This window comes from Prescottella subtropica (assembly GCF_005434945.1).
GTDB lineage: Bacteria > Actinomycetota > Actinomycetes > Mycobacteriales > Mycobacteriaceae > Prescottella > Prescottella subtropica.
The window spans coordinates 1-96954 of the sequence record NZ_SKCH01000013.1 but is presented as its reverse complement, the minus strand read 5'-3'; the positions used below and the strand labels follow the sequence as shown (position 1 = coordinate 96954).

At 70.1% G+C, this 96954-nt stretch carries 108 protein-coding genes and 3 pseudogenes; 37 read left to right on the top strand and 74 right to left on the bottom strand.

What is annotated here, in order from left to right; all coding sequences use genetic code 11:
- Positions 1–185: 185 nt before the first annotated feature.
- Positions 186–1052, bottom strand: a complete 867-nt coding sequence (gene htpX, locus E0497_RS13340) for a zinc metalloprotease HtpX (protein WP_137725290.1) — start codon at positions 1050–1052, stop codon at positions 186–188.
- A gap of 117 nt (positions 1053–1169) precedes the next feature.
- A complete protein-coding gene (locus E0497_RS13335) occupies positions 1170–2198 on the bottom strand; it encodes a polyprenyl synthetase family protein (RefSeq protein ID WP_137725280.1) in 1029 nt (342 codons plus the stop codon).
- 131 nt (positions 2199–2329) lie between these two features.
- Between E0497_RS13335 and E0497_RS13330 the strand changes: the two genes are divergently transcribed.
- Entirely contained in the window at positions 2330–3592 is a 1263-nt protein-coding gene (locus E0497_RS13330) for a geranylgeranyl reductase family protein (protein WP_137725279.1), read from the top strand.
- 29 nt (positions 3593–3621) lie between these two features.
- Here E0497_RS13330 and E0497_RS13325 read toward each other — a convergent pair whose 3' ends face one another.
- From E0497_RS13325 to E0497_RS13295, 7 genes are all read right to left on the bottom strand, one after another.
- Entirely contained in the window at positions 3622–4320 is a 699-nt protein-coding gene (locus tag E0497_RS13325) for a demethylmenaquinone methyltransferase (RefSeq protein WP_137725278.1), read from the bottom strand.
- 23 nt (positions 4321–4343) lie between these two features.
- Entirely contained in the window at positions 4344–5003 is a 660-nt protein-coding gene (locus E0497_RS13320) for a phosphatase PAP2 family protein (RefSeq protein WP_241665860.1), read from the bottom strand.
- 36 nt (positions 5004–5039) lie between these two features.
- Positions 5040–5465 (bottom strand): DUF3592 domain-containing protein, encoded by a 426-nt coding sequence (locus E0497_RS13315; protein ID WP_137725277.1) that lies wholly within the window; start codon positions 5463–5465, stop codon positions 5040–5042.
- 7 nt (positions 5466–5472) lie between these two features.
- Positions 5473–7113 carry a 2-succinyl-5-enolpyruvyl-6-hydroxy-3-cyclohexene-1-carboxylic-acid synthase gene (gene menD / locus E0497_RS13310; protein ID WP_137725276.1) on the bottom strand — a complete coding sequence of 547 codons (1641 nt, stop codon included), beginning with the start codon at positions 7111–7113 and terminating at the stop codon, positions 5473–5475.
- Positions 7114–7279: 166 nt separating this feature from the next.
- Positions 7280–7726, bottom strand: coding sequence for a DUF6918 family protein (locus tag E0497_RS13305; RefSeq protein WP_137725275.1), 447 nt, complete (start codon positions 7724–7726; stop codon positions 7280–7282).
- A gap of 47 nt (positions 7727–7773) precedes the next feature.
- On the bottom strand, positions 7774–8778 hold the full coding sequence (locus E0497_RS13300; RefSeq protein ID WP_137725274.1) for an o-succinylbenzoate synthase: 1005 nt from the start codon (positions 8776–8778) through the stop codon (positions 7774–7776).
- Positions 8775–9395 (bottom strand): PaaI family thioesterase, encoded by a 621-nt coding sequence (locus E0497_RS13295; protein ID WP_137725273.1) that lies wholly within the window; start codon positions 9393–9395, stop codon positions 8775–8777. Before E0497_RS13295 ends, E0497_RS13300 begins: the two co-directional genes overlap by 4 nt.
- A gap of 51 nt (positions 9396–9446) precedes the next feature.
- Between E0497_RS13295 and E0497_RS13290 the strand changes: the two genes are divergently transcribed.
- From E0497_RS13290 to E0497_RS13240, 11 genes are all read left to right on the top strand, one after another.
- Positions 9447–10340, top strand: a complete 894-nt coding sequence (locus E0497_RS13290) for a 1,4-dihydroxy-2-naphthoyl-CoA synthase (RefSeq protein WP_137725272.1) — start codon at positions 9447–9449, stop codon at positions 10338–10340.
- A gap of 86 nt (positions 10341–10426) precedes the next feature.
- Positions 10427–10861 (top strand): hypothetical protein, encoded by a 435-nt coding sequence (locus E0497_RS13285; RefSeq protein WP_137725271.1) that lies wholly within the window; start codon positions 10427–10429, stop codon positions 10859–10861.
- Between the two features lie 18 nt (positions 10862–10879).
- Positions 10880–11260, top strand: coding sequence for a VOC family protein (locus E0497_RS13280; RefSeq protein WP_137725270.1), 381 nt, complete (start codon positions 10880–10882; stop codon positions 11258–11260).
- Positions 11261–11449: 189 nt separating this feature from the next.
- Complete coding sequence (locus E0497_RS13275; RefSeq protein WP_137725269.1) at positions 11450–12628, top strand: inorganic phosphate transporter; 1179 nt, start codon at positions 11450–11452, stop codon at positions 12626–12628.
- Between the two features lie 13 nt (positions 12629–12641).
- Positions 12642–12896: a hypothetical protein gene (locus E0497_RS13270; protein ID WP_137725268.1), complete on the top strand. Its 255-nt coding sequence runs from the start codon at positions 12642–12644 to the stop codon at positions 12894–12896.
- Positions 12897–12951: 55 nt separating this feature from the next.
- Entirely contained in the window at positions 12952–13314 is a 363-nt protein-coding gene (locus tag E0497_RS13265) for a DUF3349 domain-containing protein (protein ID WP_338325469.1), read from the top strand.
- 23 nt (positions 13315–13337) lie between these two features.
- Positions 13338–13637, top strand: a complete 300-nt coding sequence (locus tag E0497_RS13260) for a DUF3349 domain-containing protein (RefSeq protein WP_137725266.1) — start codon at positions 13338–13340, stop codon at positions 13635–13637.
- A 21-nt stretch (positions 13638–13658) separates the two neighbouring features.
- The gene (gene menE, locus E0497_RS13255) at positions 13659–14840 is read left to right on the top strand and encodes an o-succinylbenzoate--CoA ligase (RefSeq protein WP_137725265.1); all 1182 of its coding nucleotides are present in this window, start codon (positions 13659–13661) and stop codon (positions 14838–14840) included.
- A gap of 338 nt (positions 14841–15178) precedes the next feature.
- Positions 15179–15682, top strand: coding sequence for a hypothetical protein (locus E0497_RS13250; RefSeq protein ID WP_137725264.1), 504 nt, complete (start codon positions 15179–15181; stop codon positions 15680–15682).
- Between the two features lie 70 nt (positions 15683–15752).
- Entirely contained in the window at positions 15753–16727 is a 975-nt protein-coding gene (locus E0497_RS13245) for an ATP-binding cassette domain-containing protein (RefSeq protein WP_137725263.1), read from the top strand.
- Positions 16724–17554, top strand: a complete 831-nt coding sequence (locus tag E0497_RS13240; RefSeq protein WP_137725262.1) for an ABC transporter permease — start codon at positions 16724–16726, stop codon at positions 17552–17554. The genes E0497_RS13245 and E0497_RS13240 overlap by 4 nt, the downstream gene beginning before the upstream one ends.
- Positions 17555–17558: 4 nt before the next feature.
- Here E0497_RS13240 and E0497_RS13235 read toward each other — a convergent pair whose 3' ends face one another.
- Positions 17559–20828, bottom strand: a complete 3270-nt coding sequence (locus E0497_RS13235) for an ATP-binding protein (protein WP_241665859.1) — start codon at positions 20826–20828, stop codon at positions 17559–17561.
- Positions 20829–20906: 78 nt separating this feature from the next.
- Here E0497_RS13235 and E0497_RS13230 point away from each other — a divergent pair, with 78 nt between their 5' ends.
- On the top strand, positions 20907–21776 hold the full coding sequence (locus tag E0497_RS13230) for a 1,4-dihydroxy-2-naphthoate polyprenyltransferase (protein ID WP_137725261.1): 870 nt from the start codon (positions 20907–20909) through the stop codon (positions 21774–21776).
- Between the two features lie 16 nt (positions 21777–21792).
- Here the strand turns inward: E0497_RS13230 and E0497_RS13225 are convergent.
- Both E0497_RS13225 and E0497_RS13220 read right to left on the bottom strand, forming a co-directional pair.
- A pseudogene (locus E0497_RS13225) lies at positions 21793–21906 on the bottom strand (VOC family protein); the annotation flags it as partial.
- Positions 21907–21957: 51 nt separating this feature from the next.
- Positions 21958–22338 (bottom strand): phage holin family protein, encoded by a 381-nt coding sequence (locus E0497_RS13220; RefSeq protein ID WP_137725260.1) that lies wholly within the window; start codon positions 22336–22338, stop codon positions 21958–21960.
- A gap of 77 nt (positions 22339–22415) precedes the next feature.
- On the opposite strand from E0497_RS13220, the gene E0497_RS13215 reads away from it, so the two are divergent.
- Positions 22416–22748, top strand: coding sequence for a succinate dehydrogenase (locus E0497_RS13215; protein WP_137725259.1), 333 nt, complete (start codon positions 22416–22418; stop codon positions 22746–22748).
- A gap of 4 nt (positions 22749–22752) precedes the next feature.
- On the opposite strand, the gene E0497_RS13210 is transcribed toward E0497_RS13215, so the two are convergent.
- On the bottom strand, positions 22753–23490 hold the full coding sequence (locus E0497_RS13210; protein WP_137725258.1) for a lysophospholipid acyltransferase family protein: 738 nt from the start codon (positions 23488–23490) through the stop codon (positions 22753–22755).
- Positions 23491–23554: 64 nt separating this feature from the next.
- The gene (locus E0497_RS13205) at positions 23555–24388 is read right to left on the bottom strand and encodes an SDR family NAD(P)-dependent oxidoreductase (RefSeq protein WP_137725257.1); all 834 of its coding nucleotides are present in this window, start codon (positions 24386–24388) and stop codon (positions 23555–23557) included.
- A 166-nt stretch (positions 24389–24554) separates the two neighbouring features.
- Here E0497_RS13205 and E0497_RS13200 point away from each other — a divergent pair, with 166 nt between their 5' ends.
- Both E0497_RS13200 and E0497_RS13195 read left to right on the top strand, forming a co-directional pair.
- Positions 24555–24854, top strand: a complete 300-nt coding sequence (locus E0497_RS13200) for a hypothetical protein (RefSeq protein ID WP_137725256.1) — start codon at positions 24555–24557, stop codon at positions 24852–24854.
- A gap of 13 nt (positions 24855–24867) precedes the next feature.
- Positions 24868–25392, top strand: a complete 525-nt coding sequence (locus E0497_RS13195; RefSeq protein WP_137725255.1) for a GNAT family N-acetyltransferase — start codon at positions 24868–24870, stop codon at positions 25390–25392.
- A gap of 7 nt (positions 25393–25399) precedes the next feature.
- Here E0497_RS13195 and cds1 read toward each other — a convergent pair whose 3' ends face one another.
- Both cds1 and E0497_RS13185 read right to left on the bottom strand, forming a co-directional pair.
- A complete protein-coding gene (gene cds1, locus E0497_RS13190) occupies positions 25400–26494 on the bottom strand; it encodes an L-cysteine desulfhydrase Cds1 (protein WP_137725254.1) in 1095 nt (364 codons plus the stop codon).
- The gene (locus E0497_RS13185) at positions 26491–26847 is read right to left on the bottom strand and encodes a DUF4229 domain-containing protein (RefSeq protein ID WP_137725253.1); all 357 of its coding nucleotides are present in this window, start codon (positions 26845–26847) and stop codon (positions 26491–26493) included. The genes cds1 and E0497_RS13185 overlap by 4 nt, the downstream gene beginning before the upstream one ends.
- A 270-nt stretch (positions 26848–27117) precedes the next feature.
- Between E0497_RS13185 and E0497_RS13180 the strand changes: the two genes are divergently transcribed.
- Together E0497_RS13180 and E0497_RS13175 are read left to right on the top strand one after the other, a co-directional pair.
- Positions 27118–27330, top strand: coding sequence for a BldC family transcriptional regulator (locus E0497_RS13180; protein ID WP_005518137.1), 213 nt, complete (start codon positions 27118–27120; stop codon positions 27328–27330).
- Positions 27331–27395: 65 nt separating this feature from the next.
- The gene (locus E0497_RS13175) at positions 27396–27608 is read left to right on the top strand and encodes a hypothetical protein (RefSeq protein WP_137725252.1); all 213 of its coding nucleotides are present in this window, start codon (positions 27396–27398) and stop codon (positions 27606–27608) included.
- A gap of 87 nt (positions 27609–27695) precedes the next feature.
- Here the strand turns inward: E0497_RS13175 and ccsB are convergent, their stop codons facing one another.
- The 6 genes from ccsB to hemL are packed head-to-tail and all read right to left on the bottom strand — an operon-like array spanning position 27696 to position 33830.
- On the bottom strand, positions 27696–28673 hold the full coding sequence (gene ccsB / locus E0497_RS13170) for a c-type cytochrome biogenesis protein CcsB (RefSeq protein WP_137725251.1): 978 nt from the start codon (positions 28671–28673) through the stop codon (positions 27696–27698).
- Between the two features lie 38 nt (positions 28674–28711).
- Positions 28712–30355, bottom strand: coding sequence for a cytochrome c biogenesis protein ResB (gene resB / locus E0497_RS13165; protein WP_137725250.1), 1644 nt, complete (start codon positions 30353–30355; stop codon positions 28712–28714).
- On the bottom strand, positions 30352–31173 hold the full coding sequence (locus tag E0497_RS13160) for a cytochrome c biogenesis CcdA family protein (protein WP_137725249.1): 822 nt from the start codon (positions 31171–31173) through the stop codon (positions 30352–30354). Before E0497_RS13160 ends, resB begins: the two co-directional genes overlap by 4 nt.
- Complete coding sequence (locus E0497_RS13155) at positions 31170–31790, bottom strand: TlpA disulfide reductase family protein (RefSeq protein ID WP_137725248.1); 621 nt, start codon at positions 31788–31790, stop codon at positions 31170–31172. The genes E0497_RS13160 and E0497_RS13155 overlap by 4 nt, the downstream gene beginning before the upstream one ends.
- On the bottom strand, positions 31787–32467 hold the full coding sequence (locus E0497_RS13150) for a histidine phosphatase family protein (RefSeq protein ID WP_137725247.1): 681 nt from the start codon (positions 32465–32467) through the stop codon (positions 31787–31789). Before E0497_RS13150 ends, E0497_RS13155 begins: the two co-directional genes overlap by 4 nt.
- Before the next feature lie 25 nt (positions 32468–32492).
- Positions 32493–33830, bottom strand: coding sequence for a glutamate-1-semialdehyde 2,1-aminomutase (gene hemL / locus E0497_RS13145; RefSeq protein ID WP_137725246.1), 1338 nt, complete (start codon positions 33828–33830; stop codon positions 32493–32495).
- Between the two features lie 273 nt (positions 33831–34103).
- Here hemL and E0497_RS13140 point away from each other — a divergent pair, with 273 nt between their 5' ends.
- Together E0497_RS13140 and E0497_RS13135 are read left to right on the top strand one after the other, a co-directional pair.
- Positions 34104–36221 (top strand): bifunctional lysylphosphatidylglycerol flippase/synthetase MprF, encoded by a 2118-nt coding sequence (locus E0497_RS13140; protein ID WP_137725245.1) that lies wholly within the window; start codon positions 34104–34106, stop codon positions 36219–36221.
- Positions 36218–36958: pseudogene (locus tag E0497_RS13135) on the top strand (hypothetical protein); the annotation flags it as partial. The gene E0497_RS13140 and the pseudogene E0497_RS13135, both read left to right, overlap by 4 nt.
- Positions 36959–36985: 27 nt before the next feature.
- Here E0497_RS13135 and E0497_RS13130 read toward each other — a convergent pair.
- Positions 36986–38185, bottom strand: coding sequence for a PQQ-dependent sugar dehydrogenase (locus tag E0497_RS13130; protein WP_137725243.1), 1200 nt, complete (start codon positions 38183–38185; stop codon positions 36986–36988).
- A gap of 131 nt (positions 38186–38316) precedes the next feature.
- On the opposite strand from E0497_RS13130, the gene E0497_RS13125 reads away from it, so the two are divergent.
- Entirely contained in the window at positions 38317–39279 is a 963-nt protein-coding gene (locus E0497_RS13125) for a hypothetical protein (RefSeq protein WP_137725242.1), read from the top strand.
- On the opposite strand, the gene E0497_RS13120 is transcribed toward E0497_RS13125, so the two are convergent.
- From E0497_RS13120 to E0497_RS13065, 12 genes are all read right to left on the bottom strand, one after another.
- Entirely contained in the window at positions 39261–39488 is a 228-nt protein-coding gene (locus E0497_RS13120; RefSeq protein ID WP_421958344.1) for a heavy-metal-associated domain-containing protein, read from the bottom strand. The two genes, E0497_RS13125 and E0497_RS13120, sit on opposite strands and share 19 nt — an antisense overlap.
- Positions 39489–39515: 27 nt before the next feature.
- On the bottom strand, positions 39516–39797 hold the full coding sequence (locus E0497_RS13115) for a metal-sensitive transcriptional regulator (RefSeq protein WP_137725241.1): 282 nt from the start codon (positions 39795–39797) through the stop codon (positions 39516–39518).
- On the bottom strand, positions 39794–40054 hold the full coding sequence (locus E0497_RS13110; RefSeq protein ID WP_241665858.1) for a hypothetical protein: 261 nt from the start codon (positions 40052–40054) through the stop codon (positions 39794–39796). Before E0497_RS13110 ends, E0497_RS13115 begins: the two co-directional genes overlap by 4 nt.
- Positions 40051–40542, bottom strand: coding sequence for a hypothetical protein (locus E0497_RS13105; protein ID WP_137725240.1), 492 nt, complete (start codon positions 40540–40542; stop codon positions 40051–40053). The genes E0497_RS13110 and E0497_RS13105 overlap by 4 nt, the downstream gene beginning before the upstream one ends.
- On the bottom strand, positions 40514–40945 hold the full coding sequence (locus E0497_RS13100) for a hypothetical protein (protein ID WP_241665857.1): 432 nt from the start codon (positions 40943–40945) through the stop codon (positions 40514–40516). The genes E0497_RS13105 and E0497_RS13100 overlap by 29 nt, the downstream gene beginning before the upstream one ends.
- Before the next feature lie 22 nt (positions 40946–40967).
- On the bottom strand, positions 40968–41603 hold the full coding sequence (locus tag E0497_RS13095) for a hypothetical protein (protein WP_137725238.1): 636 nt from the start codon (positions 41601–41603) through the stop codon (positions 40968–40970).
- The gene (hemB, locus tag E0497_RS13090; RefSeq protein ID WP_137725285.1) at positions 41600–42577 is read right to left on the bottom strand and encodes a porphobilinogen synthase; all 978 of its coding nucleotides are present in this window, start codon (positions 42575–42577) and stop codon (positions 41600–41602) included. Before hemB ends, E0497_RS13095 begins: the two co-directional genes overlap by 4 nt.
- Before the next feature lie 103 nt (positions 42578–42680).
- Positions 42681–44246 carry a bifunctional uroporphyrinogen-III C-methyltransferase/uroporphyrinogen-III synthase gene (locus E0497_RS13085; RefSeq protein WP_137725237.1) on the bottom strand — a complete coding sequence of 522 codons (1566 nt, stop codon included), beginning with the start codon at positions 44244–44246 and terminating at the stop codon, positions 42681–42683.
- A gap of 72 nt (positions 44247–44318) precedes the next feature.
- Positions 44319–45269, bottom strand: coding sequence for a hydroxymethylbilane synthase (gene hemC, locus E0497_RS13080; RefSeq protein ID WP_137725236.1), 951 nt, complete (start codon positions 45267–45269; stop codon positions 44319–44321).
- Positions 45266–46636: a glutamyl-tRNA reductase gene (locus E0497_RS13075; RefSeq protein WP_137725235.1), complete on the bottom strand. Its 1371-nt coding sequence runs from the start codon at positions 46634–46636 to the stop codon at positions 45266–45268. The genes hemC and E0497_RS13075 overlap by 4 nt, the downstream gene beginning before the upstream one ends.
- Complete coding sequence (locus E0497_RS13070) at positions 46633–47451, bottom strand: redox-sensing transcriptional repressor Rex (protein WP_241665856.1); 819 nt, start codon at positions 47449–47451, stop codon at positions 46633–46635. Before E0497_RS13070 ends, E0497_RS13075 begins: the two co-directional genes overlap by 4 nt.
- A gap of 210 nt (positions 47452–47661) precedes the next feature.
- Positions 47662–47934: a glutaredoxin family protein gene (locus E0497_RS13065; protein WP_137725233.1), complete on the bottom strand. Its 273-nt coding sequence runs from the start codon at positions 47932–47934 to the stop codon at positions 47662–47664.
- Between the two features lie 181 nt (positions 47935–48115).
- On the opposite strand from E0497_RS13065, the gene E0497_RS13060 reads away from it, so the two are divergent.
- Positions 48116–49162, top strand: coding sequence for an HAD family hydrolase (locus E0497_RS13060; RefSeq protein WP_137725232.1), 1047 nt, complete (start codon positions 48116–48118; stop codon positions 49160–49162).
- A gap of 18 nt (positions 49163–49180) precedes the next feature.
- On the opposite strand, the gene E0497_RS13055 is transcribed toward E0497_RS13060, so the two are convergent.
- The 10 genes from E0497_RS13055 to E0497_RS13010 all read right to left on the bottom strand — a co-directional run bounded on the left by E0497_RS13055 (position 49181) and on the right by E0497_RS13010 (position 57472).
- Positions 49181–50197, bottom strand: coding sequence for a lysophospholipid acyltransferase family protein (locus tag E0497_RS13055; RefSeq protein WP_241665855.1), 1017 nt, complete (start codon positions 50195–50197; stop codon positions 49181–49183).
- A complete protein-coding gene (locus tag E0497_RS13050) occupies positions 50194–51246 on the bottom strand; it encodes an NAD-dependent epimerase/dehydratase family protein (RefSeq protein ID WP_170312969.1) in 1053 nt (350 codons plus the stop codon). Before E0497_RS13050 ends, E0497_RS13055 begins: the two co-directional genes overlap by 4 nt.
- 187 nt (positions 51247–51433) lie before the next feature.
- Positions 51434–51535: a 30S ribosomal protein bS22 gene (locus E0497_RS13045; protein WP_003402602.1), complete on the bottom strand. Its 102-nt coding sequence runs from the start codon at positions 51533–51535 to the stop codon at positions 51434–51436.
- 207 nt (positions 51536–51742) lie between these two features.
- The gene (locus tag E0497_RS13040) at positions 51743–51973 is read right to left on the bottom strand and encodes a helix-turn-helix domain-containing protein (RefSeq protein ID WP_137725231.1); all 231 of its coding nucleotides are present in this window, start codon (positions 51971–51973) and stop codon (positions 51743–51745) included.
- A 167-nt stretch (positions 51974–52140) separates the two neighbouring features.
- Positions 52141–52956, bottom strand: coding sequence for a pyrroline-5-carboxylate reductase (gene proC, locus E0497_RS13035; RefSeq protein ID WP_137725230.1), 816 nt, complete (start codon positions 52954–52956; stop codon positions 52141–52143).
- A gap of 81 nt (positions 52957–53037) precedes the next feature.
- Positions 53038–53886: a thioesterase family protein gene (locus E0497_RS13030; protein ID WP_137725229.1), complete on the bottom strand. Its 849-nt coding sequence runs from the start codon at positions 53884–53886 to the stop codon at positions 53038–53040.
- Complete coding sequence (locus tag E0497_RS13025) at positions 53883–54566, bottom strand: MerR family transcriptional regulator (RefSeq protein WP_137725228.1); 684 nt, start codon at positions 54564–54566, stop codon at positions 53883–53885. The genes E0497_RS13030 and E0497_RS13025 overlap by 4 nt, the downstream gene beginning before the upstream one ends.
- A 110-nt stretch (positions 54567–54676) precedes the next feature.
- The gene (locus E0497_RS13020) at positions 54677–55519 is read right to left on the bottom strand and encodes a sugar phosphate isomerase/epimerase family protein (RefSeq protein ID WP_137725227.1); all 843 of its coding nucleotides are present in this window, start codon (positions 55517–55519) and stop codon (positions 54677–54679) included.
- A 31-nt stretch (positions 55520–55550) separates the two neighbouring features.
- Positions 55551–56522 (bottom strand): hypothetical protein, encoded by a 972-nt coding sequence (locus tag E0497_RS13015; protein ID WP_137725226.1) that lies wholly within the window; start codon positions 56520–56522, stop codon positions 55551–55553.
- Positions 56519–57472: a Ppx/GppA family phosphatase gene (locus E0497_RS13010; RefSeq protein WP_137725225.1), complete on the bottom strand. Its 954-nt coding sequence runs from the start codon at positions 57470–57472 to the stop codon at positions 56519–56521. The genes E0497_RS13015 and E0497_RS13010 overlap by 4 nt, the downstream gene beginning before the upstream one ends.
- Before the next feature lie 33 nt (positions 57473–57505).
- On the opposite strand from E0497_RS13010, the gene E0497_RS13005 reads away from it, so the two are divergent.
- Entirely contained in the window at positions 57506–58336 is an 831-nt protein-coding gene (locus E0497_RS13005) for a DUF3109 family protein (RefSeq protein ID WP_137725224.1), read from the top strand.
- 77 nt (positions 58337–58413) lie between these two features.
- Here the strand turns inward: E0497_RS13005 and E0497_RS13000 are convergent, their stop codons facing one another.
- The 9 genes from E0497_RS13000 to E0497_RS12960 form a co-directional block, all read right to left on the bottom strand.
- The gene (locus tag E0497_RS13000) at positions 58414–59103 is read right to left on the bottom strand and encodes a response regulator transcription factor (RefSeq protein WP_137725223.1); all 690 of its coding nucleotides are present in this window, start codon (positions 59101–59103) and stop codon (positions 58414–58416) included.
- A gap of 32 nt (positions 59104–59135) precedes the next feature.
- Positions 59136–60368, bottom strand: a complete 1233-nt coding sequence (locus E0497_RS12995; protein WP_137725222.1) for a sensor histidine kinase — start codon at positions 60366–60368, stop codon at positions 59136–59138.
- A gap of 265 nt (positions 60369–60633) precedes the next feature.
- The gene (locus tag E0497_RS12990; protein WP_170312970.1) at positions 60634–61389 is read right to left on the bottom strand and encodes a phosphoglyceromutase; all 756 of its coding nucleotides are present in this window, start codon (positions 61387–61389) and stop codon (positions 60634–60636) included.
- A gap of 120 nt (positions 61390–61509) precedes the next feature.
- Complete coding sequence (locus E0497_RS12985; RefSeq protein WP_137725220.1) at positions 61510–61839, bottom strand: transglycosylase family protein; 330 nt, start codon at positions 61837–61839, stop codon at positions 61510–61512.
- A 401-nt stretch (positions 61840–62240) separates the two neighbouring features.
- Positions 62241–62783: a type III secretion system chaperone family protein gene (locus E0497_RS12980; protein WP_137725219.1), complete on the bottom strand. Its 543-nt coding sequence runs from the start codon at positions 62781–62783 to the stop codon at positions 62241–62243.
- On the bottom strand, positions 62780–64144 hold the full coding sequence (mshA, locus tag E0497_RS12975) for a D-inositol-3-phosphate glycosyltransferase (RefSeq protein ID WP_421958343.1): 1365 nt from the start codon (positions 64142–64144) through the stop codon (positions 62780–62782). Before mshA ends, E0497_RS12980 begins: the two co-directional genes overlap by 4 nt.
- Positions 64145–64170: 26 nt before the next feature.
- Positions 64171–65031, bottom strand: coding sequence for an alpha/beta fold hydrolase (locus E0497_RS12970; protein ID WP_137725217.1), 861 nt, complete (start codon positions 65029–65031; stop codon positions 64171–64173).
- A gap of 17 nt (positions 65032–65048) precedes the next feature.
- Positions 65049–66245 carry an MFS transporter gene (locus E0497_RS12965; protein WP_137725216.1) on the bottom strand — a complete coding sequence of 399 codons (1197 nt, stop codon included), beginning with the start codon at positions 66243–66245 and terminating at the stop codon, positions 65049–65051.
- A complete protein-coding gene (locus tag E0497_RS12960) occupies positions 66242–67057 on the bottom strand; it encodes an HAD family hydrolase (protein ID WP_161987418.1) in 816 nt (271 codons plus the stop codon). The genes E0497_RS12965 and E0497_RS12960 overlap by 4 nt, the downstream gene beginning before the upstream one ends.
- Before the next feature lie 61 nt (positions 67058–67118).
- Between E0497_RS12960 and E0497_RS12955 the strand changes: the two genes are divergently transcribed.
- Entirely contained in the window at positions 67119–68426 is a 1308-nt protein-coding gene (locus tag E0497_RS12955; protein WP_170312968.1) for a lipase family protein, read from the top strand.
- A gap of 27 nt (positions 68427–68453) precedes the next feature.
- Here the strand turns inward: E0497_RS12955 and E0497_RS12950 are convergent, their stop codons facing one another.
- Positions 68454–69743, bottom strand: coding sequence for an ROK family protein (locus E0497_RS12950; protein WP_137725213.1), 1290 nt, complete (start codon positions 69741–69743; stop codon positions 68454–68456).
- A gap of 277 nt (positions 69744–70020) precedes the next feature.
- Here E0497_RS12950 and E0497_RS12945 point away from each other — a divergent pair, with 277 nt between their 5' ends.
- Positions 70021–70770, top strand: a complete 750-nt coding sequence (locus E0497_RS12945; RefSeq protein WP_137725212.1) for an SDR family NAD(P)-dependent oxidoreductase — start codon at positions 70021–70023, stop codon at positions 70768–70770.
- 7 nt (positions 70771–70777) lie between these two features.
- On the opposite strand, the gene E0497_RS12940 is transcribed toward E0497_RS12945, so the two are convergent.
- From E0497_RS12940 to E0497_RS12910, 8 genes are all read right to left on the bottom strand, one after another.
- The gene (locus tag E0497_RS12940) at positions 70778–72298 is read right to left on the bottom strand and encodes an LCP family protein (RefSeq protein WP_137725211.1); all 1521 of its coding nucleotides are present in this window, start codon (positions 72296–72298) and stop codon (positions 70778–70780) included.
- 54 nt (positions 72299–72352) lie between these two features.
- Positions 72353–72484 carry a hypothetical protein gene (locus E0497_RS21000; RefSeq protein WP_277751686.1) on the bottom strand — a complete coding sequence of 44 codons (132 nt, stop codon included), beginning with the start codon at positions 72482–72484 and terminating at the stop codon, positions 72353–72355.
- A gap of 337 nt (positions 72485–72821) precedes the next feature.
- Positions 72822–73652: a WXG100-like domain-containing protein gene (locus E0497_RS12935; protein ID WP_137725210.1), complete on the bottom strand. Its 831-nt coding sequence runs from the start codon at positions 73650–73652 to the stop codon at positions 72822–72824.
- Positions 73652–73966, bottom strand: coding sequence for a WXG100 family type VII secretion target (locus tag E0497_RS12930; RefSeq protein ID WP_137725209.1), 315 nt, complete (start codon positions 73964–73966; stop codon positions 73652–73654). Before E0497_RS12930 ends, E0497_RS12935 begins: the two co-directional genes overlap by 1 nt.
- Positions 73959–74465 carry a YbaB/EbfC family nucleoid-associated protein gene (locus E0497_RS12925; protein ID WP_137725208.1) on the bottom strand — a complete coding sequence of 169 codons (507 nt, stop codon included), beginning with the start codon at positions 74463–74465 and terminating at the stop codon, positions 73959–73961. Before E0497_RS12925 ends, E0497_RS12930 begins: the two co-directional genes overlap by 8 nt.
- A gap of 26 nt (positions 74466–74491) precedes the next feature.
- A complete protein-coding gene (locus E0497_RS12920; RefSeq protein ID WP_241665854.1) occupies positions 74492–75286 on the bottom strand; it encodes an ESX secretion-associated protein EspG in 795 nt (264 codons plus the stop codon).
- 49 nt (positions 75287–75335) lie between these two features.
- Positions 75336–76523 (bottom strand): L,D-transpeptidase, encoded by a 1188-nt coding sequence (locus tag E0497_RS12915; RefSeq protein ID WP_137725207.1) that lies wholly within the window; start codon positions 76521–76523, stop codon positions 75336–75338.
- Positions 76524–76583: 60 nt separating this feature from the next.
- Positions 76584–77687 carry a UDP-N-acetylmuramate dehydrogenase gene (locus E0497_RS12910; RefSeq protein ID WP_421958342.1) on the bottom strand — a complete coding sequence of 368 codons (1104 nt, stop codon included), beginning with the start codon at positions 77685–77687 and terminating at the stop codon, positions 76584–76586.
- Positions 77688–77710: 23 nt separating this feature from the next.
- On the opposite strand from E0497_RS12910, the gene E0497_RS12905 reads away from it, so the two are divergent.
- From E0497_RS12905 to E0497_RS12895, 3 genes are read left to right on the top strand one after another with little or no spacing between them, the layout of a single operon-like run.
- A complete protein-coding gene (locus E0497_RS12905; RefSeq protein WP_137725206.1) occupies positions 77711–78226 on the top strand; it encodes a DUF2505 domain-containing protein in 516 nt (171 codons plus the stop codon).
- A gap of 60 nt (positions 78227–78286) precedes the next feature.
- Positions 78287–78793, top strand: a complete 507-nt coding sequence (locus E0497_RS12900) for a DUF2505 domain-containing protein (protein WP_137725205.1) — start codon at positions 78287–78289, stop codon at positions 78791–78793.
- Positions 78794–78798: 5 nt separating this feature from the next.
- The gene (locus E0497_RS12895) at positions 78799–79578 is read left to right on the top strand and encodes a class I SAM-dependent methyltransferase (RefSeq protein ID WP_137725204.1); all 780 of its coding nucleotides are present in this window, start codon (positions 78799–78801) and stop codon (positions 79576–79578) included.
- A 6-nt stretch (positions 79579–79584) separates the two neighbouring features.
- On the opposite strand, the gene E0497_RS12890 is transcribed toward E0497_RS12895, so the two are convergent.
- A complete protein-coding gene (locus E0497_RS12890; RefSeq protein WP_137725203.1) occupies positions 79585–80196 on the bottom strand; it encodes a type IV toxin-antitoxin system AbiEi family antitoxin domain-containing protein in 612 nt (203 codons plus the stop codon).
- A gap of 133 nt (positions 80197–80329) precedes the next feature.
- Here E0497_RS12890 and E0497_RS12885 point away from each other — a divergent pair, with 133 nt between their 5' ends.
- Entirely contained in the window at positions 80330–81094 is a 765-nt protein-coding gene (locus tag E0497_RS12885; RefSeq protein ID WP_137725202.1) for an LmeA family phospholipid-binding protein, read from the top strand.
- Here E0497_RS12885 and deoC read toward each other — a convergent pair.
- Positions 81087–81773 (bottom strand): deoxyribose-phosphate aldolase, encoded by a 687-nt coding sequence (deoC, locus tag E0497_RS12880; RefSeq protein ID WP_137725201.1) that lies wholly within the window; start codon positions 81771–81773, stop codon positions 81087–81089. The two genes, E0497_RS12885 and deoC, sit on opposite strands and share 8 nt — an antisense overlap.
- Here deoC and E0497_RS12875 point away from each other — a divergent pair.
- A complete protein-coding gene (locus E0497_RS12875) occupies positions 81772–82659 on the top strand; it encodes a class I SAM-dependent methyltransferase (RefSeq protein WP_137725200.1) in 888 nt (295 codons plus the stop codon). The two genes, deoC and E0497_RS12875, sit on opposite strands and share 2 nt — an antisense overlap.
- Positions 82660–82676: 17 nt before the next feature.
- Complete coding sequence (gene purU, locus E0497_RS12870) at positions 82677–83564, top strand: formyltetrahydrofolate deformylase (protein WP_137725199.1); 888 nt, start codon at positions 82677–82679, stop codon at positions 83562–83564.
- Positions 83565–83585: 21 nt separating this feature from the next.
- On the opposite strand, the gene E0497_RS12865 is transcribed toward purU, so the two are convergent.
- From E0497_RS12865 to E0497_RS12840, 6 genes are all read right to left on the bottom strand, one after another.
- Positions 83586–84608 carry an alpha/beta fold hydrolase gene (locus tag E0497_RS12865; RefSeq protein ID WP_137725198.1) on the bottom strand — a complete coding sequence of 341 codons (1023 nt, stop codon included), beginning with the start codon at positions 84606–84608 and terminating at the stop codon, positions 83586–83588.
- A gap of 155 nt (positions 84609–84763) precedes the next feature.
- Complete coding sequence (locus E0497_RS12860) at positions 84764–85648, bottom strand: AurF N-oxygenase family protein (protein WP_241665862.1); 885 nt, start codon at positions 85646–85648, stop codon at positions 84764–84766.
- A 231-nt stretch (positions 85649–85879) separates the two neighbouring features.
- A complete protein-coding gene (locus E0497_RS12855; protein WP_137725196.1) occupies positions 85880–86173 on the bottom strand; it encodes a DUF2516 family protein in 294 nt (97 codons plus the stop codon).
- 73 nt (positions 86174–86246) lie between these two features.
- Positions 86247–87152 (bottom strand): heparin-binding hemagglutinin, encoded by a 906-nt coding sequence (locus tag E0497_RS12850; RefSeq protein ID WP_137725195.1) that lies wholly within the window; start codon positions 87150–87152, stop codon positions 86247–86249.
- Positions 87145–87675: a helix-turn-helix domain-containing protein gene (locus E0497_RS12845; protein WP_137725194.1), complete on the bottom strand. Its 531-nt coding sequence runs from the start codon at positions 87673–87675 to the stop codon at positions 87145–87147. The genes E0497_RS12850 and E0497_RS12845 overlap by 8 nt, the downstream gene beginning before the upstream one ends.
- A gap of 104 nt (positions 87676–87779) precedes the next feature.
- A complete protein-coding gene (locus E0497_RS12840) occupies positions 87780–88991 on the bottom strand; it encodes a DUF445 domain-containing protein (protein WP_137725281.1) in 1212 nt (403 codons plus the stop codon).
- Positions 88992–89157: 166 nt separating this feature from the next.
- Here E0497_RS12840 and E0497_RS12835 point away from each other — a divergent pair, with 166 nt between their 5' ends.
- From E0497_RS12835 to E0497_RS12810, 6 genes are all read left to right on the top strand, one after another.
- Positions 89158–89895 (top strand): TetR/AcrR family transcriptional regulator, encoded by a 738-nt coding sequence (locus tag E0497_RS12835; RefSeq protein ID WP_137725193.1) that lies wholly within the window; start codon positions 89158–89160, stop codon positions 89893–89895.
- Between the two features lie 40 nt (positions 89896–89935).
- Positions 89936–90286 (top strand): DUF4873 domain-containing protein, encoded by a 351-nt coding sequence (locus tag E0497_RS12830; RefSeq protein WP_137725192.1) that lies wholly within the window; start codon positions 89936–89938, stop codon positions 90284–90286.
- 53 nt (positions 90287–90339) lie between these two features.
- Complete coding sequence (locus E0497_RS12825) at positions 90340–91716, top strand: ABC1 kinase family protein (protein WP_137725191.1); 1377 nt, start codon at positions 90340–90342, stop codon at positions 91714–91716.
- 33 nt (positions 91717–91749) lie between these two features.
- The gene (locus tag E0497_RS12820; protein WP_137725190.1) at positions 91750–92625 is read left to right on the top strand and encodes a DUF5715 family protein; all 876 of its coding nucleotides are present in this window, start codon (positions 91750–91752) and stop codon (positions 92623–92625) included.
- Between the two features lie 4 nt (positions 92626–92629).
- Positions 92630–94225, top strand: coding sequence for an asparagine synthase (glutamine-hydrolyzing) (asnB, locus tag E0497_RS12815; protein ID WP_137725189.1), 1596 nt, complete (start codon positions 92630–92632; stop codon positions 94223–94225).
- Positions 94226–94288: 63 nt separating this feature from the next.
- Positions 94289–95149 (top strand): polyphosphate kinase 2 family protein, encoded by an 861-nt coding sequence (locus E0497_RS12810; protein WP_137725188.1) that lies wholly within the window; start codon positions 94289–94291, stop codon positions 95147–95149.
- Positions 95150–95158: 9 nt separating this feature from the next.
- Here E0497_RS12810 and E0497_RS12805 read toward each other — a convergent pair whose 3' ends face one another.
- The 3 genes and pseudogenes from E0497_RS12805 to E0497_RS12795 all read right to left on the bottom strand — a co-directional run.
- Positions 95159–95380 (bottom strand): hypothetical protein, encoded by a 222-nt coding sequence (locus E0497_RS12805; protein WP_137725187.1) that lies wholly within the window; start codon positions 95378–95380, stop codon positions 95159–95161.
- Between the two features lie 150 nt (positions 95381–95530).
- A complete protein-coding gene (locus E0497_RS12800) occupies positions 95531–96571 on the bottom strand; it encodes an NAD(P)-dependent alcohol dehydrogenase (RefSeq protein ID WP_137725186.1) in 1041 nt (346 codons plus the stop codon).
- Between the two features lie 76 nt (positions 96572–96647).
- A pseudogene (locus E0497_RS12795) lies at positions 96648–96954 on the bottom strand (hypothetical protein); the annotation flags it as partial.

The following is a 96954-nucleotide window of genomic DNA, read 5'->3' as shown; positions in this document are numbered from 1 at the left end:
GGTACACCCGCGCGGATCTCAACGACTACTTGGCGCGGCTCCGGCGCCACGAACCGGACGCGCCTGCTCCGGAACTCGGGGAGGCCGCCTGACCCCCGACGAACTAACGCCGACGACCACTAGGCAGCCGAGCTGCTTGTGCGCCTTTTTGGTAGTAGCAGCTACCAAAAAGGCGCACAGGCGCGCTAGCGCCCTCCTGCCATCCGTTCGAGGCGTTCGATGCGGTCCGCCATGGGCGGATGGGTGGAGAAGAGCTTGCCGACCTTGTCGCCGGCCCGGAACGGGTTGGCGATCATCATGTGCGACTGGGCGGCGATCCGTGGTTCGGGCGGCAGCGGTGCGGCCTGCGTGCCGCGCTCGAGTTTGCGTAGCGCCGACGCCAGCGCCAACGGGTCTCCGGTGAGTTCGGCACCCGACTGGTCGGCCTGATATTCCCGGGACCGGGACACCGCGAGTTTGACGACGGTCGCCGCGATCGGGCCGAGCAGTGACACCAGCAGCAAGGCGAGCGGGTTGGCGCTCTGCCCGTCTCGTCCGCCACCGAACATGTTCGCGAAGATCGCCATGTTCGCGAGACCGGAGATGACGGCCGCCATCGCGCCGGCCACCGACGAGATGAGGATGTCGCGGTTGTAGACGTGCGAGAGCTCGTGCCCGAGGACGGCCCGCAGTTCCCGTTCGTCGAGGATGTCGAGGATGCCGCTGGTGCAACACACGGCCGCGTGGCGGGGATTACGTCCGGTCGCGAACGCGTTGGGGGCCGCCGTGGGGCTGATGTACAGCCGCGGCATCGGCTGGTGCGCGGTGGTCGCGAGTTCACGCACGATCTTGTAGATGACCGGGGCCTGTACCTCGGTGATCGGTTGGGCGTGCATCGCCCGCAACGCGAGCTTGTCGCTGTTGAAGTAGGCGTACGCGTTGGTTCCGACCGCCAGCAGGATCGAGAACAGCAGGATGGTCCGGTTCCCGAACAGGGAGCCGATGAAGATGATCAACGCCGACATGCCGACCAGCAGACCGAATGTCTTGGCACCGTTCGCGTAACCGTGCACCACTCGCCTCTTCCCTGTAGGCCGCCCGACCGGACCCGCAACGGCACCCCGACACGACAACGAGCCGGCCCGGGAGATCGGTTCCCGGACCGGCTCGAACGCTACTTCAGTGGGACGTCATCCGACGCGTCGAACGGTGTAGTCGACGAGTCGGACGAGGGCGTCGTTGGCCGGGCCCTGCGGCAGCTGCGCGAGTTCGGTGCGGGCCCGGTCGGCGTACTCGGCGAGCTTCGTCTTGGCCGCCACCATGCCCGGCGACCGGTCCAGCAGTTCGAGGGCCTCGGCGACGGCGTCGTCGTCGGTGACGGGACCGTCGAGCAGGACCCGCAGACGATCGGCGTCGGCGCCCTCCTCACGCAGCGCGTACAGCACGGGCAGCGTGTGGACGCCCTCCCTCAGATCGGTGCCGGGGGTCTTCCCGGACTGTTCGGCCGCCGACGAGATGTCGATGATGTCGTCGGCGATCTGGAAGGCGGTGCCGACGGCGTCGCCGAGACGCTCGAGGCGGGCGATCTGGTCGGCGTCGGCCCCGGAGAACGTGCCGCCGAAACGGCCGCTGGCCGCGATGAGGGAACCGGTCTTCTCCCACACCACCTTCAGGTAGTGCTCGACGGCGTCCTGCTGCTCACGGGCCCCGATGGTTTCCCGCATCTGCCCGGTGACGAGTTCGGCGAACGTCTCCGCGATGATCCGCACCGCCTCCGGGCCGAGCGTCGACACCAGCCGCGACGCGTGCGCGAACAGGTAGTCGCCGGCGAGGATCGCGATGCTGTTGCCCCAGCGGGCGTTCGCGCTGGGTGCGCCGCGGCGCATCGTGGCCTCGTCCATGACGTCGTCGTGGTAGAGCGTCGCGAGATGGACCAGTTCGACGACGGTGGCGGCGGTGACGACCGCCGGGTCCGAGCCCTTCGGTCCGAGCTGCGCGGTGAGGATCGTGAACAGGGGGCGGAACCGCTTGCCGCCGGCCTTCGCGAGATGCAGGGCCGCCTCGGTGAGGAAATCCTCACCGTCCGACAGCTCACTGACCAGGAGCTCCTCGACGCTGGCGAGTCCGTCGCGCACGACGTCCGCAAGCTGCTGGTCGCCGAGATCGACTCCGGCGACGACCGTGCTGGGCGACTCAGTGCTCACGATGTCCGTACCCATTCCTGTAGTCGGTGCCGCACCCGAAGGAGCGGAAAACGCTGAAACCACGGTAGTGAACCTAGCGGTAGTACCGGCATTCACCACACCTGCCCTCGGGGGCGGTCGGCGCGTCGGCCTGAGACCATACTGGGGTGCTGGCCGATCCTGCCCCGAACCCGTCCGATCGTTTCCCGTCGCGCACCGATGTCCTCGTCGTCGGTGCCGGTCCGGCCGGGTCGTCGGCCGCGGCGTGGGCGGCCCGCGACGGCCGGGACGTCCTGCTCGTCGATGCGGCCGAGTTTCCGCGGGACAAGACGTGCGGGGACGGGCTGACGCCGCGTGCGGTCGCCGAGATCGACCGGCTGGGACTCGGCGAGTGGGTGCGCGGCCGCACCGTCAACCGTGGCCTGCGGCTCACCGGCTGGGGGCAGGAGCTGGAGTTGCCGTGGCCCGGCGGGAATCTGCCCGCAGTCGGCAGCGCGGTCCCCCGCACCGAACTCGACGACCGGCTGCGCCGGACCGCGATCTCCTCCGGTGCCCGAATGATCGAGGGCGCCAAAGCGATCGGCGTCGACCGCGACGGCGGCCGGGTGCGGTCGGTGACGCTGCGGACCGCGTCGGGCACGCACACCGTCGCGTGCGACAAGCTGATCGTCGCCGACGGGGTGCGGTCGACGCTCGGCAAGCAGCTGGGCCGGCAGTGGCACCGGGACACCGTGTACGGGGTGGCGGCACGCGCGTACGTGACATCCGGGCGCAGCGACGACCCGTGGATCACGTCGCACCTCGAGCTGAGGGACGCCGACGGGGCGCTGCAGCCCGGCTACGGCTGGGTGTTCCCGCTCGGCACCGGAGAGATCAACATCGGGGTCGGGGCGCTCGCGACCGCGAAACGGCCGGCGCCGGGTGCGCTGCGACCGCTGCTGGACCTGTACACGTCGCAGCGTCGCGACGAATGGCGGCTCGACGGGGACCTGCGGGCGGTGGCGTCGGCGCTGCTGCCGATGGGTGGTGCCGTGTCGAACGTCGCAGGACGCAACTGGGCGCTGATCGGGGATGCGGCCGCGTGTGTGAACCCGCTCAACGGCGAGGGCATCGACTACGGGCTCGAGGGCGGACGCCTGGTCGCCGGCATCCTCGACGCCGACGACTGGACGCACGCGTGGCCGACGCTGCTGCGCGAGCACTACGGGCACGCGTTCTCCATCGCGCGGAGGCTCGCGAACCTGCTGACTCTGCCGCGGTTCCTGCCGGCATCCGGCCCGGTGGCGCTGCGCTCCCGCGCCCTGATGGGCGTCGCAGTGCGGGTGATGGGCAACCTCGTCACCGACGCGGACGCCGACACCGTGGCCCGCGCGTGGCGGACGTCCGGCGCGGCGTCGCTGCGGATCGATCAGCGGGCGCCGTTCAGCTGAACAGGTTCACCGGGGGCACGTGAGCGAGCTCACCGGGTGGCACGGTGCAGAGCGACGATGCCGCCGGTGAGGTTGCGCCACTGAACGTTCTTCCAGCCGGCGGCCGCGATGCGCTCGGCGAGCTGCTCCTGCGTCGGCCACGCCCGGATGGATTCGGCGAGGTAGACGTACGCGTCCGGGTTGCTGCTGACGGCGCGCGCGACCCGCGGCAGCGCCTTCATCAGGTACTCCATGTAGACCGTGCGGAACGGCCCGAACACCGGGGTGGAGAACTCGGACACGACGAGGCGTCCGCCCGGCTTGGTGACGCGGGCGATCTCGCGCAGACCCGCGTCGAAGTCGGAGACGTTGCGCAGGCCGAACGAGATGGTGGCGGCGTCGAACACGCCGTCCGCGTAGGGCAGGTGCATGGCGTCCCCCGCGACCATGGGGACGTTGCGTCCGACACCGGCCTTCAGCATGCCCGTGGAGAAGTCGGTGGCCACGACCCACGCGCCGGACCGTCCGAGTTCGACGGTCGACACCCCGGTGCCGGCGGCGAGGTCGAGGACCCGCTCCCCCGGCTTCAGGTCGAGGGCGGCGCGGGTCGCGGTACGCCAGTGGCGGTCCTGACCGAACGACAGGACGGTGTTCGTCAGGTCGTAGCGCTCGGCGACGTCGTCGAACATCGACGCGACCTCGTGCGGTTTCTTGTCGAGCGAGGCCCGCGATCCGTGAGTGTGTGCCACGGTCGGAGACGCTATCAACCCGCTCACGACTCGACGTCCGCCGCCGGTGCCCGGCCGCGGAGTGACTGCGCCCGACTGCGCGCCCACGGCACCAGCAGCACGACGACTGCGATCGTGACGGTGGATCCGACGACCGCGCCGGCGAGCACGTCGTGCGGGTAGTGCACGCCCTGCAGGACACGGGCCAGGCCGATCAGGGCGGCGAGGGCGATGACGAGCCAGCGCTGCAGCGCCGTGAGCACGGCGTCGGAGGCGAGGACGATCGCGGTCGCGACACCCACCGCGATGACGGTGTGGTTACTGGGGAACGACCAGTCGCCGGGGGCCGGGCAGTCCGGCAGCGCCACCTGGGTCCGGCACGGCCGGTCCTCGCTCACGAACGACTTGACGACCTCGCTGAGCACGTACGCGACGACCACCCCGACGCCGCCGACCAGCAGGTCACCGAGCTGGGTGGGCCGGTTGCGCCACAGGTACACGGCGAGGACCGCGTACACGGCGACGAGGACGAGCAGCCCGCCGTCGGCGATCAGTCCGACACCGGGCAACTCGGCCGTGTGCGGGACGATCGCGCGGTAGAGGGCGCCGCTGACACCCTTGAGCAGGTAGAGCCCCACGACGACGACCGCGGCCGCGATCAGCATCATTCCGGCGCGTTCCGCCGACTTCGCACTCGTTCGCATTGGACCGAGGATAGAAACCGTTCCTGAGTGACCGTCTCAGGAACCCTGCGTGTCGCGGGCGCGGCGGCGCAGCACGAACAGCGCCGGGGTCACGACCAGCCACGTCACGACGATCACCGAACCGGCGGGCACGATCGCGACGGACGCGTCCCGGCCCGCGACCCGCACCAGATCCGGGTCGCTGCGCGCGTACTCGACGTCGATGCGCTGCCCGGCCGTCAGGTGCGTCGGATACAGCACCCCGAGTTTCGGGTTGTGGGTGACGCCGTCCGGGGTGACGAAACTGACCGCGGACCGCAGCGACCCCGCCGACAACACCTCCGCGGTCGCCGTCCCCATGTCGGATTCGATGGTGTGGTCGTTGCGCCACGCCGCCAGCACCAGCAGCACCGCCAGCACCGAGATCCCGACCGCGGCGACGACGACACCGACGAACGTGCGGTGCGCGACCTTCGAACTCATGCCGGCCTCACAACTGCGCCCGCACCGCGGCGTGCAGATCCCGCAGCCCGGACCGCTCCGTGGCCACCTCGAGCACCCGGATACCGTGGTTCTCGGCGGCGAGTGCGGCCGTCAGATCGGGCAGCGGCACATGGGTGTGCGGGATCCGGTAGGCGGCGCACAGCGCCGCCAGGTCCATACCGTGCGGGGTGCCGAACACCCGCTCGAACACGCCCGCATACTGCGGGTCGCCCTGCTCGAGCAACTCGAAGATGCCGCCGCCGTCGTCGTTGGCCACGACGATCGTCAGATCCGCCGGCCGCGGTTCCCCGGTGCCGACGAGCAGCCCGGACGCGTCGTGCAGGAACGTCAGATCCCCGAGGAGCGCGATCGTGCGCCCCTCGTACGCGAGCGCCGCCCCCACCGCCGTCGACACCGTGCCGTCGATACCCGCGACACCCCGATTGGACAGGACCTTCACCCCGCGCCGCGGATAGCCGACCAGGGCCGCGTCCCGCACCGGATTCGACGCCCCCAGCAGCAACTGGTCACCATCGGCGACCGCGTCCAGGACCGTCGCCGCAACGTGCAGGCCCGTGGTCTTCGGGTACGACGCCAACTGGGACCGGACGGCCTTGTCCGCATGCTCGGACAGGTGCCGGCACCGCTCCAGCCACGCCGCGTCCGGGGTGCCCGAGACGACCGCCCGGGTGCCGGTCGCCCGGACGTTGCCGGACACGTCGGGCCAGCGCGGGCCGGTGGTGAGCGCGTACACCGCGACCGACGGGTCGGCCAGCAGCTTCGACACCGGACGGTGCAGCGTCGGACGTCCCGTGATGATCGCCTGCCTCGGCTTGAGCTGCGGCAACGCCAGCGGATGCAGCGGGACACCGTGCAGCGGCGCGGTCGGCTCGGCGACCGTCGGCAGCCCCGCCAACTCGGGCCGATACGCGGCACCGTGCCCGGAGATCACGACCGTGTCGGCGGTGATGTCGAGGTCCATCGGGACGTCGAGGGTGGCATCGGTCGTCGTCGTCCACGCACCGCCGTCGGGCCGGCCTCCGGGGACCAGGCCGCGGGCCTGCAGATCGGGGACGAGGGGTTCCCGCAGCGGAATGTCGAACTGGACGGGCCCGGCGTTGCCGGAGCGGGTGCCGCGGGTGGCTGCCAGGACCCGGCACACCGCGCTGCGCCACTGACTGTTCTGCTCGTCGAACCGGATGCCGCGCTGCGACTCGTCACCGGCCTCCTCCGCGAGACCCAGACTGATCGCGGCCCGCACCTGACTGCCGAACAACCCGAACTGTTCGACGGTCTGGTTGGCGCCGGTGCCGAGCATCTCGTACGGGCGGTTGGCGCTGAGCACGATCAGCGGGATCCGCGCATAGTTCGCCTCGAGCACGGCCGGCCCCAGATTCGCGACCGCGGTGCCCGACGTCATCACGACCGGCACCGGATCGCCGCTCGACGCCGCCAACCCGATCGCCAGGAAACCGGCGGTGCGCTCGTCGATCCGCATGTGCAGACGGATCCGTCCGGCAGCGTCGGCGGCCTGCAACGCGAACGCCAGCGGCGCGTTCCGCGAACCGGGACAGAGCACGACCTCACGCACCCCACCACGGATCAGTTCGTCGACGACGGCAGTGGCCTGTGCAGTGGACGGATTCACGCCCTCCAGATTGGCAGACGTGGCGACCGGCCCGCCGCGAGGGTGGACGCGACGACGAGTTCACGATCCTCGGCATCGCGGCCGAACCCAGCGAGCGGTGCGGCTGCGCCGCCTGTGCGCCTTTTTGGTAGTAGCTACTACCAAAAAGGCGCACAGCGCGAAGCGCCTACGCTGCGTGCTTCTGCACCAGATCACCGAGGCGCGGGAGTGCCTCGATCACGTGCTTCTTCGCCGACGGGCGCAGCGTCGAGTAGACCCTCTTGATCGCGCCCTTGTCGCTGTTCTCGATGCGCTCGTCGGTGACACCGAGCAGGGCGTCGGCGACCGCGTCGCCGCGGGCGGTCAGGAACGCCGCGAAGCTGCCCTCACCGCTGCCGGCGAATTCCTGCCAGAACGGCTCGAGCCGCACGACGAACTCCGGCAGGAGTCCCTCGACGGCGTCCGGGACGATCGACGGCCCGACCTTCTTGACGGCACCGTAGCCGCCCTTGAGCGCCATTCCGGACATGCCACTCTTGTCCGCGACCTCCGCGTCGACGAGCGCCTCGACGTCCGCGCGAACCGCGGGAATCCGAGCGTCGTCCAGCAGGGTGTCCTTCAGCGCTGCAACCACTTTCCATGCCTCCGTTATCGACTGGTCCATTTCGGGCGGGCACGACACTATACGAACGGGGTGTCGCCGCTGGTGGCGAGCAGTTCGTGACAGCGGCGAACCCGGTCGAGCCACCATGCGGTGCGGTCGGGCGGCGCGGCGAATTCGTCGAGCCGATCCGGGTCGGCGGCGACGGGTGACACGTCGAGCATGCCGTCGGACATGCGCCGCGGCCGTGCGGTGACGTCGGCGGCCAACAGGCCGCCGGTGCCGAGTCCGCACGCGTGCCGCAGGTTCGGCAGCGCGGCGGCCGCGGCCAGTCCGGCACCGATCCCGACGGCGGTGTCGAGGGCGCTGGACACCACGACGGGGACGCCGTGACCTGCGAGTTCGTCGGCGAGGGCGAGTAGGCGGCGCATTCCGCCGAGCGGCGGCACCTTGACCACCGCGATGTCGGCGCCGCCGGCCCGCACCACCTTCAACGGGTCGTCGGCGCGGCGGATCGATTCGTCGGCGGCGATCGGCACACCCGGCAGTCGGCGCCGCACCTCCACGAGTTCCGGGACGCTCGCGCACGGCTGTTCGGCGTATTCGAGGGGTCCGTCGGCGGTCAGCGCGGTCAGTGCGGTCCCCGCGTCGTCGACGTTCCAGCCGCCGTTGGCGTCGACCCGCACGGTCGGGATCAGCGCACGGACGGCGGCGACGCGGGCGACGTCGTCGGCGAGGCTCTGCCCCTTCTCGGCGACCTTCACCTTGGCAGTCGTCGCACCCGGGAAACGCGCGAGGATCTCCGGCACCCGATCCGGTGCGACGGCGGGGACGGTCGCGTTGACGGGGATCCGGTCACGCACCGGCGTCGGGGCGCCCAGCCAGGCGGCCTCGAGTCCGGCCCGCAGCCAGTGCGCGGCCTCGGCGTCGTCGTATTCGGGGAACGGCGCGAACTCTCCCCACCCGGCGGGCCCCTCGAACAGGACGGCCTCCCGGACGGTGATGCCGCGGAACCGGACCCGCATCGGCAGGCTCACCACCCGCGCCCCGGACAGGACGTCGTCGAGCGTCGGGAACGCGGTCACGGCTGCCCCGGCAGCAACTCGACCATGAGGGCCTCGCAGTCGGCGAGCACGGCGCCGCCGAGGTCGCGCAGTTCCGCGCTGCAATAGATCTTGCGGCCGTCGACGCGGTCCACCCGGCCCTCGACCACCAGTTCCGTCTCGATCGGGGTGACCTTGCGGTAGTTGACGTGCAGGTAGCCGGTGCGGGCGATGGGATGCCCGGCGGCGTGCACGATCATGCCGAGCATGTCGTCGAACAGCAGCCCGATGGTGCCGCCGTGCGCGGCACTGTTACCGCCGCGATGGAACATCCGGAACACGCCGCGCGCCCGGACCCCGTCGGCGTCGACCTGCTCGAACAGCCACGGCAACAGCAGCAGGCTGCCACGTCCGGGCAGGTGCCGGTTGAATCCGGCGGGGGACCGCCCCTCCGGCACCCGGTACGGCTCGAGCAGGTCACCGAGCGCGTCGATGCGGGCGGTGACGTCGGCGAGGTCGTCGTCGGGCAGGTGCGTGGAGACGGCCAGGTCCTGCAGCCGGCGCAACGACTCGACGAACCGTCCGTAGTGCGGTCCGGCCTCCGTCGGCGTGAAGTCGAGGAAACCGATCCGGCGGTCGTTCTGCACCTGTTCGCTCATTCCTGCACGGTAACGCCGAGACCGGCATGCCCGACGCCTATCCTCGGGTCCGTGACTTTCGACCCGCAGCTCTGGCGTCCCGTCCCCGGCTTCGAGGACCTCACCGACATCACGTACCACCGGCACGTCACGGAGGGCATCGTGCGCATCGCGTTCGACCGCCCCGAGGTGCGGAACGCGTTCCGCCCGCACACCGTCGACGAGTTGTACCGCACCCTCGACCACGCCCGCATGACGTCCGACGTGGGCTGCGTGCTGCTCACCGGCAACGGCCCCAGCGAGAAGGACGGCGGCTGGGCGTTCTGCTCCGGCGGCGACCAGCGCATCCGCGGCCGCAGCGGCTACCGGTACGCGTCCGGTGAGACTGCGGAGACCGTGGATCCGGCGCGCGCCGGACGCCTACACATCTTGGAGGTGCAGCGGCTGATCCGGACCATGCCGAAGGTCGTCATCGCGTTGGTCAACGGCTGGGCCGCGGGTGGCGGGCACAGCCTGCACGTCGTGTGCGACCTGACGCTCGCATCCCGCGAACATGCCCGGTTCAAGCAGACCGACGCCGACGTGGGCAGCTTCGACGGCGGCTACGGCAGCGCCTACCTCGCGAAGATGGTGGGACAGAAGTTCGCCCGCGAGATCTTCTTCCTCGGCGACACCTACACCGCCGAGGAGATGCACCACATGGGCGCGGTGAACAAGGTCGTCGACCACGACGACCTCGAGAACGTCGCCATCGAATGGGGCACCAAGATCAACGGCAAGTCGCCGCAGGCGCAGCGCATGCTCAAGTACGCGTTCAACCTCACCGACGACGGACTGGTCGGCCAGCAACTGTTCGCCGGCGAAGCCACCCGCCTCGCCTACATGACCGACGAGGCCGTCGAAGGCCGCGACTCGTTCCTGCAGAAACGGGACCCGGACTGGTCGCCCTACCCCTGGTACTACTGATCCGATCGTGAAGGATTCCTGCCGCCTGCCGGGAGGAATCCTTCACAATCACACGCCCGCACCTCCTCCCCCGGCACACTGGATCCATGACGGACCGTGAACGCCCGGCACCGGAGCATTGCCGCCCGGACGGGGTCACGGATGCGGAGGTCGAGGCCGTGGGCCGGGTGACGGAGGCGTTCGAGACGGTCGAGCAGGCGCGCGGACATCTGTACGCGTTCCATCAGCTGGTGGGCCGGGCGGACCGGCAACTCGGGGACGCCGTCGCACAGTTGCGGGCGGCCGGGCACGTCGAGACCGCGGACCGGCTCGACACCGACCTGGTGGGCCGCAACGTCCTCGACGGCCGGTGGACGTTCCAGATCCTCGAGGAGTTCGACGACGGCTACTGGTCGGTGTTCCGCGAACACGAGCGCACCGTCCGGGGCGAGATCGTCGACGGCCGCCGGCACGTGTTCGAGGCGGAGATGAAGGAGGCCCGGCGCACCCACGGCCGCCCGGGCCACGAGTCCCGCCCCTGAGATCAGGAAGGTGTGACCGTGGAGATTCTCAGCAGCCGGACAATTCTGCGTCCCCGCGACTACGAGGTGACGCTGGCGTTCTACCGCGACGTACTCGGGCTCGCGATCGCCCGCGAGTACCCGGGCGGGACGGTGTTCTTCGCCGGGCAGGGTCTGATCGAGGTGACCGCACACGGCGGCTCCGAGGTCGAGACACCGTTCACCGGCGCCCTGTGGCTGCAGGTGCGCAGCCTCGCCGACGCCCACACCGAACTGGTGCGAGCGGAAATCCCGATCGTGCGGGAACCACGGATCGAACCGTGGGGCCTGCACGAGATGTGGATCGCGGACCCCGACGACGTCCCGATCGTGCTGGTGCAGATACCGGAAGATCATCCGATCCGCCGGGACCTGCGCTGACGATGTGCTGTGCGCCTTTTTGGTAGCTGCCACTACCGAAAAGGCGCACGGGTGCCGCAGGCGCCCGGAGTGAGTGTCGACACACTCGTGCAGACGTCGGTCCTGGTGACCGGAAAATGGAACCCGGCGTACCGCCCGTTCATCTGATGCTCGCTGTACTTTTACGCGTTCGATACGCACAATTCGCTTGTGACCGCAGAGCTTGTCGTTCTCTTGGTGGTGGTCGTCACTGCCCTCGCATTCGACTTCACGAACGGCTTCCACGACACCGGAAACGCGATGGCCACATCCATCGCCACCGGCGCGCTCCGCCCCAAGGTGGCGGTCGCACTCTCGGCAACCCTGAACCTGATCGGCGCGTTCCTGTCCGTCGAGGTTGCGGCGACCGTCGCGAAGGGTGTCGTCAATCTCAGCACCGTCAGCGGTGAGGCCCTGCTGCTGATCGTGTTCGCCGGGCTGGTCGGCGGCATCCTGTGGAATCTCGCGACGTGGCTGTTCGGGCTGCCGTCGAGTTCGTCGCACGCCCTGTTCGGTGGCCTGATCGGTGCCGCGATCGCGTCGATCGGCATGAACGGTGTCGAGTGGGGTGGCGTGCTCGGCAAGGTCATCGTGCCGGCGCTGCTCGCTCCGGTCGTCGCGGCACTCATCGCGACCGTCGGCACCAAGGCGATCTACCGGATCACCCACGCCATTCCCGAGGACGAACGCAACCGAGGTTTCCGGCTCGGCCAGATCGGCACGTCGTCGCTGATCTCGCTGGCCCACGGCACCAACGACGCGCAGAAGACGATGGGTGTCATCTTCCTGGCACTGGTCGCGCACGGTTCGATCACTGCGGACACCGAGATGCCGTTCTGGGTGAAGTTCGCGTGTGCCGTGGCGATCGCGCTCGGCACGTACCTGGGCGGCTGGCGCATCATCCGCACGCTCGGCAAGGGTCTCGTCGAGATCGACGCACCGCAGGGTCTGGCCGCCGAATCGTCGTCGGCCGCGATCATCCTCACCTCCAGCCATTTCGGTCTGCCGCTGTCGACCACCCATGTCGCGACCGGCTCGATCCTCGGTACCGGACTGGGCCGCAAGGGCGCCGAGGTGCGCTGGGGTGTGGCCGGACGGATGGCGGTCGCGTGGTTGATCACGCTGCCGTCCGCGGGCATCGTCGGTGCGATCTGCTGGGCGATCGCGCACGTCATCGGTGGGTTGGCCGGTGTCCTGGTCGTGTTCACGATCCTCGTCGGGTTGTCGCTGTTCATGTACCTGCGTTCGCGTCGTGAGCCGATCGACCCCACCAACGTCAACGCCGAGTGGGAGGGCGGGGCGTCCACCGGCGCCGCCGACCACCACACCACCAGCAACAACAACACCTGAGAGGGGGCGACCGATGGATCTACTCGCCAATACCGTGAACTCGCTGTGGCAGGTCGTCCTCGTCGGACTGCTGTTCGGCGCCGGCCTGCCCGCGCTCTTCGCCCTCGGGTTGCGGTCGATGTCCCCCGGCCGGGACGGGCAGACGTCGACAGCCGGCAAACTCGGCGCGATCCTGTGTTTCGCCGTCGTGCTGATCGCGATCGCCGCTGGAATACTGATGTTGATGCAGAAGTTCCTGGCCAGCAGCTTCGGCATCCACGTCTTCTGAGCGGGCCGACGGACGGACCCGTCGGCGACGTTCCTTCGTGAAAGTGATCGCACCGGTGAACAACAAGTTTTCGCTCCGCTCGGTCCTGGACTGGCTCCGCGCCGGCTATCCGGAGGGCATTCCGGCCAAGGACCATTTCGCGCTGCTCGCCGTGCTCGGACGTCGTCTGACGGACGAGGAGATCGGCCAGATCATCGACCTGTCCGTCGCGACCGCGCACGAGCATCCCGACCGTCACGTCGACTACGACACCCTCCGGAAGATCATCGCGGGTGTGCTCCGGGAGGAGCCCACCGAGGAGGACATCACCCGGGTCACCGAGCGTCTCGTGGACGGCGGCTGGCCCGTGGTCGATTCCGATGATGCGGCAGCGTCGCCCGGCGACGACCGTCAGGACGCGTCCGACAGCGAGTGCTGACGGACCGAGCCCGGGAGCATGATGTGAGCCTGCCTCCTTTCCTCGCCTCGATCGTCGACTGGTTGCGCACCGGATACCCCAACGGTGTCCCGGAGCAGGACTACGTGCCACTGTTCGCGCTGCTGACCCGGCGGCTGTCCGAGGACGAGGTCGACGTCGTCACCGCGGCCCTCGTCGAGCACGGGGATCTGCCGATCTCGAAGACCGACATCCAGGTGCTGATCACGAAGATCACCAACGAGATGCCGCTCGAATCGGATGTGGATCGGGTGCGTTCGCACCTGGCGGAGGGCGGTTGGCCGCTCGCCGGTCCCCGCCCCTGACCGTCGTGACACGATCGGGGGGTGAGTCCGGTTCTACGTGCCCTTCCCGTTCCGTCCGGCCCCGCGGTGGCCGGGATCCTGTCGACGCTCGAGCGTGTCCTGGACGGTGGCGGCCCTCCGCTGCTGCCGGTCCCCGAGGGTGATGCGCGAGAGATCGACCGGCTGACGCGGGCGCTGCGACCGGGTGAGCCGGTCGACGCCGTCGCCGACGATGTCGCGCTCGTGGTGGCAACGTCCGGCACGACGGGTGTGCCCAAGGGTGCGCTGTTGACCGCGCGGGCGCTGCGGGCGAGCGCCGCCGCCACCCACGAGCGTCTCGGCGGTCCGGGTGCGTGGCTGCTGGCGCTGCCGGCCCATCACATCGCAGGTATGCAGGTGTTGCTGCGGAGTCTGGCGGCGGGTGAGACGCCGGTCGTCGTCGATGTCGCCGGCGGGTTCGATCCGCGGTCGCTGCCGGCGGCGGTCGACGCGATGTCCGGGGCTCGCCGGTACACGTCGCTGGTCCCGACCCAGCTGGTCAAGGCGCTCGATCATCCCGGTGCGACGGCGGCGCTGGCGTCCCTCGACGCGGTCCTGCTCGGTGGGGCGGCGACCCCGGCGCCACTGCTGCACCGCGCGGTCGACGCGGGTATCCCGGTGGTGCGCACGTACGGCATGAGCGAGACGTGCGGCGGCTGCGTGTACGACGGTGTCCCGTTGGCCGGGGCGACGGTCCGGATCGACGACGGCCGGGTGGTGCTCGGCGGCGACATGGTGGCGTCCGGCTATCGCGGTCTGCCGGGACATCCGGCGTTCGCGGAGCCGGGCTGGTTCCGCACCGACGACGCGGGTCTGCTGGACGACGGTGTCCTGACGATTCTCGGACGCCTCGACGAGGCGATCTCGACGGGCGGGCTCACCGTCGTGCCGCAGGTGGTGGAGTCGGTGCTGGCCGACCATCCGGGAGTGCGGGAGTGCGCGGTCCTCGGAGTTCCTGACGATCGGCTGGGACAGAAGGTGGTGGCGGCGATCGTGCCGGAGCCGGGGTGGGCGCCGTCGGTCGCCGATCTGCGGGCGCACGTGTCGGCGACGCTCGATGTCACGGCGGCGCCGCGGGAGGTGCGGTTACTGGACGCGCTGCCGCTGCGCGGGCCGGGCAAGGTCGACCGGGCGGGTCTGCGTGCGCGGTGGGTCCCGTCCGGCACCGAAAGCGCTGGTAGTTGAACTGACAATTGATTTCCCGACGGACGGGCACCTCTCGAGATCAGATTGTTACAAATAGCACTTTCGCCCGAAGTTCTCGATGTTTGCGCAGGTCGAGGCGGCGTCGCGTGACAGCACCCGGTCGACCGAAGTCCCCCGACCAAGGCAGTGCCTTACTTTTGTTTGCCGTGCGTATTGCACGGTCTCGAACCAGGCCGGATGCTGTCGCCAGCGATCTCGGACGCCCGGGACCGCGACCGTTCCACCGCTCCACCCTGCGCGACACCCCGGACGTCGGTCGGGGATGCCCGGTGTGCCGCGCCGCCTGTTCTCCCCTACCGATGTAAGGAACGACCGCCATGCGCGTTTCCACCCTGTCCGTCACCTCCCGCCTCGCCGTCGGCGCCGCGATCGCCGCGGCCGCCGCACTCGCCGCTCCCGCTCTCGCGTCCGCGGCCACGCTCGCACCACCGACGATGACGACGTCCGTCGACGCGAACGTGGTGTCGGTGACGATCACCAACCCGAACACCGACGCCACCAGCGGTTGCAGCGCCGCCGCCGTCGACGCCGCGAAGGTCCCCGAACTACTGAAGGATCCCACCAAGTTCCTCGAGCCCGGCGCGGTCGCGTGGACCAGCGGCGCGAGCATCACCCCGGCCGGCGAGTCCCGCACCTACACCACCGCACCGCTGGCCGACGGCACCTACGCGTTCCTCGGCGCCTGCCTGTCCCCCACCGCGCCCACCCCGGTCCTCGGCGATCCGGAGCTCGTGACGTTCGGCAGCCCGTTCGGCAGCCTCGGCGACCTCGACCTCGGCGAGCTGCTCGGCAGCCTCGACCTCGGGGAGCTGCTGGGCTGACGCCTCCGCCTTGCACCGCGTGCAAGCGCGGTGCAAGGCCCCTGCAAGACGGTGCGCTCACTGTCGAGGCATGAACCTCGACACCTCACCCCCGGCCATCGAAGCCGTGGGACTCGTGAAGACCTTCGGCCGGCAGCGCGCCGTGGACGGTGTGAGCCTGACCGTGCCGACCGGCTCGGTGTACGGCGTCCTCGGCCCGAACGGCGCCGGTAAGACGACCACCGTGCGGATGCTCGCGACGCTGCTGCGCCCCGACGGCGGGCAGGCCCGGATCTTCGGCCGCGACGTGGTCCGCGAATCCACCGCCGTCCGCTCCCTCGTCGGCGTCACCGGGCAGTACGCGTCGGTCGACGAGGATCTCACCGCCACCGAGAATCTGGTGATCTTCTCGCGGCTGCTGGGCCTGAGCCGTGGTGCCGCGAAACGCAAGGCCGCCGGTCTGCTCGAGGAGTTCGCGCTCACCGAGGCGGCGTCGAAGCCGTTGAAGAACTTCTCCGGCGGCATGCGCCGGCGTCTCGACCTGGCGGCCAGCCTGATCGCCCGGCCGCCGCTGCTGTTCCTCGACGAACCCACCACCGGACTCGATCCGCGCACCCGCGCCCAGATGTGGGAGACCATCCGCCGGCTCGTCGCCGACGGCTCGACAGTGCTGCTCACGACGCAGTACCTCGACGAGGCCGACCAGCTGGCCGACCGGATCGCGGTGATCGACCGGGGCCGCGTCATCGCCGACGGTACCGCCGACGAGTTGAAGGCGTCGGTCGGCACGTCGGCGGTGCAGTTGACGCTCGCGGACCGCAGTCGCCTCGACGAGGCCCGAGTCGTGATCGGCGCCGTGCTCGGTACCGCGGCGACCGTCACCCCGGAGTCGGGTCGGATCACCGCACCGCTGCCGGATCCGTCGGTCACCGCGGATCTGCTTCTGCACCTGCGGGATCGGTCGATCGCCGTCGACGAGTTGACCGTCTCGAAACCGAGCCTCGACGAGGTGTTCCTCACCATCACCGGACACGACACCGCCGAGGCCGAAGGAAGTGCCGCATGACCACCACCGTCACCTCGCCCGCACCACCGGCGGCCACCCACACGCTCGACGCGGTCGACCGGATCGGCCTGCGGGACACCGTCGCCCACAGCCTCACGATGGCGTACCGCGGCGTCCTGAAGTTGAAGCACAATCCCGAGCAACTGTTCGACGTGGTGATCCAGCCGCTCATCTTCACCGCGATGTTCACGTACATCTTCGGTGGCGCGATCTCCGGTGACGTGCAGTCGTATCTGCCGATCATCATCCCCGGCATCCTGGTGCAGACCGTGATCACGGCGTCGATCGTGACGGGCACCCAGTTGCGCGAGGACATGGACAAGGGGGTGTTCGACCGCTTCAAGTCGCTGCCGATCGCCCGCATCGCACCGTTGTCGGGGGCACTGCTCGCCGATGTCGTGCGCTATCTCATCGCGACGACGCTGACGATCGGTGCCGGCATCGTGATGGGCTACCGGCCGGGCGGCGGGGCCGTCGGGGTCGTGGCTGCCGCGCTGCTCGTCCTGGTGTGCGCGTTCGCGATCAGCTGGATCTTCGCGCTGATGGGCATGCTGATGGGCAAGGCGTCTGCGGTGCAAGGCATCTCGATGCTGATCCTGTTCCCGTTGACGTTCATGTCGAACGCGTTCGTACCGTCCGAGACGATGCCCGGGTGGATGCAGGCGTTCGTGACGGTCAACCCGGTGTCGCATCTGGTGACCGCGGTCCGTGACCTCGCGAACGACGGGCACCTCGGGGCATCCACACTGTGGGCACTGCTCGGTGCTGCGGTCCTCGTCACTATCCTCGCCCCGTTGACGGTGCGCACCTACATGCGCCGGACCTGACGCGTCAATCCGACTCCGTCGCCGTCGCGAGCAGCGTGAGGATCTCGTCCCGTGCGGCGGCGCGCGGTATCCGTTCGACGGATGCCCGCGCCGCCGCGACGCGGTCGGTACCGGCCACCGCACATGCCACGGCGACGTGCCGATCCAGTCGCATCGACGGATAATCCTGTCGGGCATGCACTTTCCCTGCCAGGGCGAGCAGCCGCAGGCCGCGGCCCACGTCCCGTCCGGTCGCGACGCCGAAGCTGCCGACCGCGCAGGCCACGGCACCGGTCTGCGGCAGGTCCGGGTGGCCGCGCGGACCGAGTCGTTCGACGGCGACCCCCGCGAGCCGGGCCACCAGGTCGTCGACGGGCTCGGTCCGGCCCGCCAGCACGTGCGCGTCGACGACCGCGACCGCCACCATGATCTCGAGGGGATCGGCCGGGGACGGTCCGGCGAGATCGCCCATGTGCGTGATCGCCCGCCGGTACTCGTCGAGCCCCCGGTCGGTCGATCCCACCGCGAGTTCCGCCTCGGCGGCACTCGCCGACAGGGACGCCAGGGTGTTCCCGTGCTCGCCGCCGACCTCGCCGACCGGCACGTCGGACCGCATCGGTGCGAGCGCGGCGAGCTCGGCGAACGCGTCCGCGGACCGCCCGGCACCGACGAGCGCGGCCACCATGAATCCCCGCACCTGCAGACCCTCGTCGTACAGGTGCATCTCCCACAGCATCTCCGCGGACCGCCGGTAGTGCCGGACGGCCTCGTCGTACCGGGCGGACTGTGCGCACAGACTGCCGAGGTGCTGGCACATCATCGCCAGACCCCAGCTGTCGTTCGACCGTTCGGCCAGCACGAGTGCCTGCCTCGCATCGGATTCCGAGCCGAACAGGTCACCGTTGTTCTCCCGGAGATTCGCGCGGGCGACGAGCGCCGAACTGCGGGCGCCGGGGTCGTCGGAGCGGACGGCGGTGGCGAGCAGGCGCGCCACCCCTTTCCCGGAGCCGGGCGCCAGGACGAGGGCCGCGTTCATCCGCAGCGACTCGGTGACATCGTCGCGGGTGGCGAGCAGCCTGCGCAGCCGGGTGCGGGCCACCGCCACCGCGCGCAGCCGGCCGGCCATCACCAGATGCACACCGGCCAGTTGGTACGTCGCCGCCAGGTGGTCGCCCGGCACCTCGTCGGGGCCGAGTGCGGTGGCGTCGAGGTCGAGAACCCGCGGCGCCCACGCGAAGACCTCCGAATGCGCGCCCCGCGACGCCCACATCGAGCCCAGCACCGGGAAGATCGTGTACACGGTGCGGGTGAGTCGCTCCGCCATCGCGTACCGCAGGACGGCGAGCAGGTTGTCATGTTCATCCTCCACCCGGTGCGCCACCTCGATCTGACGTCCGGACATGAAGTCGCGCAGCGCATCCCGCGCGAACCGTTCCGCCCACACGGCGGTCCGCCGGTACACCTCGGCGGATTCGTCGGCGTCGGCCCGCTCCTCACCGAACTCCCGCACCGTCTCGAGCATGTGATAGCGCAGACCGACCGTGTCGCCGCGCTCGGTGACCGACAGCATCGACTGGTTCACCAGGCCCTCGAGGGCGTCGTCGACGTCGTCGAGATCCCCCCACTGCGCGACGGATACCGCTGCGTCCGAAGTGAATCCGGCGGGGAACCGGCACAGCCGGCGCAGTGCGGCCCGCTCGGGGTCCTCGAGGAGGTTCCAGCTCCAGTCGATGACCGCGCGCAGGGTGCGATGCCGCTCGGGTGTCGTCCGGTCACGCGATCGCAGCAGTGCGAACCGGTCCGCGAGCCGGGCGTTGATCTCCTCGACGCTCATCGTGCGGACCCGGGCGGCAGCGAGTTCGATCGCGAGCGGCAGCCCGTCGAGAGTGCGGCACAGCCGCTCCACCTCGGTGCGGTCGAGACGCACCGACGGGCGCACCGCCGCCGCGCGGGCCCGGAACAGCTCGACCGCCGGCGAACCGTCCTCCCCGATCGCCAACGGCGGCAACGGATACACCGCTTCCGCGGTGATCGTCAACGGTGCCCGGCTGGTCGTGAGCACCGTCAGCTGCGGGCTCGCCGCGATCAGGTCGGACACCACGTCGGCGACGTCGTCGATCAGGTGCTCACAGTTGTCGAGGATCAACAGCGACGGCCGCGCCGACAGGGCGTCCCGCAGCCGCCGGCGGGCGTCGTGGATCCGGGTGCGGGCCAGGCTGCCCGGCCCGAGGTCGGCGTCGCCGATACCGAGGGTGCCGCTGATCGCCGCGATCAGATCCTCGCCGCTGCGCAGCGGCGCCAGTTCGACGAGTGCCACCGGCATCCGGGACGCCACATCCAGCCCGAGCGCGTGTGCGACCCGGGTCTTGCCGGTGCCGCCGGGACCGAGCACCGTCACGACGCGCGACGCCCCGAGCAGCACCTCGAGCGCCGCCAGATCCGCTTTCCGGCCGAGCAGCGGATTGGGTGCGGCGCGGAGCCCGATCGTGGTGGGCGGCACCGACGTCGACGGGGCCTGCCCGGTGGTGTCACCGTGCAGGATCGCCGCATTGAGTTCGACGAGCCGCGGCGACGGATCGGCGCCGAGCCGGTCCGCGAGCCGGACCCGCAGTGCCGCGAAGACGTCGAGTGCCTCACCGCCACGGCCGACCCCGCGCAGGCATTCCATCCACTGCACGGCCGCGGCCTCGTCGAGTGGTGCCGCCGCGGCAGCCGCCCGCGCGAGCGGCAACGCGTCGGCGAAGCGACCCGCCGCGATCAGCGCCGCGAGCTGCACCGTGTCCAGGGCCCGGCGGTACGACGCCGCCTCGGCGGCCAGGTCGTCGGCGAGCCCACCGTCCGGCAGGTCCGCGCCCGGCTCGCCGCGCCACAGTGCGCGGGCGTCGCGCACCGTATCCAACGCGTCGATCAGGTCGCCGTCGGCGTGCGACTGCCCGGCCCGGCGCGTGAGCGACCGGACGAGTGCCAGGTCGACCTGTCCGGGTGCCAGGGTCAGCCGGTACCCGGACGGTCCGGCAGCGATCGCACCGTCCGGCAGCACCGCCCGCAGCCGGGAGATCTGGGTGTGCAGGGCGTTCACCGGTGAGCGCGGCGGCTGCTCGCCCCACACGTCGTCGACGAGTGCGGCGACGCTGCGACTGCGTCCGGGACGTCTGGCGAGCGCCACCAGCAGGGCCCGGGCGCGGGGTCCGGGCAGCGGCACCAGCTCGCCGTCACGGCGTGTGGCGACGCCCCCGAGCAGCGCCACCTCGACGGGCGGCGGCACGGGTGTCGGGGTCGTCGGATCGCTCGCCACGGAATGCACCGGCGCCCAGCCTAAGGGAGTCGCCGACCGCCGAGCCACCCGATTCGACGGAGGTGAAAGGATCGCCACATGGCTTCTGTGTCCCAGTGGATCGAGGGTGCTCGTCCGCGCACCCTTCCGAACGCGATCGCGCCGGTGCTCGCCGGTACCGGTGCGGCCGCGTCGCTCGGCGGCGCCGTGTGGTGGAAGGCGCTGCTCGCGCTGCTCGTCTCGCTCGCGCTGATCGTCGGCGTCAACTTCGCCAACGACTACTCCGACGGTATCCGCGGCACCGACGACGAGCGGGTCGGTCCGCTGCGCCTGGTGGGGTCGAAGGTGGCCTCCCCGGGGGCGGTGAAGGCCGCCGCGATGGGCTGTTTCGCGGTGGCCGCGGTGGCCGGGGTGGTCCTCGCACTGGTGTCGGCGTGGTGGCTGATCCTCGTCGGCGCGGTGTGCATCCTGGGCGCCTGGTTCTACACGGGCGGATCGAAGCCGTACGGCTACAGCGGTTTCGGGGAGATCGCGGTGTTCGTGTTCTTCGGTCTCGTCGCGGTCCTCGGCACGCAGTTCGTGCAGGCCGGACGCGCCGACTGGGCGGGTCTGCTCGCCGCGGTCGCGGTCGGCTCGTTCTCGAGCGCGGTACTGGTGGCGAACAATCTGCGGGACATCCCCACCGACACCGAGTCCGGAAAGATCACGCTCGCAGTCACTCTCGGCGACGCCCGCACCCGTATCCTGCACCTGGCACTGCTGGTGGTGCCGTTCGTCGCGACGCTCGCGCTCGTCGCCCGCACCCCGTGGGCGCTGGTGGGCCTGCTCGCGCTGCCCCTCGCGGTCAAGGCCAACGCCCCCGTGCGCACCGGCGGCCGCGGCCCCGCCCTGATCCCGGCACTCGCCGTCACCGGCCAGTCGATGCTGGTGTGGGCGGCGGCCACCGGCCTCGCGCTCGGCCTGGGCTGACCGGACCGCCCTGCGGTCAGCCGCGGTGGCCGAGCACGTTGACCACCGTGCCGTCGGGGTCGCGGACGAAGAACCGTCGCACTCCCCACGCCTCGTCCTGCAGCGGATGCACGATCTCCGCACCGCGGGCGACCATCGCCGCTCGGACCGGATGTCGGGGACGACCCGCCGGACGGTCATGTCACTTCTTGTCCGGGACGAGGGCGCCGAGCACGACGTTGACGATCGAGATGATGAGGGCACCCCAGATCGCGGTCCAGAAGCCGTCGACGCTGAGTCCCCACTGGGTCTGCGAACTGATCCACGACGTCAACTCGAGCATCAGCGCGTTGATCACAAGGGTGAACAGGCCGAGAGTGAGGATGAGCAGCGGCAGCGACAGCAGCTTCACGAACGGTTTCACGAACGCGTTGACGACGGTGAAGACGAGCGCGATACCGAGGAACACCAGGATGTCGCCGCCCGTGCCGTTCCCGGACGACGCGATGTCGATGCCGTTCACCCATTGTGCGGCCAGCCAGATGGCGATCGCGTTGATCACCAGTCGAATCACGAAGGTCATCCGTCCATGCTGGCATGTGGGTCCGACGGACGACGGATACGACGACAATCCGCGCATATCTCCACTAGGGTCGCGGCATGACGACACGCCGCACCACCTGGTGGGCCGCCCTCGGTGCGGCCGTGCTCGTCCTCGCCGCCGTCGGCTACCTGGCCGTCCGGCTCGCACAGGTCCACGACGATTCGTTCCATGCCGGCCGCGAGTACGGCGCGAGCCAGGCCCTGATGTACCACCAGCACACCGTGGGCAGCCCGAGCGACGACGAGATCCGCGAGTGGTGCCGGCAGGGGGCCGAACTGGCGGCGACCGGGCCGGTCTGGTTCCACGACGGGGTCATCCAGGTCGGCGAACTCGACCGGAACCTGTTCGTGGAGGGCTGCTTCGAGGCCTACCGCGCCGCCACCGAGTGAGCGGTCAGCGTCCCGCGAACGCCTCGTCGACGGCGGCCTGCATCCGCTCCGAGACCACCCGGGTGATGTCCATCGGCGTCGTCGGGAGGTCGAGGACCGGGTCACCGACGTAGACGCCCGCCGCCCCGCGCGCCGCCGGATCGGGTCCGTAGCCGATGCCGATCGGCAGCAGTGCGGGCGCGGTACCGAGTTTGCGAGCTTTCACCGCGATGTGCCCGACACCGGTGCCCAGCCGCTGGATCCGGCGCGGATCCCCGTCGTTGCAGGTGCCCTCCGGGAAGACCGCGAGCACGTCCCCGCGGTACAGGCGTTGCGCCGAGACGTCCATCATCCGGCGGCCGGCGTCGGCCACCGCCCGCAAGCCGTGGTTCTTGCTGCGGAACACCGGGATCGATCCCATCAGGTCGACGGCCCGCCGCAGCCGCGGTTCGGTGAACAACTCGTCCTTCGCGAGTACCCGGGTGCGTCCGATGACGCGGCGCAGCGGCGTCTGCCACGCGGTCGCCGCCAGCGTGTACTGGTCCCGGTCGCTCAGATGGTTGGCGACGACGATCAGCCGGGTGTCGGACGCGAGCAGTGCCCGCAACCGTTCCCTCGCCCCGTCCGCGTACCGCACCCGCGGCCGGAACCTCGCGCTGAGCGCCGCGTACGCGGCCCGCGCCAGCAGTAGGTTCTGCCGGTGGTCCAGGTAGTAGCGGTAGACGTCGTCGTAGTTGTCGAGCGTGACTGCGGGCCGGCTCACGGATGCACCTCTCGTTCGGATGTCCCCATCCGCCCCGAGAGTACACAACCTACGGTTGCGTAGGTTAGGCGTGGCGAGGCCGGTTGGTCCAGCCACCCTCCGGCTTCGCGAACCAGCCGCCGGCCGCGAACGAGCCGCCGTCCACGTGGACCGTCGTGCCGGTCGTGTACCGGCTCAGATCCGACGCCAGGAACAGTGCCGCCCCCGCCACGTCGTCCGGTTGCCCCGGCCCACCCAGCGGTGCCCACGCCGGCCACTGCGCCCACTCCTCGTCGGACAGCCACTCGGTGTACGGCACCTGCACCGACTCGATCAGGTCCGGTGCGATCGCATTGACCCGCACCCCGGCCGGCCCCACCTCGACGGCCAGGCTGCGACCGAACTGCGTCACCGCAGCCTTGTACGCGGCGTACACACTGTGCCCGGGAATCGCCCGATGCGCCTCGACCGTCGTCACGTTGACGATCGACCCGCCCCGGCCGCGATCGGCCATGCCCGGCAGTACCGCCCGCGTCCACCGCAGCACGTGGTCGAGGTTGACCGCCCCGATCTGCGCCCAGAAATCCGGATCGGTCTCCGCGAACGGCCGCGCCGGACGCAGGAAATGCCCCACATTGTTGACCAGCACGTCCGGCGCGAACGCAGTCACCGCATCCGGGACCGACGTCTCGCGGACGTCGTGACCCAGCACCTCGATACTGCCCCCGGCCCCGGCGTCGAACTCGAGTTCACCGGAATCGCCGACCGTGTCGACATCCACCACCAGTGTCCGGGCACCGTGCGCCGCGAACGCCCGCGCGATCGCCGCCCCGATCCCGTGCGCGCCACCGGTGACGACCGCCCTCTTCCCCTCCAACAGTGGTCCCGGCCGGAACGCCGGGCGCGATGGCTGTGTCATCGGATCAGCGTGCGGCGACGGACCCCACCACGTACAGACCGCGTCCCGGCCAACGAGAACCGGCATCCGTGACGGTTCTCGCGGCGGGCACGATCGAACCTGTCGGTAGCCTCGAGACGAACCGCCCCGATCGGGGCGATCGGGACACGGAACGGGAGAACGCCCCATGCTGAACAAGACCGCCACCTCTGCCCTCGCCGCCACCGGACTCGTCGGCGGGTATGCCGTCGCACGGCAGAGCGGCAACCGTCAACTCGGGGGCGCGGTCCTCGCTGCGGTCGGCGGTGTCTGCACCTACAGCTGGGCCAAGAGTTCGGGTCCGGGCCGGGCGGCGGCACTGCTGGGCACGTACGTCGGCGCGTTCGGTGCGTCGCACCCGCTGGCGAAGAAGATCGGTGCGTGGCCGTCGGTCGGCGTCGTCGCGGCCGGGACCGCGATCGCGTCGCAGGTCGTCGCACGCGGCTGACCGGGACCGACGCATGATCCGACTCGCCGAACCCGCCGACCTGCCGCGTCTCCAGGAGATCGAGGTGGCGGCGGGCTCACTCTTCCGCAGCCTGGGTATGGACACGATCGCCGACGATCCTGCACCCCCGCTCTCGTTGTTCGAGCCGTACCTGGCCGACGGCCGCGCCTGGGTGTGGGCGCAGCGCGACACCCCGGCGGCCGCGTTCTGCCTCGTCGACGTCGTCGACGGCGGCGCCCACGTCGAGCAGGTGTCGGTGCATCCCGAGCACGGCCGACGCGGGCTCGGCGCCCGGTTGATCGACCACATCGGCGAATGGGCCCGGGACCGGGGGCTGCCGGAGGTCACGCTGACCACGTTCACCGACGTGCCGTGGAACGCCCCGTACTACACCCGGCTGGGTTTCACCGCGGTCACCGACGACGACCTCGGCCCGGGCCTGCAGGAGGTGCGCCGGCACGAGACCGCCCGCGGACTCGACATCGCGCCGCGGATCGTGATGACCCGGCACGTGCCGATCGACCCGCCGCGGGACTGATCCGGTTCTACGCCGTCCAGCGGCCGGTACTCGCGAACTCGTCGAGCACCGCCGTCGGACCGGTCAGGTCCATGCCCTCGGACGCCACCCACGCGTCGTCGAAGTAGGTGCCGGTGTAGCGTTCGCCGCCGTCGCACAGCAGGGTGACGACGCTGCCGCTGCGGCCCTGTGCGAGCATCTCGGCGACCAGATGGAACGCCCCCCACAGGTTGGTGCCGGTGGAGCCGCCGACCTTGCGGCCGAGGGCGGTGCTCGCGTGCCGCATCGCGGCGATCGAGCCGGCGTCGGGCACCTTGACCATGCGGTCGACGACCTGGCCGATGAACGACGGTTCGACACGCGGACGACCGATCCCCTCGATCCGCGACCCCCGCTCGGATGTCGGGGCTGCCGCACAGTCGTTGTTGCGCCACGCGTCGAAGAAGACGGAATGCTCGGGGTCGACGACGCACAGGCCGGTATCGAGCTTGCGGTAGCGCAGGAAACGTCCGATCGTGGCGCCCGTGCCGCCGGTGCCCGCGCCGACGACGATCCACTCCGGGACCGGATGGTCCTCCTGTTCGAGCTGCGTGAAGATCGATTCGGCGATGTTGTTGTTGCCACGCCAGTCCGTCGCCCGCTCGGCGTGCGTGAACTGGTCCATGTAGTGGCCACCGGTCTCGTCGGCGAGCCGCTGCGATTCGGCGTAGATGCTCGACGGGTCCGTCACGAAGTGGCAGCGGCCGCCGTGCGCCTCGATCAACGCGATCTTCGCGGGGCTCGTGCTCGCCGGCATGACCGCGACGAACTCGAGTCCGAGGAGCTTGGCGAAGTACGCCTCACTGACCGCGGTCGACCCGGACGACGCCTCGATCACCGTGGTGCCCTCGGTGATCCAGCCGTTGCAGATCGCGTACAGGAACAGGGAACGCGCGAGCCGATGCTTGAGGCTGCCGGTGATGTGGGTGGACTCGTCCTTGAGATACAGCTGGACGTTCCACTCGACCGGCAGCGGATACCGCAGCAGGTGCGTGTCGGCGCTGCGCTGGGCGTCGGCCTCGATGAGCCGGACAGCCCGCTCCACCCACGCGCGGGAACCGCGCCGGTCGACGACGACCGTCATCGACGGTCCTCGCCGCGCAGCTTGGCGTGCAGGTCGGCCTTGTCGGAGCGGCGCTGCGCGTCGACGGACGCAATGTCGAGGTTGACGCGCTTGCGGAGCTTGGCGAACAGCACCAGCGACAGCGGTAGCGCGATGAGGACCGCGAACAGTGCCGCGACGATCAGCGGCACGTCGACACCGAACGCCTTGCCACCGAACAGGATGACGACGGCGAGGACGGCGACGAGTCCGAGCCGGGCCACCGAGTACAGGGCGACGTTACGGACGAGGGTGCCGGTCGTGACGGGGGTGGCCGCCGGAGCGTCACCGGTGCCACCGGCCGGGTCGGGACGATTCTGCGCTGCATCACTCACGCCGCCAGCCTACCGTCGGGAACACACAGGTCACGACCCACCATAGGAGAGCTGTGGACACGTGTCCGACGATCTCCGATTCCTGTTATCACACCGGTGAAGAGCCGCCCGACACGTCCTTTTTGTCTATTACCTCACCTTTACCATCTTTAGATTGTTCGAGTACCTGGGGGGTTTGGTGTCACGATGTCGAAGCCGGGTCGAGAAAACGAACCGGTACCGAATCCCCTCGGCCGCCCGTCCCGGACGGCCCCGAACCTTGGAGGATCGATGAGCGCACCCACCTACAACGGCGCCAAGGAAGCCCTGCTGACCCCAGGTCAGGTCGCCGCACTGTTCCATGTCGACCCCAAGACCGTCACGCGTTGGGCGCACGCCGGCCGACTCGGATCTCTGCGCACCCCCGGAGGACACCGGCGGTTCCGTGAGGCCGAGGTGATGGCGCTGCTGTCCTCCCTGACGACCGAAGCGCACCACTCCTGAGAGCCGTCGGCAGGTAGGTGCCGGGACCACCCGGACACGGCTACCCTCGTAACCGGAGGTGCACCGTGATCTACCTGTTGGCTCTCATCGGCCTGGTAACGCTCGCTGTCTTGTTCTGGAAAGCGTTCGGACCGACCGCCACCACCATGGTGCGGGGCGGTAACCGGACAGGGCGAACCGTCGGACCCGACGACGACCCCGAATTCCTGTGGCGCGTGGATCGAGACAACCACCGCCGACAACCGGGAACCGATCGTCCGAACGATCCGGAAGCCTGACCCCGGTCAGTAGCGAGACCCGAAGGGCCCCTTCGTACGCTCCCAGCGCACGAAGGGGCCCTCGGTCGTTTCCGGGGACCGCTGCGGTCAGTTCAGGCCCGCGTAGGAGTGCAGGCCGGACACCACCATGTTGATGATGAACAGGTTGAACAGCATCGCGACGAAGCCGGCGATGTTGATCCAGGCGGCCTTGGTGTCACGCCAGCCCGAGGTGGCGCGGGCGTGCAGGTAGGCGGCGTAGACGACCCAGGTGATGAAGGAGACGGTTTCCTTCGGGTCCCAGCCCCAGAAGCGGCCCCACGCGGCCTCGGCCCAGATCGCACCGAGGATGACGCCGGCGCCGAACAGCGGGAACGCGACGATGGTGGTCTTGTAGGCGAGCCGGTCGAGGGTCTGCGCGTCGGGCAGGCGCTGCGCGAGCGCGCCGAACCGGCCGGTGCCCTCTTCGCCCGGGGGGAACTTGAGGCGGTACAGGAACAGGATGCTCGCCACACCGGACACCATGAAGATGCCGGAGCCGACGCTGATGATCGTGACGTGGATCGGCAGCCAGAACGACTTCAGGGCCGGGACGACGGGGGCGGCGTCGGCGTACAGGACGGTGGCGGCGAGGAACATCAGGATCAGGACGGGCGGCAACAGGAACGCGAACAGGTCGGTGTTCTTGCGCAGGACGACGACGCCGGCGACGACCGCGGCCGCGCATGCCATCGTCACGAACTCGTACATGTTGCCGAGCGGGAAGCGGTCGGTGGCGAAGCCGCGCAGCACCATCGACGTGATGTGCAGGACGACGCCGACGATCAGCAGCGCGTAGCCCATGCCGCCGAACTTCTCGGACCACGTCTTGCCGCCCTGCGGGACGACACGGCCGGGGGCGTCGGCGTCACCGGCGATCGGGCCGGAACCCGACGAGCCGGCGGTGACGAGTTCACGTTCCTGCACGACGCGGGCGCGCATCGACGCGTACCGGGCGACGAGCAGCACGGTCGCGAGGACGTAGATCGCGAACGCCGACTCGAACGACCAGTCGCTGTAGCGAGCGAGGGTCTCGTTGATCGTCATCTATTCATCTCCTGCGCGCTGCGCGCTCGTGTGGTCGGTCATGCGTGGTCACCCAGGAGCCGGGTGCGCAGTCGATCGAATTCGTCGCCCCAGCCGGCCTGATCCGTGCGGGCCAGCCCACCCAGTTCTACTACAGTCCGTCGTTTGTCGGCAGGGTCGGTCGCCGGATGGATCCGCACCCACACCCGGCGGCGCTTGACCACCAGCGACAACAGCAGGCCCGCCATCATCGTCAGCGCCGACACCAGCACCCACTGCTGGGCCGGATCGTGCGACACCTGCAGGTTCACGAAGTCGACGGCGCCGTCGAACCGGACCTGGGTGCCGTCGGCGAGGGTGACGCTCTCCCCCGGGTACAGGTTGACGCGGTCCTGCTTGACGAGCCGGCCCTGGTTGATCAGTTCCTTGTTCAGCGAGAACAGGCTCTGCGGCAGGCCGGTGTCGAGTCCGGTGTCGCCCTTGTAGACATCGATGGCGACGGCCGGATCGGTCAGCGCCGGGAAACCCGACGACAGCAGGTTGCCGTGGAACGTCGCGGTCGGGGCGAGCAGGCCCTCGATCGCGATCTGGTTCCGGCGGCGTTCCTCGTCGTCCGGGTACATGCCGCCGGGCGGGTCGAAGCGCATCGCGCCGCTGGACAGGAACGTCGTCGCTTCCTCGGGCTGCCACTGCAGCGTCTCGGTGCGGGTCTCGCCGTTCGGGAACGTCACCGTGAACGTCGGCGCGTAGCCGTGGCCCTGCAGGTAGACGCGGTCGCCGCCGACCCGCAGCGGATGGTTGACCTTGATCTGGGTGTCGCGCCACGTGTTCGACGCGATGTCGTCGCCGGACTGGTAGGAGATGTTCGACGTGAACATCTCGGCCTGACCGTTGTCGAGGTAGTCGGCCGAGAAGTCCTTGACCTTCACGCACAGCGGGTTCATGCCGGTGCCGTCGCGCTGGTTGCCGGCGATGAACGAGTCGAAGATCGCGGGCGAGGTGGTGCAGATGCCGGGGCCGTCGTTCGCGACGATGATGACGTTGCCCTCGTAGCTGTACAACTTGCCGATCGCGATGGACGCGAGCAACGCGACGAGGGACAGGTGGAACACCAGGTTGCCGGCCTCCCGCAGGAATCCCTTCTCCGCCGAGAGGGTGATCTCGTCGGGATGCTTCGCGCGGGCACCGGCGGTGCGCTGCACGACGCGCCAGCCGCGCAGCTGCTTGCGGACGCGGGCGGCGACGGCGTCGGGATCCTCGTCGACGGTGTCGACGTGGTGGTGCGGCAGTCGGCCGAGGTTGCGGGGCGCGGCGACCGGCTGTGCCCGCAACGCCTTCGCGTATTCGATGCAGCGCGGCAGGATGCAGCCGATCAGCGAGATGAACAGCAGCGCGTAGATCGCGGTGAACCAGAAGCTGGAGAAGACGTCGAACAGTTCCAGCTTGTCCAGCAGCGGGCCGAGGGTGGGCCGGTTCGCGATGTACTCGTTGACCTTGCCCTCGTTGAGGCTGCGCTGCGGCAGCAGGGCACCGGGGATGGCGGCGAACGCGAGCAGGAACAGCAGCACCAGCGCGGTGCGCATCGACGTCAGTCCGCGCCACGTGTTGCGGAGCGCGGCGACGACGCGTCCGGCCGCGGACTGCCGCTGCGGAGGCGAGCCGCCCTCGGGCGGCTCGGTGGTCAGTGTGTCTCGAGCCGTCATATGGGGAGGACCACCTCTGAGATGAAGGCGTCACGGACCCAGCCGACGAACTGGTCCCACGCGCCGGTGACCAGTGCGATACCGACCACGATCAACAGGATTCCGCCGAAGACCTGGATGGTCCGGCTGTTGCGGCGCAGCCAGCCGACGCCGCGCAGGGCGCGCGCACTGCCGAGCGCGACCAGCACGAACGGCAGGCCGAGGCCGAGACAGTACGCGACGATGAGGGCGATGCCGCGCAGGGCGGTGGCGCCCTCGGTGCCGGCGGCGACGGACATGACCCCGGCGAGGGTCGGGCCCAGGCATGGTGTCCAGCCGAGCGCGAACACGCCGCCGAGCAGCGGTGCCCCGATCAGCCCGGACACGCGTCGGGGCGCGAACCGGGTGTCCTTCTGCAGGGCCGGGATGAGTCCGACGAACGCGAGTCCCATCACGATGGTGACGACACCGCCGACGCGTTGGAGCACGTCCCGGTTGATCGTCAGGGCCTCGATGGCCCCGAAGATGGTGGCGGTCGCGAGGACGAACACGACGGTGAACCCGGCGACGAACAGCCCGGCCGCGCCGGCGACCCGCAGCCGACCGTCCCGCAGGGTCTGGGACCGGGCCTCGGACGCGTTCACCGCGGGGGCGTCGGCGCCGACGACACCGGCCAGGTACGACAGGTAGCCGGGGACGAGCGGGACGACGCACGGCGACGCGAACGACACCAGTCCCGCGAGCATGCACGCGCCGAGCGCGAGTAGCAGTGGGCCGGTGGATGCGGTGTCCTGGAACGCCTGTCCGACGTCGGCGAGCAGCGTCGTGTCCGGCGTCATCCCTGGTCCTGCGGTTCCTGGGCGATGCGTTCGACGACGGGCTGCAGGTCGGCGGCGAGCAGCTCCTTCAGGTAGACGGCGGCGACGCGGTGCTGCCGGTCGAGGACGATGGTGGTGGGGACGACGGTGGTCGGGTAGTTCTTGCCGATCGCGAGCAGGGTGCGCATCTCGGGGTCGTAGATCGACGGGTAGGTGACGCGGTTGTTGACGACGAAGTCCTGCGCCTTGTCCTTGGTGTGGTCGCGGACGTTGATGCCGAGGAACGCGACGCCGAGGTCCTTGGTGTTCTCGTAGACCTGTTCGAGGTCGTCGGCCTCACCGCGGCACGGCCCGCACCACTGGCCCCACACGTTGAGGACGACGACCTGCCCCGCAAAATCGGACAGAGAAGTCTTTTTGCCGTCGGTCATCAGGTCGGGACCCGACACGTTGCCGGCCGTGCCGCGGCTGGACGGCGGATCGTAGAACAGTTCGGTCTTGCCGCCGGGCGAGACGAACTCGAACGTGCCGCCCTGCGCGACGGCGTCGGTGCCGCCGGCACAGCCGGACAGCAGCAGCACGGCGGCGACGGCACCACCGAGCGCGGCCGCCGCCCGGCGGGGGGAACGGAACCTCATGCGCCGGTCACTCTCGGGTCCGACGATCCGGCGGGCTCAGAGTAGACGATGTCGACGAGGGTGTCGCCCTCGTAGACGAGGGACGTGAGCGACGCGAGGCCGCACTGACGGTTGCGCGGGTCGTGCCACAGGCGTTCGCCCTGCAGGAAGCGGCGCAGTGTCCACACCGGCAGCTGGTGGCTGACGCACACGGCCTCGTGGCCGACGGCGGCGACGCGGGCACTGTTGACGGCGGCGAGCATGCGGTGCGCGATCTGCAGGTACGGCTCGCCCCACGACGGGGTGAACGGGTCGCGCAGCTTCCACCAGTGCCGCGGCCGGCGCAGCGCCCCGTCGCCGACGGCGACCTTGAGGCCCTCGAAGTCGTTGGCGGCCTCGATGAGGTTGGCGTCGGTGGCGATCGTCAGCCCGTGCTTCTCGGCGATCGGGGCGGCGGTCTCCTGCGCACGCTGCAGCGGCGACGCGACGACGTGCGTGATGTCGTGGCCGGCGAGGGCGGACGCGACGGCCCGGGCCTGCGCTTCACCGTTCTCCGACAGCCGGAAGTTCGGGAGGCGCCCGTAGAGGATGCCGCTCGGATTGTGCACCTCACCGTGCCGGAGCACGTGCACGATGGTCCGGGTGTCGGAGTTGTCGGAGTGCTGCCGGTCGGCGGCCGCGTTGGCGGAGTCGGTCACGGTGGTCGTCCCTGGGTGTCGGTGGTCAGTGCTGGACTGCGGCGGCCGCGGCGCGGGCGGCGTGCGGTGCCGCGTCGGCGATCTTCGAGAAGGCGTCGTCGTCGAGGGCCGACGAGACGAACCATGCCTCGAACGCGCTCGGCGGGGCGTAGACGCCGCGGGCGAGCAGGGTGTGGAAGAAGTCGGGGAACCGCCACGTGTCGGCGGCCTTGGCCTCCGCGTAGTCGGTGACCGGGTTCTCGGTGAAGAACACACTGACCAGGGTGCCCGCGTACTGGACGCGGTGCGCGACCCCCTCCGCGGTGAGCGCGTCCCCGAGCAAGGTGCCGAGGGTGTGGGCGTTGCGTTCGAGGGCCGCGTAGACGGCGTCGTCCGCGGCACGCAGGTTCGCGAGACCGGCGGCGACGGCGACGGGATTCCCGGACAGGGTGCCCGCCTGGTAGACGGGGCCGGTGGGGGCCAGCTTGGCCATGACGTCGGCGCGGCCACCGAACGCGGCGGCGGGCAGGCCACCGCTCATCACCTTGCCGAACGTGTACAGGTCACCGGCGACGCCGTCGCGGCCGAACCAGCCGGAGCGGCTGACCCGGAAACCGGTCATGACCTCGTCCATGATCAGCAGGGCGCCGTGCTCGCGGGTGAGTGCCCGCAGGCCCTCGTTGAAGCCGGGCAGCGGGGCGATCGCGCCCATGTTGCCGGCAGCGGCCTCGGTGATGACGCACGCGATCTGGCCGGGGTTCGCCTCGAACACGGCGCGCACGGCCTCGAGATCGTTGTAGGGGACGACGATGGTGTCCTCGGCCTGCGCGCCGGTCACGCCGGGCGAGGTGGGCAGGCCGAACGTGGCCAGGCCGGAGCCGGCGTCGGCGAGCAGTGCGTCGACGTGGCCGTGGTAGCAGCCGGAGAACTTGACGATCTTGGACCGTCCGGTGAAGCCGCGGGCCAGGCGCACCGCGCTCATCGTGGCCTCGGTGCCCGAGTTGACCAGGCGCACCTGCTCGACCGGGGCGACCCGGGAGACGATCTCCTCCGCGAGCGTGATCTCCCCCTCGGTGGGGGCACCGAACGACAGCCCGCCGGTCGCGGCCTGCTGCACGGCCTCGACGACCGCCGGATGCGCGTGACCCAGGATCATCGGACCCCACGAGCACACCAGGTCGACGTAGTCGTTGCCGTCGACGTCGGTGAGGGTGCAGCCGGACGCCGACGCGATGAACCGGGGGGCACCGCCGACCGAACCGAACGCGCGGACCGGGGAGTTGACGCCGCCGGGGATGACCTCGGACGCCCTGGCGAAGAGCTGAGCGGAACGGGTGTCACGACGGTCGGGCCCGGAGCCGGACCCGCGGGGGGCAGCAGTCACGACTTCCAGTGTCCCAGTTCTGTCGAATTCGACAACGACAGGGTGTAGGAGGTGGCCGGAATCACACGGCGTCGGCGTGTCGGTTCGTGCAGGTGGGGACGGTGCACGTCGCTTCCGGCAGGGTCGGCCGGTGACCGGCGAACCGTGTCCGGTAACTCCAGATTCGCGATATTCTCCTGCAAGACCATCCGGTCTGTGATGCAGCACACGGATGGCCGTCGAACGATACCGACGCCACGTTTCGGGCGTCCCGGACCCGACGAAGGACAGGACATGAGCAGCGACAGCGACACAGCCGCCACCGGTGTTCCCACACAAGACCCGATCCGTGCCGTGACCGGATTCCTGCGCCGGATCCCGCTCACCGTGGCGGTGTCCGTCGTGCTGCTCGTGTCCGGTGCGGTCTCGGGCGGGCTGTGGCGGTCGGTGCACACCGCGTCGTGGTTCGACACGGTCGCCTACGGCGTGCCCGCGTTGCAGGACGGCCGGTGGTGGACGGTGTTCTCGGGTCCGTGGCTCGGGCTCACCCCGGCCCAGTTCTGGTCGCTGATCGTGCTGGTGGCGCTCGGTCTGGGGATCGGCGAGTGGCGGATGGGGTGGCGGGTGACCGCGCTCGTCGCGGTGGCCGGGCAGCTCGTCGGGGTGCTCGGCGCGTGTGCGCTGCTGATCCTGGGCGACGCGACCGGCTGGGAGTGGGCCGCCGGGTTGGCGGACGTGTGGGACGTCGGCTGCACGACGGCCGTGGTGGCGGCGCTGACCGCGGCGACCGCGACGGTGCCGTCGCCGTGGCGGCTGCGCAGCCGCGCCCTGATCTACTGCTACGTGATCGTGTCGTTCCTGTTCCTGGGGAGCTTCGCCGACGTCACCCACCTGGTGGCGTTCACGGTGTTCCTGTTCGCCGGGGAGCGGTGGTTGTCCGGTTCCGAGCACGGTCTCGCGCCGCGGACGCGCCGGGAGACCCGGTTGCTGGCGGCGGCCGGTCTGTGGCTGCTCGCGGCCGTGCACGTCGTGGTGTTCTTCTTCCCCGGCCGGGGACCGTTCGGCCCGACCGAGGCACACGAGGCCGCCTGGTGGTCGACGGCGGTCTCGGTGGCGGTGGCGGTCGCGTTCGCCGAGCAGTTGCGGCGCGGCCGCCGCTGGGCGTGGGCGTCGACGCTGGGGTACGCGGTGTTCTCGGTGGCCGTCACGCTCCTGGTGGTGGTGCTGGTGGTCGCCACGGATTTCGAGAGTGTCGGCGCGGTCACCGCCGGGACGGGCCTGTTGTGGGCGGGTGAGGCGGCACTGCTGGTGTGGGGGCGACGCGCGTTCACGGTGCCGTGGCGGCGGACGGTCGCCGGCGGCCCGGCCCCGGCCGGGGACGTCGTCGACGGTGTCCGAACCCTGTTGCGCCGGCACGGCGGCAGCACGATGTCGTGGATGATCACGTGGGACGGGACGAACTATCTGTTCGCCGACGACGGCGACGGGGTGATCGGCTACCGGCGGCACGCCGGCACGGTGATCGCGCTGGCCGATCCGGTGGCCGCGCCCGGCCGCCGCGCCGATCTGGTGCAGTCGTTCGTCCGCTTCGCGGAGGCGCAGGCGGCGACGCCGTGCCTGTTCTCGGTGTCCGAGCAGACCGCCGAGATCGCCCGCGGCCTCGGCTGGCGGACGTTGCAGATCGCCGAGGACACCATCATCGACCTGCCGGACCTCGCGTTGACCGGCAAGAAGTGGCAGAACGTCCGGTCGGCGCTGAACAAGGCGGAGAAGGCCGGCACCACGTTCGTCCTCGGCCGGCTGCGGGACCAGCCGTCGGACGTCCTCTCTCAGGTGCGCGGCATCTCCGAGCAGTGGGTCGGCGAGAAGGACCTGCCGGAGATGGGGTTCACTCTCGGCACCGTAGAGGAGGCCCTCGACGACGACGTCCGCGTGGCGTTGGCTGCGGACGAGGCGGGCACCGTGCTGGCGGTGCTGTCGTGGCTGCCGGTGTACGGCGGCTCCGACGGAACCGTCCGGGGCTGGACGCTCGACGTGATGCGCAAGCGGACCGGCCCCGAGGCGAACAATGTGATCGAATTCCTCGTCGCGCGTTCGGCGTTCGCGTTCCGCGACGAGGGCGCCGAGTTCGTGTCGCTGTCCGGGGCGCCGCTCGCGCAGTCCGGCGACGACGAGATCCGCGGCATCGACCGGGGCCTCGACCTCATCGGTGAGGCGCTCGAACCGTTCTACGGGTTCCGGTCGCTGCACCAGTTCAAGACGAAGTTCAATCCGCGGTTCGAGCCGGTGCACCTGTGTTTCCGGGACGAGGCGGACCTGCCGCGGATCGGGCTGGCGATCTCCCGGGCGTATCTGCCGACGGCGACCCCCCGCCAGTTGGCGGCGATGATGACGTCCGGGCGCGAGCGGTGACGCACTGGTTCACGTCGACGATCGTCGACACCGGACGGCTGCCGCTGTTCTTCATGATGGCGGCGTTCGTGGTGGCGTTCCTGTTCATCCGGGTCAGTGTGCGGATGATCCGCGCCGAGGTGTCGTGGTGGCCGGGCAACGTGACACCGGGCGGGCTGCACATCCACCACGTGGTGTTCGGCCTGGTGATGATGCTGGTGTCCGGGTTCGGGTTCATCGCGCTCGCGAATTTCCACACGCCCGTGGCGAACTGCGTGCTGGCGGCGATCTTCGGTGTCGGCTCGGCGCTGGTGCTCGACGAGTTCGCCCTGGTCCTGCACCTGCGGGACGTGTACTGGTCGGAGGAGGGCCGCACCAGCATCGACGCGGTGTTCGTGGGCTTCGCGATCACGGTGCTGTTCCTGCTCGGGGTGCATCCCCTGGGCCTCGACGACGACATCGACACCGAGAGCCCGGCGTGGCTCGCGGTGAGCGTGGTGCTGCTGCTGATCCAGTACGGGCTCGCGATGATCGTGCTGCTCAAGGGCAAGATCTGGACGGGACTGCTCGGACTGTTCTTCGTGCCGCTGCTGCTCGTCGGGTCGATCCGGCTCGCCCGCCCCACCTCCCCGTGGGCGCGCTGGCGGTACACGTCGAATCCGGGGAAGCAGGCTCGGGCCGCGGTGCGGGACACCAGGTTCCACGCCCCGACCACCCGCGCGAAGATCCGCGTCCAGGAGGCCGTCGCCGGCCGGTTCGACAAGACGCCGACGTCGTGACCCGCCCTACCCCTGCGGGCTCACCCACAGCACCTGGTCGCCGGAGCCGTTGTCGGTGGTGACGAGGAGGCTGCCGTCGGGCATGCGGGTGGCCGACCGGAGTCGGCCGTACTCGCCCTCGAGCACCGACGCGGCGCCGACGACGCTACGGCCGTCGCCCGAGAGTTGCAGCAGCAGAAGCTTCTTCGCCTGCTGACTGGTGACGGCGAGCGCCCCGTCCCACGCACCCCAGGCTGCGCCGTCGACGAAGGTGCCGCCGGGGGTGGCGATGGTGGGCTTGCCGGAACTCCACACGGCGGCAACCGCGCCGGGAACCCGGACGGGGTCGGTCATGGGCACGGATTCGTCGTACACGAACGGGATCCGGTCCGGACGCCACCCGTAGTTGTCGCCGGCCGCGAGGAGGTTCACCTCGTCGTCGCGGTCCGTGCCCTGCTCGATGTTGTACAGCCGGCCGGAATCCGGTTGCAAGGCCAGGCCCTGCGAGTTGCGGTGCCCGAGTGTGAACACCGGGCTGCCCGGGTCCGGGTTCCCGACGGCGGGGCTGCCGTCGGCGTCGATGTGCAACACCTTGCCGCCGAGGACCGTCCGATCCTGCGGCACCGTCGGGTTCGCCGAGTCGCCCGTGCCGACGTACAGGGTGCCGTCGGGGTGCGCGAGGATCCGGCAACCGCCGTGCCGGCCGCCCTCACCGACCGGGATGCCGGTGAGCACGTCACCCGTGCGGGTGAGGGTCGTCCATCCGGGATCGACCGTCCAGGACACGACGCGGATGTCGGTGCCGTTGTCGTTGCCGCCGAGACTGCCGGTCACACTGCCGAGTGATCCGGTGTCGACGGAGTCGCCGGCCGTGCCGCGATGTCCCTGGCACGTGTACACGGTGCGACCGGACGCGAAATCGGCGGCGAGTGCGATGCCCATGAGGCCGGTCTCGCCCTCGGCGTACAGATCGGACAGGTCGGCGGCCACCTCGCCGCTGCTGCCGTCGGCACGTTTCACGACGAACCGGCCCGACCGCTCCCCGGTGAGGATCGCCCCGTCCGGGGCGACCACCACATCCCACGGCCTGACGAGACCGTCCAGGACCGTGGTCACCTCGAGATCCGGCACCGGTGCTGCCGGGTCCGCGCACGCCGCCGACACCGACCCGATCGACACGACCGCCGCCGCGGCGACCACCCCCACTGTCCTGACCACAGTCCGCACGATCGCCCCTCCCACCGTCGGTGTCGCGGCCCACGCTACGACACGACAGCGGCCCGCGTGTGCCGAAAACCGCGTGGCGACAGACTGTTTCCGGACACTCGAGGCACACTGGGCGCCGTGGAGCAGACACGATGACGACGTGGGTGGAAGTCCTGGTGACCATGACCGACGGGCCGAGCCTGCCGATCCGGGGTGTCGTCCGGAGAACGTCGGACGAGCCGGAGAACCTCGCGTTCATGGGAGGGTCGCCGATATTCGTCGGCATCGGTGACGCCGTCCGGATCTGGCGGGACGGCGCGAAGGTCCGCATCGAAACCTTGGGCGAGCAGCCGCTGTTCGTCACGGACGGCGAGACCGCATGGAAATTCGACGGCACCGAGCAGCCGCCGCTGCGCGGCACGATCGGTCAGGTCCGCTATCTCGGCACCGGCCGCGAAGTGGTGTTCACCCGCAACTCCCGCGACTGGGTCGGCGACGACTACGCCCGCCCGGCCGGGCCGATCCGGGAGGTCGAGTTCCTCGGCCGGAACTGCTGGGTCGTGGATCTCGCACCCCCACCCCGCAAGGAGGGACTGCTGCGCCTCCTGGTCGACCGGGCCAGCGGGGCCGTGCTCTCCGAGAGCAACACCGCGGGCGGGCACCACGTCGCCTACACCGAGGTCACGGTCGGCGAGCCGATCGACCCCGCCGTGTTCACGTGGACCGGCCCGTCGCGCGACGTCGACGAGGAGGGACGCTCCCGCGGCGAGGAGCGGCGCCGGGAACACGAGAGCAGGCTGGACTGGTTCCGCATCCACGTCGCGGACGAGTTGCCGACGCTGCGGATTCCGACGGCACTACGCCTCGAGCGGATGCTCGAACTCGACGAGGACACCGGCGCGTTCCAGGCCGCGATCGGTGCCGGTGCCACGCATCTGATGCTGGCCCGCCGTCCGGCATCCGACCAGCCGTGGGTGCTGCGGCGAGCGCACGGCACGATCCACCGCTGGTCGACCGACGGCTTCGACTGGGCGGTGAATCTACCCGACGGAGAACTCGACGCCGAATCTCTCGGCGTCCTCCAGCACGCCCTGACTCAGCACACGATCTCGTAGCCGGCTTCCTTGACGGCGGCGGCGACGGAGATGGTGTCGAGTGGGCCGGTGCTGGTGACGATGACGCGTCCGGCATCGACGTCGACGTCGACGTTCCGGACGCCGACGAGCGCACCGAGTTCCTCGGTGACGGCGGCGGCGCAGTGCTGGCAGGTCATGCCCTTGACGGTGTAGGCGTGTTGCACGACGGTCTCCTCCCGGAGTTCCACTTCAGGGTTCCGTCTCAGGATGCCACGTCAGGATTTCACGAGGCGGGCGATCGCGTCGGATGCTTCCTTGACCTTCGCGTCGGCTTCGGGGCCGCCCTTCTTCGCGGCCTCGACGACGCATCCCGCGAGGTGCGATTCGAGCAGTTTCAGCGACACCGACTGCAGTGCCGACGTCGCGGCGGACACCTGGGTGAGCACGTCGATGCAGTAGCGGTCGTCGGCGATCATGCGGGAGATGCCCTGCACCTGACCCTCGATGCGTCGGAGGCGCTTGAGGAGGTCGTCCTGCTGCGGGGTGTATCCGTTCATGCCCCGATGGTACCCCCGGTGGGTACCTTTCGGGAGGTGACGAGACGCCGTCCGGCGTCGAGCACGAGCAGTCCCGCGGCGAGGACGGCCGCGAATGCGCCGCTGATCCAACTGCCGGAGTACTGCGTGACGGTGTACGACGGCGCCCCCGGCAGCAGCGGCCCGAACTCGGCGGTCGTCATGCCCTGCCGCCAGCACAACACTGCGAGAACCGCCGCCGCGGCAGCGGCCACGACCTCCACCACACCCCACCTCACGATCGCGTCCCCGTCGTGCAGTCGAGGAGCGCGTCGCGCAGGCCGTCGTCGTCGCGGGCCCACGCCTGCACCAGAGATCCGTCGCGCAGACGCAACCCGATCCCCTTCCGTCGGCGCGGGATACCGGACAGTTCCCCGAGGCTGCGGGAACTCTCCCAGCGTTGCGGGTCGTCGGCGTACAGGTCGGCCTTCGGCAGAACAGCCGCGATGTCGGCGACCGGGAGTTCCTCGGCCCCCTGCCGCAGCATCTCCCGGGTGAGTGTCACGGTCACGTGCCGGCGGGCGGCGACCACCTGGACGGCGACGATCCCGGCGAGGATCACCGCGAACAGGGGCAGCGCGAACCAGTGCACGACCGGACCGGTGAACAGTTCGATCACGAGAGCGACGACGCAGATCAGCGGCCCGTACACGACGGTCCGCCAGCGTCCACCCGACTCCTCGAACAGGACGTCCGGGTCAGTCGGTGTTGCTGCGGTACCACTCACGCGCACCCTCCCGGTACACCAGCACGTCAGCGACGATCAGCAGTACCGGCAGCGGCAGCAGCACCGGGGTGAGCATTCCGAGTGCGATGAACACGGTCACCGCGGCCGCGAACGCACCGGACAGTGCCACCACGATGTTCCGCAGACGGGGTCGTCCCCCGCTCGCGGGTGCGGCGAGGAAACCGATGACGATGCCCGCCAGCAGCGACAGGACGCCGAGTATCCGCAGCAGCCACACGAACGAGTCGGCGGTCGATCCGATGCGTTCCTCGATCGCGTCCGCCGACGTGGTGGCCGCGAGCAACCCGATCAGTACCATCGCGGCGCCACACACCACCCAGATCCAGTAGGCGGCGACGACGGTGCGGGGGGTCCGTGGGGTCGGGGGGATCGGTGAACTCACTTCCCCATCTTGAAGCATCGGCTCAGCGCGCCGGCGGCAGGTTCAGGAAGTACGCGTTGGATTCCTTGCGGTGCATCAGGACGATCGCCCCGACCGCGACGACGGCCTGCAGGATGCCGGCGCCGCCCATGACGAGCGCCGCTCCCCCGGTCGCCGCGCCCACCCCGAACAGGGTGGGCAGCGCGGAGAACACCGTGAACACGCCGGCCATCGTGAGCAGCATCCGCGCCCAGTTGCGGCCCTTGCGCATCTTGAACGCCAGCAGCAGCGTCAGACCGCCCAGGACGAGTGTCATCAGGATCCCGGTGCCGACGAGTCCGAACACCAGCAGCTGTTCGGCCTGTTCCCGCGTCACCTGCACGTCGGGTTGCTTCGCGAACTCGTCCATCAGCTGGTCGACGAACGTCGTCCGGTCGCTGTACACGAACGCCAGCGCCGAGATCAGATAGACGACGCCGAGGCCCGCGACCCCGAGCCACAACTGGAACGCCGTCGCCACATCGGTGGGCACCGGCTTGTGCTCCGGCGCCGCCGGCGGCATCGGGTACTGCCCGGCCGGGTACTGGCCCGTCGGATACTGCGGCGTACCGGGCCACGGATCCGGCTGCTGCGGGGGCTGCCCCGGCGACTGGGACGATCCGGGCCACTGTTCGCTCATGCCAGCCATCCTGCCGCCTCGGCGGCCCAGTAGGTGAGGACGATGTCGGCACCCGCGCGACGGATGCTCAGCAGCGATTCGAGGATCGCGGCGTCCCGGTCGATCCAGCCGTTCTGCGCGGCCGCGGTGATCATCGCGTACTCGCCGGAGATCTGGTAGGCGGCCACCGGCACCGTCGACCGGTCCGCGACCTCACGCAACACGTCCAGATACGCCATGGCCGGCTTGACCATCACCAGATCCGCACCCTCGGCGAGGTCGAGATCCACCTCGAGCAACGACTCACGGCGGTTCGCCGGATCCTGCTGATAGGTGCGACGGTCCCCCTCCAGGGACGATCCGACAGCCTCCCGGAACGGTCCGTAGAACGCGGACGCGTACTTCGCCGAATACGCCAACTGTCCGACGTCGATGTGACCGGCCGCATCCAGACCCGCACGGATCGCGGCGACCTGGCCGTCCATCATGCCGCTCGGTCCGAGCAGGTGCGCGCCCGCATCGGCCTGCGCGACCGCCATGTCCACATAGCGGGCCAGCGTCGCATCGTTGTCGACACGCCCGTCGGCGGTGAGGACACCGCAGTGCCCGTGCGCGGTGAACTCGTCGAGACACGTGTCGGCCATCAGGACCGTCGCGTCACCGAGATCGGCCGCCAGCGCAGCGAGCCCCCGATTGAGGATGCCGCCCGGATCCGTCGCCCCCGACCCGCACGCATCCTTGTCCTCCTCGCGCGGCACCCCGAACAGCATCAGCCCGCCGACCCCCGCGGCGACCGCATCGGACGCGGCCGCCCGCAGCGAATCGAGCGTGTGCTGGACGACGCCCGGCATCGACGAGATCGGCCGCGGCGCGTCGATACCGTCGGCGACGAACATCGGCAGCACCAGATGCCGCGGCTCCAACGACGTCTCGGCAACCAACCGGCGCAACGCCGGCGTCCCCCGCAGACGGCGGGGACGACGGGTGGGGAAGATGGGGGACACAGGGGACACAGGGGACACAGGGGACACAGCCCTCCTTCGTCGGGCCTGTGCGCCTTTTTGGTAGCTCCAGCTACCAAAAAGGCGCACAGCGATGTCAGCGCCGGGCGCGGGACTTCTTGCGCGGCGGGGGCAGTGCGCCCTCGGCGCGCAGTCGGGCGGCGTGCTCGGCGAGCGCCTCGACGAGGGGACCCATCTGCGCGGTCTCCGGTTGGACGTCGACGCGCAGACCGAACTCGATGGCGGTCTCGGCGGTCTTGGGGCCGATGCACGCGACGATCGTGCGGGCGTGCGGTTTGCCGGCGATGCCGACGAGGTTGCGCACGGTCGACGACGACGTGAAGCACACGGCGTCGAAGCCACCCGTCTTGATCATTTCGCGGGTCTCGGCCGGCGGCGGCGCCGCCCGCACGGTGCGGTAGGCGGTGACGTCGTCGATTTCCCAGCCGCGTTCGCGCAGGCCCTCGGCGAGGGTTTCGGTGGCGATGTCGGCGCGCGGCAGCAGGACCCGGTTGACCGGGTCGAACACCTCGTCGTAGGGCGGGAAGTCGGCGAGCAGGCCCTCGCTGGACTGTTCACCGGACGGCAGCAGTTCCGGGTTGATGCCGAACGAGCGGACCTTCTCCGCGGTGGCTTCGCCGACGCAGGCGATCTTCACACCCGAGAAGGCGCGGGCGTCGAGGCCGAATGCCTCGAACTTCTCCCACACGGCGCGGACCGCGTTGGTGGAGGTGAACACGACCCACTGGAAGCGGCCGTCGACCAGGCCCTTGACGGCCCGCTCCATCTGGGCGGGGCTGCGGGGCGGCTCGACCGCGATGGTCGGCACCTCGATGGGGATGGCGCCGTGTGTGACGAGCCGGTTGCTCATGTCGGCGGCCTGTTCCTTGGTGCGCGGCACCAGGACGGTCCAGCCGTACAGGGCGCGGGACTCCCACCAGGACAGCTTGTTGCGCTGTCCGACGATCTTGCCGACGGTGACGATGAGCGGGCCGACCAGTTCGGAGCCGGTCTCGTTGAGGGTCGCGAGGGTCGCCTCGACGGTGCGCTGCTGCCGGGTGGTGCCGCGGACGGTGATCGCGGCCGGGGTCTGCGGGGCCAGCCCGTGCTCGACGAGTGCGCTCGCGGTCTCGGCGAGGTGCGCGGCGCTCGCGTGCAGCACCAGCGGGCCGGGGGCGGCGGCCAGCGCCTTCCAGTCGACCTCGCCGCGCACGTCGGCCTCGGTGTGGGTGGAGCCGAGCGCCATGCCGGCGTAGCTCGGGACGGTCGACCCGGACGGCAGGCCGGGCAGCACCTCGAACACCACCTGGGTGCGGGCGACTGCGTTGACCTCGGCGATCACCGAATCGGATGTCAGTGGGTCACCGGCGACGAGACGGACCACGTCGTGGCCGTTCTTCGCCTCGGCGACGAGGGTCTTGGCGACCTCGGCGGGCTCACCCAGTGCGGGCCGGACCTCGGCGATCGGCTCACCGGTCTCGGGGTGGTGTCCGAGCTCGGTGCCGACCAGCGCGGTGACGCCCTTGTCGACGTCGGGGTCGGTGAAGGCCAGCGCCGCCGACGCGAGGACGTCCCGCGCGCGGACGGTGAGCAGCGCCGGGTCGCCGGGACCCGATCCCACGAAGAGGATCCGTCCGGGGCTGTTCTTACGGACTCGGCTCATCGGTAGTTCTCCAGTGCGGTGTCATGTCGATGGGGAAAAAGTGCAATATCGGGTCGTCGGGGGTGTATCCGGTCAAGCATCGGCATCACCGTCCGCACCAGTTGTCATCAGGTCTCGTGCACCGAGGTCGAGGAGTTCGCGTGCCACCGCACGCCCCAGCTCGTCCGCACGTTCGGGCGCCCCCACGGCACTCGCCCGGATCACATCGGAGCCGTCGAGTGCGGCGGCACAGCCGCGCACCGACAGTTCCTCGAACACCCGACCGTCGTCGTCGAGCGATTCGACGATTTCGGCGATCGCGCCGACCGGGGCCGTGCAGCCTGCCTCGAGTTCGGCGAGCAGTGCCCGCTCGGCGACGACGGCGGCGCGGGCGGCCGCGTCGTCGAGTTGCGCGAGCACCGCGACCAGTTCCGGGTTGTCGGTGCGGCATTCGACGGCCAGCGCGCCCTGCGACGGCGCCGGCAGCATCTGCACCGGTTCGAGGGTTTCGGTGATGACGTCGGCGCGGCCGATCCGGGACAGGCCGGCGCGGGCGATCACGATCGCGTCGAGTTCCCCGGACGCCACTTTGCCGATACGGGTGTCGATGTTGCCGCGCAGCGGCTCGATCTCGAGGCCCAGTCCGAGGGCGCGCAGTTGGGCGCGGCGGCGCGGCGCGGACGTGCCGACCTTCGATCCGGGCGGCAGTTCGCCGAGGACGAGTCCGTCCCGGGCGACGAGCGCGTCCCGCGGATCCTCCCGGACGGGGACCGCAGCGATCGTCAGGTCGTCGGGCTGCGCGGTCGGCAGGTCCTTGAAGGAGTGCACGGCGACGTCGACGTCGCCGGCGAGCAGTGCCTCACGCAGTTCGGCGACGAAGACACCGACGCCGATGCGCTGTACCGGGCCGGCGGTGACGTCACCCTTGGTCGTGATGATCACCAGTTCGGCGGGATGCCCGGCCGCGATCAACGCGTCCCGCACGGTGCCTGCCTGCGTCGTGGCCAGCAGGCTGCCACGGGTTCCGATTCGCAGGACGCTCATGCCTGCACATCCTTTCCGGTGACACCGCTCCCGGCCGGGAACTCACCGAGGTCGGTGGGAGAGGCGACGGCCTCGGCCACGCCGGGGCTCAGCTCGAACAGTTCGCGCAGCGCGGCCGCGTACGAGTCGCCGCCGGGGGCGGACGCGAGTTGTTTGACCCGCACCGTCGGCGCGTGCAGCAGTTTCTCGACGACGCGGCGCACCGTGTTGGCGACCTCGTCGCGCTGCGGATCCGCGAGGGGCAGCCGCGAGTCGAGGCGCATCAGTTCCGCCTCGACCACCTCGGCGGCACGTCGGCGCAGCGCCGTCACGGTGGGGGTGACCTCCGCGAGTCGCTGCGACGCCAGGTACTGGGACAGTTCGGAGGCGACGATCGCACGGGCCGCTTCGGCGTCGGACGCGGCGGCCCCGGCAGCCGGATCCCGTTGCAGCGCAGCCATGTCCAGCACGACGACGTCCGGCAGTCCGGCGACGGACGGTTCCACGTCGCGGGGCAGGCCGAGGTCGCAGATCACCAGCGGACGGTTCCCGTCCCTGCCGGTACCGGCGAGGGCGCGGTGGGTGTCGGCGAGGGTGACGACCGAGCCGACCGCGCCGGTGCAGGTGACGAGGACGTCCGAGTCGGCCATCGCCGCCGACAGGTCGTCGAAGTCGATCGCGGTCGCGTCGACACCGTTGCCCGCCGCGGTGGCGGCGAGGTGTTCGGCGCGGGCCCGGGTGCGGTTGACGACGAGGATGCGGCCGATACCGGCGCGGGTGAGATGCGCGACCGACAGGCTGCCCATCGCGCCGGCGCCGAGCACGACGGCGGTGCGCCCGGCCAGTCCACCGTCGCCGAGGATCCCGGCGGCCCGGTCGAGGGCGACGGACACGACGGACGCGCCGGCGGCGTCGATCCCGGTCTCCGAGTGCACCCGCTTGCCGACCCGCAGTGCCTGCTGCGCCAGTTCGTGCAGCGCCCGCCCGGCGGCCTGCTGCGCGTCGGCGGCGGCGTACGCGGTCCGGATCTGGCCGAGGATCTGCTGCTCGCCGACGACCATCGAGTCGAGCCCGCCGGCGACCGCGAACAGGTGCTCGGCGGCGGCCTCGCTGTAGCGGACGTACGCGTGCTGGTGCAGTTCGGTGAGGGCGAGTCCCGAATGCGCGGAGAGCAACTCACTGATGTCGGTGAGGGCGCCGTGGAACGCGCCGACGACCGCATAGATCTCGATGCGGTTGCACGTCGAGACGATCATCGCCTCCGAGATGTGGGCCGAGGCCAGCATCTTGTCCGTCAGCTTGGGGCGGTCGGTGTCCGTGACCGCGATCCGCTCGAGGACGGAGACGGGAGCACTGCGATGCGAGATCCCGACGAGAAGCACACTCACGACCTGATCACCGATCCATTTCCGGTCGAAACGCCGACCGCCGCAGTCGCGGCGGGAATCTGGGAACTATCCGACTCGTCCGGCGGCGTATTACGCGCCATGTTGAACGAGAGGACCTGCATCTCCATCGCGAGATCGACCCGGCGCAACTCCACGTGGTCGGGGATCTCGAGCGTGAGGGGAGAGAAACTGAGAATGCAGCGCAGACCGGCGGCGACGAGCTGGTCGCACACGTCCTGCGCGGCGGCGTCGGGGGTCGCGATGACGCCGATCGTCGGATCGAGTTCGCGGCACGCGTCGGCGAGTTCGGCGACGTCCCGCACCGCCAGTGCGCCGATACGGGTGCCGATGCACGCCGGATCGTTGTCGAACAGACCGACCATGGAGAAGCCGCGGCGGTCGAAACCGCCGTACCCGGCCAGGGCCCGGCCCAGATTGCCGACACCGATCAGGACGACGCGATGCCCGCGGTCCAGTCCGAGCGCCGATTCGATCCGGGCCCGCAGCCGGGTGACGTCGTAGCCGACGCCACGAACACCGTTGGGACCCAGGTACGACAGATCCTTGCGGAGCTTGGCCGAACCCACACCCGACGCGGTGGCCAGTTCCTCGCTCGACACGATGAGCACACCGTCGTCGGCGAGCACACCCAGGACCCGCAGGTACGTCGCCAGACGCGTCACCGTAGCCTGGGGGAGATCACGTTGCCGGGGAACAGGCGTCGCAGCCGATGCGTTCCTGCGACGGGAAGCGGACGGGGCAGCCCCGGTGACACCGCGGGCCGATGCCCCCCGAGTCCGGTGCTGTTCGGTCACGTCGATGGCTCCTCGTCCGGTCGGCCGTGTACCCCGGCCTTCCACGGAAGCGCCGGGGGATTTGTTCACACCACGGTAACCGCTTGTGAAGCCATGCACAAAGTTGCCCGACGGCCGCCGCACGTGCTCTCACCTGCACCGTGATCGTTTCCGGTTGCCGAAGGTGACCCACCCCACTCCCCCGTCGGCGCGCCGAGGCCGGACCGGATTTCAGCCCACGGAACGGTCCGCGAGGTCCGCGCGCAGCCGATCCTCGTCGACTTCCCAGTAGCTGTGCTCCCTGCCGTCGAGCAGAACGACCGGCAACCGGTCGCCGTACTCGGCCCGCAGATCCGGCTGCTCCGACGCCGCTTCGTCGACGTCGATGCAGGTCAGTTCCAGATCGAACTCGCCGCAGATCCCGTCGAGCAGTTCCCGGGCGGGAACGCACGCGCCGCAACCCGCGCGAGTGAGCAGGGTGATCCGATGCCGCGACTGATCCATGCGGTCCAGTCTCCCCCACCCACGACCGGTGCCCGATCACCGGCGCGGTCACCGCCGAGTTCCCGACCGGCACGTTTCGAGACGAACATCACACGCCGACGACGCGGGGTGCATCCGCCGGGATCCCCGCGGTTCGCCCGGCTAGGGTGAGCGGCAGGTGTCAGCGACACAGGAGGTGCGTGTGCCTGGGCGATCACTGCCGATCGGCGCGAGGTTCGGTGTGGGCGTGTCCGGGATCCTGCGCCCCGGCCGCCGCCGGATCCGGAATCTGCTGGGCCCGAGCGCGGCCGAACTGCGCGCCAACGTCGCCGGGGAGGCCAGCGCCGACGCCGCGCTCGCGCTGCAGGAGGCCGAACTCACCGAGATCGCCGAGGCCGCGACGATCCCCGAACCGTCGATCGAGCCCACCGAACCCGCCGAGCCGCCGGCGCCCACGGTCCCCCGTGACCTGACCGCCGCCGCGTTCTTCGACGTCGACAACACGATGGTGCAGGGCGCGTCGATCATCCACTTCGCCCGCGGCCTCGCCGCCCGCAAATACCTCAAGACGTCCGACCTGCTCGACTTCGCGTGGAAGCAGGTCAAGTTCCGGGTCACCGGCAAGGAGAACAGCGACGACGTCGCGCAGGGCCGGGAGAAGGCGCTGTCGTTCGTCGCGGGCCGCTCCACCGCCGAACTGGCCCGCCTCGGCGAGGAGATCTACGACGAGGTCATCGCCGACAAGATCTGGGACGGCACCCGGGCGCTCGCGCAGATGCATCTCGACGCCGGCCAGCAGGTGTGGCTGGTGACCGCGACCCCCGTCGAACTGGCGCAGGTGATCGCGAAACGGCTCGGGTTGACGGGCGCGCTGGGGACCGTCGCCGAGAGCGAGGACGGCGTGTTCACCGGTCGGCTCGTCGGCGACATCCTGCACGGTCTCGGGAAGGCGCACGCGGTGCGCACCCTCGCAATCCGGGAGGGCCTGAACCTCAAGCGGTGCACCGCCTACTCGGACAGCTACAACGACGTCCCGATGCTGTCGCTCGTCGGCACCGCCGTCGCCGTCAACCCGGACGCGGACCTGCGTGAGCTCGCGAAGAACCGCAGCTGGGAGGTGCGGGACTTCCGCACCGGACGCAAGGCCGCGAAGGTCGGGATCCCGACGGCACTGCTGATCGGTGCGATCGGCGGCGCCGTCGGCGCGATCCTCAGCCGACGGCGGGAACGGGCGCTCGCGGCCCGCTGAGCCCGCCGGCCTCGCGCGTCAGCCCAGGAAGACGTTGCCGCGCCGCGCCAGCAGCCGGTAGAGGGTCTGCTGGATCGTCTCCCGGACGTGGTCGGTGACCTCGAACAGCACCATCGGGTCGTCGGCCTCGGCGGGATCGTAGGTGTCGGTGACGATCGGGGTGCCGAACTCGATGTACCACTTGGACGGCAGTGGCACGAGCCCGAGCGGCCCGAGGTGCGGAAACAGCGGCGTGACCGGGAAGTACGGCATGTTCAGCAACCGGGCGAGCGGTGCGATGTCACCGATCTTCGGGTAGATCTCCTCGGATCCGACGATCGAGCACGGGATGATCGGCACGCCCGCCCGCATCGCCGCGGACACGAACCCGCCGCGGCCGAAGCGTTGCAGTTTGTAGCGCTCGGAGAACGGTTTCCCGATGCCCTTGAACCCCTCCGGGAACACCGCGGCGACCTCACCGCCGCGCAGCAGCCGTTCGGCGTCCGGGTGGCAGGCGAGGGTGTGCCCGGCCTTGCGGGCGATGTTGCCGACCACCGGCATCTCGAACGCCATGTCGGCGGCGAGCATCCGCAGCGCCCGCTGCCGCGGATGGTGGTCGTGGACGGCGACCGACGTCATGAGTGCGTCGATCGGGACGACCCCCGCATGGTTGGCGACGACCAGCGCGCCGCCCTCGGCGGGAATGTTCTCCACACCGACCGTCTCCACCCGGAACCACTTCTCGAACAGTGGGCGCAGCGCCGGCAGGAACACCGCGTCCGTGAAGTGCGGGTCGTACCCGAACTCGTCGACCTCGTAGTCGCCGGCGAGGCGCCGTCGCACGAATCCGGCCGCACCGGTGACCTGACCGACGACCCGGCTGCGCAGCCCGTCCAGCGGGGACGCGGGACGCGGGTCCGGCCCGGCGGCGCCCTCCGATGTCCCGCCGATGTCCGGGGTGGTCGCCGGTTCCGGGGCGGACGACGCCGGATGCTGCACCGTGCGCCGGCGGTCCGGGCCGCCGTGCAGTGGAATCACCTTCGCCACGTCGTTCACGAGAGTCCCCTGATCATCGTCGACTCGACCCGGTCCACCCAGCCGGGATCGATCACCGGTTCGAGCCCGCTGCCGCGGACGAAGTCGTCGACCGCCTGCAGCGTCGTCCAGCGCGGCTCGAAGCCGAGTTCGGTACGCATGCGGGTGGTGTCGAGGCCGCACCCGAAATGGAAGTAGTCGAGCTGTTCACGGGTGAACGACGCCATCTGGGATCCGGTCAGTGCCCGCCCCACGCTGCGGAACAACGCGAACGGCATCGGCACCTCGACGCGTCCGGCCCGGCGGATCGCCTGCGACATCATCACCGCCCCGTCCCCGGCGACGTTGAACGTCCCGGACGGGCCGGCGACCGTCGCCCGGTGCAGCACCGCGAGCGCGTCCTCCTCGTGCAGCAACTGCATGCGGGCGTCCCGGCCCAGGATGCTCGGGACGATCGGCGACGACAGGTACCGCGCCACCCAGCCGTGCCGGCGTGGACCCATGAGCGGCGCCAACCGCAGGATCGACACGGCGATGTCGGGGCGGCGCCTACCGAGACCGCGGGCGTAGCCCTCGATGTCGATGCAGTCGCGGGCCCACGCCCCCTGCGGGGGCCGGCGCGCGCTCATCTCCTCGGTGAACTTGGCCGGGTCCTTCGCGCTGCTGCCGTACACCGCGGACGCGGACCGCAGCACCACCTTCCGGACGCTCGGCGCCTTCTGGCAGACGGCGAACAACTGCATCGCACCGATGACGTTCATGTCCTTCATCGCCGCCCGACTGCCGGACTTCGGGGCCTGCGCGACGGTCGACGCGTGCACGACCGTGTCGACCTCGGCCCCGCGGATCACCTTCCCGATGAGCGGGCCGCGGATGTCGGCGCGGACGAACTCGGCGCGGCCCATCCGCCGCATCATGTCCTTGCTGGGTGAGACGGCGTCGACCGCGACGACCCGCTCGATCGACGGGTCCTGCGCGAGCCGCGACACCAGGAACCCGCCCGGGAACCGGCTGGCGCCGGTCACCAGCACCACCTTCGGCGGCTGCACCCCACGCTCGTCAGGACTCACCGTGACCCCCACTCTCGTCGCCCTGAGGCGAGCCTAACGAAAACCGGGGGCCGGGGACGGGTTCGACGCGAGCATTTACACGGTGGCAACACGCGCACGACCGGTCTGTCGCGGCAGCCCCCCGGACGCGCGAATGCCCGCCACCGGAATCGGTGACGGGCATTCGAGCTCGTGAAGCCGCGGAGGCTTACTTACCGAGCTTCCGACGCTGGACGCGCGTGCGACGGAGCAGCTTGCGGTGCTTCTTCTTCGACATACGCTTGCGACGCTTCTTGATCACTGAACCCATGGTGGGTGTCCCTCTTCTCTAGCGTTCAGCGCACGCCGGTCACGTACGCCTGTGTCATTTACTGGCGCTTCAGGCCTCGTTTGCCACTGGCCGCTCTCACGACCCCAGCGCCTGACGGACACCGGCTGGCTGGTACGACGACTCACGATCGTACCGGGACGGGTGGGCTCGGCGAAAACCGAGGTTCCCGACCCGTCCGGCGACGTGTCAGCCGACGTCGAAATACGAGGTTTCGAGATAGTCGTGCACCGCTTTCGCGTGCACCCGGAACGAGCGTCCGACGCGCACCGCCGGCAACTCGCCACTGTGCACGAGCCGGTACACCGTCATCTTCGAGACTCGCATCAGGGCCGCGACCTCCGCGACCGTGAGGAACTGTGTCGCGGCGAGACTCGTCCCGCCGACACCGTCCCGGTTTTCCACTTTGGCCGGCTTCATCGGGCTTGCCGGATTCTCTCCAGATCCCATCTGTCCACTTACCTCCGGCACATGTCGCGCCGCCGGCTTCCCCTCCGGCGGAACAGACACGCACGTGCTGCCCCGAGCTTAGCGGGACCAGAGGGAACGATGCGACGGGTGTGACAAACAAGATCGCGAATCGAGACCTAGTCGGTCGTGCTTCCCAGCTCGGCCGAGCGGTCCCGGGCCGCGGCGAGTGCGTCGTAGAACGCGGTGCGCAGGCCCCCGCGTTCGAGCTGACGTACGGCCGCCGCCGTCGTGCCACCCGGCGAGGTGACCGCGGCCCGCAACTCGTGCGCGTTCTCCCCCGACTCGGCGAGCATCGCCGCCGACCCGACCATCGTCTGCACCACCAGTTCGCTCGCCGTCGCCCGGGTCAGGCCGAGCGCCACACCGGCATCGATCATCGCCTCGACGACAAGGAAGAAGTACGCGGGACCGGAACCGGACACCGCGGTGACCGCGTCGATCTGCGACTCCGGGACGACGGTGACGGTGCCGACGGCCCCCAGGATCGACCGCACCAGATCGAGATGCTCGGCCTTGACGTGCCGGCCCGGAGCGAGAACGCTCGCACCCTGCCCCACCAGCATCGGAGTGTTCGGCATGACCCGCACCACCGGGAACCCGGCGGGCAGCTTCACCTCGTAGCGCACCGTCGGGATACCGGCCGCGAGCGAGACCAGCATCTGCTCCTGCGCACCGTCGAGGTCGACCTTGCCGAGCGCGGCGAGCACCGCATCGACATCCGTCGGCTTCACAGCCACCACGATCACGTCCGCGCCCTCAGCGGCGTCCTCGATCGTCGTGACGCGGATCGAGTACGCCGCGGACAACTCCTGCGCCCGCGGCTCGTACTGCTCGGCGACAACCAGGTCCCGCGTCGCGTGACCACCCTGCAACAGTCCCGAGATCAGGGCCTCACCGATCTTGCCGCCACCGATCACCGCAATTCTCGTCATGCGGACAGCGTAGGCGCTTCGCACCTGTGCGCCTTTTTGGTAGTACCCACTACCAAAAAGGCGCACAGGCAGCTCCGCTGCTCACCTCGGGATCATCGCGAGCTGGCGGCTCTGCACGACGACGGCGCCGGTGGAGTCGAGAACGGTGTGGTCTTCTTCGAACCAGGTGTCGCCGAGGACGGTGGAGCTGGCCATGACCCGGAGCCAGCCGGGGGCGGGGCGGCGGCGCAGGTAGGTGGTGAGCTGCACGGTCGGCGCCCACCCGAAGATGCCGCGGTTCATGGTGACCGGCGCGCAGATGTCGCCGGTCATGATCGCGAACAGTGCCGCGGTGGCGGGATCCTCCTCGTCGGCGGGCCACGGCCGCGCCCACATCCGGACCTGCGGTTCGCCCTGCCGGCCGCGCAGGAAGTGTGCGGAGGAGCCGTCGACGCTCAGGTCGCAGCCCTGTGACAGGTGCACGACCTGCGCCATCGGATGGTCGGCGGTCATCGCCTGCGCGTCGGCGGACGGTTCGGCGGGCAGTCCGTCGAGCACGTGCGACTCGACGTAGTGCGGGTCGCCCGCGTCGGGGACGCCGAGGGTGACGGCGGCGTGTACGGCGGGCCGGCCGGCCTGGGACAGTTCGACGTCGACGAGCGAGACCTGCCGGCCGCGCTTGCGGACGGTGGCGACCACGTCGACGTCGCCGGGGTCGGGGGCGGCGAGGTAGTTGGCGCTGACGGCGAGGGGCGCGACCGCCGGGTCGACGGGGAGGTCCGCCTGGGCCGTCTCGGTGAGTTCGCGCAGGGCCGCGGCCGCGCACACCGCCATCATGCTGCCGCCGTGCACCTTGGGGCCGATGGTCCAGATGGGGTCGATGTGGGCGGTGTAGTGGCCGGACCCGGCCGTGGTGAGAGTGGTGAGGTCCAGAAAGGGGTGGTCGGTCACGGTCGGTCCTGCCTGTCGGGGGTGGGGTCGGGGGATGCTGCGGGTGGCGCGAAATCGTCGAAGGTGCCGGAGCCGAACCGGCCGGCACCGATGTCCTGGTGGGCGAGTCGGCGCAGGGCGGCGAGGACGGGTTCGTAGATGGCGGTGCCGAGGACCGCGTACTCGATCGCCGATTCGACGGAGTCGGTGGGCATGAGGTCGAGGTCGATCTCGGCGATGGCGCGGATGTGCCGCGCGTACACGTCGAGGCGTTCGTCGGTCATCGGCAGGCCGACGGTCTCGGCGGCGGCCAGGGCCCGTTCGAGTTGCGCGACAACGGGATACGACGGGTCGTACACCTGACCGATGCGGTCGAGGACGGCCCGCGCGCGGGGATGGCCGGCGGCCGGGACGTCGTCGTCGGCAGGGTACGGCGGCAGGGCGGCGATCGCGCGGCCGACGGTTTCGAAGACGGTGTCGGCGGGACGGTCGATCAGACGGACGACGACGCGGATCTTGCCGAGCGGCAGTCCGACACCGACGAGGGCCTTGACGAGGGCGAGGCGTCGCACGTGCTGTTCGCCGTACTCGGCCTGTGTCGCACTGCGGGGCGTGCCGGGCATGAGCAGTCCCTCGCGCAGGTAGTACTTGACGGTGGCCAGGGGCACGCCGCTGGCGGCCACCAGTTCGGACACCCGCATCGCGGTCTCCCCTCTCGGCGGCGTCGGCGTGCCGGTCGACGTCGAACCTTATTGGATAGTTCTACTATCCAATAAGGGCCGTGGCTACCCCACCCTGTGTTCCTCGGGGATCAGCGCAGGTTCTCGCGCGCGAAACTCAACGCCTGCCCGAGCATCGCCGCCCGTTCCGGCCGCGTCCGGGCATTCTGGGTGTTGATCTCGACGACGACCTGGCCGGAGAATCCGCTGTCGACCAGGTGCCGGCACACCTCCACGCACGGTTGGGTGCCGTGACCGGGGATCAGGTGTTCGTCGACGGACGCGCCGCGGCCGTCCGCGAGATGCAGATGCGACAGCCCCGGCCCCATGCGCCGCGCCAACTCCATCGCGTCCATTCCCGCGGTCGCGGTGTGCGACAGGTCGAGGGTGTAGTGCCGGTAGCCCGAATCGGTGGGATCGTAGGACGGGCTGAACGCCGACAGCGCCGCACCCGGACCGCCCCGCCGGCGCAACCGCTGCGCCGACTTCTCCTTGCCGCCGAAGAAACTGTCGGCCCGCATCGGGAACATGTTCTCCACCGCGACGACGACGCCGGTCTTCTCCTCGAGGGCCGCGACCTGGTCGGCGAACCCGTCGGCGTAGCGACGCTGCCAGCGGAACGGCGGATGCACCACGATGTTCGACGCCCCCAGCGCCTCGGCCGCCTCCGCGGACCGGTCCAGCTTCGCGACCGGGTCCGGCCCCCACACCCGCTGCGAGATCAGCAGGCACGGCACGTGGACGGCCTGCACCGGCACCGCATACTTGCGGACCAGTCGCTGCACCGCCGGAATGTCCTGGCTGACGGACTCCGCCCACACCATCAGTTCGACGCCGTCGTAGCCGACCTCGGCCGCGTACCGGAACGCCGACTCGGTGTTCTCCGGGTAGACGGACGCGGTGGACAGCCCCACCAGGATCTTGCGGTCCGGCATGCGCGTCCCTCTTCCCTCCGCCGGTGCCCAGTCAGCTCGTGCTGAGCAGGAACGCCAGCGGACCGAGGGTGACGAAGACACCCGCGACGAGTGCGATCACCAGGCTCGTGATGTCGTCGGTGCGGCGCAGGATCCGCACCATCGCGACCAGTCCGACGATCACCAGTACCGCGAGCACCAGCGCCACCATCGGCAGCATGTCCCACAGCTTCTCGAAACCCTTGAACATCAGTGCACCGGCGACGACGGCGACGACACCCTGGCCGAGCAGCAACGCCCACTGCCTGGCACCGCCCGATTCCGGTTCCGGCACGACGAGGTCGTCGTCCGATTCCGTGGCGGCACCCGATGTCTCGGTGGCGCCGGCGATGTCGGCGGCGTCAGCAGTGTCGGCGGTGTCACGGCCCTGACGCAGCAGCTCACCGGCGACCGTCTGCCCGGACAGCAGCTGCGGTTCCGGCGCTTCACTGTGCGCGAGGACCTGCACCTGCGGGATGACGGTCGTCGCGGCCGCGTCCTGATCCGGGGCCGGGCTCGGAACCTTGCTCGGTGCCGGGAACGCCGCGGTCACGGTCGGCACGACGACGGTCTGTGTGACGACGGCCGGTGTGACGACGGTCGGCGAGTCCGCCACGACGACTGCCGCCGGCTTCTCCGGCGCGGCCGGCGCCTCCGGTGCGACGGGCGCCTCCGGTACGACGAGTGTCTCCGGCTCGGCCGGCTTCTCGGGCGTCTCGTCCACAACGGGCGCGACGTCCACGACATCCACTGCGTCCACGACCGGCATCGCGTCGGCGGCCGCCTCGTCGTCGACGACGACGGCACGATGCTTGCGGACGATCGGGAACTCGCCGGTCAGTTCGGCGACGGAGATGCCGCCCTTGACGCCTCGGCGTCGTCGACCGCCGCTGCTGCTGCCGCCGCCACCGCCGACGCTCTGCCCGTTGCGGGCCAACAGTTCCGCAACCGAGATCGCCTGGCTGTCACCTTCGGGCTCCGTCATCGAGCGCTCACCACCAGTTCTCCACCCATGTCCGTATCGAGCTTGCGAAGAATCAGACCCTCACGCAGCGCCCACGGGCAAATCTCGAGCGTGTCGATGCCCAGGGCGCGCATGCTTGCCTCCGCAACGAGAGCCCCGGCCACGATCTGCTGGGAGCGGTCGGAACTCACGCCCTCCAATTCTGCACGGTCCGATGCCGTCATCCGCGAAATGAAGGCGATCAGCTGTCGCAGACCGCTCGCGGTGAGGGTGCGCTTGACGCGCAGACCGGCCCCGGAGGGGGCGGCGCCGGTGAGTCGGGCGAGGGAGCGGAAAGTCTTGGAGGTGCCGACCTGCAGGTCGGCGGGGCCGGCGGCGCGGAGTTCCTTGGCGGGGCCGGCGAGTTCGGCGTCGAGCCAGTCCCGCAGGACGGCGACGCGACGCTTGCCCGGCGGGTCGCCGTGCAACCAGTCCCGGGTGAGGCGTCCGGCACCGAGCTGCAGCGAGAACGCGACCTCGGGGTCCTCGTCGCCGCCGTAGGTCAGCTCCAGCGAGCCGCCGCCGATGTCGAGGTTGAGGATGTGGCCGGCGCTCCAGCCGTACCAGCGTCGGACCGCGAGGAACGTCAGCCGGGCCTCGTCGACACCGGACAGCACCTCGAGGTTCACACCGGTCTCGGCACGCACCCGGGACAGGACGGCCTCGGAGTTGTTGGCGTCGCGGACCGCGGACGTCGCGAACGCCATCAGCTCACCACAGCCCGACGACTGTGCGATCCCGGAGAAGTCCCGCACCGTCTCGACCAGCCTGTCTGCGCCCACGGCGGTGATGTCGCCCCGGTCGTCGGTGTTCTCGGCCAGCCGCAACGCGGACTTGGTGGAACTCATCGGGGTGGGGTGCCCACCACGATGTGCGTCCACCACGAGCAGGTGGACGGTGTTGCTTCCGACGTCGAGTACCCCAAGGCGCACACGGCTACGGTACTGGGTCTACCGTCGGGCACTGTGACAGCAGGCAGCACCGGCGGCTCCCACAAGGTTGTACCCGCCCCGGAAGTCGAGCTGGATTTCCCGCGCGAGTGGGTCCAGTTCGTCGATCCCGACAATCCCGAACACACCATCAAAGCCGACATGACGTGGCTTCTCTCGCGCTGGACCTGCGTGTTCGGCACGCCCGCATGCCAGGGCACCGTCGTCGACCGGCCTGACGACGGCTGCTGCTCGCACGGCGCGTTCCTGTCCGACGACGAGGATCGCGAGAAGCTCGACGCGTCCGTGAAGATGCTCACACCCGACGACTGGCAGTTCATGGAGAAGGGTCTCGGCAAGAAGGGCTACGTCGAGGAGGACGATCTCGAGGACGAGCCGGCACTGCGCACCCGTCGCTACAAGGGGGCGTGCATCTTCCTCAACCGTCCCGGGTTCGCGGGCGGTATCGGCTGCGCGCTGCACGGGATGGCGCTGCGCAAGGGCATCGAGCCGCTCGAGGTGAAGCCGGACGTGTGCTGGCAGCTGCCGATCCGGCGCACCCAGGAGTGGGTGGACCGGCCGGACGGTGAGCAGATCCTCGAGACGACGATCACCGAGTACGACCGTCGCGGCTGGGGTGAGGGCGGCGAGGACCTCGAGTGGTACTGCTCCGGTTCCCCGGACGCCCACGTCGGCAGCAAGCCGGTGTGGCAGTCGTATGCACCGGAACTCACCGAACTGCTCGGCAAACCCGCGTACGACGCGTTGGCGTCGCTGTGCCGGCGCCGGCAGGGACTGGGTCTGATCGCGGTGCATCCCGCGACGACGATCGCGCAGGAGAAGGCCGCGCAGGACGCGCAGGCCTGACGCCCCGGGGGTGGCCGAATGTCACACCGGTTCAGTCCAACTGAACGCGTGTGACATTCGGCCACCCCGGGGGTCGGTCACTCCTCGAGCTTGTAGCCGAGGCCGCGGACGGTCACCAGGTGCTGCGGCTTGCCCGGGTCGGCTTCGATCTTGGCGCGCAGCCGCTTGACGTGGACGTCGAGGGTCTTGGTGTCGCCGACGTAGTCGGCACCCCACACCCGGTCGATGAGCTGCCCGCGGGTGAGGACGCGTCCGGAGTTGCGCAGCAGGTATTCGAGCAGATCGAATTCCTTGAGCGGCAACGACACCGGATCCCCGGAGACGTGCACGAGGTGACGTTCGACGTCCATGCGGACCGGGCCGGCCTCGAGGACGCCGTCCCCACCGACGGTGTCGGACTCGGCGTCGGTGCCGCGGCGCAGCACTGCACGGATGCGGGCGATCAACTCCCGCGCCGAGTACGGCTTGGTGACGTAGTCGTCGGCGCCGAGTTCGAGTCCGACGACCTTGTCGATCTCACTGTCGCGGGCGGTGACCATGATGACCGGGACCGACGAGCGGATCCGCAGCTGCTTGCACACGTCGGTGCCGCTCATACCGGGCAGCATGACGTCGAGCAGGACGATGTCGGCGCCGGAACGTTCGAATTCGGCCAGGGCGGACGGCCCGTCACCGCAGACGGTGGTGTCGAAACCCTCCTTGCGGAGCAGGAATGCGAGCGGCTCGGCCAGCGATTCCTCGTCCTCCACGATCAGCACACTCGTCAACGGTTGCCCTCCAGGCTCTCGGTCGCACCGTGTCACGATGCGGCCCTCTTGTCGATCATTGCGGGTCGGTGGGGTTCGGGCACCGGGGTGCCGTCGCCGATGGTCGACGCGGCAGCGGCTGTGACAGCTGCGGCGTCGAAGTGGCCGGGGATCTGCAGGGTGAACGTCGATCCGGTGCCGGGCCGGCTCCACAGGTCGATGGACCCGTTGTGGTTGGCGGCGACGTGCTTGACGATCGCGAGTCCGAGACCGGTGCCGCCGGTGGCGCGGGAGCGGGCCTTGTCGACGCGGAAGAAGCGTTCGAAGACGCGTTCCTGGTCTTCCTTGGCGATGCCGATGCCGCGGTCGGTGACGGCGATCGCGATGTCGTCACCGCGCACCGTCCGGCTCACGGATACGGGAGTCCCCTTGGGGGAGTAGGCGATTGCATTGGAGACGAGGTTCGTCAGCGCGGTCACCAGCAGCGTCCGGTCCCCCATCACGGCGAAGCCGCTGGGGGCGTCGGTGTGGACGGTGATCTCGGCGGCCTCGGCGGCGACGGCCGACCGGCGCAGCGCCTCGGTGACGACATCGTCGACGTCGACGACCTCGAGGTCGGGGAGTTTCTCGGCGCCCTGCAGCCGGGACAGCGCGATCAGTTCGGTGACCATGTTGCCGAGCCGCGCGGATTCGCTGAGCACCTTCTGCCCGAAGTAGCGGACCGAGTCGGGGTCGTCGGCGGATTCGAGGAGCGCCTCGGCGAGCAGACCCATCGCGCCGACGGGCGTCTTGAGTTCGTGGCTGACGTTGGCGACGAAGTCGCGCCGGGTGGCCTCCATCCGAACCTGTTCGGAGTCGTCGTCGGCGAACACCACGACGAACCGTCGATCCTCCTCCGTCAGCAGTCGGACGGTGGCGCGGACCGCCATCCGGTCGCGCCCGCGGTGCACGGTGCGGGTCGTCAGATCCACCTCGGCCGACTCCCCGGTCTCGAACACGGTGGTGGCCGCGATCCACGCCCGATCGTCGAGCATCCGATTGCGGACCAGACCCAGTTCGTCGGCGCGCGGGTTGGACAGGACGACGTCGTTGAACGTGTCGACGACCGCGATCCCGCTCTCGGAGGTGCGGACGATCAGATCGAGTGCCTGCGACAGCGTCAGCCCCGCCTGCGACTGCTGGCGCCGCGCGTGCCGGGACGCGACGCGCGGGACGACCACCCCACCGACGATGCAACCGGCGACAGCGGCTACGACGACGAGCAGTACGGCCTGAACAACAGTCACACCAGAATCGTACGTTCGGTCGACATGCACCCGAACCCGGGTGCTGAGGTTACCCTGCCCGTCACAACGCCGAGAGCTGGCGTTTTCCGTTCGTTCACCGCGTGTTTGCCGGACGGCACCGGTCTCCCCCGTCTCCCTCGCGTTTTGCGCACTCGTCGCGCCCGGAACGCCGAAACCCCCGCGTTTCGCGCACCTGTCGCGGGCCCGGAACGGGAAACACCGCAACACGTGCGCACAACGCGGGGGTCGGAAAAGCTGCGACGGACTACTTGGCGCCCTGGTTCGCGACCGCGGCGGCACCGGCAGCGGCGGCCTCCGGGTCGAGGTACGTGCCACCCGGGTTCAGCGGCTTCAGGTTCTCGTCCAGGTCGTAGCGCAGCGGGATGCCCGTCGGAATGTTCAGGCCCGCGATGTCGTCGTCGGAGATGCCGTCGAGATGCTTGACGAGCGCGCGCAGCGAATTGCCGTGCGCGGTGACCAGCACCGTCTTGCCGGCCTTCAGATCGGCGGCGATGGTCTCGTCCCAGTACGGGATCAGACGCTTCACGACGTCGAGCAGGCACTCGGTCAGCGGCACCTCCGGCAGGTCCGCGTACCGCGCGTCCTGATCCTGGCTGTACTCGCTGCCGGCCTCGATCGCCGGCGGCGGGGTGTCGTAGCTGCGACGCCACAGCATGAACTGGTCCTCGCCGAACTCGGCCTTCGTCTGCGCCTTGTTCTTGCCCTGCAGCGCACCGTAATGGCGCTCGTTCAGACGCCAGTCCCGCACGACCGGGATCCAGTGCCGGTCGCACGCGTCGAGCGCCAGGTTCGCGGTGCTGATCGCGCGACGCAGCAGCGACGTGTACAGCACGTCCGGGAGCAGGTCGTGCTCGGCGAGCAGTTCACCGGCCCGCTTGCCCTCGGCCATGCCCTTGTCGGTCAGATGCACGTCCACCCAGCCGGTGAACAGGTTCAGCGCGTTCCATTCGCTCTCGCCGTGGCGGAGCAGCACAAGTGTTCCGGTACTCATGGCGTCAATCCTGGCATGACGTCCCCCGCGACGGCTGAAGGGACCCTTCGTGCGCCAGGAGCGAACGAAGGGTCCCTTCAGCCGAGGAGACGGGGGCTCAGCCCAGCCCGACCGTCAGGCGTGGATGGCTCAGAGGTACTGGCCGCACACGGGCCAGGCGCCGCGGCCCTGGCCGGCGAGGACGTTCTCGGCGACGCGGATCTGTTCGGCGCGGGAGCTCTGGTGGGCCATGCCGGAGCCGCCGAAGGCCTGCCAGGTGCTGGCGGTGAACTGGAGGCCGCCGTAGAAGCCGTTGCCGGTGTTGGCGGACCAGTTGCCGCTGGATTCGCACTGTGCGACGGCGTCCCAGTTGCCGGAGGCGGCGTTGGCGGTGCCGGTGCTCATGGCGAGGGGTGCGGCGACGAGGGCGGCGGTGGCGGCGATGGTGCCGAGGGTGCGCTTGGCGGTGAACTTGGCCATGTCGGGGTGGATCCTCTCCGTGGTGTCGGCGAGACGGCCGTCGGACGACGTGATGGTCGGTCCGGGCTCGTGGTGGGTCTCGCCTCTGCCCCTCTGTGGTCTTGCCTGGCCCGATCCCGCGGGGCAGATCAGTGAATGCGGGTCGGGGACTTGCGTAGTGCGTTCCGAGTCGGTGTGTCTCGGTCTGGTTACAACCGTAGGAGCGGATCACGGGAACGTCACGGATCGATTTTGTGGGACGCTCGTCCGCAAAAACGGCAATGAGCTGGCAAAATGCGCAGCTCACAGCCCATGAACAGGGAAATAGCCAGCGCATCGTTGCATAGTCGTAATGTGATCCAGATCACATCAAATGGATGGCCTGGGCCACGAAATCTCGCGCCGGTAACGACGCGAACCGGTCAGGACTCGGCCGGAGGCTCCCACGCAGACGCCTCGGACGACCCCTCCACGAGGTGCTTGAACGGCTGCAGATTCGCCAGGGACTCGCCCCGGGAGACCCGCCATTCCCATTCCCGCTTGATCGACGTGGCGAAGCCGAGTTCGAGCAGCACGTTGAAGTCACCGTCGGCGGCCTCGAGTACCTGACCGAGGACACGGTCGAGTTCGTCGCCGGTCACCGCATGCGTCGACAGGCGTCCGACCAGGTAGATGTCGCCGATCTTGTCGATCGTGTAGTGGACGCCGTAGAGCCGGCGGTTGCGGCGCAGCAGGTACTTGTAGACGCCCTCGAAATTCTCGTCGGGCTTGCGGCACACGAACGCCTCGACCCGCACCCCGTGGTTGCCGACGGTGAGCAGCGTCGCCGTCTTCAGCTTGTGCTCGCCGGGAAGTTCGACGACGAACCGGTCGTCGCCGGTGCGGCTGTAGTCGAGTTCGCGTTCGCGCAACGCCGTATCGATGACGTCCCGCAGATCCACCGACGTCCGGTCCTGCTCGTTCATGCCCGCGCTCCGCTCGTCCGTCGCAGTTTCCACAGCCCCCGCGACCGGCGCGGAGTGAAATCACCGTTCTCGCCGGCCGGCCGCCGGTAGCCTGCGGTCGCGGCCCGATAGCTGCCGAGCAGGGCGTCTGCGGTGTGGGCCCACGAGAAGTTCTCGGCGTGCCGGGGCGCGCGGGTGGCCAGTTCGTCGAGTCGTGCGGGTGCCGTCACGAGCGATTGCAGCGCGGACGCCCAGTCGTCGATCCGGTGCCCCTGCACGAGCAGACCGGTCCGCCCGTCCTGCACAGCGGTGCCGAGACCACCGACGTCGGCCGCGATCACCGGAGTGCCGCAGGCCTGCGCCTCGATCGCCACCAGCCCGAAGGATTCCGAGTAACTCGGTACCGCAACGAGATTCGACGCCCGATAGATGTCGACCAAACGGTCGGGAGGTTGTGGGGGCAGGAACGTCACCCGGGCGTCGATCCCCAGCGCGGCGGCGAGGTCGATGAGCGAATCGGGCTTGTCGAGGCCGGTGCCGGACGGCCCGCCGACGACGAGGATCCGCAGCGGCAGACCGGGTTCGCGGGCGATCACCTCGGCGGCGGCACGCAGCAGCACGTCGGGCGCCTTGAGGGGCTGGATGCGTCCGACGAACGTCACGATCGTCTCGGCGGGGTCGAGGCCGAACGACGCCCGCGCCGCGAGTCGGTCCCCCGGCCGGTAGCGCGTCAGGTCGGCGCCGGGCGCGACGATGTCGATCCGGTCGGGGGACGCCCCGTAGATCGAGGTGAGCTGGGCGGCCTCGTCGGCGGTGTTGGCGGTGAGCCGATCCGCCTCGGCGACCACCTGCTGTTCCCCGATCTGCCGGGCCACCGGTTCGGGGGTGTCCCCGTCGGCGAGGGCTGCGTTCTTCACCGCGGCGAGGGTGTGCGCGGTGTGCACGAGCGGCACCCCCCACCGGTCCCGCGCGAGCCACCCCACCTGGCCGGACAGCCAGTAGTGCGAGTGCACCAGGTCGTAGTAGCCGGGCTCGCGCCGGGCCTCCTCACGCAGCACCCCGGCCGCGAACGCGCACAACTGGGTGGGCAGCGCGTTCTTGTCGAGCCCCTCGTACGGACCGGCTGCGACGTTGCGCACCTTCACGCCCGGCGCGGCGTCCTGAACCACCGGGTCCGCCGACGACGTCGCGCGGGTGAAGATGTCGACCTCGACGCCGCGACGGGCCAGTTCGATCGACGTCTGCAGCACGTACACGTTCATTCCGCCCGCATCACCGGTGCCCGGCTGGGCCAGCGGCGACGTGTGGACGGAGAGAACCGCGACCCGTCGGGGACTCGCGCTGTGCGTGGGTGTCACGGGTCCATACTGCCCTGTCGCCACGGCGCCGTTGCACGCACGGGCGCATGTCACCGGACGGCGTGCGCCTCGGCGGTACGTGTGGGAACGGTCGCCACGAATTCCCGGACCTCGCGCACGAAACGCTGCGGATCCTCCACGAACGGCCCGTGACCGCAGCCCTCCCAGTACGACGCGCGCGCGTCGGGCACGAGGGTCGCGGCGTGCTCACCTGCGGTGACGTCGACGACGGTGTCGGCGGTGCCGTGCAGGACGAACACCGGCACGTCGAGGGTGCGCAGCAGTCCGTCGTGGCCGGTGGCCCGCGCGAACAGTGCGGCCCGCACCCGCGGCGGGGTGGACAGGCCCGCCCCGAGCAGCTCCTGCGCCCACGCTCCCGCACGGTCGTCGACCGGTCCGGTCAGGGCCGGCCCGAAACTGTCGAGGGCGGCGAGCGCGACCGCCGGATCCTCGGACATGGCGGCGGGGATCGCGGCCTTCATCGCGGGACCGACCCGGCCGCCGGCCTCGCCGCGTCCGATGCTGGTGATGGCGCCGACGAGCACGACGCCGTCGACGGCCGCCGTGCCGTGCACGGACAGGTAGTCGCAGATCACCAGTCCGCCGTACGACCAGCCGAGCAGGATCGCCCCGGCTCCGATCGGCTCGGCGGCCAGGACGGCGTCGACGTCGGCGGCCCACGACGCGGGATCGTCGTAGCCGGATGCGGGGGCGTCCGAGTAGCCGTGCCCGCGCAGGTCGACGGCGATCACCCGGTGGTCGGCGGCCAGTGCGGTGAGCACGTCGTCGCCCCAGCACCGCGACGACTGCGCCCAGCCGTGGATCAGGACGAGGGGGCGGGCGGACGGGTCACCGAACGTTCGGTAGACGAGGGTGGTGCCGTCGGCGCCGACGGTGTCGCGAATGGCCATGCGAGTCACCCTAGGAACTACGCGGGGGCGCCGCCACCGCGCGTCCGGCGGGCCAGGTGCGTACCGCCCGCGACGGTGAACGCGATCGCACCGGCGACCGCCGCGACCGTGAAGCCGGAGTGGGCGCCGAAGGCGTCGATCAGTTGACCGGCGACGGCCGAGCCGACGGCCACACCGACACCGAGTCCGGTCACCGTCCACGTGATGCCCTCGGTGAGTGCGGTGTGCGGGACGACCGATTCGACGAGGGTGGTCGCCACGATCATGGTGGGTGCCACCGCGATTCCGGCGACGGCGAGGGCGGCGACGAGGGTGGGGACGGAGTGCACCAGCAGCAGCGGCAGCAGCAGGACCGCGACCGCACCGGTCGCGACGACGAGTTGCCGTCGCAGCGCGGACACCGGTCGCAGCGCACCGAACACGACACCCGCGAACGCCGACGCCCCGGCGAACAGGGCCAGCCCGACGGTCGCGGCCGACCTGCTGTCGTGTTCGCTCGCGAACGCGACGGTCGTGACGTCGACGGTCCCGAAGACGGTGCCCATCGCGAGCATCACCGCGAACAGTCCCCACATCGCCGGGATGCGGATCACCGACCCACCGTGGTGTGCGGAGCGGTCGGCGACGGGTGGTTCGGTGTCGCGTTGCGCGACGAGCGCGAGCGTGCCGGCCACGAGCAGGATCAGGGCGACCAGCGGCCCGGCCTCCGGGAACACTGCCACCGACAGCCCCACCGAGATCACCGGTCCCGCAACGAAACACACCTCGTCGAGGACTGATTCGAACGCGAAAGCGGTCCGCAACTGCGGTTGCCCGCGGTACAGCTCGGTCCAGCGGGCACGGACCATCGCGCCGATCGTCGGCATGCACCCGGCCGGCACCACCAGGAGGAACAGCACGGCGTCCGGGGCCTGCAGCCGCACGCACAGCAGCAGCGCGGCGAGCGCGCCCGCGCTGATCGCGGCCGCCGCGGGCAGGACCCGCCGCTGCCCGTAGCGGTCGACGGCGCGGGACACCAGCGGGGAGACGACGGCGTTCGCGAGCGCGAACACCGCGGCCAGTGCCCCCGCGAGACCGTACGAGCCGCGCAGCTGCGACAGCATCGTCACGATGCCGATGCCGACCATCGCGATCGGTAGCCGGGCGACGAACCCGGCGGCGGAGAACGCGGCGGCGCCGCGGGCGGAGAAGATCTCCCGGTAGGTGCCGATCATCGCCGGTGCAGGCTCCCCGTCCGGACCGACCGGACCGCGTCCGGCACCCGGTGCAGTGAGTCGACGACGGTCACCCCGTCGTCGGTCGGCTGTGTGTGGGCTCCGACGAAGACGGCGTTCATGCCGGCGGAGCGGGGGCCGACGACGTCGGGCCGCCAACTGTCCCCGACGAACACGGCGTCCTCCGGTTCGACACCCACGGATTCGGTTGCGAATCGGAAGATTTCGGGATTCGGCTTACGCCATCCGACGTCCACCGAGGCGATCACGGCGTCGAACCGGTCGGCGATCCCGAACCGGGCGAGCAGTCCGGGGACGAGATCGGTGTCGTGGGTGTTCGAGACGACGCAGAGCCGGTGGTCCGCGGACAGGTTCTGCAGGCACGAGTCGAGTCCGGCGGCCGGGGCCACCGACCGCGACCACGTCGTGAGGTACGCGCCGATCAGTTCGGATGCGGGTGGGCAGGCACCGTCCGGAACCCCGAGCCGGTCCCGGAAGCGTTCGACGGCATCGACCATCGCCCATTCCCGTCCGGTCTCGTCGGCGTGCGCGTCGAGTTCCGCCCAGATCGTCGACCACAGGGTGTCCGCCTCCGCGCCGGCGAGGTCGGCTCCGGCGGCAGTCGCGTACGCGAGTGGAGCATTGTGCTCGGTCCCGACCGGGCTGGGGTCGTAGTCGACGAGCGTCCCGAAGAAATCGAAGAAGACGTGCGTGGCGATGGTGCTCTCCGATCGTGCGGTGCGCGTCCTGGGGTCTCGCGGAGAGTACCCGGTGCCGACCTGCGCACCCCGGAAGTGCTGCGCACACGGCACGATGATCGAATCATGCTGTCGGCCGGATCACATCCGGGTAGGCCCGGTTCGAGGAGGAAATGTGCGCACGTTCCGATCTGTACTCGCGGCGGCCGTGGCCGCGGCGGCGGTCCTGGCGGTCGGTGCGCCGTCCGCGTCGGCGGCAGCGGACCCGGTGGGCGTCGACGACGTGTTCGGCCCGTTCGTGCGCAGCGCCCTGCAGGACGGCCGGATCGCTCCGCCCGAGCAGTGGACGCCGCGGCATCCCGTCACCGATCCCTGGTATGCGGCGCCGGACGTCTCGGATCTGGCACCGGGCACGCTGATCCGGTCGCGTCCCGCCACCGTCCAGGTGTACGGCGTGCAGCCGGGTCACCTTCGCGCACACCAATTGATGTACGTCACCACCGATTTCGACGGATCGACGGTGACGAGCACCGGCATCCTGCTGATTCCCGACGATGGCACCGCCCCGGCGGACCGCAAGCTCATCGGATATTCGGAGGCCAACGACAGTCTCGGCCCCGGCTGCATGCCGAGCACGCAGTGGACGGGTGGCGACCAACTCGATCCGGGGCTGCTCACCGCGCTCGGCCCGGTCGCGCAGATGTTCGGCCACGGGTGGGCGGTGATGATGAGCGACACCGCCAACGACGGCGACGCCGCCCCCAACGGGTTCTCCATCGGCCGGTTCTCCGGTGCCGCGACACTCGACGGGCTGCGGGCGGCGATCGCGCTGCCCGACGCCGGACTCGCGCCCGACGTCCCGATCGGCCTGTACGGGGTCGCGGGCGGCGGGGTCGCGGCCGGGTTCGCCGCCGAGAAGCACGCCACGTACGCCCCCGAGTTGAACATCGTCGGCGCCGCGTTGCAGGCGATGCTCACCGACAGTGCCTCGTTCGAACGCAAGGCCGACGGCGGGATCGGTGCGGGCTTCGTGTTCGCGAACTCGCTCGGTTTCGCGGCCCGCTACCCGGAGATCGACCTGGACGCCGAACTCACCCCGCTCGGCCGGCAGGTCGCGGACGTCTTCGACGCCACCTGCCAGCAGACGTACGCACTGCTGCCGTTCGTGCCGCTGGACGCGCTGTACACCCACGGCCGTCCCGCCGACAACCCGGTTTTCGCCCGCGCGTACGCCGAGAACCGGATGGGGCAGCAGGCCCCGGAGGCGCCTGTGCTGGTGTCGTCGTGCCGTGACGACTTCCTGGTCCCCTACTCGGATGTCGAGGATCTCGTCGCGGCGTACCGGGCGGGTGGCACCGATGTCACGGTCGAGCCGAGCCACTGCGGGATGAGTGACGTACTGACCGACCCGGTCCGGGTGGGCACCGAACTGCTCGGCATGCAGAACGTCTCCTGGCTCGCCGACCGGTTCGACGCCGGATAACGGTGCCGCACAGTCACATCAGCGCAGTCACACCCGTACGGTGGCCTTCCTCATCGCGGCCTGCGGGTCGGCGTACAGCGCGCTGAGTGCGACTGCCGCGGCCGCATGTTCCTGCACCAGATTCCCGAACCCGGTGACCTTCACGTCGGCGCCCCCGATCCGTGACGCCCGCGAGAGCGCCTGTGCCACGTGCGGGGCCGCTTCCGGATAGCCGGTGAACGCCTGTCCGCCGAGGGTGACCCGGTCGGGGTTGAACAGATCGCGCAGCATCGCGACGGCCCGCCCCAGCGCCTGTGCCCGGTCGACCAGGATCTGTTGCGCCGCCGTCGATCCCGACCGTGCTGCCGTGTGCAGCACGGCGATCGGCGGCAGGGCATCCCCGGCCGGTAGCACCCCGGCCCGCTGCGCAGCCCGCAGCACACCCCGGTCACCGACGACCGCTTCGAGGCAGCCGGTGGCACCGCAATCGCATCGTACGTCCGCACCGGTCGGCAGGTGCGCGACAGATCCCGGTCCTGCCGTCGGCGCGTGCACCCGGCCGTCGATGGTCACTGCGAGCCCGACGGTTTCGCGGGCGTAGACGTACAGTGCGCTGCCCCGAGCGGCCGCGGCACCGGACCGGTGCGGAGTGAACAGCAGCTCCGACGCCGCCATTGCCTCGACGTGCGCGGCCACCGACACCGGCACCCCGAATCCGGCGCCGACGATGTCGCCGACCCGGGCCCCCGTCCAGCCGAGCCGGTCGTGGTCGGCCACTCCGGTGTCGGCGTCCACCCGGCCGCCGAGCGCGACGCCCACCCACAGCAGTCGACGCCGCTGCCAGCGGGCCGCGAAGCGTCGGGCACTGGCGGTGACCGCGGTGAGCGCAGTGCTCGATTCGCCGCGCGGGGTGGGAATCTCGGCGGCACCGAGGATCCGGCCGCGCAGGTCGGCGGCCATGATGCCCGTCACCTGGGCACCGATGTGGATGCCGACGGCGAGATACGGCTCGTGGTCGACCTCGAACGGGATCCGGGGCCTGCCGATCGCGCCGGACACCGCGAGGTCGGGGCGTTCCCGGAGCAGTCCGGCCGCCAGCATCGCCGTCACGTGCCGGTTGACGGTGGCGACACTGGCCCCGGAGGCGCGGGTGGCCTCGTCCCGGTAGAGCGGCCCGCGGACGGCGGCGGCCCGGAACACGGCGGCCGACGGTCCGTCGGCCAGGCCGAGGGTGGGCGGCACGATACGCGATCGGGTGGGCCGGACGACGGTGCGGACGGCGGGCCGGGCCGGCCGGGTGGCGACGGAACGGTGGGTGTGGGAGGCGGTCGTGAGCATGGAGTGTCCTTGTCCCGTCCCCTCGGGGACGGCTGTCGACGCGGGCGGGAACGCGCTGCCGACAGGCGATCGGAACCGACGAGTCGTCGGACGATCAGCGTGGAACGGGGACCGGGCAGCGCGGAATCAGCGGCGGAAGTGGCTGCAGGGACGACAGAGTTCCCGCGGGTGCGGCAGCCGGGAACCCAACGCGGCGGTCACGTACGTGACCCGCGGCGGAAGGGCGGCGGCTGGCGACATGCCGATCAAGCTAGCATCCCGGCACTACGATCGGGGCATGAGCCTGTCACCGGACACCCGTGTCGCCGTCGTCACCGGAGCCAGCTCCGGCATCGGCGAAGCCACCGCCCGCACCCTCGCCCAGCAGGGTTTCCACGTCGTTCTCGGTGCCCGCCGCCTCGACCGGCTCGAGGCGATCGCCGCGGAGATCGGCGGCACCGCACTCGAACTCGATGTCACCGACGACGATTCGGTGGACGCGTTCTGTGCGGTCCTCCCCCGTGTCGACGTCCTGGTCAACAATGCCGGCGGCGCGAAGGGCCTCGCCCCCGTCCTCGAAGCCGATCTGGACGACTGGCGGTGGATGTGGGAGACGAACGTCCTGGGCACCCTGCGGGTGACGAAGGCGCTGTTGCCCAAGCTGATCGCCTCCGGTGACGGCCTGGTCGTCACCGTGACGTCGGTGGCCGCGTTCACCGCGTACGACAACGGCTCGGGGTACACGTCGGCCAAGCATGCCCAGGCGGTGCTGCACCGCACGCTGCGCGGTGAACTGCTCGGCACGCCGGTCCGGTTCACCGAGGTCGCGCCGGGCGCGGTGGAAACCGAGTTCTCGCTGGTCCGGTTCGACGGTGACACCGATCGTGCCGCGAAGGTGTACGAGGGCATCACGCCGCTCGTCGCGCAGGACATCGCCGAGATCATCGGGTTCGTCGCGTCCCGTCCCGCGCACGTGAATCTCGACCAGATCATCGTCAAGCCGCGGGATCAGGCCGACACCGGCCGCTTCCACCGCACCACGACGTAGCCGGCGGTCAGTCGACGCACGGGATGCCACCGGAGACGTCCGCGGCGATCGGCGCGCCCTGCGCCCCGGTCGTCGGGACCGGCGCATCACCGGAGGTGTCTGCCGGGGCGCTGCCGCCGAGCAGTCCGGGTACCGCATCGCCGAGGTCGCGTCCGACGACGATGCGGACGTGGTCGGCGGCGACGGACGAATCCGGCCGGGCCGGCGCCCCGAGCGCACCGGCCAGTGCGGCCGCGGTGGCCTGGCCGCCGGGGCCGTAGTCGACGGTCGTCACACCCGTTCCCGCGGCGGTCGCGACGGATCCGGCCGGGAAGCCGCGGGCCGTCAGCGCCGCGAGTGTCGACGCCGCCAACCCGTCGATGCCGGTGCCGTTGTGCACGTCGACGGTGATCCGCGGATCCGGTGCCGCCGGCGCTGCCGGGACGGCCGACGGCGACGACTCGGGCGGCCCGGCGAACAGACGACCGACCTCACGACGGAGCCGATCCGGGTCGACGACGTTGACGTCCTGGCCGTCGACCTTGTCGAATCCCTCGATCGGCAGCGTGTAGAAGTCGACACCACCGGACGTGAGATTGCGGTTGCGCATCGAGAACGCGACCGGGTCCAGTCGGGCGTCGATGACGATGTCGTTGCGGACGGCGGCGGCGAGACCGCGCAGTTTGCCGACGTTGCCGAACACACCGGTGGACTTCAGGTTCGCGATCACGGCGCTGAGGAACGCCTGCTGACGGTGGGTCCGGTCGAGGTCGCCGTTGTCGAGACCGTGCCGCTGCCGGACGAACGACAACGCCTGCGACGCGTCGAGGAACTGGCGGCCCGCCGGGAAGTGCGCCCCCGAGTAGGGGTCGTCGACGGCCGCGTTGAGGCACACCTCGAGCGGTCCGAGTGCCTGCGCGATGTCGTAGAAGCCGACGAGGTTGACCTCGGCGAAGTGGTCGATCGGCACCTGCAGCAGGTTCTGGACGGTCTTCAGGGTGGACCGGCGTCCGGCGTCGCGGGCCTCCCGTTCCCGCTCGGCGGGGTCGGTGACGCCCTGCGCGAGCAGTTCGGTGTCGGCGTCGGCCTTCGCGAGTCCGTACGCCTCCTTGATCTTGCGTTTGCCGTAGCCGGGGACCGCGACGTAGTCGTCGCGTGGGATCGCGACGGCGGTGGCGCGGCTGCCGTCGCCGGGGACGTGCAGCAGGATCAGGGTGTTGGTGTTGTAGCCGCCGACGTCACTGTCACCGGCGTGCAGTGCTTCGGTGACGAACTGGGCGGGAAGATCGTTGCCGTCCATACCCTTTCGGCTGTCGAGACCGATCAGCAGAATGTTCGTGTCCCCGTGCGTCGACGTGTCGTCACCGACCGCGTCGATCGCGTCGGATCGGGTGAGTCCGGATCCGAGTTCCCGCTGCGCACCCCACGCCAGACCGGTCGAGACGAGCACGAGTACCGACGCGACCGCGCCGGCCGCCCGCGCGGACACGAGCGGCCGGCGACGACGATGACGGTGTCCGGCGATCCCGGACCCACGGCGCGGCTTCACCGCGCCAACCTAGCCCATGCCGGTGACGTGCGGGTATCCGCACGCGGCATCGGTCTAGAACCGGCCGCCGCCGAGCGAGGCCGCGACGACGGCCGGCGGCAGATAGGACGCTCGCAGATTCGCCCGCTCCTGCGGGGTGAGGTCGTAGCGCGCCCAGAGCTTGCGCAGGGTAGAGACGATCGACATCATGGCCTCCTCCTTGTACGGGAAATGAACCAGGGCAGAGGTTTTCACCCGGTTTCAGATATGTGCCATCCGGGTATGCGTCAGTACATACGGGATGAAGAAGATCTGCGATTGCGTCGGAACGACGAAATCAGATCGGAGAGAGCGGTACTCGACTCGGATCGAGGATCGGACGGTTTCCGAGAGTCGACGGGCGGCAGTCGCGGCTGTTCATCGGCTTCCCTCACCTCCTCGCGTCGTGATACCGGAATCGTGACACTCGTGCGGCGCCGGTAGGCCCCACACCGTGTTGCGGCCATTGTACCAGGGAAAACGGTTCCGGGTCGGCGCATCGCTCTCAGTTCATGTTCAACGAGCCTGTGCCGACCGGGTTTTCGCCCGCGTCCGACGACGGCTCGAGCCCGCCCTCGACTGCGTCCCCGATCCGGGTGCTCGTCGGTGCGATCAGGGCGTCGACGAGACCGTCACCGACCAGCCGCCCGGTGAGCGTGTCGATCTCCCCGGCCGCTGCCCGCGCGCCGGGCAGCCCGCCGAGCCCCTGCGAGACCATCGACGACACCGCGCTCCCGTACGCGTCCCGGCCGAGCGCACCCCAGTCCATGCCGGCGCGATTACCCTCCGCGATCTGCCCGAGCTGGAGGAGCCCGGAGACCGTGGTGTCGACGAGCACGTCGGTGAGCACGTCCCGGCCCAGTTTCGCGAGGAGTTCCCGCAGGATCATCCGCACCGTGACCTGCGTCGCGAGTTCCGCGGCCGCGGCCCCGGCCGTGGAGATCCCGGCGGTCAGCGGCGCGGCCGCCAGGAGCGCCGCAATCTCCGCGGCGAGCGTCACCAACGCCGCGATGATCGACAGTTTCGCGTGCTCGACGTCGGCGGCGGTCGCGTCGCACGCGTCGGCGAGCTGCCGGCACACGGCCGCCAGGTCCTCGATGGACGCGTCGACCTGCTGCCACTTACCGGCGACCGCGTCGTTCACGATCCCGGACACCGCGGCCAGCGCCGGTGCGATCGCCCGGGTGCCGTCGGCGCCCACCCGGTCGAGCGCGACCGCCGCGAGGTCCCACGCGTCGGCGACACGTCGCAGCGACGTCTCGTCCCCGTCCGGCCAGTCCTGGCCCACCGCAACGGAAGCGACGGTGCGTAGGGCTCCGGGAATCTCGATCCCCATCAGTGTCCTCCCCCGAGAGTGCCGGCGAATCCGTCGTCGGTGGCCGCGAATGCGGCACCGGTGTCGCGGAGTCCCGCTGCGACGGCCGCGAACGTGGCGGCCAGCTGCCGGATCGCGGCCGTGGCGACGTCCCGGCCCGGCGTGTACTGCGCCGCGAACGTCGTGCCGGGATCGTCGGCGCCCCAGCTCGCCCCCTCGGCGTCGAGAGCAGCGGCGAGGGCAGCGGACGCCTCCGACACCCGTTCGGACAGGATGTCGAATCCTGCTGCGGCACCGACGAGTTGATCCGGATCGGCGCGCATACCGTCAACCACGGTGCGCCTCCCGCAGGATCGGCGCCCGCCAGTCGTGCAGATCGTCCACGATGTCGGCCGGAGTGAATTCCGTGGCGACGGTGGGGACGAGGTTCCGCAGACTCGGCGCCCCGGAGACGATGTCGGACAGGTCCGGCATGCTCGCGGCCGCCGCGGTGACCGGGGCCAGCAGTTCGGCGACCTGCGCCCGCACGTCGGCGGTGGCGGCGACCGCGGCGGCCGTGACCGACGCCGCGAGCCGCTCGGTGGTGGTGCGTCCGAACGCGGCCGGCGCAATCGACACCGACCGGACCGCGCCGGCCGCGTCGACGGTGACCCGGACCAGCCCGTCGGGCGATTCGGCGGTCGCGGTCAGGCCCGCGACCGTCCCCTGCGCCGCCGCGAGCGCCTCGGTCTGTGTCTGCAGTGCGCCGAGCATGTCGTCGACCTGCGCACGCAGGTCCGCGTTGCGGCCCCGGTGCCGGTCCCGTGATTCGTCGCGAATACCACTGTCGGTCATTGCCGATCCCTCCCCGTGTCGTGCAGTCACAGGGTTGGACGCGGCCGCCGCCCGATCGGTTCCGCCGCGTCGACGAGCCGGGCGATCCGGTCCGTCGTCCGGGCCTCGGTCACCGGTTCGACGGTGACGTCGGGGTCGCCGTGCAACAGATACCTGCCGTCGCCTGCGACGTCGACCCAGTGCAGGCTCGCACCGTCGGTGGTGGGCCGGCTGTCGTACGCCGCCCCCGCGAACACCGTGATCTCCCCGACCCCGGCGCGCCGACGGGTGAGCAGGACCCGCGCCGCGTCCCGCCCGCCGACGGAACCCACGGACGTGAGCAGACGGCCGTCACCCGAATCGAATTCGTCGCGCCGGAACCGCAGCGCCGGACGTGTGCCCGCAGCGAACCGGGGCAGAGACGAGGCGATCTCGGCCGGGATCGCGGCGGCGACGACCCCCGAGAGGTGGACGTCGCCGTCGCCCGTCTGCACGGCGAGCACACCGACACCGCCGCGGATACCGGCGTGCATGCGGACCGGTTCCTCGTCGTGCCCGTCGAGGTCCGTGTAGCCGGCGACCTCGATCCGGATGTCGGGTTCGGCGAGCACCGTCAGCCGACGGTGCAGGTCCTCGGTCACCCGCGGCAGGACGGCGGCCACGGCGGCGCGACTCTGGTCGTCGAGGTCGTCCTCGAAGAACCCGGTCGGGGTGTACCGCAGAGGGTACGGCAGTCGGTCCCGTCCCAGACGCGTCCACAGGGTGTGGAACTCGGCGGCCGTGAACCGCCACCGCGCGTCACCGTCGGGACGTCCCATCGGATACCCGGAATACACAGTCATACAGGGATGGACGCGGCACACGAGCGTTCGGTTCCGCCCGGCAGCGGTACTACGCCAGCGCGGACATCGACTGCCACGTCGGCCAGTCGACCACCCAGTCGTAGACGTCGCCGTCCGCGGCGGAGAGGTCGATGCGGGTGCCGGTGACCTCCACCGGGTCGCCGTACAGCGCGGTACCGAAGTACTCCTGGGCGTCCGACAGCGACAGGTTGATGCAGCCGTTGGTGACATTGGATGCGCCCTGCACACCGACGGTGAGCGGGTTGGCGTGGATGAATTCGCCGTTGTTGGAGATCCGGACGGCCCACCGCTCGCGCACGTTCTCGTAGTACGGCGGGTTCGACATCAGGAAGTCCTCGTGCTTCTCGGTGACGATGTGGATGCCGCTGCGGGTGACGTTGCGGTTCTCGTTGCCCTCGCCGTAGCTGACGGGGATGTCCATGATCGTGGCACCGTCGCGCACCACCTGCATGCGGTGGCTGGGGGCGTTCGCCTTGACGATCTGGCTGCGGCCGATCGAGAAGTTCAGTGACAGGTCACCGGCGCCGTACGCGTCGCCCCCGAAGTCCAGGCCGTACAGTTTCGCGTCCACGTGCACGGCGGTGCCCGGCGTCCAGTAGTTCTCGGGACGCCAGTGCGCGCGGGCACCGTTGTCGTCGGCCAGCCACGCCCACGACCCGGTCGTCGGCGGGTCGGTGGTCACCGTCAGAGCCTTCTCGACGGCGGCCTTGTCGGCGATCGGGCCGTCGAACTGCAGGATGATCGGGGCGGCGATACCGACGACCTGGCCGTCGGCGATGTTGGTGCGCACCGACGTGCGGGTGTCGGGGGCGAGGGTGGTGAAACTGCCGGTGATCGGCACGGTCGTGCCGTCGCCGCCGACCGCGGTTCCCGACCACGTGTACGTCGTGTCGTAGCCGAGCGGTTCGGTGATCGTGTACACCGTGCGGTCCGGGCTCAACGTTCCCGCAACGGCCCTGCCGACGGTGTTGGTGAGCGCGGCGTCGACGATCGTGCCCTGCGCGACGGTCACCGAGACCGGCGCGATCGGGCTGACGCCACGAGCGTCGGGTGCCGGGTTCTCGGTCACAGTCACGACGGGTCCGGACGCGGCCGGGGCGGCGTCCGCGGCATCACCGGTGGGGATGGTGCAGCCGGCGAGGAGGAGCGTCCCGAGGAGCGCCGCGGCCACCGCCCACAGCCGCGCCCTATTTACCCGAATACCCAGTTCACGCACGAAAACCACGGTACCCGCACTGCGACAGTGGCTTCCGCCACACGGGAAACCCGGCGGCGCTCAGACAGCGCAGCCGACGGTGACGGGTTCCGGTTCGAGCCGCACCCCGAACGCCTCCTCGACACCGTCGCGGACGGTGCGTGCGAGCGCGATCAGGTCGGCGGTGGACGCCGCACCACGATTGGTCAGCGCGAGGGTGTGCTTGGTGGACAACCGGACCGGGGCGTCGTCGGCCGGATACCCCTTGCCGAATCCGGCGCGCTCGATGAGCCACCCCGCAGACAGTTTGGTGCCCGCATCACCGGGGAACTGCGGGATCCGGGTGTCCGCGCCGACCGTCGCGCGGATCACGTCCAGCACCGCGGGCAGCCGGGAGTCGGGCACGACGGGGTTGGTGAAGAACGAGCCGGCGCTCCACGTGTCGTGGTCGGCGGCGTCGAGGACCATGCCCTTGCCGCGGCGCAGCCCCAGGACGGTGTCGCGGACGGCGGCGGCGGGCCGGCGTTCCCCCTCGGTCGCGCCGAGCGCGGACGCGAGTTCGCGGTACGCGAGCGGGGCGCTGGACCCGTCGGGGCGGACGGTCATCTCGACGGCGAGGACCAGCGCGTCGGAGCGGTGCTTGAGGACACTGGTGCGGTAGCCGAGCCCGAGCGCGGACGGCTCCACCCAGCGCACCTCGCCGGTGGTGCGGTCGAGCAGTCGGACGCGGCGCAGCAGCGAGCCCACCTCGACACCGTAGGCACCGACGTTCTGCACCGGGGTCGCGCCGGTGGAGCCGGGGATCCCGGACAGGCATTCGAGGCCACCGAACCCGGCGGCGACCGTCGCCGCGACGACGTCGTCCCACACCGCGCCGGCCTGCGCGCAGACCGTGTTCTCTCCGTTCTCGCCGATGTCGACGCCCGCGTCGGCCACCCGGACCACGACACCGTCGAAACCGGCGTCGGAGATCACCAGGTTGGAGCCGCCGCCGAGGATCAGCGTCGGGACCCCTGCGGCGTCGAGGAGCCGGACGGTGTCCACGAGGATCGCGGTGGTCGGGCAGTCCGCGAGGACCGCGGCGGGACCGCCGAGCCGCAGCGTGGTCAGGCTCGACAGCGGTACCTGCTCGGACAACTGTGCGCCGACCTGGTCGAGGCGCCCCCGGATGAGTGGATCCAACACGGGAAAACGGTAGCGTGCCGTCCATGTCCCGACGCATCGAGCATTCCGCCCGTTACCCCCAGCCGGTCGCGACCGTGCATGCCGCGCTCACCGACGAGCGGTACTGGCGGGCCCGGCTGCAGGACGTGGGCGGTCCCGGCGCGACGATCGACGAGTGGACGGCCGGGGACGCCGCGGTCGAGGTGGCGATGACGCAGGCGGTCCCCGCCGAGCATCTGCCGGCGATCGTGTCGAAGATCCGCCCGGGTGATCTGCACATCACCCGCACCGAATCGTGGGGTGCGTTACAGGACGGCCGGGCGTCCGGCACCTTCACCGCCGCGGTCGAGGGTGTTCCCGGGCGACTGCGCGGCACCCTGACCCTGACCGCGGACGACTCGACCGGCACTGGATCACTGCTGGTCGTGGACGGTTCGGTGGAGGTCAAGATGCCGCTGATCGGCGGCAGGATCGAGGAGGTCATCGCCGGTCAGGTGATCGAACTGTTCGACGCCGAGCAGGACTTCACCGCGCGGTGGACGGCGGCGAACCCGTCGTAGACACCGGACCCGTCGCAGATTTCGCCGACACGTCTGTCATCGGCCGGTAATCTGCAGGTCATGGCCCGTCGCATCGACTATTCCGCCACGTTCGAGCATCCCGCCGAGACGGTGTACGCCGCGCTCGGCGATCGCGGCTACTGGGAGGCGCGGATGGCTCAGATGCGTACGTTCGCGGACAACGCCGGCAGCCTCGTGTCGCACGAGGTCACCGCCGACGGTATCGACCTGGTGATCCACCATGTGCTGCCGCGTACCGAACTGCCGGAAATCGCGCAGGCGGTCCTCAAGAGCGACCTGATCATCACCCGCACCGAGCGGTACACCCGGTTCGGGGATCCGGTGACCGGCACGTACGAGGCCACGATCCCGGCCGCACCGGGCAGCCTCACCGGGACGATGGAGCTGTTCGGTACCGGCACCGGGTGCACGCTGCGCACCACGTCGGAGGCGAAGGTGTCGATCCCGTTCGTCGGCGGGAAGATCGAGGAACTGATGCTGGCGAACCTGGTGGAGTTGTTTCGCAACGAGGCCGCGATCACCACCGCCTGGCTCGCAGCCCGGTGAGCGGGGTGCGCGAAGGTAAACCTGTCGGCGTCATCACCCGCGGCACCACCGGTATCAACCGGTTGCGCCGCAGCGACCGCCGGCTGATCCACGATCCGCTCGTGCGGCGCACGCTGCGGGGCGCGTCCGATCCGCTGATCGTCGACCTCGGCTACGGGGCGATGCCGGTGACGACACTCGAGTTGGCGGCCCGAATGCGGACGGTGCGCTCCGATGTGCGGGTCGTGGGACTCGAGATCGATCCCGCCCGGGTCGTTCCCGGCCGCGACGGGGTCGTGTTCGCGCGCGGCGGTTTCGAACTCGCGGGCCTGCGGCCGACGCTGATCCGGGCGTTCAACGTGCTGCGGCAGTACCCGGAGGACGCCGTCGAGGATGCGTGGGGCCGGCTGCGGTCCGGGCTCGCGCCGGGCGGGCTCCTCGTCGACGGCACGTGCGACGAACTCGGCCGCCGCTGCGCGTGGGTGCTGCTGGACCGGGACGGTCCGCGGTCGCTGACGATCGCGTGGGATCCGTTCGCCGTGGACCGGCCGAGCGACGTCGCCGAGCGGCTCCCCAAAGCCCTCATCCACCGCAACGTCGAGGGCGAACGCATCCACGACCTGCTCGTCGCCGCCGACCGGGCGTGGGCGGTCGCCGCCGGACTCGCCCCGTTCGGGCCGCGGGTCCGCTGGCGTGAGTCACTGCGGCTGCTGGCCGATCTCGGTCACCCCGTCGTCCCGCAGCGCCGCCGCATCCGCGACTGCGTGCTCACGGTGCCGTGGGAGCATGTCGCGCCGGTTCGGTAGCGCGGCTCACTCGCACGCACCCAGCGCGTGCTCGATACGGTCGACGATCTGCTGCGGTTGCAGTTCCGCGGCGACCCTCAGTTCGGCGGGGTCGATGCGGCCGATCGCGACGCCGTCGCCGATCACCTCGTCGAACAGGTCCTGCGCGATACCGCCGGACGCGAGGTCGAGGGCCGTGCACAGCGGGGTGGTGATGCGCAGCGGACCGGCCTGCTCGCAGTCCTCGTCGCGGAGTCGGCGCCGGTGCAGCGCGAGTCGGCGGGTGGGTGCCGGGGCGGAACCCGGGGTGGACAGGTGCACGAAACTCGGCTGCAGGTGCCCGAGCCCGTGCAGTTCGGCGGCACTCTGATGCGAGACGACCGCGTCGCCCTCGAACCACGCGCACCATTTGGCGTATTCCTCGAGATCGGTGCGCGGGAACGAGGCGAGGCGGAACAGATCCCGTTCGATCCGCAACCAGGACCCCTCGGCCAGACGGCCGCCGATGTCCTCGGTCGTGTACCCGACCCGCAGCGCCTGCCCGGTCGTGAAATACCCCGCTTGCCGGAGCGCAAGACGACGCAGATCCTCCCCCGCCTCCGGAGTAGGGTCGCGTCGCGGATCTGTCCTGCCCGCCATGCCCACACCCTACTGCCACATCGTGGTGCAGATCACAGTTTCACGGGCCTTCGTGGACCTTTGTGGGTCACAGTGTCCATCCCGAATGCTGTTTCACAGAAACTGCTCAGAGTCTTCCGGGAGAATCCCTGTCATGTCGGCAACAGTGAACGCACCCCAGACGCCCACGGCACCGAAGCCCAAGCGACGCAAGGCGCTCGTGATCTCGCTGATCGTGGTCGCCGCACTCGTCGTCGCACTGGTCGGCGGCGAACTCTTCGTCCGCCAGCGCGCCACCAGTTGCATGGAGTCCCAGTTGCAGAGCCAACTCGGCTCGCCGGTCGACGTGGGTCTCAGCTGGAAGCCGGTGCTGCTGCAGATGACGAGCAAGAACGTGCCCTACATGACGATCGACAGCGCCGGTTCGTCGTTCGGTCCGGCGAAGGGCATGCAGGTGCACGCCCGCGCGAACGACATCGACATGTCCGCCACCGACGACAGCAGCGGCACGATCGGCAGCTCCACCGCCGACGTGCTGTGGAAGACCGACGGCATCCTCGCGACCGTGCAGTCCGAGTCGATGGGCCTGATCACCGGCGTCACCCCCGACCCGGCGACCGGCACCCTGAAGTTCAGTGTCGGCGGCCTCGCCGACCTCACCGTCCGGCCCGCCATCGCGGACGGACAGGTCCAGGTCGAGACCGTGGGCGCCGAGATCCTCGGACTCGGACTGCCCACGTCGCTCGTCGACGGCGTCGTCCAGGCTCTCACCGCGAGCCTGCAGCAGTACCCGCTCGGCATGGCGCCGACATCGCTGACCGTCACCGACAACGCCGTCCAGCTGCACCTCGCAGGCGGACGCTACGTGATGCCGCCGCAGGACCCGAACGCCCCGAACGCCGGCTGCAGCATCATCTGATCGGCGGCCCACCGAACCCGTCCAGCACCGCCCGGCTGCGGGACAACCCCAGCCGGGTGGCGCCGGCGTCGATCACGGCCAGCGCGTCGGCGGCGGTGCGGATGCCGCCGCTGGCCTTGATCCCGAGCCGCCCCCCGACGGTCTGTGCCATCAGCCGCACCGCAGCCACGCTCGCACCGCCCGCCGGGTGGAAGCCGGTGGACGTCTTCACGAAGTCCGCCCCGGCCCGCTCGGCGGCCCGGCACGCCCCGACGATCGCGTCGTCGGTCAGGGCCGCCGACTCGACGATCACCTTGAGGACCGGGCCGGTGCCGATCGCATCCCGGACCGCGAGGATGTCGGCGTAGACGGCGTCGAACTCGCCTGCCGCCGCGGCCCCGACGTCGATCACCATGTCGATCTCGGCGGCCCCCTGGTCGACGGCGAGCCGCGCCTCGGTCGCCTTCACCAGCGAATGATGCTTGCCCGACGGGAACCCGACGACCGCCGCGACCAGCGGACCGGGTCGGTTCGTCACAGGAAGCGGCAGCATCGACGGCGACACGCACACCGCGTACACGCCGAGCTCGCGGGCCTCGTCGACGAGGGTGGCGACGTCGGCGTCCGATGCCACCGGATCCAGCAGGGTGTGGTCGATCATCGCGGCGACCCGGGCCCGATCGACAGTGTGATCCGACATGCCTCGCAGCCTTGCACAGGTCGCTAGCATCGGAGGGGTGAGCGTCGGGAAGACCAGCGCCGGCGACATCGCTGCGACGTTCGACGCCGCGGCCGCCGATTTCGACCGGGTGACCCCGCAGGTGTGGGGTCCGGCCGGCCAGTCCCTGGTGTTCGCGGCGGGGCTGCGGGCCGGTGACGTGGTCCTCGACGTCGGCTGCGGGACGGGGTCGGCGGCGCTGGCGGCCGCAGCCGCGGTCGGCCCCACCGGCCAGGTGCACGCGATCGATCTGTCCGACGATCTGCTCGAACACGGCCGGGTCACCGCGTCGGACCGGGCACTGCTCAACATCGAGTTCGTCCGCGCCGACGCCACCGAATGGGAGCCGCCGAGCACTGTCCCGGCCGCCGGCTACGACGCCGTCCTCGCGTCGTACTCGGTGTTCTTCCTTCCGCACATGGATGCGGCGTTCGCCCGGCTGGCCCGGCTCGTGCGTCCCGGTGGGACCGTCGGCGTCACCACGTGGCGGGCGCCCGCGCTGCACGAGTTCGCGGCCGTGTTCTTCGACGCTCTCACCCCGCACCTGCAGGCACCGCTGCCGGAGAGCGCCCGCACCGTCGCGGACGCCGAACGGCTCGACAGCGCCGGCAAGCTGCGGGCCTGGCTCGCCGCCGCCGGCACCACCGGCACCGTGGTGCGCGAGCTGTCGAACCTGATCCCGGCGACCGAGGAGTTCTGCTGGAACCTCGTGCTGGGCAGTGGGCTGCGGGGCGCCCTGGCCGGGCTGCCCGACGCCACGATCGAACGGGTCCGCACCGACGTCATGGCCCTGATCACCGACCGCGGACTACACACCGTCGACGCGTCCACTCTCGTCGGCACGGCAGCGGTCACCGGTTCGAGGTGACCTGCCACACTGTGGCCATGAGTTCTGCTGCCTCGACCGACGACCGTCGTTACGTTCTGTCCCTGGGCTGCCCCGACCGCACCGGCATCGTGGCCCGCATCTCCGCGTTCCTCGCCGAGGTCGGCGGGTGGATCGTCGAGGCGGCGTACCACGCCGACGCCGACACCGGCTGGTTCTTCACCCGGCAGGCAGTGCGGGCGTCGTCGATCTCACTGAGTCTCGAGGAGATGCGGGAGAGGTTCGCGGCCGTCGCCGCCGAACTCGGCCCCGACACCGAGTGGACGCTCACCGACACCGGGGAACGCAAGCGGGTCGTGCTGCTCGTCAGCAAGGAAGGCCACTGCCTGCACGACCTTCTCGGCCGGGTCTCGGCGGGCGAGTTGCAGTGCGAGGTGGCCGCGGTCATCGGCAACCACCGCGATCTCGAGCCGGTCGCCCGCCGGCACGGCGTCGACTTCCACTACGTGTCGTTCCCGAAGGACCCCGCCGAACGCGGACCCGCGTTCGAGCAGGTCCGCAAGCTCGTCGACGTCCACGACCCGGACGCGGTGGTCCTGGCCCGGTTCATGCAGGTGCTGCCCGCCGAGTTGTGCGAACACTGGGCCGGCCGCGCGATCAACATCCACCACAGCTTCCTGCCGTCGTTCATCGGCGCCCGCCCCTACCACCAGGCGTTCGTGCGGGGTGTGAAGCTGATCGGCGCGACCTGCCACTACGTGACCGCCGAACTCGATGCCGGCCCCATCATCGAGCAGGACGTCATCCGCGTCGACCACACCGACCAGGTCGCCGACATGGTCCGGCAGGGCCGCGACATCGAGAAGCTGGTTCTGGCCCGCGGCCTGCGGTGGCACCTGGAGGACCGCGTCCAGGTGCACGGCCGCAAGACCGTCGTGTTCAGCTGAACAGTGGTCAGCTGACGGGTATCACGTCAGGGCGCGGAGCCGTTCGATCTCGGCGTTGAACTCGTCGACCGCCTCCACCGACGTCATGTGCCCGATACCCGGCAGGACGATCAACCGCTCGAGGTGATGGTCGTCGTCGAGCAGCTGCGCGAGACGACGGGCGTGCGACGGCGGGGTGAGCCGGTCCGCGGTGCCGACGAGCACCGTGGTCGGCACCGTCAGGTTCTTCAACCCGTCGGTGATGTCGAGGGTGCTCAGCGCCGCCCCCCACCCGCCGCGGGTCTGCCGCGGGCACGCGTTCACGATGTGCTCGCAGAACTCGACCTCGTCGCGCGCGGAACCGGGTGCCAGCGCGATGTACTGGATGGCCCGGGCGGTCAGCGGGGACGCCGGCATCGGCAGCGTGGATCCCAGCACCGCCTTGCCGACCGGCACCGGGAGTCGCGGAAAGCGTTGCGGCAGTGGAACGACCGTCGTCTCGGCGACGAGCTTGTCGGTGCCGGTGCTGGCCAGCAGGATCGAGCCGGCGTACTTTTCGACCTGCTCGGGGTAGCGACGAGCCCACGCGACGATGCTCATACCGCCCATGCTGTGTCCGACGATCTCGGCCTTGTGTCCTTCGGTGACGGTCGCGGCCAGCACGGCGGCGAGGTCGTCGGCGAGGAGGTCCGGGCTCAGCGGGGCGGATCCGATACCGCTGCGGCCGTGGCCGCGCTGATCGTAGGTGATGACGCGGTACTTCTCGGCGAGCGCGTTGACCTGTGGGTTCCAGAATTCGGTGGAACACACCCAGCCGTGGCTGAACACGATCGGCTCGGCGTCGGGGTTGCCGTACGCGCGCACGTGCAGTTCGGCACCGTCGGCGGAGACGACCGACAGGATCTCCGGTTCGAGTCGCGGGGTGGAGAACACGTCGGACCGGTCCGGCCCGACGGCCGTCCGACCACCGGACGTCCGGCGGCGCGCCACGAGCGCACCCGCTCCCGCCACCGCGGCGAGACCCGCCACCGTCCACCATCCCTTACGGGATCCGAAAACACCCACTCCTGCTCCCCTGTTCTGTCCGGTGCGCACCGAGTCCGTCTCGGGTGCAACATGTTCGAGTCGACTCGCGGCTTTCGCGAGCGCTTTCGAGATCTGACGTTCCCTCGCCACCGGGGCTCCCGCTCCGGCCGGTACCCGCACGGTGAGGGCGCCCACTAGAGGACGTGCGCCCGGCGCAGGAACAGCGTCGACGGGCCGCCGACGAGGCCGCACTCGTCGAGGAATTCGACGGTATCGCGGCAGCCCTCGCGGATCATCTCGTGGTAGTGCGTGTTGGTGCGGGCGGCCTTCTTCGCTTCGTCGACGTCGAGGCCGGCTGCGGCGTAGACCTGTTCGTTGACCAGACAGGTGACGACGAAGTAGGCACTCACGCCGAGGACGAGACGTTGGTAGGCCCGCTTGGTCCGGGACAGGTGTGCGACGCGGCGCACCGTCTCCTCCCGCGCGAACCGGATGTGCCGCGACTCCTCGAGGACGTGGATCCTGCTGACGGTGCGGGTGATCGGCTGGACGCGTTCGTCACGCAGGAAGTCGCGCTGCATCACGTCGAGGAGTTCCTCCACGAACAGGGTGCCGCCGTAGGCGAGGGAGCCGGACGCGGTGGCCTTGAACGGGCGGGCCACGTTGAGGATCCACTTCGGGGGCCGGTACGACGGAATCCCGAACCGCTGCGCGGACCGGGCGAACATCGTGGAGTGCCGGCACTCGTCGGCGATCTCGGTGAGCGCGAACTGTACGTGCGACGTGGCGGGGTCGTGCGAGTAGATGTCGCGGATCAGCATCTGCATGAGGATCATCTCGAACCAGATGCCGGCGCCGGAGATGCTGGCGGCCTCGTGCCGGGTGAGGGTGATCCGCTGCTGCTCGGTCATCGACTCCCACAGCGCGGTGCCGTACAGGCTGCACCATTCGGGGGTCATGCCGTACAGGTCGTCGGGGATCGGCGCCGCCCAGTCGATCTCGACGAGCGGGTCGTACGACTTGCGGGCGGACGAGGCGAGCAGCCGGGACGCGGTGTCCTGCCGGTCCCCGGCCCGCATGCGACGGGACGGTGGACGCTCGCCCGGGGTGCCGCGGCGCAGGCGCGGACGGGTGATCGACATGGTCACCTCCTGCTGATCGGCCGCTCACGCACGGGGTGCGCTCACGTGGATCATCTGCCGCAGAAGTGGCAGATCAGACCCTTTTTCGAGCCTGATTCCACCGTACCGTCGCAATGACTGTTGTCAAGGTTTACATGTAACCGTTCGTCAATAGACGCTTCGGTAGCGCTACCAGCGCGGGCCGCGCTGAATGTCGTCGACCCGCGGGCGGACGTCGACGAGATAGACGCACACCGCGACGACCGCGATGAGGCCGAGCATGTGTACCGCCCCGAACAGGAAGATCACCAGTAGGGACGCGGCGAGGATGCCGATCCAGATCGGCTTGGTGAGCTTGTCCACGGCGGTGAAGGCGTCCTTACGCTGCCGGGCCGCGTGGAATATCGCGAATGCCGCCCCGGCGAGTGCCAGCAACTGCAGCGCGAACAGGATCAGCCCGGTGATGCCGTGAATGTTGACCACGGGTCCATCCTACGAATTCGGACGGGCCCCGCGCACTCTCGTGCGCAGGGCCCGTTCCGAGATCGGGATTCGATCAGTTGGTGGCCTTCTTGGCCGGGGAGGCCTTCTTGGCGGCGGCCGTGCCGGCGGTCTTGGCCGGTGCCGGCTTAGCGGCCGGTGCGGCCTTGACCGGTGCGGCCTTCTTGGCGGCCGGGGCGGGCGCCTTCTCGGCGGCAGGCTTGGCCGCGGTAGCGGTCTCGGTCTTCGCATCGGACTTCGGTGCAGCCTTGGGCGCGGCGGACTCGACACGCTCGGCGGCGACCTCGGACGTCGCCTCGGCGCGCTCGCCGGCGGCCTCGACGCGGCTGGCGACCGAGTCACCGGTCTGGGACAGACGGTTGGCGACGGTGTCGCTCGCCTCGGACAGCACGACGGCGGCCTCGTCGGCGACGTCGCTGATGCGGCCGGCGGCGCGGCCCGCGAGCTTGGCAGCCTGCTCGCCGACGGCGCGGGTCTGACGGGCCACGGTGCCGAGGGCTTCCTCGGTCAGCTCGACGGCGTCACCGAATGCGGCCTCGGCGCGACCGATCTGCTCCTCGACGCCGGGCTGCTTGCGGATCCGCTCGACCGCCTCCTCGCCACGCTCGGCGAGCGCGACGTACAGGTCGGACGCCACCTTGAGGTATGCCTCGGCAACCTTGCGCAGCTCCTCGGCGGTGAACCGCTCGCGCAGCTCGGCCAGCTCCTCGGGCAGCTCAGCGGGCAGTGCCGCGAGCCGCTCACGCAGCTGCTCGACGCCCTCGGTGACCTCGGTCGGCAGGTTGGCCCAGCGTTCGCGGGCCTCGTCGAGACGTCCCGCCATGTCGGTGGCGGCGGCATCCTCGGTGCGGGCACGCACCTGGGACACCACGTCGGCGACGGCCTGGACGACCAGGTCACCGGTGCCGACGGCCGCATAGAACGGGGTCTTCACGGTCTCGATGAACTTCGGATCAGTCATTCTCGGATCTCCTGTCGAGTGGGTCTGAGATCTTGCGGATCTTGCGGATCTCGTGTTCGTCGTCCACTGCGGCCGTACCCCCCGGGGTCACAACGGCCGTAGCGGACTGGTGCGGGTCGTTCTCCCGACAGAACGACTCGTAGATCTCGAGCAGCACCTGCTTCTGTCGTTCGGTGAGGACACCGTCGGACAGCAGTGCGTCCCGGACCGGGCTGTGGGGGCGCTTCTCGAGAATCCCGGCCTGCATGTACAGAACCTCGGACGAGACCCGCAACCCCTTCGCGATCTGCGCGAGGACGTCGGCGGACGGCTTGCGCAGTCCGCGCTCGATCTGACTGAGATAGGGGTTGCTGATGCCGGCGAGCTGGGAGAGCTGCCGCAGTGACACCTGCGCGGCCTCCCGCTGGGACCGGATGAAGCTGCCGATGTCCTGGGCTGCCTCCGCGACCGCACGGGCCGCACCGCTCATGTCGGTCGGACCGTTCCCGCTACCGGGTTCCGTATCACGAGGTTCATCGGCCATCAGCACTCCCTGTTCCGTACGCAAAACCCACGGTAGGAGCAGGTGCTAACAATTGCAAGCACTTTGTTAGCACGTGACGGACGCCACAGTGCGACGTTCGGGTGTCAGGCGAACAGCAGTTCGGACAGCGTGTAGATCGCCAGGCCGGCGAGGGCGCCGACGACGGTGCCGTTGATGCGGATGAACTGCAGGTCGCGTCCCACCTGGAGTTCGATCTTGCGGCTGGCTTCCTCGGCGTCCCAGCGCTGCACGGTCTCGGTGATGACCGCGGTGATCTCGCCGGTGTAGTTCTCGGCGACGTACCGGGTTCCCGCAACCAGCCAGCCGTCGACCTTGCCGCGCAGCGCGTCGTCGTCGCGCAGTCGGGCACCGAAGCCCGCGACGTTCTCGGCGATCTTGCGGCGCAGCGTGCTGTCCGGGTCGTCGACCGATTCGGTGATGAGCCGTTTGGCGACCCGCCACGTCGCGGACGCGAGCCCGGTGATCTCCTCGCGGCCCATGATCTCGGCCTTGATCGACTCGGCCTTCGCGATGGTCGCGGGATCGTTCTGCAGGTCGTCGGCGAAGTCGACGAGGAACCGGTCGGCGGCCAACCGGACCTCGTGCTCCGGGTCGGACCGCACCTTCCACGTGAACTCGACGAGTTCGCGGTAGATCTTCTCCCCGAGCAGGGCGTCGACGAACTTCGGTGACCACGACGGGGCGTCGCGGGTGATGATGCGGTCGATCGTGTCGCGGCTGCCGAGCGCCCACTGGTGGGCGCGTTCGGCGAGCAGGTCCAGTAGCGGCAGTTGCCGGTTCTCGTGCAGCAGTTCGGTGAGCACCTTGCCGATCGGCGGGCCCCAGTCGGGTTCGGCGATCCGCCGGACGATGGTGTTGTCGATGATCGCGGTGATGTCGTCGTCGGAGAGCACCTCGACCACACCGCGCAGCAGCGTCGACGTCTCGGCGGCCACCCGCTGCGCGTGCACGGGCTCGGCCATCCAGGTACCCACCCGCAGCGGGATCTGCGCGGCACTCACCTTCGCGGACACCACGTCCGGGGCGAGGAAGTTGTCGCCGACGAAGCTGCTCAGCGACTCGCCGAGCTGATCCTTCTTACGTTTGATGATCGCGGTGTGCGGGATCTTCAGGCCCAGCGGATGCCGGAACAGTGCGGTCACCGCGAACCAGTCGGCGAGCGCACCGACCATCCCGGCCTCCGACGCCGCCCGCACGTACCCGACCCATTCGCCGGCGCCGCGACTCTCCTGCCATCGGCAGAAGAAGTAGACGACGGTCGCGAATACCAGGAAACCGGTCGCGACGGCCTTCATCCGCCGCAGGTCGCGGCGCTTGACGGGGTCGTCGAAGGATGATTGGTCGAACTGCACACCGACATTGTGCCGGTTCCGACGGTCGTCCCGGTTGCACTCGGTGAGACACCCGCCCCCGGCGCCGGGCCACGGCACTAGGCTGGTCGTCTGGATCAACCCCGAACGGATGTGGCGAACCCCAGTGCCGAAGCAAAGCGCAGATCTGCAGCAGACGACCGACGAGACGACTCCCGCGACCGGTAAGCCGGACGGCCGGAAGCGGCGGTGGCGCGAACACAAGATCGCGCGCCGTGAGGAACTCGTCGACGGCACGATCGCCGCGATCCGGGCCCGCGGCCGTGACGCCGGCATGGACGACATCGCGTCGGAGATCGGCGTCTCGAAGACGGTGCTGTACCGGTACTTCGCCGACAAGAACGATCTGACGAGCGCGACGATGATGCGGTACGTGGAGACGGTCCTGGCGCCGCGCATGTACGAGGCGATCAGCGAGGATCTCGACGAGTACGAGTTGTGTCGGGTCGCGATCGCCGCGTACGTCGAGACGGTCGCCGCGGATCCCGAGGTGTACCTGTACGTGATGGCGAACAGTACGGGCGCCAACCGGGACGTCGTCGCGGATTCCGAGCGGATGATCGCCGAACTGCTGGCCACCCTGCTCGGGGAGCGGCTGCGCAGCATGGACATGGATTCGGGCGGGTCGGTGCCGTGGGCGTACGGCGTCGTCGGCGCGGTGCAGTTGGCGACGCACTGGTGGATCTCGAACCAGTCGATGTCGACGGACGATCTCATCGACTACCTGGTGATGATGACGTGGGGTGGCATCTCCGGGATCGCGTCCGTCAACGGATCTCCGGCCCGGTTCAAGTCGATGCCGCACCCGTTGCGCGAATCCACCGACTGACCACTCTTGTGTAACTGTCGGTCACAAGTATTCTGACGTCGTGACCGACTTCACCGCAGACTCCGACGAACACGAGCACGACGAACCGGACGGCTACCGCGGCCCGGCCCACGTCACGGTCGGCGCGCACGCGCCGGTGATCGTGGACGTCGAACTGTCCGGGAACTTCGAGCCGATCAGCGGCCGGTTCGTGTGGCGCGGCCGGGTGCGGGAGCTGTCCCGCGCGCTGGGCGGTGACCTCGCACCGGCCGGGACCGAACTGACGATCACCACCCCGGACGGGTCCGGGGTGGCACGGGTCGGCGGCCTGGACCTGTGGGGCAGTCACATGGTCGACGGGGTGACCCGGCCGCCGTTCCCGGTCATGGAGGACACCGAGGGCCTGCTCTAGTGTGACGTGCGGCACCGCGCCGCAGCAGAACCCGTTTCGCACCGGAGGTTTCGTTGGCCGACAAGGTTCCCACGTCCCGTCTCGTGCGGGGTTCGAAGCTCGGACAGGTCGCCGCCGGTCGTGCCCTCCGCGGTGTCGGCACCCGCGTGTCGATGCTCGGACGGTCCGAGGAGGTGCGGACCCGGCTCGCGGAGAAGTCCGCGATCGCGGCCGCAGACCAGCTCGTCACCGTCCTCGGCGGGATGAAGGGCGTCGCGATGAAGCTCGGGCAGATGCTGTCGATCCTGGATCTGGACCTGGTGCCGGAGGAGCATCGCGAGGAGTTCCAGCGCAAGCTCGCCGCGCTGCGCGACCAGGCACCGACGACCTCGTTCCCTGCGATGCGCGACGTGATCGAGGCCGACTACGGGCGCCCGCTGGGCGACGTGTTCGCCGAGTTCGATCCCGACGCGATCGCGGCCGCGTCGATCGGCCAGGTGTACCGGGCTCGCCTGCACGACGGACGCGATGTCGCCGTCAAGGTGCAGTATCCGGGGATCGACGCCGCGATCCGCGCGGACATGAAGAACCTGACGATGTTCCTGAAGATCTGGAAGTCGACGGTTCCCACCCTGTCCACGCCGGGTCTGCTGAACGAGTTGCGGCTCAACTTCGAGGGTGAACTCGACTACGAGCGTGAGGCCCGCACCCAGCACGGGATCGCCCGGGTGTACGCGGATCACCCGTTCGTCGCGATCCCCGACAGCGTGCCCGAGTTGAGCACCCGACGGGTCCTGGTGAGCGAGTTCTTCGACGGTGCCGGGTTCGTCGCGATCCGCGGGCTGCCGCAGGCCGAGCGGAACCGGATCGGGGAGATCGTCTTCCGCTTCTACATCGGGTCGCTGTACCGGTACCACGAGTTCTGTGGCGACCCGCATCCCGGGAACGTACTGCTCGGCGCCGACGGCCGGGTCGGCTTCGTCGACTTCGGTCTGTTCAACCGGATGGATGCGAGGCACGTCGAGTTCGAGAAGCAGTGCCTGCGGGCGGCGACGGAGGGCCGCACCGACGACCTGTTCGCGCTGCTGGTGCACCGGGGCGTCATCGACCCGGGTGCCGACGTCACCCCCGACGAGTGCCTGGACTACGTGTACGCGGCCGCCGAATGGAACCTGGTGGACGAGGAGATCGCGATCACCCCGGAGATGGCGAGCACCGGTTTTCTGCTCGCGATCGACCCGCGGGCGTCGGAGTTCTCCGGGATGAAGAGCCAGAACCTGCCGCCCGAGCATCTGTTCTCCCGTCGCGCCGACTTCCTCACGTTCGGGGTCCTCGGGCAGCTCGACGCGTCCGCCAACTGGCACCGGATCGGCCGGGAGTGGGTGTACGACGAGGCGCCGACGACGGAACTCGGTGCGGCCGAAGCGCAGTGGCGGGCCGGACAGCCCTAGCGTGTCCGTTTTGCGTGCACTACCGTGCTTCCGGTGACGCTCCCTGCGATCGACTTCGACGGGTACCGGCGGCGGGTGGACGACCTCGTCGACGTGCTCACCGGTGACGGTGTTCCCACGGGGGACGCGGTCGCCCGTGCGGTACTCGACGCTCCGGACGTCGCGGCGGTGCTGTCCCGGCACCCGGGCGGTGCCGACCACGTCGCGGCGGCCCTGCACGTGCAGGTGGACGGGTACACACCGAACTCCCGCAGTTCGGCCACCGACCTGTCGGCGTTGATCCGCATTCATCTGCTGCACCAGATCGACGTGCTGTGGTGGGGCCACGCGCCGCGTTTCGCCACGTCGGAGGATGTCCGCGTGTCGCCGCTGCTGGTGGATCTCGATCCGCTGCGCCGGGCCGGTCGCCTCCGGTTCCGGTATCGCGGGCAGGCCGAGTCGCTGCCGCAGCGGATCGTGCGCGCAGCGGACCGGCGGATGCGGCCGCGGGCGACGCCACCGTCGGCCGGGCTGCGGTACCGGCGGGCCCTGCCGGAGACGATCGCTCTCCTCAACGAGATCGCCGACGAGTACGCCCGTCGCTGCACCGACGTCGGCGCGCGCAGTGCCGCCCGGGCCGGGGTGTGGCTCAACAGTGCGGTCCGCAGCGAGGCCCACCAGGAGCACCTGCGGGGCCTGGGTTATTCGGCGCTGCATCCGAGTTCGCACTGCAGCGGGTACGCGATCGACGTCGCGGTCGGCTGGCTGCGTCCACTCGGGGGCGACCGGATCCTGCAGTCCGTGCTGGTCGACCGGCGGGACACGGGCGACATCAACGTCATCGACGAGGGGCCGGCGTGGCACGTGTGCCCGCATCCCGACGCGATGCCCGGACTCCGGGCCACCTACGACCACCAGATCGGATTGTGAATCCATGTGCGGCATCGCCCTGATCGTCGGCGAGGACGGTAACCGGGACCTGTTCGAGACGATGCTCGACCGGATCGCGGCGCGCGGCGAGTTCCGCGAACATGCCTGCGGCCCCGGTTTCCTCGCGGGCACGCAGCGGCTCGCGATCGTCGACCGCGAGCATGCCGTGCAGCCGTGGCGCTCCGCCGACGGCCGCTGGCTGCTGTGTTACAACGGCGAGGTCTTCAACCACGACGAGGTGCGCACGCAACTACGGGAACTCGGCCACGAGTTCCGGTCCGCGTCCGACACCGAGGTGGTGCTCGAGGCGTTCCTCGAGTGGGGTGAGGACGCGGTGGCCCGGTTGCGCGGCGAGTTCGCGTTCGCGATCGTCGACACCGTCACGCGGGACACGTTCGTCGCGCGGGACCCGCTCGGCGTCAAACCGCTGTACGTCGCGCTGCGCCGCGGCGCGCTGCACGTCGCGTCGGAGATCAAGGCACTCGTCCCGGCCGGGGCCCGGATCCGTGCACTGCCGCCGGGGCATCACGGGTGGTGGCGCGGCGGCGAGGATGTCGAGGTCCGGCGGTACTTCGACCTGTACGACGAGTTGCACCGACTCGGCCCGATCACCGACCCCGACGAGGCCGTGGCGGCGGTGCGCACGGCACTGTCCGACGCGATCCGGGTCCGGCTGGACACGGATCTGCCGGTGGGAGTGGTGCTCTCGGGTGGCCTGGACAGTTCCCTGGTCCTCGCGCACACGGCACGGATGCACCCGGACTGTGTCGCGTTCACGATCGGCGCCCCGGACAGTCCCGACCTCGCGTACGCGCGGCGGTTGACCGCGGAGCTCGGGGTGCGGCACGAGATCGTCGATGTCGGACGCGGCGACATCGGCCCGGCCGCGATCCGGGAGGCGATCCGGGTCGGGGAACTCGACGAGTACGGCGACATCATCAACGCGGTCGTCTCGATCCCCCTGTTCCGCCGCATCCGTGACGCGGGGCTGAAGGTGGTGCTCACCGGGGACGGCTCCGACGAACTGTTCGGCGGGTACCCGATGTACCACACGATCGGGGCCGACGCGGGCGACCGACTGTTCGCGCACAAGCTGCTCAACCTGGGGCGCACCGAACTGCAACGGGTGGACCGCTGCGCGATGGGGCAGGGCGTCGAGACCCGGGTACCGTTCCTCGACCGTGACGTCGTCGGACTCGCGATGCGAATTCCGTTGTCGCTCAAAATTTCCGGCGCGCAGGAGAAGTGGCTGGTGCGGGAGGCGTTCGCGGATCTGCTGCCCGACTACATCCGCACCCGCCCCAAGGCCGGCATGTCGTACTCGTCGGGCCTGCACGACCGGGCCCGGTTGTTCAAGCCGTGGTTCCCGCGCCTGCACCGTGCCCACGGCTACGACCTGCACGAGCCGATCCGGCGCGACTTCGACACCCTGCTCACCGCGGCCGGCGACGATCTCGACTTGGCACTCGCGTCGGGGACCCGGCGCCGTGACTACACACCGTTCGAGCGGGGCAAGGACCTGCTCGGGGCGCTGCGCTGGAACGTGCAACCGGCCGTCCAGCGGGCCGGACGGCGACTGGTGTCCGGCACGACGAACTGATCCCGCACCGACATTCCCGCGGAGATCACGGTCGCGGGTGCAGCACTGTGGCACAGTGCTGCCATGCCCGCGCACGAGAAGACTTTGTGGTCCACCCCGGCGACCGAGGTGCTGCGCGCCGGGCCGCACACGAAGGTCGCGAAGATCGATCCACGGGCGACGCCCGGCTTCGACGGTGACAAGGCGGACGGCGAACGGCTCCTCGAGGAGCGCGGGGCGGTGCTGTCGGCGTTGCAGGAGAAGCTGTACGCGAACGGCCGGTCCGGGGACGAGCGGTCGGTGCTGCTGATCCTGCAGGGCATGGACACCGCCGGCAAGGGTGGCATGGTGCGGCACGTGATCGGGCACGTCGACCCGCAGGGCGTCGACCATGCCGCGTTCGGGGTGCCCACGCCGGAGGAAAAGCGTCACCACTATCTGTGGCGGATCAACAAGGCGCTCCCCCGCGGCGGCCAGCTCGGTGTGTTCGACCGGTCGCACTACGAGGACGTCCTGGTGGCGCGGGTCCACGATCTGGTGCCGTCGGAGGTGTGGAGCGGGCGGTACGAGGAGATCAACCAGTTCGAGCGTGAACTCGTCTACAGCGGAACGACTCTGGTGAAGGTTGCGATGTTCGTGTCCCTCGACGAGCAGAAGCGTCGTCTCGCCGAGCGACTCGACCGCCCCGACAAGTTCTGGAAGTACAACCCCGGCGACGTCACCGAGCGGGCCCTGTGGCCGCAGTATCAGCAGGCCTACCAGGCGATGCTCGACAAGACGTCGACGGACCACGCACCGTGGTACGTGGTCCCGTGTGATCGCAAGTGGTACAGCCGGATTGCGGTGACCGAACTGTTGATCGACGCCCTCACCCGGCTCGATCTGGACTGGCCGCCCGCCGATTTCGACATCGAGGTCGAGAAGGAGCGTCTGGCCCGGTCGTGAACCGGACGGTCACAGCATGTGCGGCGTGCTGTGGTTCATCCTGTGGTCGTGCCGGGTGACGCCACCGAAGATGGCGGCGGACGAGGCGAACGCGGTCAGCGAGGCCAGTCCGGCGAGTACCGCCCAGCCCGCGAAACCGCCGGCCGCGGCGACAAGGAACAGACCGGCCATGGTGATTCCGGTGAGCGCCAGCGCGTAGCCCGCCCATCCGGCGAAGTCGTTGAGTGTCATCTGTCACCCCTCCTCGAGTCGGCGATCGGGTGTGACGGGCCTGTTCGTCGGCCCACCGTGCGTCGGACTGTGCGCCGGGCACGGAACCCCGTGCCCCGACGCTACGCCGCCCCGAGGAGAGTGACAGATACCGGTGATACCGGACGGGTATCAGAAGGTGGACGCGTCGATCACGAATCGGTAGCGCACGTCGCTGGCGACGACCCGGTCGAACGCGTCGTTGATCTTGTCCGCGGAGATCAGTTCGATCTCGGCGCCGATGCCGTGCTCGGCGCAGAAGTTCAGCATCTCCTGCGTCTGCGGGATGCCGCCGACGAGCGATCCGGCGAGACTGCGGCGGTTCTTGAGCAGGGAGAAACCGCGGACACTGATCGGGTTCTCGGGCAGGCCCAGTTCGACGAAGACGCCGTCGAGCGTGAGCATCGACATGTACCGGTCGATGTCGAGGTTGACCGACACGGTGTTGAGGATCAGATCGAAGCGCTTGCGCAACGCCTTGAAGGTCTCGGGGTCGGAGGTGGCGTAGTACTCGTCGGCACCGAACCGCAGGCCGTCGTCCTTCTTGCTCAGCGACTGGCTCAGCACGGTGACCTCGGCACCCATCGCGTGTGCGATCTTGACGCCGACGTGACCGAGTCCGCCCATCCCGACGATCGCGACCTCCTTGCCCGGACCGGCACCCCAGTGGGTGAGCGGCGAGAACAGCGTGATGCCGGCGCACAGCAGCGGTGCCGCGACGTCGAGGGCGAGAGAGTCCGGGACCGAGAGCACGAAGTCCTCGGTCACCACGACGTGCGTGGAATAGCCTCCGGCCGTGCGCGTTCCGTCGCGTCCGATCGTGTTGTAGGTGTCGACGACACCCTTCTCGCAGTACTGCTCCTCACCGGCCTGGCAGTTGATGCATTCGCGGCACGAGTCGACGAAGCAGCCGACGCCCACCCGGTCGCCGACGGCGTGCCGGGTGACGTCCGAGCCGATCTCGGCGACGATGCCGGTGATCTCGTGGCCGGGCACGACCGGGTAGGAGGTCCCACCCCACTCGTTGCGGGCGGTGTGGATGTCGGAGTGGCAGATCCCGGCGTACTTGATCTCGATCAGGACGTCGTGGGGGCCGACGTCGCGGCGTTCGATCGTGGTCTTCTCGAGCGGAGCATCGGCGGCGGTGGCGGCGTAAGCGGAGACATCGATCATGCCTACATGCCTACTCGCTGCCGTCGAGCGCCCGCAACGGACCCCTGACCCAGGGCCCCGGAATAGTCGCATTTCCTCAGGTCAGGACCAGTGCAGCAGCGTGATCCGGATGCCTGGCATGGTGGCGTAACCCTTCGGCGATGCTGGTCCAGCCGGCGAGGCGGAGGAGGCCGATCGCGAGGTTGCGGCAGGTTGCCATGACTCGCGGAGCCTGTCCGGTGCGGACCTGGGAGAGGTCTTCGGCGAACGCGACGTCCCGAACCCAGTGCAGGCGGTTCTCGATGCCCCAATGCCCCTGGATCCAGGCGGCGAGGACCGCTGGTGGTGCCGCGATGTGGTCGGCGGAGGTGATCAGATAGACCACCTCGACGGTCTTGCGCCCT

Bases quoted from the DNA above. Each gene is read 5' to 3' on its own strand.
- E0497_RS12860 (WP_241665862.1), bottom strand. From the start codon at position 85,648: ATGCGGGCCGGGGACCGGCAGGACACCGCGTCCCGGCTGCTCGCCTCG.
- E0497_RS13270 (WP_137725268.1), top strand. From the start codon at position 12,642: ATGGATCTACTCGCCAATACCGTGAACTCGCTGTGGCAGGTCGTCCTC.
- E0497_RS13020 (WP_137725227.1), bottom strand. From the start codon at position 55,519: ATGCCGGACCGCAAGATCCTGGTGGGGCTGTCCACCGCGTCCGTCTAC.
- E0497_RS13285 (WP_137725271.1), top strand. From the start codon at position 10,427: ATGACGGACCGTGAACGCCCGGCACCGGAGCATTGCCGCCCGGACGGG.
- E0497_RS13205 (WP_137725257.1), bottom strand. From the start codon at position 24,388: ATGACACAGCCATCGCGCCCGGCGTTCCGGCCGGGACCACTGTTGGAG.
- E0497_RS12850 (WP_137725195.1), bottom strand. From the start codon at position 87,152: ATGACTGATCCGAAGTTCATCGAGACCGTGAAGACCCCGTTCTATGCG.
- E0497_RS12900 (WP_137725205.1), top strand. From the start codon at position 78,287: ATGGCCCGTCGCATCGACTATTCCGCCACGTTCGAGCATCCCGCCGAG.
- hemC (WP_137725236.1), bottom strand. From the start codon at position 45,269: ATGAGCGTCCTGCGAATCGGAACCCGTGGCAGCCTGCTGGCCACGACG.
- E0497_RS12800 (WP_137725186.1), bottom strand. From the start codon at position 96,571: ATGATCGATGTCTCCGCTTACGCCGCCACCGCCGCCGATGCTCCGCTC.
- deoC (WP_137725201.1), bottom strand. From the start codon at position 81,773: ATGTCGGATCACACTGTCGATCGGGCCCGGGTCGCCGCGATGATCGAC.
- E0497_RS13125 (WP_137725242.1), top strand. From the start codon at position 38,317: ATGACGACGTGGGTGGAAGTCCTGGTGACCATGACCGACGGGCCGAGC.
- E0497_RS13045 (WP_003402602.1), bottom strand. From the start codon at position 51,535: ATGGGTTCAGTGATCAAGAAGCGTCGCAAGCGTATGTCGAAGAAGAAG.
- E0497_RS12950 (WP_137725213.1), bottom strand. From the start codon at position 69,743: ATGCTCACGACCGCCTCCCACACCCACCGTTCCGTCGCCACCCGGCCG.
- E0497_RS12845 (WP_137725194.1), bottom strand. From the start codon at position 87,675: ATGGCCGATGAACCTCGTGATACGGAACCCGGTAGCGGGAACGGTCCG.
- E0497_RS13015 (WP_137725226.1), bottom strand. From the start codon at position 56,522: ATGACGGAGCCCGAAGGTGACAGCCAGGCGATCTCGGTTGCGGAACTG.
- ccsB (WP_137725251.1), bottom strand. From the start codon at position 28,673: ATGACGATCAACGAGACCCTCGCTCGCTACAGCGACTGGTCGTTCGAG.
- E0497_RS12970 (WP_137725217.1), bottom strand. From the start codon at position 65,031: ATGGCCATTCGCGACACCGTCGGCGCCGACGGCACCACCCTCGTCTAC.
- resB (WP_137725250.1), bottom strand. From the start codon at position 30,355: ATGACGGCTCGAGACACACTGACCACCGAGCCGCCCGAGGGCGGCTCG.
- E0497_RS13025 (WP_137725228.1), bottom strand. From the start codon at position 54,566: ATGCGGGTGTCCGAACTGGTGGCCGCCAGCGGCGTGCCCCTGGCCACC.
- E0497_RS13040 (WP_137725231.1), bottom strand. From the start codon at position 51,973: ATGAAGCCGGCCAAAGTGGAAAACCGGGACGGTGTCGGCGGGACGAGT.
- E0497_RS13215 (WP_137725259.1), top strand. From the start codon at position 22,416: ATGACGACACGCCGCACCACCTGGTGGGCCGCCCTCGGTGCGGCCGTG.
- E0497_RS12890 (WP_137725203.1), bottom strand. From the start codon at position 80,196: ATGGCGGGCAGGACAGATCCGCGACGCGACCCTACTCCGGAGGCGGGG.
- E0497_RS13180 (WP_005518137.1), top strand. From the start codon at position 27,118: ATGAGCGCACCCACCTACAACGGCGCCAAGGAAGCCCTGCTGACCCCA.
- E0497_RS12805 (WP_137725187.1), bottom strand. From the start codon at position 95,380: ATGACACTCAACGACTTCGCCGGATGGGCGGGCTACGCGCTGGCGCTC.
- E0497_RS13095 (WP_137725238.1), bottom strand. From the start codon at position 41,603: ATGAGCGAACAGTGGCCCGGATCGTCCCAGTCGCCGGGGCAGCCCCCG.
- E0497_RS12965 (WP_137725216.1), bottom strand. From the start codon at position 66,245: ATGATCGGCACCTACCGGGAGATCTTCTCCGCCCGCGGCGCCGCCGCG.
- E0497_RS13295 (WP_137725273.1), bottom strand. From the start codon at position 9,395: ATGAGCGAACAGGTGCAGAACGACCGCCGGATCGGTTTCCTCGACTTC.
- E0497_RS13140 (WP_137725245.1), top strand. From the start codon at position 34,104: ATGAGCAGCGACAGCGACACAGCCGCCACCGGTGTTCCCACACAAGAC.
- E0497_RS12810 (WP_137725188.1), top strand. From the start codon at position 94,289: ATGCCCGCGCACGAGAAGACTTTGTGGTCCACCCCGGCGACCGAGGTG.
- E0497_RS12985 (WP_137725220.1), bottom strand. From the start codon at position 61,839: ATGGCCAAGTTCACCGCCAAGCGCACCCTCGGCACCATCGCCGCCACC.
- E0497_RS12920 (WP_241665854.1), bottom strand. From the start codon at position 75,286: ATGACTGTGTATTCCGGGTATCCGATGGGACGTCCCGACGGTGACGCG.
- E0497_RS12945 (WP_137725212.1), top strand. From the start codon at position 70,021: ATGAGCCTGTCACCGGACACCCGTGTCGCCGTCGTCACCGGAGCCAGC.
- purU (WP_137725199.1), top strand. From the start codon at position 82,677: ATGAGTTCTGCTGCCTCGACCGACGACCGTCGTTACGTTCTGTCCCTG.
- asnB (WP_137725189.1), top strand. From the start codon at position 92,630: ATGTGCGGCATCGCCCTGATCGTCGGCGAGGACGGTAACCGGGACCTG.
- E0497_RS13320 (WP_241665860.1), bottom strand. From the start codon at position 5,003: ATGCGAACGAGTGCGAAGTCGGCGGAACGCGCCGGAATGATGCTGATC.
- E0497_RS12885 (WP_137725202.1), top strand. From the start codon at position 80,330: ATGTCGGCAACAGTGAACGCACCCCAGACGCCCACGGCACCGAAGCCC.
- E0497_RS12840 (WP_137725281.1), bottom strand. From the start codon at position 88,991: ATGAAGGCCGTCGCGACCGGTTTCCTGGTATTCGCGACCGTCGTCTAC.
- E0497_RS13230 (WP_137725261.1), top strand. From the start codon at position 20,907: ATGGCTTCTGTGTCCCAGTGGATCGAGGGTGCTCGTCCGCGCACCCTT.
- E0497_RS21000 (WP_277751686.1), bottom strand. From the start codon at position 72,484: ATGTCGATCGTCTCTACCCTGCGCAAGCTCTGGGCGCGCTACGACCTC.
- proC (WP_137725230.1), bottom strand. From the start codon at position 52,956: ATGACGAGAATTGCGGTGATCGGTGGCGGCAAGATCGGTGAGGCCCTG.
- cds1 (WP_137725254.1), bottom strand. From the start codon at position 26,494: ATGACGGTCGTCGTCGACCGGCGCGGTTCCCGCGCGTGGGTGGAGCGG.
- E0497_RS13240 (WP_137725262.1), top strand. From the start codon at position 16,724: ATGACCACCACCGTCACCTCGCCCGCACCACCGGCGGCCACCCACACG.
- E0497_RS13245 (WP_137725263.1), top strand. From the start codon at position 15,753: ATGAACCTCGACACCTCACCCCCGGCCATCGAAGCCGTGGGACTCGTG.
- E0497_RS12905 (WP_137725206.1), top strand. From the start codon at position 77,711: ATGTCCCGACGCATCGAGCATTCCGCCCGTTACCCCCAGCCGGTCGCG.
- E0497_RS13220 (WP_137725260.1), bottom strand. From the start codon at position 22,338: ATGACCTTCGTGATTCGACTGGTGATCAACGCGATCGCCATCTGGCTG.
- E0497_RS12925 (WP_137725208.1), bottom strand. From the start codon at position 74,465: ATGACCGACAGTGGTATTCGCGACGAATCACGGGACCGGCACCGGGGC.
- E0497_RS13335 (WP_137725280.1), bottom strand. From the start codon at position 2,198: ATGGGTACGGACATCGTGAGCACTGAGTCGCCCAGCACGGTCGTCGCC.
- E0497_RS12835 (WP_137725193.1), top strand. From the start codon at position 89,158: ATGTGGCGAACCCCAGTGCCGAAGCAAAGCGCAGATCTGCAGCAGACG.
- E0497_RS13200 (WP_137725256.1), top strand. From the start codon at position 24,555: ATGCTGAACAAGACCGCCACCTCTGCCCTCGCCGCCACCGGACTCGTC.
- E0497_RS12875 (WP_137725200.1), top strand. From the start codon at position 81,772: ATGCCTCGCAGCCTTGCACAGGTCGCTAGCATCGGAGGGGTGAGCGTC.
- E0497_RS13250 (WP_137725264.1), top strand. From the start codon at position 15,179: ATGCGCGTTTCCACCCTGTCCGTCACCTCCCGCCTCGCCGTCGGCGCC.
- E0497_RS13195 (WP_137725255.1), top strand. From the start codon at position 24,868: ATGATCCGACTCGCCGAACCCGCCGACCTGCCGCGTCTCCAGGAGATC.
- E0497_RS13065 (WP_137725233.1), bottom strand. From the start codon at position 47,934: ATGGATCAGTCGCGGCATCGGATCACCCTGCTCACTCGCGCGGGTTGC.
- E0497_RS13160 (WP_137725249.1), bottom strand. From the start codon at position 31,173: ATGACGCCGGACACGACGCTGCTCGCCGACGTCGGACAGGCGTTCCAG.
- E0497_RS12980 (WP_137725219.1), bottom strand. From the start codon at position 62,783: ATGAACGAGCAGGACCGGACGTCGGTGGATCTGCGGGACGTCATCGAT.
- E0497_RS13155 (WP_137725248.1), bottom strand. From the start codon at position 31,790: ATGAGGTTCCGTTCCCCCCGCCGGGCGGCGGCCGCGCTCGGTGGTGCC.
- E0497_RS13315 (WP_137725277.1), bottom strand. From the start codon at position 5,465: ATGAGTTCGAAGGTCGCGCACCGCACGTTCGTCGGTGTCGTCGTCGCC.
- E0497_RS13115 (WP_137725241.1), bottom strand. From the start codon at position 39,797: ATGAACGGATACACCCCGCAGCAGGACGACCTCCTCAAGCGCCTCCGA.
- E0497_RS12935 (WP_137725210.1), bottom strand. From the start codon at position 73,652: ATGGGGATCGAGATTCCCGGAGCCCTACGCACCGTCGCTTCCGTTGCG.
- E0497_RS13085 (WP_137725237.1), bottom strand. From the start codon at position 44,246: ATGAGCCGAGTCCGTAAGAACAGCCCCGGACGGATCCTCTTCGTGGGA.